Annotated in this window: 103 protein-coding genes and 2 tRNA genes (1 of these 105 only partly in view); 67 read left to right on the forward strand and 38 right to left on the reverse strand. The window is 53.3% G+C overall.

What is annotated here, in order from left to right; genetic code table 11:
• Together J4377_RS04755 and J4377_RS04760 are read left to right on the forward strand one after the other, a co-directional pair.
• On the forward strand, positions 1–332 hold the end of the coding sequence (locus J4377_RS04755) for an alkaline phosphatase (protein WP_253487146.1). Its footprint begins 1,282 nt before the window's first position; the window shows 332 of its 1,614 coding nt (coding positions 1,283–1,614); its start codon lies beyond the left edge, outside the window; it ends in the stop codon at positions 330–332.
• On the forward strand, positions 329–1,738 hold the full coding sequence (locus J4377_RS04760; protein ID WP_253487148.1) for a mannose-1-phosphate guanylyltransferase/mannose-6-phosphate isomerase: 1,410 nt from the start codon (positions 329–331) through the stop codon (positions 1,736–1,738). The genes J4377_RS04755 and J4377_RS04760 overlap by 4 nt, the downstream gene beginning before the upstream one ends.
• 13 nt (positions 1,739–1,751) lie before the next feature.
• On the opposite strand, the gene J4377_RS04765 is transcribed toward J4377_RS04760, so the two are convergent.
• The 4 genes from J4377_RS04765 to J4377_RS04780 form a co-directional block, all read right to left on the reverse strand.
• Positions 1,752–2,102 carry a DUF4870 domain-containing protein gene (locus J4377_RS04765; RefSeq protein ID WP_038482235.1) on the reverse strand — a complete coding sequence of 117 codons (351 nt, stop codon included), beginning with the start codon at positions 2,100–2,102 and terminating at the stop codon, positions 1,752–1,754.
• Positions 2,103–2,120: 18 nt separating this feature from the next.
• Positions 2,121–3,053 carry a lysophospholipid acyltransferase family protein gene (locus J4377_RS04770; protein WP_120385549.1) on the reverse strand — a complete coding sequence of 311 codons (933 nt, stop codon included), beginning with the start codon at positions 3,051–3,053 and terminating at the stop codon, positions 2,121–2,123.
• 3 nt (positions 3,054–3,056) lie between these two features.
• On the reverse strand, positions 3,057–3,449 hold the full coding sequence (locus tag J4377_RS04775; protein WP_038482241.1) for a DUF4870 domain-containing protein: 393 nt from the start codon (positions 3,447–3,449) through the stop codon (positions 3,057–3,059).
• Between the two features lie 87 nt (positions 3,450–3,536).
• Complete coding sequence (locus tag J4377_RS04780) at positions 3,537–3,920, reverse strand: VOC family protein (protein ID WP_038482244.1); 384 nt, start codon at positions 3,918–3,920, stop codon at positions 3,537–3,539.
• Positions 3,921–3,959: 39 nt separating this feature from the next.
• Here J4377_RS04780 and J4377_RS04785 point away from each other — a divergent pair, with 39 nt between their 5' ends.
• Positions 3,960–4,595: a class I SAM-dependent methyltransferase gene (locus J4377_RS04785; RefSeq protein WP_038482247.1), complete on the forward strand. Its 636-nt coding sequence runs from the start codon at positions 3,960–3,962 to the stop codon at positions 4,593–4,595.
• Positions 4,596–4,631: 36 nt separating this feature from the next.
• On the opposite strand, the gene J4377_RS04790 is transcribed toward J4377_RS04785, so the two are convergent.
• The 4 genes from J4377_RS04790 to J4377_RS04805 are packed head-to-tail and all read right to left on the reverse strand — an operon-like array spanning position 4,632 to position 11,104.
• Positions 4,632–5,756: an ABC transporter permease gene (locus J4377_RS04790; protein WP_253487157.1), complete on the reverse strand. Its 1,125-nt coding sequence runs from the start codon at positions 5,754–5,756 to the stop codon at positions 4,632–4,634.
• Between the two features lies 1 nt (position 5,757).
• Positions 5,758–8,517 (reverse strand): ribosome-associated ATPase/putative transporter RbbA, encoded by a 2,760-nt coding sequence (rbbA, locus tag J4377_RS04795; RefSeq protein WP_253487159.1) that lies wholly within the window; start codon positions 8,515–8,517, stop codon positions 5,758–5,760.
• Positions 8,514–9,584: an HlyD family secretion protein gene (locus J4377_RS04800; protein ID WP_253487167.1), complete on the reverse strand. Its 1,071-nt coding sequence runs from the start codon at positions 9,582–9,584 to the stop codon at positions 8,514–8,516. The genes rbbA and J4377_RS04800 overlap by 4 nt, the downstream gene beginning before the upstream one ends.
• Positions 9,585–9,601: 17 nt before the next feature.
• Positions 9,602–11,104 (reverse strand): efflux transporter outer membrane subunit, encoded by a 1,503-nt coding sequence (locus J4377_RS04805; protein ID WP_253487169.1) that lies wholly within the window; start codon positions 11,102–11,104, stop codon positions 9,602–9,604.
• Between the two features lie 348 nt (positions 11,105–11,452).
• Here J4377_RS04805 and J4377_RS04810 point away from each other — a divergent pair, with 348 nt between their 5' ends.
• The 10 genes from J4377_RS04810 (at position 11,453) to J4377_RS04855 (ending at position 21,697) form a co-directional block, all read left to right on the forward strand.
• Positions 11,453–12,823 carry an MFS transporter gene (locus tag J4377_RS04810; protein WP_038482256.1) on the forward strand — a complete coding sequence of 457 codons (1,371 nt, stop codon included), beginning with the start codon at positions 11,453–11,455 and terminating at the stop codon, positions 12,821–12,823.
• A 180-nt stretch (positions 12,824–13,003) separates the two neighbouring features.
• Positions 13,004–14,794, forward strand: a complete 1,791-nt coding sequence (locus tag J4377_RS04815) for an acyl-CoA dehydrogenase (protein WP_253487178.1) — start codon at positions 13,004–13,006, stop codon at positions 14,792–14,794.
• A 124-nt stretch (positions 14,795–14,918) separates the two neighbouring features.
• Positions 14,919–16,550: an acyl-CoA synthetase gene (locus J4377_RS04820; protein WP_038482262.1), complete on the forward strand. Its 1,632-nt coding sequence runs from the start codon at positions 14,919–14,921 to the stop codon at positions 16,548–16,550.
• An 18-nt stretch (positions 16,551–16,568) separates the two neighbouring features.
• The gene (locus J4377_RS04825) at positions 16,569–17,417 is read left to right on the forward strand and encodes a 3-hydroxybutyryl-CoA dehydrogenase (protein ID WP_253487180.1); all 849 of its coding nucleotides are present in this window, start codon (positions 16,569–16,571) and stop codon (positions 17,415–17,417) included.
• 121 nt (positions 17,418–17,538) lie between these two features.
• A complete protein-coding gene (locus tag J4377_RS04830) occupies positions 17,539–18,312 on the forward strand; it encodes an enoyl-CoA hydratase-related protein (RefSeq protein WP_038482272.1) in 774 nt (257 codons plus the stop codon).
• Positions 18,313–18,412: 100 nt separating this feature from the next.
• Positions 18,413–19,030, forward strand: a complete 618-nt coding sequence (locus tag J4377_RS04835) for a LysE family translocator (protein WP_253487181.1) — start codon at positions 18,413–18,415, stop codon at positions 19,028–19,030.
• Between the two features lie 124 nt (positions 19,031–19,154).
• Positions 19,155–19,694, forward strand: coding sequence for a YaeQ family protein (locus tag J4377_RS04840; RefSeq protein WP_231657407.1), 540 nt, complete (start codon positions 19,155–19,157; stop codon positions 19,692–19,694).
• Between the two features lie 196 nt (positions 19,695–19,890).
• On the forward strand, positions 19,891–20,880 hold the full coding sequence (locus J4377_RS04845) for a lipid A deacylase LpxR family protein (protein ID WP_253487183.1): 990 nt from the start codon (positions 19,891–19,893) through the stop codon (positions 20,878–20,880).
• A gap of 26 nt (positions 20,881–20,906) precedes the next feature.
• The gene (locus tag J4377_RS04850; RefSeq protein ID WP_253487185.1) at positions 20,907–21,227 is read left to right on the forward strand and encodes a hypothetical protein; all 321 of its coding nucleotides are present in this window, start codon (positions 20,907–20,909) and stop codon (positions 21,225–21,227) included.
• Positions 21,228–21,379: 152 nt separating this feature from the next.
• Positions 21,380–21,697: a DUF6693 family protein gene (locus J4377_RS04855; RefSeq protein WP_253487187.1), complete on the forward strand. Its 318-nt coding sequence runs from the start codon at positions 21,380–21,382 to the stop codon at positions 21,695–21,697.
• 247 nt (positions 21,698–21,944) lie between these two features.
• Here J4377_RS04855 and J4377_RS04860 read toward each other — a convergent pair whose 3' ends face one another.
• The 3 genes from J4377_RS04860 to yghU all read right to left on the reverse strand — a co-directional run bounded on the left by J4377_RS04860 (position 21,945) and on the right by yghU (position 24,432).
• Positions 21,945–23,009 carry a linear amide C-N hydrolase gene (locus J4377_RS04860; protein WP_120385540.1) on the reverse strand — a complete coding sequence of 355 codons (1,065 nt, stop codon included), beginning with the start codon at positions 23,007–23,009 and terminating at the stop codon, positions 21,945–21,947.
• Positions 23,010–23,176: 167 nt separating this feature from the next.
• A complete protein-coding gene (locus J4377_RS04865; protein ID WP_038482296.1) occupies positions 23,177–23,407 on the reverse strand; it encodes a DUF2798 domain-containing protein in 231 nt (76 codons plus the stop codon).
• A gap of 161 nt (positions 23,408–23,568) precedes the next feature.
• Positions 23,569–24,432: a glutathione-dependent disulfide-bond oxidoreductase gene (yghU, locus tag J4377_RS04870; RefSeq protein ID WP_038482299.1), complete on the reverse strand. Its 864-nt coding sequence runs from the start codon at positions 24,430–24,432 to the stop codon at positions 23,569–23,571.
• 154 nt (positions 24,433–24,586) lie between these two features.
• On the opposite strand from yghU, the gene J4377_RS04875 reads away from it, so the two are divergent.
• Positions 24,587–25,282: an aspartate/glutamate racemase family protein gene (locus J4377_RS04875; RefSeq protein WP_253487189.1), complete on the forward strand. Its 696-nt coding sequence runs from the start codon at positions 24,587–24,589 to the stop codon at positions 25,280–25,282.
• On the opposite strand, the gene J4377_RS04880 is transcribed toward J4377_RS04875, so the two are convergent.
• Positions 25,279–25,704, reverse strand: a complete 426-nt coding sequence (locus J4377_RS04880) for an organic hydroperoxide resistance protein (protein WP_231657411.1) — start codon at positions 25,702–25,704, stop codon at positions 25,279–25,281. The genes J4377_RS04875 and J4377_RS04880 overlap by 4 nt on opposite strands.
• 173 nt (positions 25,705–25,877) lie before the next feature.
• On the reverse strand, positions 25,878–26,327 hold the full coding sequence (locus J4377_RS04885) for a MarR family winged helix-turn-helix transcriptional regulator (protein WP_038482309.1): 450 nt from the start codon (positions 26,325–26,327) through the stop codon (positions 25,878–25,880).
• Between the two features lie 249 nt (positions 26,328–26,576).
• On the opposite strand from J4377_RS04885, the gene J4377_RS04890 reads away from it, so the two are divergent.
• The 6 genes from J4377_RS04890 (at position 26,577) to J4377_RS04915 (ending at position 32,249) form a co-directional block, all read left to right on the forward strand.
• On the forward strand, positions 26,577–27,650 hold the full coding sequence (locus J4377_RS04890; protein WP_038482312.1) for a TRAP transporter substrate-binding protein: 1,074 nt from the start codon (positions 26,577–26,579) through the stop codon (positions 27,648–27,650).
• A gap of 72 nt (positions 27,651–27,722) precedes the next feature.
• Entirely contained in the window at positions 27,723–28,349 is a 627-nt protein-coding gene (locus tag J4377_RS04895; protein WP_095602457.1) for a TRAP transporter small permease, read from the forward strand.
• 2 nt (positions 28,350–28,351) lie between these two features.
• Complete coding sequence (locus J4377_RS04900; RefSeq protein ID WP_009722466.1) at positions 28,352–29,632, forward strand: TRAP transporter large permease; 1,281 nt, start codon at positions 28,352–28,354, stop codon at positions 29,630–29,632.
• 12 nt (positions 29,633–29,644) lie between these two features.
• The gene (locus J4377_RS04905) at positions 29,645–30,169 is read left to right on the forward strand and encodes a gluconokinase (protein ID WP_084183663.1); all 525 of its coding nucleotides are present in this window, start codon (positions 29,645–29,647) and stop codon (positions 30,167–30,169) included.
• Positions 30,170–30,301: 132 nt separating this feature from the next.
• On the forward strand, positions 30,302–31,297 hold the full coding sequence (gntR, locus tag J4377_RS04910; protein WP_120387285.1) for a gluconate operon transcriptional repressor GntR: 996 nt from the start codon (positions 30,302–30,304) through the stop codon (positions 31,295–31,297).
• A gap of 106 nt (positions 31,298–31,403) precedes the next feature.
• On the forward strand, positions 31,404–32,249 hold the full coding sequence (locus J4377_RS04915) for an MOSC domain-containing protein (RefSeq protein WP_095602454.1): 846 nt from the start codon (positions 31,404–31,406) through the stop codon (positions 32,247–32,249).
• On the opposite strand, the gene J4377_RS04920 is transcribed toward J4377_RS04915, so the two are convergent.
• Positions 32,203–33,108, reverse strand: a complete 906-nt coding sequence (locus J4377_RS04920) for a DMT family transporter (protein ID WP_253487191.1) — start codon at positions 33,106–33,108, stop codon at positions 32,203–32,205. The two genes, J4377_RS04915 and J4377_RS04920, sit on opposite strands and share 47 nt — an antisense overlap.
• Before the next feature lie 247 nt (positions 33,109–33,355).
• Here J4377_RS04920 and J4377_RS04925 point away from each other — a divergent pair, with 247 nt between their 5' ends.
• The 3 genes from J4377_RS04925 (at position 33,356) to J4377_RS04935 (ending at position 35,563) form a co-directional block, all read left to right on the forward strand.
• Positions 33,356–34,144, forward strand: a complete 789-nt coding sequence (locus J4377_RS04925; RefSeq protein ID WP_009722471.1) for a MotA/TolQ/ExbB proton channel family protein — start codon at positions 33,356–33,358, stop codon at positions 34,142–34,144.
• A gap of 3 nt (positions 34,145–34,147) precedes the next feature.
• Positions 34,148–35,035, forward strand: a complete 888-nt coding sequence (locus J4377_RS04930; RefSeq protein WP_253487193.1) for a flagellar motor protein MotB — start codon at positions 34,148–34,150, stop codon at positions 35,033–35,035.
• A 105-nt stretch (positions 35,036–35,140) separates the two neighbouring features.
• Positions 35,141–35,563, forward strand: a complete 423-nt coding sequence (locus J4377_RS04935; protein ID WP_038482328.1) for an OsmC family protein — start codon at positions 35,141–35,143, stop codon at positions 35,561–35,563.
• Positions 35,564–35,789: 226 nt separating this feature from the next.
• Here J4377_RS04935 and J4377_RS04940 read toward each other — a convergent pair whose 3' ends face one another.
• Positions 35,790–36,260, reverse strand: a complete 471-nt coding sequence (locus tag J4377_RS04940) for a PRC-barrel domain-containing protein (protein WP_253487195.1) — start codon at positions 36,258–36,260, stop codon at positions 35,790–35,792.
• Between the two features lie 482 nt (positions 36,261–36,742).
• Here J4377_RS04940 and J4377_RS04945 point away from each other — a divergent pair, with 482 nt between their 5' ends.
• A complete protein-coding gene (locus J4377_RS04945; protein WP_038482333.1) occupies positions 36,743–37,708 on the forward strand; it encodes a L,D-transpeptidase family protein in 966 nt (321 codons plus the stop codon).
• Here J4377_RS04945 and J4377_RS04950 read toward each other — a convergent pair.
• From J4377_RS04950 to J4377_RS04965, 4 genes are read right to left on the reverse strand one after another with little or no spacing between them, the layout of a single operon-like run.
• Positions 37,701–38,369: a response regulator transcription factor gene (locus J4377_RS04950; protein WP_038482337.1), complete on the reverse strand. Its 669-nt coding sequence runs from the start codon at positions 38,367–38,369 to the stop codon at positions 37,701–37,703. The genes J4377_RS04945 and J4377_RS04950 overlap by 8 nt on opposite strands.
• A gap of 32 nt (positions 38,370–38,401) precedes the next feature.
• Positions 38,402–39,934 (reverse strand): ATP-binding protein, encoded by a 1,533-nt coding sequence (locus J4377_RS04955; RefSeq protein WP_120385535.1) that lies wholly within the window; start codon positions 39,932–39,934, stop codon positions 38,402–38,404.
• A gap of 6 nt (positions 39,935–39,940) precedes the next feature.
• On the reverse strand, positions 39,941–40,630 hold the full coding sequence (locus J4377_RS04960; protein ID WP_253487197.1) for a 2OG-Fe(II) oxygenase: 690 nt from the start codon (positions 40,628–40,630) through the stop codon (positions 39,941–39,943).
• Positions 40,627–41,286: a CoA pyrophosphatase gene (locus J4377_RS04965; protein ID WP_253487199.1), complete on the reverse strand. Its 660-nt coding sequence runs from the start codon at positions 41,284–41,286 to the stop codon at positions 40,627–40,629. Before J4377_RS04965 ends, J4377_RS04960 begins: the two co-directional genes overlap by 4 nt.
• 94 nt (positions 41,287–41,380) lie before the next feature.
• On the opposite strand from J4377_RS04965, the gene J4377_RS04970 reads away from it, so the two are divergent.
• A complete protein-coding gene (locus J4377_RS04970) occupies positions 41,381–41,938 on the forward strand; it encodes an NUDIX hydrolase (RefSeq protein WP_038482349.1) in 558 nt (185 codons plus the stop codon).
• Between the two features lie 60 nt (positions 41,939–41,998).
• Here the strand turns inward: J4377_RS04970 and J4377_RS04975 are convergent, their stop codons facing one another.
• The gene (locus tag J4377_RS04975; protein ID WP_038482352.1) at positions 41,999–42,310 is read right to left on the reverse strand and encodes an NGG1p interacting factor 3 protein, NIF3; all 312 of its coding nucleotides are present in this window, start codon (positions 42,308–42,310) and stop codon (positions 41,999–42,001) included.
• Between the two features lie 96 nt (positions 42,311–42,406).
• On the opposite strand from J4377_RS04975, the gene J4377_RS04980 reads away from it, so the two are divergent.
• The 7 genes from J4377_RS04980 (at position 42,407) to J4377_RS05010 (ending at position 52,971) form a co-directional block, all read left to right on the forward strand.
• Positions 42,407–42,559, forward strand: coding sequence for a hypothetical protein (locus J4377_RS04980; RefSeq protein WP_176472049.1), 153 nt, complete (start codon positions 42,407–42,409; stop codon positions 42,557–42,559).
• A 12-nt stretch (positions 42,560–42,571) separates the two neighbouring features.
• Positions 42,572–43,417: a fructosamine kinase family protein gene (locus tag J4377_RS04985; RefSeq protein WP_253487201.1), complete on the forward strand. Its 846-nt coding sequence runs from the start codon at positions 42,572–42,574 to the stop codon at positions 43,415–43,417.
• A gap of 381 nt (positions 43,418–43,798) precedes the next feature.
• Complete coding sequence (locus J4377_RS04990) at positions 43,799–45,274, forward strand: TolC family outer membrane protein (protein WP_253487203.1); 1,476 nt, start codon at positions 43,799–43,801, stop codon at positions 45,272–45,274.
• A gap of 92 nt (positions 45,275–45,366) precedes the next feature.
• Entirely contained in the window at positions 45,367–46,635 is a 1,269-nt protein-coding gene (locus J4377_RS04995; protein ID WP_038482361.1) for an efflux RND transporter periplasmic adaptor subunit, read from the forward strand.
• Complete coding sequence (locus J4377_RS05000; RefSeq protein ID WP_231657427.1) at positions 46,635–49,820, forward strand: efflux RND transporter permease subunit; 3,186 nt, start codon at positions 46,635–46,637, stop codon at positions 49,818–49,820. Before J4377_RS04995 ends, J4377_RS05000 begins: the two co-directional genes overlap by 1 nt.
• A 210-nt stretch (positions 49,821–50,030) precedes the next feature.
• Positions 50,031–52,049 (forward strand): oleate hydratase, encoded by a 2,019-nt coding sequence (locus J4377_RS05005; RefSeq protein ID WP_253487205.1) that lies wholly within the window; start codon positions 50,031–50,033, stop codon positions 52,047–52,049.
• 247 nt (positions 52,050–52,296) lie between these two features.
• On the forward strand, positions 52,297–52,971 hold the full coding sequence (locus J4377_RS05010) for a hypothetical protein (protein WP_253488111.1): 675 nt from the start codon (positions 52,297–52,299) through the stop codon (positions 52,969–52,971).
• A gap of 10 nt (positions 52,972–52,981) precedes the next feature.
• Here J4377_RS05010 and J4377_RS05015 read toward each other — a convergent pair whose 3' ends face one another.
• Both J4377_RS05015 and J4377_RS05020 read right to left on the reverse strand, forming a co-directional pair.
• On the reverse strand, positions 52,982–53,914 hold the full coding sequence (locus J4377_RS05015; RefSeq protein ID WP_253487207.1) for an alpha/beta fold hydrolase: 933 nt from the start codon (positions 53,912–53,914) through the stop codon (positions 52,982–52,984).
• A 62-nt stretch (positions 53,915–53,976) separates the two neighbouring features.
• Positions 53,977–54,588, reverse strand: a complete 612-nt coding sequence (locus J4377_RS05020) for a TetR family transcriptional regulator (protein ID WP_038482373.1) — start codon at positions 54,586–54,588, stop codon at positions 53,977–53,979.
• 209 nt (positions 54,589–54,797) lie between these two features.
• On the opposite strand from J4377_RS05020, the gene J4377_RS05025 reads away from it, so the two are divergent.
• Both J4377_RS05025 and J4377_RS05030 read left to right on the forward strand, forming a co-directional pair.
• Positions 54,798–55,829 (forward strand): succinylglutamate desuccinylase/aspartoacylase family protein, encoded by a 1,032-nt coding sequence (locus tag J4377_RS05025; protein WP_095602439.1) that lies wholly within the window; start codon positions 54,798–54,800, stop codon positions 55,827–55,829.
• Between the two features lie 307 nt (positions 55,830–56,136).
• A complete protein-coding gene (locus J4377_RS05030; protein WP_095602438.1) occupies positions 56,137–57,591 on the forward strand; it encodes a catalase in 1,455 nt (484 codons plus the stop codon).
• Between the two features lie 76 nt (positions 57,592–57,667).
• Here J4377_RS05030 and dusA read toward each other — a convergent pair whose 3' ends face one another.
• On the reverse strand, positions 57,668–58,696 hold the full coding sequence (dusA, locus tag J4377_RS05035) for a tRNA dihydrouridine(20/20a) synthase DusA (RefSeq protein WP_253487209.1): 1,029 nt from the start codon (positions 58,694–58,696) through the stop codon (positions 57,668–57,670).
• Positions 58,697–59,024: 328 nt separating this feature from the next.
• Between dusA and J4377_RS05040 the strand changes: the two genes are divergently transcribed.
• The gene (locus J4377_RS05040) at positions 59,025–59,606 is read left to right on the forward strand and encodes a hypothetical protein (protein ID WP_253487218.1); all 582 of its coding nucleotides are present in this window, start codon (positions 59,025–59,027) and stop codon (positions 59,604–59,606) included.
• A 23-nt stretch (positions 59,607–59,629) separates the two neighbouring features.
• On the opposite strand, the gene J4377_RS05045 is transcribed toward J4377_RS05040, so the two are convergent.
• Positions 59,630–60,154, reverse strand: a complete 525-nt coding sequence (locus J4377_RS05045; protein WP_038482396.1) for a helix-turn-helix domain-containing protein — start codon at positions 60,152–60,154, stop codon at positions 59,630–59,632.
• A 285-nt stretch (positions 60,155–60,439) separates the two neighbouring features.
• On the opposite strand from J4377_RS05045, the gene gltX reads away from it, so the two are divergent.
• From gltX to J4377_RS05060, 3 genes are all read left to right on the forward strand, one after another.
• Complete coding sequence (gene gltX, locus J4377_RS05050; RefSeq protein ID WP_253487219.1) at positions 60,440–61,918, forward strand: glutamate--tRNA ligase; 1,479 nt, start codon at positions 60,440–60,442, stop codon at positions 61,916–61,918.
• Between the two features lie 137 nt (positions 61,919–62,055).
• A tRNA-Ala gene (locus tag J4377_RS05055) sits at positions 62,056–62,131 on the forward strand.
• 83 nt (positions 62,132–62,214) lie between these two features.
• Positions 62,215–62,290 (forward strand) — tRNA-Glu (locus J4377_RS05060).
• A 420-nt stretch (positions 62,291–62,710) separates the two neighbouring features.
• Here J4377_RS05060 and J4377_RS05065 read toward each other — a convergent pair.
• On the reverse strand, positions 62,711–63,592 hold the full coding sequence (locus J4377_RS05065) for an NAD(P)-dependent oxidoreductase (protein WP_095602387.1): 882 nt from the start codon (positions 63,590–63,592) through the stop codon (positions 62,711–62,713).
• Positions 63,593–63,742: 150 nt separating this feature from the next.
• On the reverse strand, positions 63,743–65,029 hold the full coding sequence (gltA, locus tag J4377_RS05070; protein ID WP_253487221.1) for a citrate synthase: 1,287 nt from the start codon (positions 65,027–65,029) through the stop codon (positions 63,743–63,745).
• Positions 65,030–65,515: 486 nt separating this feature from the next.
• Here gltA and sdhC point away from each other — a divergent pair, with 486 nt between their 5' ends.
• From sdhC to sucD, 9 genes are all read left to right on the forward strand, one after another.
• The gene (gene sdhC / locus J4377_RS05075; protein ID WP_171880175.1) at positions 65,516–65,893 is read left to right on the forward strand and encodes a succinate dehydrogenase, cytochrome b556 subunit; all 378 of its coding nucleotides are present in this window, start codon (positions 65,516–65,518) and stop codon (positions 65,891–65,893) included.
• Complete coding sequence (gene sdhD, locus J4377_RS05080) at positions 65,887–66,234, forward strand: succinate dehydrogenase, hydrophobic membrane anchor protein (RefSeq protein ID WP_038482412.1); 348 nt, start codon at positions 65,887–65,889, stop codon at positions 66,232–66,234. Before sdhC ends, sdhD begins: the two co-directional genes overlap by 7 nt.
• 3 nt (positions 66,235–66,237) lie before the next feature.
• The gene (gene sdhA, locus J4377_RS05085) at positions 66,238–68,010 is read left to right on the forward strand and encodes a succinate dehydrogenase flavoprotein subunit (RefSeq protein WP_009722512.1); all 1,773 of its coding nucleotides are present in this window, start codon (positions 66,238–66,240) and stop codon (positions 68,008–68,010) included.
• A 27-nt stretch (positions 68,011–68,037) separates the two neighbouring features.
• Positions 68,038–68,748, forward strand: a complete 711-nt coding sequence (locus J4377_RS05090) for a succinate dehydrogenase iron-sulfur subunit (protein ID WP_009722513.1) — start codon at positions 68,038–68,040, stop codon at positions 68,746–68,748.
• A gap of 433 nt (positions 68,749–69,181) precedes the next feature.
• On the forward strand, positions 69,182–72,016 hold the full coding sequence (locus tag J4377_RS05095) for a 2-oxoglutarate dehydrogenase E1 component (protein WP_038486567.1): 2,835 nt from the start codon (positions 69,182–69,184) through the stop codon (positions 72,014–72,016).
• Positions 72,017–72,054: 38 nt separating this feature from the next.
• Positions 72,055–73,620 (forward strand): 2-oxoglutarate dehydrogenase complex dihydrolipoyllysine-residue succinyltransferase, encoded by a 1,566-nt coding sequence (gene odhB / locus J4377_RS05100; protein ID WP_038482415.1) that lies wholly within the window; start codon positions 72,055–72,057, stop codon positions 73,618–73,620.
• A gap of 114 nt (positions 73,621–73,734) precedes the next feature.
• The gene (lpdA, locus tag J4377_RS05105) at positions 73,735–75,174 is read left to right on the forward strand and encodes a dihydrolipoyl dehydrogenase (RefSeq protein ID WP_198348451.1); all 1,440 of its coding nucleotides are present in this window, start codon (positions 73,735–73,737) and stop codon (positions 75,172–75,174) included.
• Positions 75,175–75,323: 149 nt separating this feature from the next.
• A complete protein-coding gene (gene sucC, locus J4377_RS05110) occupies positions 75,324–76,490 on the forward strand; it encodes an ADP-forming succinate--CoA ligase subunit beta (RefSeq protein ID WP_095602385.1) in 1,167 nt (388 codons plus the stop codon).
• The gene (gene sucD / locus J4377_RS05115) at positions 76,490–77,362 is read left to right on the forward strand and encodes a succinate--CoA ligase subunit alpha (protein WP_009722518.1); all 873 of its coding nucleotides are present in this window, start codon (positions 76,490–76,492) and stop codon (positions 77,360–77,362) included. The genes sucC and sucD overlap by 1 nt, the downstream gene beginning before the upstream one ends.
• A gap of 66 nt (positions 77,363–77,428) precedes the next feature.
• On the opposite strand, the gene J4377_RS05120 is transcribed toward sucD, so the two are convergent.
• The 3 genes from J4377_RS05120 to J4377_RS05130 all read right to left on the reverse strand — a co-directional run bounded on the left by J4377_RS05120 (position 77,429) and on the right by J4377_RS05130 (position 81,638).
• Positions 77,429–78,469, reverse strand: coding sequence for a lysylphosphatidylglycerol synthase transmembrane domain-containing protein (locus J4377_RS05120; protein WP_198348450.1), 1,041 nt, complete (start codon positions 78,467–78,469; stop codon positions 77,429–77,431).
• Positions 78,447–79,565 (reverse strand): glycosyltransferase family 1 protein, encoded by a 1,119-nt coding sequence (locus J4377_RS05125; protein WP_198348449.1) that lies wholly within the window; start codon positions 79,563–79,565, stop codon positions 78,447–78,449. The genes J4377_RS05120 and J4377_RS05125 overlap by 23 nt, the downstream gene beginning before the upstream one ends.
• A 132-nt stretch (positions 79,566–79,697) precedes the next feature.
• Positions 79,698–81,638, reverse strand: coding sequence for an exoribonuclease II (locus J4377_RS05130; protein WP_253488113.1), 1,941 nt, complete (start codon positions 81,636–81,638; stop codon positions 79,698–79,700).
• Between the two features lie 254 nt (positions 81,639–81,892).
• Here J4377_RS05130 and J4377_RS05135 point away from each other — a divergent pair, with 254 nt between their 5' ends.
• The 15 genes from J4377_RS05135 to J4377_RS05205 all read left to right on the forward strand — a co-directional run bounded on the left by J4377_RS05135 (position 81,893) and on the right by J4377_RS05205 (position 101,308).
• The gene (locus J4377_RS05135; protein WP_038482427.1) at positions 81,893–82,627 is read left to right on the forward strand and encodes a GntR family transcriptional regulator; all 735 of its coding nucleotides are present in this window, start codon (positions 81,893–81,895) and stop codon (positions 82,625–82,627) included.
• Positions 82,628–82,635: 8 nt separating this feature from the next.
• Positions 82,636–83,751: an N-acetylglucosamine-6-phosphate deacetylase gene (nagA, locus tag J4377_RS05140; protein ID WP_253487222.1), complete on the forward strand. Its 1,116-nt coding sequence runs from the start codon at positions 82,636–82,638 to the stop codon at positions 83,749–83,751.
• Complete coding sequence (locus J4377_RS05145; protein WP_099049299.1) at positions 83,752–84,771, forward strand: SIS domain-containing protein; 1,020 nt, start codon at positions 83,752–83,754, stop codon at positions 84,769–84,771.
• Positions 84,772–84,800: 29 nt separating this feature from the next.
• Positions 84,801–87,380 carry a phosphoenolpyruvate--protein phosphotransferase gene (gene ptsP, locus J4377_RS05150; RefSeq protein ID WP_253487230.1) on the forward strand — a complete coding sequence of 860 codons (2,580 nt, stop codon included), beginning with the start codon at positions 84,801–84,803 and terminating at the stop codon, positions 87,378–87,380.
• Position 87,381: 1 nt separating this feature from the next.
• Complete coding sequence (nagE, locus tag J4377_RS05155; protein ID WP_253487232.1) at positions 87,382–89,136, forward strand: N-acetylglucosamine-specific PTS transporter subunit IIBC; 1,755 nt, start codon at positions 87,382–87,384, stop codon at positions 89,134–89,136.
• 192 nt (positions 89,137–89,328) lie between these two features.
• Entirely contained in the window at positions 89,329–90,351 is a 1,023-nt protein-coding gene (locus tag J4377_RS05160; protein ID WP_253487234.1) for an OprD family outer membrane porin, read from the forward strand.
• Between the two features lie 7 nt (positions 90,352–90,358).
• Positions 90,359–90,736 (forward strand): OprD family outer membrane porin, encoded by a 378-nt coding sequence (locus J4377_RS05165; RefSeq protein WP_253487235.1) that lies wholly within the window; start codon positions 90,359–90,361, stop codon positions 90,734–90,736.
• Positions 90,737–90,753: 17 nt separating this feature from the next.
• The gene (locus tag J4377_RS05170; RefSeq protein ID WP_253487237.1) at positions 90,754–93,447 is read left to right on the forward strand and encodes a beta-N-acetylhexosaminidase; all 2,694 of its coding nucleotides are present in this window, start codon (positions 90,754–90,756) and stop codon (positions 93,445–93,447) included.
• 129 nt (positions 93,448–93,576) lie between these two features.
• Complete coding sequence (locus tag J4377_RS05175; protein ID WP_253487239.1) at positions 93,577–94,374, forward strand: Cof-type HAD-IIB family hydrolase; 798 nt, start codon at positions 93,577–93,579, stop codon at positions 94,372–94,374.
• 100 nt (positions 94,375–94,474) lie between these two features.
• A complete protein-coding gene (locus J4377_RS05180; protein WP_253487241.1) occupies positions 94,475–95,200 on the forward strand; it encodes a response regulator in 726 nt (241 codons plus the stop codon).
• Complete coding sequence (locus J4377_RS05185) at positions 95,197–96,669, forward strand: ATP-binding protein (RefSeq protein WP_253487243.1); 1,473 nt, start codon at positions 95,197–95,199, stop codon at positions 96,667–96,669. Before J4377_RS05180 ends, J4377_RS05185 begins: the two co-directional genes overlap by 4 nt.
• Positions 96,670–96,837: 168 nt before the next feature.
• Positions 96,838–98,133: an ABC transporter substrate-binding protein gene (locus J4377_RS05190; RefSeq protein ID WP_253487251.1), complete on the forward strand. Its 1,296-nt coding sequence runs from the start codon at positions 96,838–96,840 to the stop codon at positions 98,131–98,133.
• Between the two features lie 82 nt (positions 98,134–98,215).
• Positions 98,216–99,130, forward strand: a complete 915-nt coding sequence (locus J4377_RS05195; RefSeq protein ID WP_089038750.1) for a carbohydrate ABC transporter permease — start codon at positions 98,216–98,218, stop codon at positions 99,128–99,130.
• Positions 99,123–100,001, forward strand: coding sequence for a carbohydrate ABC transporter permease (locus J4377_RS05200; RefSeq protein WP_038482458.1), 879 nt, complete (start codon positions 99,123–99,125; stop codon positions 99,999–100,001). Before J4377_RS05195 ends, J4377_RS05200 begins: the two co-directional genes overlap by 8 nt.
• 185 nt (positions 100,002–100,186) lie before the next feature.
• A complete protein-coding gene (locus tag J4377_RS05205; protein WP_253487260.1) occupies positions 100,187–101,308 on the forward strand; it encodes an ABC transporter ATP-binding protein in 1,122 nt (373 codons plus the stop codon).
• A gap of 69 nt (positions 101,309–101,377) precedes the next feature.
• On the opposite strand, the gene J4377_RS05210 is transcribed toward J4377_RS05205, so the two are convergent.
• From J4377_RS05210 to J4377_RS05225, 4 genes are read right to left on the reverse strand one after another with little or no spacing between them, the layout of a single operon-like run.
• Positions 101,378–102,415, reverse strand: a complete 1,038-nt coding sequence (locus J4377_RS05210; protein WP_253487262.1) for a YcjF family protein — start codon at positions 102,413–102,415, stop codon at positions 101,378–101,380.
• Positions 102,412–103,800, reverse strand: coding sequence for a YcjX family protein (locus J4377_RS05215; RefSeq protein ID WP_095602374.1), 1,389 nt, complete (start codon positions 103,798–103,800; stop codon positions 102,412–102,414). The genes J4377_RS05210 and J4377_RS05215 overlap by 4 nt, the downstream gene beginning before the upstream one ends.
• A 4-nt stretch (positions 103,801–103,804) precedes the next feature.
• Positions 103,805–103,993 (reverse strand): hypothetical protein, encoded by a 189-nt coding sequence (locus tag J4377_RS05220; protein WP_038482470.1) that lies wholly within the window; start codon positions 103,991–103,993, stop codon positions 103,805–103,807.
• A 60-nt stretch (positions 103,994–104,053) separates the two neighbouring features.
• Positions 104,054–104,923: a D-hexose-6-phosphate mutarotase gene (locus tag J4377_RS05225; protein ID WP_253487264.1), complete on the reverse strand. Its 870-nt coding sequence runs from the start codon at positions 104,921–104,923 to the stop codon at positions 104,054–104,056.
• 159 nt (positions 104,924–105,082) lie between these two features.
• On the opposite strand from J4377_RS05225, the gene J4377_RS05230 reads away from it, so the two are divergent.
• The 4 genes from J4377_RS05230 to J4377_RS05245 all read left to right on the forward strand — a co-directional run bounded on the left by J4377_RS05230 (position 105,083) and on the right by J4377_RS05245 (position 110,020).
• Complete coding sequence (locus tag J4377_RS05230) at positions 105,083–105,325, forward strand: GlsB/YeaQ/YmgE family stress response membrane protein (protein ID WP_009722543.1); 243 nt, start codon at positions 105,083–105,085, stop codon at positions 105,323–105,325.
• 259 nt (positions 105,326–105,584) lie between these two features.
• Positions 105,585–108,050, forward strand: a complete 2,466-nt coding sequence (locus J4377_RS05235) for a YbeU/YbeR family protein (RefSeq protein ID WP_253487265.1) — start codon at positions 105,585–105,587, stop codon at positions 108,048–108,050.
• A 107-nt stretch (positions 108,051–108,157) separates the two neighbouring features.
• Positions 108,158–108,796, forward strand: a complete 639-nt coding sequence (locus J4377_RS05240) for a C40 family peptidase (protein ID WP_038482480.1) — start codon at positions 108,158–108,160, stop codon at positions 108,794–108,796.
• 36 nt (positions 108,797–108,832) lie between these two features.
• Positions 108,833–110,020: an MFS transporter gene (locus J4377_RS05245; RefSeq protein ID WP_198348436.1), complete on the forward strand. Its 1,188-nt coding sequence runs from the start codon at positions 108,833–108,835 to the stop codon at positions 110,018–110,020.
• Here the strand turns inward: J4377_RS05245 and J4377_RS05250 are convergent.
• From J4377_RS05250 to J4377_RS05270, 5 genes are read right to left on the reverse strand one after another with little or no spacing between them, the layout of a single operon-like run.
• Positions 109,977–110,618 (reverse strand): ABC transporter ATP-binding protein, encoded by a 642-nt coding sequence (locus tag J4377_RS05250; protein ID WP_051626433.1) that lies wholly within the window; start codon positions 110,616–110,618, stop codon positions 109,977–109,979. The genes J4377_RS05245 and J4377_RS05250 overlap by 44 nt on opposite strands.
• A complete protein-coding gene (locus J4377_RS05255; protein ID WP_253487267.1) occupies positions 110,611–111,465 on the reverse strand; it encodes an ATP-binding cassette domain-containing protein in 855 nt (284 codons plus the stop codon). Before J4377_RS05255 ends, J4377_RS05250 begins: the two co-directional genes overlap by 8 nt.
• 15 nt (positions 111,466–111,480) lie before the next feature.
• Positions 111,481–112,281: an ABC transporter permease gene (locus tag J4377_RS05260; protein ID WP_120385508.1), complete on the reverse strand. Its 801-nt coding sequence runs from the start codon at positions 112,279–112,281 to the stop codon at positions 111,481–111,483.
• Positions 112,278–113,258 carry an ABC transporter permease gene (locus J4377_RS05265; protein ID WP_253487269.1) on the reverse strand — a complete coding sequence of 327 codons (981 nt, stop codon included), beginning with the start codon at positions 113,256–113,258 and terminating at the stop codon, positions 112,278–112,280. Before J4377_RS05265 ends, J4377_RS05260 begins: the two co-directional genes overlap by 4 nt.
• Positions 113,249–114,829, reverse strand: coding sequence for an ABC transporter substrate-binding protein (locus J4377_RS05270; protein ID WP_253487271.1), 1,581 nt, complete (start codon positions 114,827–114,829; stop codon positions 113,249–113,251). Before J4377_RS05270 ends, J4377_RS05265 begins: the two co-directional genes overlap by 10 nt.
• A gap of 105 nt (positions 114,830–114,934) precedes the next feature.
• On the opposite strand from J4377_RS05270, the gene nikR reads away from it, so the two are divergent.
• Positions 114,935–115,336 carry a nickel-responsive transcriptional regulator NikR gene (gene nikR, locus J4377_RS05275; RefSeq protein WP_038482498.1) on the forward strand — a complete coding sequence of 134 codons (402 nt, stop codon included), beginning with the start codon at positions 114,935–114,937 and terminating at the stop codon, positions 115,334–115,336.
• Positions 115,337–115,343: the final 7 nt, after the last annotated feature.

Raw genomic sequence — 115,343 nt, forward strand, 5'->3', positions numbered from 1 at the left:
CTTGGTCGATAGACTACGCTGTGAAGGTCACTGGGCGCTGGGCCGAGCGAGTGGTTGATGACAATACTCTATTGATTGTACTGGGAGATCATCAGGCGGCACCGCTGATTACCGGCGACAACGCCAGTGCAGCGGTGCCTGTCCATGTGATTAGCGGTGACCCCCAGCTCTTAGCACCTTTTAAGGCACGTGGTTTTATTGATGGCATGCTGCCGTCACTGGAAAGCCCTGAGGAAGCCGCGAAAATGAGCCAGCTGCGTCATTGGCTACAGCAAGACTTTGGCACGCCAGCATTAACCTCTTCTTGGTCAACGACAGGGGCGACACCATGATCCAGCCCGTCATCCTTAGCGGTGGTAGTGGTACGCGGCTTTGGCCACTTTCACGAGAGCAGATGCCAAAGCAGTTCTTGAAGTTAACGTCTTCCCAAAGCCTGCTGCAGCAAACGCTTGCGCGTTTGGCAGGGTTAGATGCTCAGCCGCCTATATTGATGGGGCACCATGCTCATCGGTTCTTAATGGCGGAGCAGTTACGGGAGAGCGGTCTACCGGGAACGTTGGTGTTAGAGCCAGAAGGGCGTAACACGGCACCGGCAATTGCCTGCGCTGCGCTACTAGCCCGCCAAGCGGGTGACGATCCACTGCTGCTGGTGCTTCCAGCAGATCACGTTATTGGCAATTTAGCAGCGTTTACTCACAGCGTCGCTTGCGCGGAACCGCTTGCTGCCCAAGGGTATCTCGTTACGTTTGGCGTAGTGCCTGCCTATCCAGAAACAGGCTATGGCTACATTGCTTGTGGCCGCCCTTTGGGCGATGGCCACCAGATCTCATCATTTATCGAGAAACCTAGCGCAGAGCGTGCCCAGCATCTGTTAGAGGCAGGCAATACCCTGTGGAATAGCGGTATGTTTTTACTGCAAGCCTCCACTTACCTGTCTCAACTTGAACGGCTGCAGCCAGCCATGCTGGCTGCCTGCCAACAAGCTGTTAACGACGCTCAGCGTGACTTGGATTTTTTACGCTTGGGTGAAAATGCATTTTGCTCATCTCCGGCGGAGTCGATCGACTACGCTGTCATGGAGCACTGCGACCGAGCGGCAGTCGTCCCGTTGGATGCCCAATGGAGCGATATTGGTAGCTTTGATGCATTATGGGCAGCGCAAACGCCCGACAAAGCAGGCAATGTGGTTAACGGTGACGGGATCCTGACCAATACACAACGCTCGCTTGTTATTGCTAAGCACCGCCTGGTGGCAACGCTCGGTGTTGAAGATCTGATCGTGGTGGAAACATCAGATAGCGTGCTGGTTGCCCACCGCGATCAGGCTCAGCAGGTTAAACAACTGGTGGCATCACTCACTCAAGCGGGGCGACGTGAACCCCACGCTGCGCCGTTAGTTCATCGCCCTTGGGGAAGCTTTCAGGCTATGGATAGTGGCGAGCGCTATCAAGTGAAGCACATCACGGTGAAACCTGGAGGGCGGCTTTCGCTGCAGCGTCATCACCACCGTGCTGAACACTGGGTCGTCGTGAGTGGCACCGCCCAAGTCACTGTCGACGAGCGGACCTATCTTGTCAGTGAGAACCAGTCCACCTATATCCCAATTGGCGCACTACACCGGCTGGAGAACCCTGGAAAAATCCCTTTGGAGTTGATCGAAGTCCAGTCGGGCAGCTATTTAGGAGAAGATGATATCGAGCGATTAGATGATGTATACGCTCGACACATTGATGAGTAGGGGAGCTTAGTTGTTACCAGAGCCAACTGCCAGGACGAGCCGGTGGCTCTCCCTTGCGCACTGCGATCCAGCCAATAATACAGCGGACACCAAGCCACACGGCTAATAGTGGCCATAGCAGCGTGCCTACTAACATTAAGCTAAGGGTAAAGGTGGCGATAAAGTAGAGGCAGCCTATCCAAAAAGTCCGGATCAAATAGCGGTAGTGCGCTTGCAACCACGGCGCTGCCTCTTTGCGATACACGTAAGCGACTATAACGCCAATCAACAGTGTAATATTGGCTGTTACTAGACCCGCTAAGTAGAGCGCGTAAATGATCTGGGGTGGGCGCGTTTCCTCAGTGGGACTATAACGCTGGGTCATAAATTACCTCGTTACCCGTTAGTAAATCCGAAATTCTTTGGCGTTTGCCAGTCCTTGCTGTTGCTCTATGACTTTGCGATAGCGCTTGTACTCCCACTGATACTGCGTTGGATCAAGCGCAATTGACGCTTCGACGCTGGCATTAACACCGGTGGCTGAAACCACATCATCGGCGCTGTAAACCTGCTCATCGGCGTCAAGGAAATGAATTTCAAATCCCTTTCCAGGCACTCGTAAGGCAACGCCAGTGACTACTCTTGCCTGAGTGCGGGCGACCAGTTTCGGTAGCAGCGTTGCCGTGTAGGCATCGCGCCCATAAAAAGGGGCAAATACACCGCTGCCCCAGTTCGGTTCTTGATCCGGTAAGATGCCAATAGCTTCGCTGCGCTTAAGTGCTTTGAGAAGGGCAGCGACGCCTCTGGCGTTGGTGGGTACCAAGCTGGCTCCCATGCGCTCGCGGCCATGGCGAATAATAGGCTCAAGGTCGGCAATTTTGGGTGGTTCGTACATGGCGGTAAAAGGGAAGTGGCTGGAGAGCCAAAAATTAAGCACCTCCCAGTTACCAAAGTGCGGAGCAAGCACAATGACGCCGCGGCCATCGGCGCGGGCGCTGTCTAGTTTATCTCGGCCATGAACCGATAAAATGCTGGCCTCTACTGTTTCGGGCGCAGCCATCCAGGCATGGCCAAGTTCCAGCATAGTCGCTGCCGAGTGGCGCAGGCTTTGTATGGCAAGGGCTTTGCGCTGACTGGCAGTGGCTTCTGGGTTGACCACTTCCAAATTGATTTCCGTCACCTGGCGCTCTCGTTTGCTAAAGCGATAGACCAGCGGACCCAACAGCACGGCGATACGCCAAAGCGCGCCAAGCGGCCAGCGCGCCAGTAGTTTCCAAATTGATGTGATGGCACGTGCTTGGAAACGTGATTTTTTAGAAGGTGACTGCTCTGTCATAAGTTACAGGAACCAGCTATCAACGTTGGTTGGCGCACGCTTCTCCTGCAGCCCCTTAAAGCCTTTCACACAGCGAACGATAAACCATACGGCCAACGCCAATAGCATGGGAATGCCAATCAGAATAAACGTTAGCAACGTGGCAATGCTGCCGTAGAGCAGCCCAATCCAAAACGTACGGATCTGGTAACGGTAGTGCTCATCTAGCCATTCAGGGCCTTTACCACGATAGACATAGGCGATAACGATGCCGACCAACGAGGTGAACCCTACCAAAAAGCTTGCCAAATAAAGCGCGTAAATCACCATCGCCATGGTGGTATCCGGCTGTTCTGAAGACGTACTTTCGTTAATTACTTCACCTTCTAAAGGTGCTTTGTTGGCATCGTCGTGCATAACCGATCCTTTTTGCTATTCGCTATGAGGCGTCCCCTAGGACGCCGTTAAAGCTCACTATGATAGCGCGGCTGGCGCGGCTTATCATTAGCGGGTAGCAGGTCGGCAGATTTCCAGCAAATTACCGTCTGGGTCGCGTAAGTAAATCGACTCAATTGGACCATTAGCGCCTTGGCGAGCAACCGGGCCAAGTTCTACGTCAATAGCAAGTGCATCCAAGTGCTGTTTGAACTCATCCAGTGGCAATTGGCAGCGCAGGCATAAATCCAGGCTGCCTGGGGTAGGGGTGGCAGAAACAGGCGCAATATCAGTGTCGGTTTGATGCAGGCGTAGTGCCGTGTCGCCTAGCATAAGATCCACCCGCTGCGCGTCTCGGTAGCGCACGTCTAACCCCAGCACACGGGAATAAAAATCCACGGCGCGACCCATATCAGTCACCGTAACAACAAGATGGTCAAAACCTGAGAGCATGCCACTTTCCTTAAAACAAACGTAAAACATGAGAATACGATGATGCGACGCTGTCCGCTATGCAATACGCCTAAACCGGCCCTTTATCACCAAGACCGTCGCCGCGATTACTACCAGTGTGCCACGTGCGCCTTGGTGTTTGTGCCTGCCGAACAGCACTTAGATGCACGTCAAGAAAAAGCAGAGTACGACCAGCACCAGAATTCGCCGCATGATACGGGATATCGGCGTTTTTTGGGGCGTTTATTTGCCCCGCTAGTGGCTAAGCTGCCACAAGATTCCCATGGGCTGGACTTTGGCTGCGGCCCAGGGCCTACGCTGTCGGTGATGTTTGAGGAGGCGGGGTTCGCGATGGCGGTTTACGATATTTTTTACGCCCCTGACGTTGAAGTACTCAACCGCCAGTATGACTTTATTACTGCCACCGAGGTGTTAGAGCATCTTGCAAGGCCTGGCGAAGAGCTTAGTCAATTGGTCGAGAAATTAGTCCCTGGGGGCTATCTTGGGGTAATGACAAAGCGTGTCAGTACTCCAGAGGCATTTGCCCGCTGGCACTATATAAACGACCCGACGCATGTGTGCTTTTTCAGCGAAGCGACGTTTTGTTGGATAGCCGAACGTTGGGATATGGCAGTGGAGTTTCCAGCGGCGGATGTGGTGTTGCTTCGCCGCTGACCATTATCTTGATGACCAGGTGCCATAACACATCACTTATGCCATCTGGCCGATGGCCTTGCGAAAACGAGACAAAGAAAAAGCGAATAGAGCGCTACCGATCAACAGTAGAAGCAGAAACTGCGGCCACACTACGTTTATTCCCGCACCGCGATAGAGGATTGCCTGACCCAGTTCGACAAAGTGAGTGGTTGGGGCGAGCAGCATGATGTGCTGGACAGTTTCCGGCATGCTTTCGCGTGGTGTCGTACCCCCGGATAGCAGCTGCAGCGGTAACAGTACCAGTACCATCAACATGCCAAACTGTGGCATGTTGCGTGCTAGGGTGGCGAGAAAGATACCCATAGACGTGGTAGCGAAGAGGTGAAGTGCTGCCCCCACGGTGAACAGTGCCACCGAGCCTGCTATCGGTACCTGTAAGGCCCAACTAACGACTAAATAGAGCGAAAGCAGCGCAGAGATTAGAACCACTAGACCCATTGACCAGACCTTGGCCAGCATAATTTCTGTCGGGGTGACTGGCATTGCCAATAGATGCTCAATGGTGCCGTGCTCGCGTTCGCGTATCAACGCTGCGCCCGTGAGAATGATAGAGAGCATGGTAATGTTATCAATGATTGACATCAGCGACCCGAACCAAGCTTTTTCGAGCCCTGGATTAAAGCGCGCTCGCAGTACTAGGTCGACGGGTGGGGCACTATGATTGCGGTAACGTTGAGTAAACTCGTTGATCTCGTCCATGACGATTTGCTGTATATAGCCATTGCCAGTAAAGGCTTGGCTCATGCGTGTGGCATCAATATTGAGTTGAATCTGAGGAGCGTGGCCAGCCAGCACGTTGCGCTGAAAATCGGGAGGTATATTGAGGACGAAAGTGTAGTGGCCTGCATCGAGTCCAGGGTCAACCTCATGAAGTGATATCTTGTCTGGGGTGGCGAATTGGGGGGGATAGAACGCCGTGACAATACGAGATGACAGCGGCGAGTTATCTTCATCGACGATAGCGATGGGAGCCATGTGCAGACTTTCGGGCAAGGCGGTCGCTTTGGTGTAGACCGAGATGCTGCACACGTAGGCGATCAGTATTAGCATAATCGGGTCGCGGATAAGGCTCCATAGTTCCTTGACGCCCAGCCGGTAGATAGTCAAGACACTATGCATCTCAGCGCTCCTGGTTTTTTAACAGGAAAATAGAAAGCCCCATGATTGTTGGAACTGCGATCAACAGTGGTACAAACAGGGTATAGAGGTCACTAAGCCCCAGCGCTTTGCTAAATACACCGCGAGTGATGGTTAACATGTAGGAGGTGGGGTAGATGGTGCCAATGAAACGCCCCACGCCTTCTAGTGAACTGACCGGGTCGATCATCCCTGAGAACTGCACGGCGGGAATCAACGTCCCGATGATGGCGAAGAACATCGCTGCGATCTGGCTGCGCGTTAAGGTCGAGGCGAGCAGCCCCATACCCGTAGCGATAATGCTGTAGATCACTACTGCTAGCAGCAGCGTCAGGAAGCTGCCTTTGATGGGCACACCAAATAGCGTGACCGCGAGTAATGCCATCAGTAGAAAATTGATGATAGCGAGAGCGATATAAGGCAACTGCTTGCCGACTAGAAATTCGCTACGGGTGACGGGTGTGACATAGAGGTTGATGATCGATCCCAGCTCTTTTTCCCGCACTACGGCCAGAGCGGTCAGCATCGCCGGTAGCATCATTAACAGTAGTGGGATGACTGCTGGCACCATGGCTGGCAGGCTTTGAACATCAGGGTTGTAGCGAAAACGGGTTTCGACATTAGCAGCGGGGGCACTGAAATTAGTCGCGGCTTGCCCTGCTTGCTCGAGTAGCCACTGTCGATGGATACCCTGCACGTAGCCGCGTGCGGTTTCAGCACGCTGGGGCATCGCACCGTCAATCCAGGCGCCGATTTCAACCTGGCTTCCTCGCTTCACATCACGGCCAAAGCCGGGAGGGATTTCAATGGCTAGGGTGAGTTTGCCACTGCGCATGCGCTTGTCCATATCTGCGTAATCAATCAATGGCGGCTGTTCGATAAAGTAGCGGGAGCCGGATAGATTCAGAGCATAGCTATTGCTCAAGGTCGTCTGGTCGCGGTCGAGGATGGCATAGCTGAGATCCTCCACGTCCAGGCTGATGCCATAGCCAATGACCAACATCAGAATTAGCGAGCCAAGCAGGGCGAGGGTGCCGCGGACCGGGTCGCGGCGAAGCTCCAACGATTCTCGCCAAGTGTAGCTAAGTAGACGCTGGAGACTAAAAGCGCTGTGTTTTACCGCGTTATGAGGCATGGAGGGCGGTAATGCGGCCTCTGGAGTGGACGTTGTCTCGGGTGCTTCTTGCTCCTGCTCGCCGGCGCCTGCTTCGGTCAAGTAGCCGATGAACGCTTCTTCCAGAGTCGCTGCCCCACGTTTTTCCACCAGTGCCGCTGGCGTGTCGCTATCGAGCACTTGACCGGCGTGCATCATCGACATGCGATCACAGCGCTCGGCTTCATTCATGAAGTGGGTAGAAATGAAAATGGTCACCCGGTCACGGCGAGCTAGCTCAATCATGAGTCGCCAGAAGTTGTCGCGGGCAATGGGATCAACCCCTGAGGTCGGTTCATCCAGGATGAGTAGCTCGGGCTTGTGGACCATTGCCACCGCCAGGGACAGACGCTGACGGATGCCTAGTGGCAAACTTTCCGGCAGGCTGCCGCGTACCTCTTGTAGGCCGAAGCGTTTCACCATCTCATCCACGCGGGTGGCTATCTCCGCTTCAGGGACCTGGAAAAGGCGGGCGTGCAAGATTAGGTTCTGCTCAACGGTTAGTTCGCCATACAGTGAGAACGCCTGGGACATGTAGCCCACGCGGCGGCGGGTGTCGATATCGCGGGTATCCACCTGTTTGCCGAACAGCCACGCCTGGCCTTCACTGGCCGGCAACAAACCAGTAAGCATCTTCATGGTGGTTGATTTGCCACAACCGTTGGAGCCAAGAAAGCCGAAAATCTCGCCACGCCGGATCCGAAAGCTGACGTGGTCGACGGCGACAAAATCGCCAAAGCGCATGGTGAGGTCTTTAGCCTCGATGGCGATTTCATCGTCATCTTGCGCCAACGGCGGAATATGCACTGGTGCATAGTCGCGTTTTTTCTCTTCCGGTAGCAAGGCGATAAAGGCAGCTTCCAGGGAACTGCTGTCAGTTCGCTCTAGCAACGCCGCCGGCGTTCCGGTAGCAAGAATTTTGCCGTCATCCATGGCCACTAGCCAGTCGAAGCGCTGGGCTTCATCCATGTAAGCGGTTGCTACCACTACACTCATCTGCGGTCGTTGGCGACGAATACGCGCGATCAATTCCCAAAACTGGGCGCGGGCCAGTGGATCGACGCCAGTAGTTGGTTCGTCGAGGATCAATAAGTCGGGGTCATGTATCAGCGCACAGCACAGCCCTAGCTTCTGTTTCATACCGCCGGAAAGTTTTCCTGCTGGACGGTTTAGGAATCTGTACAGCCCTGTACTACGGGTCAAATCGTCGATTCGGCGACGTCGTTCGATATTCCCATGGCCAAAAAGGCGAGCGAAGAACTGCAGGTTTTCTTCTACTGAAAGAGTTGGGTAGAGGTTCTTGCCCAATCCCTGGGGCATATAGGCAATGCGTGGGCAAATGCTATCGCGATGACGCTTACTGGACATATCGCCACCGAACACTTCAACTTGCCCTTCTTGGACAGCGCGCGCTCCAGCAGTAAGCGCTAACAGGCTAGATTTTCCAACGCCATCAGGCCCTATCAGCCCAATCATACTGCCCGCAGGAATTTTCAGGTCAATGCCCGCCAGGGCAACCTGCTTACCATAGCGCAGTTGAATGCCAGCTAGTGTTACTACCGCTGGCGATGAGGGCGGTGTCACTATCATTGCGGTACCCGAATAGCCAACTCAGCAGGCCACTCTGCGTCGGGGTCTAGTTTGACCCAGGTTTCTCCAGGGACACCGGTCTTAACTTGCTCAAGATGACGTTGTAGAAGGTCTCGATCAATCTGTGCTTTCACTCGGAACATCAATTTTTGTCGTTCCGAAGCTGTCTCTACCGTCTTAGGCGTAAATTGTGCAGTGCTGGCAACAAACGAGATACGTGCCGGTATGACTAGCTCAGGTGCCGCATCTAGAATAATACGTGCCTCGCTGCCCAGGGCCACACGACCTGCTTGCTCGGCAGGAAGGAAAAACGTCATGTGTACGTCGCTAAGATCGACTAGGTTCAGCACTCGCCCCCCGCTTGGAAGCACCTCGCCGGGTTGGGCAATGCGAAATTGCACACGCCCTGCACGAGGCGCAACCAATTGACTATCGGTGATGTCTGCGTCGATACGCGTGATAGTGGCTTCGGCGGCAGTGACTGCAGAGCGGGCTCCTGTCACCTGGGCGCGAGCCGCCGTGATGGCCGACTGTGCAGCATCTACCTGGGCGTTAGCGGCGGCAACAGCTGCTCGTGCACTATTGACCCGAGCGCGATCATCATCGAGTTCTTGTGCTGAAGCGGCTCCTTCCCGCGATAAGGTTTCTGAGCGAGCCAAGCGGCGCTGAGCCGCATCAAGTTCACTTTCACGCTGAGTCACTATGGCCTGGGCGGCGAGATGGTCGCTTTGGCGCAGAGCAACTTGCGCTTCTGCGCTGAGTACAGCATTGAGTGCCTGTTGATGCTGAGCTATTGCCTCGTCGCGCTGAGCTTCCAGTACCTGGATCTGCATGCGCGCCAGGGGTTGGCCAACGGTGACAAACTCGCCTTCATCGACCAGTACTGCGTCAACACGTCCAGGAAGCTTGGTGGCGATATCTATTTCAGTGGCCTCGATACGCCCATTGCCGCTAGCGAAGTCTTCCCCTAGGCCTTCGTCGCGTAACTCAGTCCAATAGTAGTAGCCTCCGGCAGCAATAAGGGCTACCCCAGCGGCAAGGATCAGTTTCTTAAGTGGAAAATGCATATTACGAGGCCCCAGTGTCATTCAGCATGAGGTGGAATAAGGGCAGAGTTGCTTACCACAGCAACTGATCCGCCGCCCAGGGCGGTATATAAAGCCACTCTGGCTGACAGCAGTTGGCGGCGAACCTCTACCCGCTGTTGTTCCGCCGATAGCAGGTCGCGCTGGGCATCCAAAACTTCTAGGTAGGGCACCGCACCGCTTTCATAGCGCAGCATGGCTAAGCGAGCGCGTTCACGCTGCACTGCTAACATGTCATTGGCAGTTTCCACTTGTTCAGCTAGCCAGCGGTTTGCGGCCAGCGCGTCAGCAACATCACGGAAAGCTTGCTGGATGGCTTGTTCGTATTCGACTACCGCTTGTTCTCGGCGCAACTCTGTCAGAGTCAGGTTGGCCCGTCGGCGACCGCTATCAAAAATGGGTAGTGACAGGGTGGGCGAGAAATTCCATGCTTGGCTATCGGCTCCTAGCAGGCCGTTCAAGTCGGCACTTGCCGTGCCCAAGCTCCCGGTCAGCGCGATACGCGGGAAGAAAGCTGCCCGCGCTGCGCCAATATTGGCGTTGGCAGAGCGCAGCAGGTGCTCGGCTGCGCGAATATCAGGTCGGCGGATCAGTAAATCTGATGGCAGCCCCGGCGCGAGAGGGGCTAGAGTATCCTCCGCTATTTTATGCTCATCACTTGTTACTGTTTCGATGGGTGAGCCAACCAGTAGTGCCAGGGCATTTGCCTGCTGAGCATGGGCTTGTTCCAGCTGAGCGCCTAGTGCCTTGGCCTGCTGCAGCAACATTTCAACCTGGGTGAGTTCCAGTGGTGAAGTGGCGCCCACTTCTACGCGCCGGGTAAATATCCGCAGTGATTCCTGCCGACTGTCGATGGTGCGGCGGGCTAGATCCAAGCGTTCATCTAGCTCCTGAAGGCGGAAATAGCTATCGGCAACCTGAGCGATTAGGCTGATTTCGGTGGCACGCCGCGCCTCGTCGGTGGCTAGATACTGCTCGAGGGCAGCCTCATTAAGGCTGCGTACTCTCCCCCAGAAATCTAGTTCCCAGGTGCTAAAACCAATACCCGCCTGGAACCGATTGCCAATCAGCGTATGGCCGCTAGGGCTCAGGTCAGAAGGGGTGCGTGAACGCTCACCGGCGGCTTCCACACCAAGGGTAGGTAGCAACTCAGCACGTTGAATGCCGTAGGCGGCACGTGCCTGCTCAACACGCAATAAAGCACCACGCAAGTCATAATTGGTGGCGAGTGCCTGTTCTATCAGCGCTTGTAGCTTGATGTCGGTAAAGTAGCTGCGCCAAGCAATATCAGCATCAGCAGCCGTTGTTGGCATGCCCTCATCTGGGTAAACATCGGGTAATGTTGCTTCTGGCACCGAGTGAGGTGGTGCCAGCGAGGTACAGCCAGATAGGCCCAGGACTAGCAGCATGATCGCTAAATATGCCACCTTGTCTTTTTTCTTAGGGGCGAGCCGATATTTCATGCGAATGACCGCAGGTAAGGGGGCGAACATATTGGGCATCTGATTGGCCATAGCAAATAGAAAGGAGACCTCTCCGTGTCAAGGGTGTCGATACAATGCGAGTGTCTCAGCCTGGGAAGCGTAAGTATGGCACTGTTTGTTCTAGCATTTGTTGATGTAGGGCAAGAGGGCTCATGACAGAGCCACCGCTTTCAATATCGGATGCTTTCTGGTGAGTTGCAAATGCGCTTCTCACTATTGCCGATTACACTGGCAATGGATAGCGAAAAAAACTGGTGAAACCCACGGAACGAGTGTAGATTCGCCGCCCGATTCTGCGGTTGGAGTTTTCTCCAGCCATGTGTTAGCCCTGTAGGGGGCTTTTATTCTGCGAGGCAAGATAGCGATATGTCGCGGCAACTGCTAGCCATGGCGTTAGCGCCCTTATTAGGGCTGTTTATTCTTGGGATTGGCAATGGCTTTCTCGCCACGCTGATCTCTGTGCGGCTAGACGCTGCGGGTGAGTCGGCAACGGTGATAGGTATTGTCTCCTCGGCTTACTTTATTGGCTTAGCACTTGGCGCGCTATTCAATGACCGCCTGCTGCTGCGCATAGGGCACATTCGTGCATACGGTAGCTTCGCCTCGTTGGTCGCTGTCACGGTGCTATTGCAAGGGCTGTTTTTCGATCCTTGGGCGTGGTTTGTGCTGCGTTTAATTGGCGGCTGGGCCACCGTGGGCGTTTATTTAGTGATTGAGAGTTGGTTGCTGACATCAGGCGAGCAGAAAGTACGTGGCCGATTGCTAGCGATGTATATGATCTCGCTATATGCCGCGGGCGTGATTGGGCAGTTGCTATTAGGCGTCACCAGTGCCATGGGGGTGACAGCGCCCTTTATGGTGATTGGCCTATTGGCATCGTTATCGGTGTTGCCCATGGCCATGATTCCGCGGGTGTCACCCATCATGGAACACGCTGAGCCGCTACCGCCGCACCGCTTGATTACAATGACGCCAACAGGGGTAATGGGGAGTTTAGGGTCTGGCATGGTGGTGGCTGCTGCCTACACCTTGCTGCCATTGTATTTGCAGCGCATTGGTATGAGCGTCAACCAGGTGGGGCAAATGATGGCCGTCGTGATTCTTGGCGCCATGCTGCTTCAGTATCCGATTGGACGCTGGTCTGACCGTCACGACCGCCAAATCGTATTGATCGCCATCAGCACTTTCTGTGTGGTGATTTCTGCAGCCATGATATGGCTTCCGATGTCGACCCCCTTACTGGCGGCGCTGCTGTTTTTACTCGGTGGCGGTGTCTTTGCGCTTTACCCGGTGGCGGTTAGCCATGCCGCCGACCGTGCTCCGGCGGGAGCGCTGGTACGTATGAGTCAGGGCCTACTATTGATCAACTCTATTGGGGCTACCATCAGCCCGCTAATGATTTCTCCAGTAATGACCGCGATGGGCGATGCTGGGTTGTTCTGGGCGTTTGGCTCGCTGAGCCTGTTTTTTGTTGTATTTTTCAGTTGGAGACGCAGTGTGCGGCCAGCGCCAGTTCCTGTGGCTCCCTTTACACCGACAACGCCGATGACCGCAGCAGGTGCCGAGCTAGTGGTTACTGAGGAACTGATGCAAGGCGCGCTCGAGCACGAGCACCTTGAAGACCTTTCTGATGTTGTACCTGACGTGGATGCTGTCGAACCCATCGTTGGCCCACCCTCAGAAGATCAAACCCATATTGTTTATTACGATGATGTGGAAACTGAGGCGCGTCGATAGCCAGTGCTGGGAGTGAGTGAAACGTAGCTAAAAACGTAGCCAAAAACGCAGCTAGCGGACTGACGTTAATTCAGCAGGTGAGACCTTGGGCTAATGGTGTGATGAAAGTAGTGAAACTACTATTCGTGATAGTGTTTTTACTAATTGCTATTTATCACCGATTTTCTCTGAGGTTTCGCCATGAATTATTATGCCGCGCCGGTACGCGATTTACGTTTTGTACTCGAAGAGCTACTCGCGCACCGCTCGCTTGCACTGCCTGGCTTCGAAGAAGCCACGCCCGACTTGGTCGAGGCGGTGCTGGAAGAGGCAGCAAAGCTTGCAGGCGATGTGTGGGGGCCGCTAAATAGTGTCGGTGATCGACAAGGTGCTAAGCGCCACACCGATGGCAGTGTCACCACCTCAGAGGGTTTCGCAGCGGCCTATCAGGCATATGTAGAAGGCGGCTGGAACGGCATTGGTGTTTCTGAAGCGTTAGGCGGACAAAACCTACCTGAGGTGGTCGCCAGCGCTGTTCAAGAAATGCTTCACGGTGCCAATATGGCCTTGGGTCTTTGCCCCATGTTGACGGCAGGTGCAATCGAAGCACTGGCGCATCATGGCAGTGAAACGCTAAAAACGACCTATCTCCCCAAGCTCGTTGAAGGCACCTGGACAGGTACCATGAACCTGACAGAGCCTCAGGCAGGCTCCGACCTTTCTAAAGTACGGACCAAAGCCATCCCTGAAGGCGACCATTACCGCATTAGCGGCCAAAAAATCTATATCACCTGGGGCGAACACGACGCCGCCGAAAATATCATTCACCTTGTGTTGGCGCGAAAACCCGATGCGCCCGAAGGCAACAAGGGCATTTCGCTGTTCCTAGTGCCGAAGTTCATGGTTAACGCAGACGGCTCGTTGGGCGAGCGCAACGACGTCACCTGTGCCTCTATCGAGCATAAACTGGGCATTCATGGTTCGCCTACCTGCACCTTAAGCTTTGGCGAAAACGACGGCGCTATTGGGTATCTGGTGGGTGAAGAGGGGCGTGGTCTTAACCACATGTTCACCATGATGAACGAAGCGCGTCACAAAGTGGGTATTCAAGGTATTGGGGTGGCTGAGCGAGCCTGCCAGCATGCGTTTGCTTACGCCTTGGATCGCACTCAGGGGCGAGCGCCTAAATCTCGTGGTGGTAACGAATGTACGATCAGCGACCACTTAGATGTGCGCCGGATGCTGCTCTCAATGCGCGCCCGCACCGATGCCCTTCGTGCTCTGGCGCTTTACTGCGCTGGCCAGCTTGACCTTGCCCGACACAGTGAAAGCGACAGCGAGCGCCAAACTGCTCAGGCATGCGCCGATGTACTGATTCCTATCGTCAAAAGCTTTTCGACCGACCAAGCCGTGGATATCGCTTCAATGGGGATTCAGGTACATGGCGGTATGGGCTATGTGGAAGAAACGGGTGCTGCCCAGCTACTTAGGGATGCACGTATCGCGCCTATTTATGAAGGCACGAATGGCATTCAGGCCCTCGATTTGGCGGGGCGTAAGTTACAGCGTGATGGTGGAGCCGCGTTATCTGCGTTAATTGATGAAGTGCAAAAAACCGCTGAGACAATGCGTTCAGAGCCTAGCCTTGCGGGTATGGGCAGTGCGCTAGCGGTCGGTGCCGATGATCTGCGTGCTGCCATGCAGCTTGTGCTTGAGCAAGGCAGTGACTCGGAAACTGGCCCAGATGCAGTGCAGGCCTATGCAACGCCGTTGCTCAATCTAGCTGGCCATGTGCTATGTGCCTGGCAAATGGGCAACGCCGCACTTCACGCGACCAGAGCGCTGCAAAAAGGCAGCGATGAGCCGTTTTATCGCGTCAAGTTGTCCAGCGCCAACTTTGTTATCACCCAGTGGCTGCCTGCTGGTCGCGCGCAACGCGCGGTTATCGAAGCGGGTATGCAGTGTTTGAGTGAATTTGAATTAACGCCATAAAACACTGTAATGCCAAGTGCTTTAACCACTCATTTCCGCCGGCCATTGGGTCGGCGGCTTACGTTAATACGCAGTAAAACGACCGTTTTAATGTGAGTGCTAACCAATAAAACAAAGGTGATTTATGAACGCATCCATTTTTGAGCAGGGCATGCCGCCCACCGTTGCTAATCATGTACCGCTCTCTCCGTTGACGTTTATTGAGCGTTCGGCGGCGGTGTATCCCGATTACCCGGCGGTTGTGCATGGCACAACACGCCGCACCTGGGCAGAAACCTGGACCCGCTGCCGGCAATTGGCGTCGGCGCTTGAAAAACGCGGCCTTCAGCCCGGCCAAACGGTAGCGGCGATGTTGCCTAACATTCCGGCAATGTTTGAAGCCCATTTTGGGGTGCCTCTGGCTGGCTGCGTGCTCAATACCTTGAATATTCGCCTGGATGCCGAAGCAATCAGCTACATGTTGGCCCATGGTGAAGCGAAAGCTGTTCTTGTTGACCCTGAATTTGCACAGGTCATCAACGAAGCCGTTGCCTTATTAGACGATAAGCCGCTGATTATTGACGTTTTCGATCTAGAGTTTTTAGGCGAAACTCAAGGCATCGGTGAGGTTGAGTACGAAGCATTGCTCGCTGAAGGTGATGCTGACTATGCCTACAAACTGCCTGAAAATGAGTGGCAAGCTATTTCACTGAACTACACCTCGGGCACCACGGGTAAGCCCAAAGGGGTGGTTTACCATCACCGTGGCGCCTACCTAAACGCGGTCAGCAATATCTTAGAGTGGGCCATGCCGCATCATCCGGTCTACCTCTGGACCTTACCGATGTTCCACTGCAACGGCTGGTGTTTCCCCTGGACAATTGCCGCCAACGCCGGTGTTAGCGTGTGCCTGCGCAAAGTTGATCCAAAGCGGATTAACGACCTGATTGTGGATGAGAAGGTCACGCACTTCAGTGGTGCGCCGATTATACTGAATGGCCTTGTCAACCTGCCTGCTGATCAGAAGCGTGAATTTGATCATCCCGTTAAAGTGACCACTGCCGGTGCCGCGCCGCCTGCATCAGTGATTGCTGGTGTAGAGAAACTTGGTATTGAAGTGACCCATGTGTACGGGTTAACCGAGGTTTATGGCCCAGTGACGGTTTGCGCTTGGCGTGAATCGTGGAATGAGTTGCCGCTGGAAGCCCGTGCCAAAATCAAGGCGCGCCAAGGGGTGCGTTACCACATGCTTGAAGCGCTTTGTGTCGCCGACCCGTTGACCCTTGAACCCGTCGCGAAAGATGGCGAGACCATTGGTGAAATTTTGATGCGCGGCAACAACGTAATGAAGGGCTATCTGAAGAATGCCGAAGCTACTGAGGAAGCCTTGGAAGGGGGGTGGTATCACACCGGCGATCTCGCAGTTTGGCACGCGGATGGCTACATCGAAATTAAAGACCGCTCTAAAGACATCATCATTTCTGGCGGTGAGAATATCTCCACTATTGAAGTAGAAGATGCCATTTATAGCCACCCAGCGGTAGAGGAAGCCGCCGTTGTGGCCAAGCCTGATGAAAAGTGGGGCGAGACTCCATGCGCGTTTGTTAAATTAAAAATCGGTTATGGTGAAATTACCGAAGCCGACATTATTGCTCATTGTCGAGAGCATTTAGCGAGCTTCAAAGTACCGAAGACAATCATTTTTAGCGAATTGCCAAAAACGTCAACGGGCAAAATTCAAAAATTTGTTTTGCGCGAAGAAGCGAAACAGCACTGATTCAGGGGATAAATAACGATGAGTGAACAACCAATCGGTGTAGTGGGAGCAGGCACCATGGGGCAGGGGATCGCTCAGGTCGTCGCTGCCAGTGGTTTTACGGTTCGTCTCTTTGATGTCGTCGATGAGCAGCTTACCCGCGCCCAAGCCAATATTGATAAAGGCCTTGGCAAGCTGGTCGCAAAACAAAAAATGAGTGAGCCAGCTAAGCAGGAAGCGCTGGCGCGGCTTTCCACGACCACTGATCTCGAAGCATTGAGTGACTGCGGTATTATTATTGAAGCTGCACCAGAACAACCCGCGCTGAAAGAAAAGCTGTTTCGTGATCTGAGTCATTTAAGCAGCGATGCTATTCTTGCCTCTAACACCTCGTCACTCTCGCTAACTCGGCTGGCTGCTGTGTGTGAGCGACCCGAGCGGGTAGTGGGTATGCACTTTTTCAACCCCGTGCCAGTGCTCAAGCTAGTGGAAGTGATTCGTGCCGAGCAGACCTCTGATACCACCGTTGAGCGCATAGAAGCGTTGGCAAAAGCGCTGGGTAAAACGGCAGTACCGATTGGTGATTCGCCAGGCTTTGCGGTTAATCGCTTGTTGGTACCGATGATTAACGAAGCCGCCTTTATTGTTCAAGAAGGAACCGCAACGCCAGAGGCCATTGATGAAGCGATGAAGCTTGGCGCTGCCCATCCAATGGGGCCGTTGGCGCTGGCGGATTTGATTGGTCTTGATGTTTGTCTGGCGATCATGAACGTGTTGCAGGAAGGCTTTGGCGATCCTAAATATCGCCCCTGCCCGCTGCTAAAGCGCATGGTGGATGCGGGGTATCTGGGACGTAAGAGCGGTCGCGGTTTCCATATATACGAGTGAGCACGCGTAAGCGTATCAGGTCAGTCAAGCGCGACAAAAGAAGTGATTGCCTACCAACCAAGCGTTCGCTAGGGTTGGTAGGTGTTCACTTTAAATGCGTAATAACAATTAAGGAGCCTGTATGAGCGATGCAGTGATTGAAAAAGTTGATAACGACGGTGTGGTACGCCTAACGATTAATCGCCCTAAGGCATTGAATGCACTGAACAGTGATGTGCTGAGTGCCTTAGAGGCTTATCTTGTGGAGCTTGAAACGCATCCACGTTTACGCGCTGTCATCATTACCGGTGCTGGTGAAAAGTCGTTTGTTGCGGGTGCTGATATCACCGAAATGCGCGATAAAACGCCAGAAGAGGCGCGTGCTTTTGCTACCCAGGCACTGCGTACTATTAAGCGCTTAGAAACGTTGCCCGTGCCGGTGGTCGCGCTAGTGAACGGGTTTTGCCTTGGCGGCGGCTGCGAATTGGCGTTGGCCTGCGACTGGGCGGTAGCTAGCGACAACGCTGTCTTCGGCCAGCCTGAAGTGTTGCTAGGTGTGATTCCCGGCTTTGGCGGCACTCAGCGGTTGCCGCGTCGTGTTGGCCCCGCCATGGCGATTGATTTAGTAACCACTGGCCGCAAAATCGATGCTCAGGAAGCGCTGCGCATTGGGCTAGTCAACCGTGTCATGCCCCAGGCTGAGCTTGAAAGCTATGTAGAAGAGCTCACCAAGCAACTTAAAGGCAACGGCCCGCTGTCAGTGCGCGGCGCGAAGCAAGCCGTTCACGATGGGTTAGATCAAGATCTTGATAGCGCCTTGGCGCTGGAAACCAGCCTGTTTGCGCTCTGTTTTGCTGGCGAAGAGCAGAAAGAGGGTATGGGCGCTTTCGTTGAGAAGCGTAAACCCAACTTCTAAGCGTTCACTCATTCAATTTTACTTCTTTAGGGGGTAGCGCTTGCGCTACCCCCGTTTTATTCTCAGGCTTACTACCTTAGCTCTCTTTGGAGTTGTCACGATGCAATGGGCCGCGTTTATCCTCGCCGCGCTTGGTTTTGCTTACCTACCCGGACCTGCGATGTTGTACACCGCAGCGCAAACGCTGGGGCGAGGCCGACGGGCAGGATGGTTAGCGGTTATCGGTGTGCATATCGGTTGTTATGTCCACGTTATTGCTGCCGCGCTAGGCTTGGCGCTACTGTTTGCAGCTATTCCGCCAGCTTACATTGCGATGAAGGTCATCGGTGGGCTTTACCTGCTCTGGATGGGGCTGCGCCTTTGGAAGCAGGGCATCCGCTCCCATGTCGATGAAGTTCCACTGGCAACCACTAAGCGCGTACTGCGTGACAGCTTTCTGGTGGAAGTGCTCAACCCTAAGACGGCGCTCTTCTTCGTAGCGTTTCTACCTCAATTTGTTCAGCCCGACAGCGCCATACCGGTGGCATGGCAACTGCTTTGGCTGGGTATCGCCACCAATGTGTTGTTCTCTTCTGCAGATGTCATGGTGGTGCTGCTGGCTAGCCCGCTGCGGGAGTGGCTACAAAAGTCCCATGGCTCCTCCAGATTGATTCAACGCATTGGCGGCGGCGTATTAATGGGATTAGGAGGCAATACCCTAGCTCAGGCGGCGCATTAAGGATGGCTTTATATCGACAGATTTAATTTCCCATCCTGTGCTTTACTTATTTGCAGCGCTTCGGATATGCCCTGTGTTTCGATAAATCCGCTACACTGGCGCAAATTTTAGATGGATATTTCCAATGGCGTTGAGTGCTACCCCTTACAAAGTTGATGTCAACCTGACCGACCTTGATCGCAATGTCTATGAGACGCTGCGTTTTACCGTGGCTCGGCACCCTTCTGAAACCGAAGAGCGGATGTGCGCACGTTTAATCGCCTACCTATTGTGGTACAACGAAGCGCTCGCTTTTGGTCGTGGCCTTTCCGATGTGGACGAACCCGCCTTGTGGGAAAAAAGCTTGGATGGCCGCGTGCTGCATTGGATAGAAGTAGGTTTGCCGGATGCCGAGCGTCTTACTTGGTGTTCACGCCGTGCGGAGCGGGTGTCACTATTAGCTTATGGGCGAGTAGATCTTTGGGAAAATAAAGTGTTACCGGCGGTGGCGTCGCTTAAGAATGTACATGTAGCGGGGCTACCGCAAGAGGCACTTGCTACTATCGCAGAGGGTCTGCCACGGTCCATTAACTGGGCAGTCATGATCAGCGACGGCTCGCTGTTCATTACCGATGAGAATGGCCAGCATGAAGTAACTCCTCAGTGGCTTCTCCGGGATCGTTAGAAAGTTCAAAGCTAGCGAGTGGCCATGCATGGTGTGGCGACGTTTTTTTCACGACAGGATGTCGTGATAGGCATTGAGTTAGCGATGTAGATAGCAAGAAAGTACGCTTGCTATCTATTCGTGCCATTACATACAATCATTCATGTTTGTTAATAATTGATCGCTCTTGCTTTCCCCAATACTCAAGGATTGAGCCATGAATAATACCTCTGCTCTAGGCAGAAAGGTGCTGCTGCTTATTTTACCGTTAAGCCTAATACCCACATTGACCGTGGCAAGCGACAGCTCTCTGTCGGTAAAGTTTGAAAATGATGGTTTTGCCAGTAGCGATGACGGCCACTTTACCAGTGGTTTCGAGCTTAACTGGACCTTTACGCCGCAAGAAACAAATTGGCTACAGCGCCTTGCGACAGCGCTGCCCGATAGCCTTATCGGCAGAGCGGATAGAGCGTCTTATCGTTTGATTCACCAGATTTATACGCCGAACAATATCGAGCGCCGCGCGTTGATCGAGGATGATCGCCCCTATGCAGGTCTTGTCTACGGCGGAGTGTCGCTCTATGAAGACGTGCCGATGGGGCAATGGACACAAGCTACTGATTTACATCTCGATATTGGGCTCGTGGGACCATCCTCCCTTGCTGACAGTATTCAGCGTGAAGTACACCGTGTCACCGATAGCGATCGTCCTCGAGGCTGGAAAAATCAGCTGGGCGATGAGGTGCTGGTGAATGTAACCGTTCGTCGCCAATGGTGGAATGACATACCGCTAGCCGGTAAACAGTTTTCCCACGGCCCCAGTGTGGGGGCAGCGTTAGGCAACTTGTATACCTATGCCAGTGCTGGCTATAGCGTACGTTGGGGGGCCGATGCCGAAGGTATTCCTTCGCTGACACCCAACCCAGGTAGTCGTCACCTAATGAGTGGCCATCGTGGGTGGCAGTGGTATCTGTTTGCAAATGTAGAAGGCTATTACATGGCGCAGAACCTAACACTGGATGGTAATACATTCAGAGATAGCCACTCCGTTGACCGTGAAGAATGGGTAGCAGAAGCCTCCGCAGGGCTTGCCATGGCCTGGGAGGACTGGCAAGTAACGTATGCTGCTGTTCAGCGTACTCGTGAATTTGACGGACAAGATGAGCAGGACAAATTCGGGGCGATTACGTTAACGAAACGCTTTTAAGAAAACTACAAGCGAAGGGGAGCGGTATGGCCAATAAGTATCCACATACGCCGGATGGCCGCTATTTTATAGCTAAAAACCAGCTATGGCGCTGTACCGACCCCCGATTGAGCGATGACGAGAAACGTACCCACATAAAGACACTGATGAAAGCCCGTCGAGCGGTGCGCAATGCTCAGCAACAAAACGATGAAATAGCGCTACGCCAAGCACGCGAGGCGGTGCAGTCTGCCAAGAAACTGCTGGGGGAGCGTGGTCCGGTATGGTGGCAAGACGGCGCCCCCGATGAAGGTGGTCTTGCCCCTCACAATAGTTCTTATGCAGAGTGGTGGGCGTCGCACTCCTAAAAGGCACGGGTTCAAGCTTGAACGGTGTTAGTGTCTCTTGCTAAATGATTAAAAATCATAAATTTATAGCCATAACGGAAGTTTTCCATTCACGCCTACACAAGTGGATGGTAATCTGCGCCACTTTATTTCTTAACACTTAAGGGCGCACCATGAATATTAAAGCGAATCTCTCTATTCTAGATATTATTGGCCACTTGTTGATTTGGGTGGTGCTAACGATTATTACCTTCGGGATTGCACTGTTTTTCTTCCCCTATTCGTTTTCACGCTTTGTGATTAACCGTACTTCAGTCGTGGATATTACAACAGACGCAGAGCGTAAGATGTTGTGTGATATCAATATTTTTGGCAATATTGGTCATATTATTTTGTGGATGATTATCTCAATTTTAACGTTTGGTCTTGGATATATTTTTTACTTCTATCGTGTTTGGAATTACGCACTGAATAACTCTCGTATTCAGTAAGTAGAAGGTGTTTTTAAGGAACCACTGATCAATTCGGTTCTGAGCGGCTGAGGGGCTCAGAGTGACTCAATCACCGTATCGGCGGTCATTTTCCGATCGCCTCATGTGGTCTGCCTTTCTTGGCAGCCGAGTTACTACGTCTTGGCTCACGTTTAGCCAAGTCAAGGAAGATATCTATTGTTGAGTTGTACAAATGGAAGAAATTGATCCGACTGCGCCACATGGTGATGCCGCAGTCGGAGAGAGATCAGTTGACTGGTTCGAACTGGAAGGGGGCGGCGGGGGTAAAACTTCCTGAAACTTCGCCCTCTTGCAGGGACGTCATGTCCACGCCGAGATCAAGCATCCGCACGCCGGCTTCGGGCGAGAAGTCCAGATTTTTCAGTTCCACCCAGAAAAGGTTCGGTGAAATCGCGGATTCGACGTAGAACACCTGATCTCTGTGATCGGCCACCACCCGCCACCGCGTCGTAGACAGGTTCGGAGCATCAGGAGTGCTGATTCCAAAGGGGACCGAGGCGTTGCGGATCACACTCATCGCGGCGGCTACGGCGATCCGTGGATCGGCCGATTGCTCTACCATGTTGATATATGTGTCGGCGCGCACAAAACGGTCGGGCGAACGTGTCGTGCCGGGCAGAACCTCGCGCGGGTTGACATCCTGCCAATAGCTGACAAGCGCCAGTTGTTGATCATAGGGCGGATCGTTGGTCATGGTGCGGTATTCGGGGCCGTGGTGGATGACCAGCTTGCCGTCCAGCCATTCCAGGATGGCGCTGTCGCCGGTGGCATCCGACAGAGACAGGTGCACCTTGGCCAGGCGGCCTGGCTGATCGGGCACATCCGCTGTCACCACGTTGAAGGGATTATTTTCCATATCGGCCACCGCCTCGGCGACGCTGCCGTAGCTGTCAAGAAAATACTGCGCCCAAATTGAAAGGGACATTTGCGGGGTGGTGCCGTCATCTTCGGGGTATTCTGATGCGACCAACCACAGCATGTTAGCGACCAGACCGGCTTCATTCATGCCATCCACGGTCGAGAAGTCATAGCCCGACACAATCATGCTGCCGTATTTTGATGTCCATTCTAAAGAACGCGGTCCCGCTTCGCCATTCCGAGCCATGCCTCGCGGGAACACCCACAGATTGGAGAGCATCGGCATGCTCCAATCCATCGAGCGTGCGGTCAGGATGCGCTCCTCTGGGCCGTGATAGACAACGCGTGTACAAGCTTCGGCGATTGAAGCGATTGCAACCGACAGCAACGCCGCATAGGCCAGACTGCGCCAAACTGAATTGTGTCTTTTCAAAACATTGATCTCCCATCAAATATGACGACCAGTCCACGCGACTGGTGGTGCGGCACCACTCGTAAAATTGTCGGCTCCACCAATGCTGTTGGTCAAGTCAAAAACAAGCAGGTGCTCAGCTTAGGTGTTTAGTATAGAAGATTAGTGTGAACGGTTAGTTTAGGCGGTCAGTGTGGGTGCTTAATAAGCACCTTAACCAATCGCCGTACAATAGGAGATACTAGGTTAATGACCGGTAGAGCAACCGCAAAAGCAAATAGCCATGCCTTCAACCAAACAAAGGCAATGCCCTCGATGAAGCCGACATTGTAGAGCGTAATCACCAGCGACATAATGCACGACATAAACAGTGCCATTAAGAAAGAAAATATCAGCTGGGCGTATTTTGGATCAAACATGGACTGCCTCTGTCAGACACACTATGAATAATGAAGTAAAAATTGCTAACTAAATCAGGATCGATAATGCAGTAAAGAGCGATAGTGGAACACGGTAAATCGCCATCCTTAGCGATTGCTAGCCAATGCGGCCGCCTTACCGGTTCACAGTTGTCTTGGGTTTAACGTTTATCTTCGGTCTTGTGATCAAAATCACTGGCATCGTGGCGCTCGTGGAGCTGTTCGCCAGGCTCTCCCCAGGTGCGGTTAACCATTCGGCCACGTTGAACGGCAGGGCGTGCGTCAATCTCATCGGTCCAGCGTAAGACGTTCTGATAGGTATGAGCTTCTAAAAACTCAGCGGCTTCATACACGCGGTTTTTTACCAGTGCGCCGTACCATGGGTGAATTGCCATATCCGCGATGGTGTACTCATCACCCGCCATAAAGCGGTTATCCGCTAAGTGGCGATCCAGTACATCCAACTGACGTTTCACTTCCATGGTATAGCGATCAATCGGGTACTGGTATTTTTCTGGTGCGTAAGCATAAAAGTGACCAAAGCCGCCACCAAGCATGGGCGCGCTGCCCATTTGCCAAAATAACCAGGATAGGCACTCGGTCCGCTTCGCCGGGTCATTGGGTAAGAACGCACCAAATTTCTCAGCCAAATAAAGCAGAATCGCACCTGACTCAAAGACCCGCTGGGGCGGGGTGGTGCTGTAATCCATTAGCGCTGGAATCTTAGAGTTGGGGTTTACCTCAACAAAGCCACTGCCAAACTGATCACCTTCGCCAATTTGTATCAGGTGAGCATCGTATTCCGCTTGTTTAATACCCTGTTCCAGCAGCTCTTCAAGCATTACGGTGACTTTTACGCCGTTTGGGGTTGCAAGAGAGTAAAGCTGCAGTGGATGCTTACCCACGGGTAATACTTTCTCGTGGGTCGCACCAGCAACGGGGCGATTGATGTTAGCGAATTTTCCACCGTTACCAGGTTCCCATTTCCAAACTCGCGGTGGCGTATAGGTCGTGTTGTCGCTCATGATGTCCTCGCTATTCCTACAATAAAAAAGGGCGGTGCAGCGACTCACCCGAAATGTTGCGGCTACTAAGGCGTTATGGGGCCTTAAAACGTGGGTACAAGGATAGTGTGTTGTTAGCCTGATAATAAATAGTTATTTACCATGGAGAAATGTTATGCGGACTATTGGCGTATTAGGCGGTATGAGCTGGGAGTCGACACAAAGCTATTATCAGGCGCTGAACCAAGGCGTTAATCAGGCACTCGGCGGTTTCCACTCGGCGCAGATTGTGATGGTAAGTGTCGATTTTGCTGAAATAGAAACTCTGCAAAAACAGGGCGATTGGCAGACTGCTGGCCAGTTACTCGCAAGCGCCTCCAAACGCATTGAAAAGGCTGGAGCAGAATGTTTGCTGTTGGCCACCAATACCATGCACAACGTCGCGCCTGCGATTGAGTCCGCTATTCAGATTCCCTTTTTGCACATCGCCGATGCTACCGGGGAAAAATGTCAGATTGATGGCGTGGCTCGGGTTGGATTGATAGGCACCCGTTTTACGATGGAGCAGGAGTTTTATAAGGCGCGCTTAAAAGAGCGCTTTGGGATTGATGTCGTCATTCCGAATGAACAAGAGCGTGCTGAGATTCATCAAGTCATTTTCGACGAGCTATGCCATGGTCATATCCGCGCTTCATCGCGTGAGCGTTATCTGGATATTATGACGTCGCTACACCAGCAAGGTGCTGAGGCGATCATTCTAGGTTGTACTGAGATAGCGCTATTGGTCGAGCAGAAACACACCCAGATACCGCTTTATGACACCACCGCTCTGCACGCAAGCAAAGCGGTGGAGTGGGCGCTAGGTAATTAAACCAGCGTCAGTGTGACATCGATATTTCCGCGGGTAGCGTTGGAGTAGGGGCAAACAATATGGGCTTTGTCGACCAGAGTTTGGGCAACGTCTTTTTCAAGACCAGGCAAGCTGATTTTTAGCTCAACTTCAATACCGAAGCCAGTGGGAATGGCGCCAATACCCACACTGCCATCGATCTGAGTATCGTCGGACAGTTTAACTTTTTCCTGGCTGGCGACGTGCTTAAGAGCACCTAAAAAGCAAGCAGAGTAGCCCGCAGCAAACAGCTGTTCGGGGTTGGTGCCTTCACCGCCGGCGCCACCTAGCTCTTTGGGTGTGCTGAGCTGAACATCCAGCGCGCCGTCAGAGGACTTAGCATGGCCCTCGCGGCCGCCAGTGGCGTGAGCATGTGCGCGGTAAGCAACAGTTTCAATAGACATAGATTATTTCCTAAACTTGGTTGTTATGGACGTGGTTGTTATGGACATGGTTGTTATGGACATAGTTATTATGAGCCATGGCGTGCGTTTGGGATTTTAATTTAGTGCAGCTTTATTTTGCGCGCAAGTAAATAGCTGAAGAAATTACCTACCCGGTCACAACGTTCAGCGGGTTACTTGACCTTAAGTAAGTTTTCGCGCAGTTGGACTAAATCCTCTTTCAGTTGGTTGAGTGCTTCAACCGACGTTTTGCTGGCGTTGACGACACAGCCAGGGATATGGCGCGCCTGTTCACGAAGCGAGCGGCCTTTATCGGTCAGGAATAACTCGACGACACGTTCATCTTGCAGGCTACGTTGCCGGATAAGTAGCTGGTCACTTTCAAGCCGTTTTAGTAGTGGCGTTAATGAGCCAGGATCTGTAAGTAAGCGTTTGCTTAGGGCACCTACTGTTAGGCCATCTTCTTGCCACAGTACCAGCATGGCGAGGTATTGCGGGTAAGTGAGCCCCAGCTCTTTGAGCAGAGGTTTATAAACTTTGGTCATCATCAGTGATGTTGAATACAGCGCAAAGCAGAGCTGGTGATCTAGCTCTAATTCGCTACAAGGGTCTAGCGCTGGCATCTCGACTCCAGGACAGGGTGCATAACGCGTAATGTAGCGCGCGGGGAAGTGAGTAGCTATCCCTAGACGTTGGTCGTAAGTTGGACGTTTTGTTTTGACACCGAGTGCTGCGATGGCTAGCCTTCACGTATCGAATGTTACCGGTAACAATTTGTTGGAACATAAACCGCAAACCTAATGGCCGATACGATTCGATAGCCTTTCGGTAAATAGCCAACCAACAACAACGACTATTCTGGAGATAACGTCATGACAACGATTTGGCGCAGCACGCTTACTCTGGTCGGCGCGACCACTCTGACTTTTGGCATGGCACATGCGCAAGGCCCTGAACTTTCTGATCCGCCCGCGATTGAAGGCGACGTAGTGGCTGACCACGGAAGCCACACTCTGCGTATGGGCATTGGCCTGTCCGAAACATCGCCGCAGTTTCTCTCTAGCCAGTACTTCGGTGAAATTCTTGAGCAGCGTACCGATGGTCGTATTACGGTCAATGTTTTTCCCAACAGCCAATTGGGCGACGATGTCCAAATGATGGAAATGCTGCAAACCGGCACGTTGGATATGACCTATCCTTCAAGCTCTGCAACGACTGGGTACGTGGAGGCACTGTCAGCATTTGATTTGCCGTTCCTACTACCGAGCCGAGAAGCCGCAGTGGCTGTTATGCAGAGTGACGTGGCTCAGGGAATGCTGGATGCGTTCGAGGGTACAGGCTTAAAAGCGCTGACGTTCTCTGAAAACGGCTATCGTCAGTTGTCTAACAGTGCACGCCCTGTCGAATCACCAGAAGATGTGGCGGGCCTGGACGTTCGCGGCCTCAGTGTTCGTACGATGCAAAACCCGGTTCACCTGGCAATTTGGGAAGCGTTAGGTGCCAACCCAACACCAATGGCCTTCGGCGAGCTATTTTCGGCGCTTGAGCAAGGCGTTGTAGACGGCCAGGAAAACCCGTGGAGCACCATCCTTACTTCTAACTTCAATGAAGTGCAGGATTACGGCACTGAAACGCGTCACGTTTATACGCCATTTATCATGATGCTTTCCGAGCGTACCTGGAACCGCATGGCGCCTGAGTATCAAGCGCTGGTGCAGGAAGCCGCCCGACAGTCGGCTGAGTACGAAATCCAACTTTCTGCCGAGTATGACGACTGGTCGCGTGATCAGTTAGAAGCACGCGGTATGCAAATTACCCGCTTAGATGATGAGCAGTTAGCCGCTTTCCAAGACGCCGTGCAGCCTGTTTATGAAGAGTGGGCGCCGCGTATCGGTGAAGATCTGATCGCTGAAATTCAACAAATCGTCGAAGACAGCAGCCACTAATCTGCTGCGTATAGCGCACCATCGGGCAGGCCCACACGCCTGCCCGACTTGTCAGTGCCCCTCGGAGTTCTTATGACTACCTCCTCTACTCCCCCAAACGTGGTGACCTCTACAGCACCAACGTTGGAAGATCCGTCGGTTTATTTGAACGACCCTAATCGCAAGCTGCTTGAAATTGATACTGAGACGCGTCAGGGTCCTGCGCTGTTCCGCTGGTTAACACTCGCTATGGAGTATTTGATTGGCGCTATTTTGGCGGCGCTGATTGTCGCGGTTTCCAGTAATGTCGTTGGCCGCTCTGTGTTCAATCATTCACTGCCTTGGGTCGATGAGCTAGCGCGCATGCTGTTTATTTGGCTGGTCTTTATCGGCGCAGCGGCGGCGTTTGCACGCTATGAGCATATTGCTGTCGATGCGCTGGTGAGACGTTTGCCATTGCGTGTTGCGCACATGCTCTATTTCTTACAACACCTGATTATTACTGGATTGATGCTAGTGATGATTTGGGGTGGTTATCAAGTGCTCACGCGCTCAAGCGGACGCTCCGCGATCATGGGCGTACCGCTAAGTTTGGTCAGCCTGTCGTTGGTGTTGTGCGTCATTTTTATCGCGGCGGTATCGCTCTGGCGTATGTGGATCAGCGTGGGAGTTATCCGTCAACCACATCGCCAATCGGCTGACTTGCCAGGGGAGCGTTAATCATGCTGTGGATTTTTCTAGCCATATTATTGGCGTCTATTGTGATTGGTTTGCCGATTGCGTTTGGCCTAGGGGTAGCAGCCTTAGTCATGGCGGTGCTGTCTGATATCCCGCTATCGATTATGATTGAGCAGTCAATTCGTGGCGTGAATAGCTTCCCGCTACTGGCGATTCCCTTCTTTATTCTCGTCGGCGAAGTGATGAGTAATGGTGGCATTGCACGACGCTTGATGGAGCTTGCTGGCGCGTTAGTTGGCTTTATGCGCGGCGGGCTTGGCCAGGTAGCCATTACCGGTTCGATGTTTTTTGGCGGGATCAGCGGTTCGGCGGTTGCGGATACCGCAGCGACCGGCGCGATGATGATCCCCTCAATGAAACAGCAAGGTTACACCGCCGCAAATGCCACGGCGATTAACACCGTATCGTCGGTGATCGGCATTATTATTCCACCGTCTATACCGCTTATTTTATATGGCATTGTTACCGAGACGTCGATCAGTCGTCTGTTTATCGCGGGGATTGTGCCTGGCCTGTTAATTGGCGCGGCGCTAATGGTGACCACCTTTATTCTAGCGAGCAAGCAGGGTGGCGGCGTTCGCCAATTCCGCTGGGATCGCTTGTGGAAAGCGTTTAAGGATGCCTGGCTAGCCCTGGTACTTCCTGTGATCGTTATTGGCGGCATTATTGGCGGCGTGTTTACCGCCACAGAAGCCGCCGTTGCTGCGCTGCTCTATTCGTTGGCGATTTCCCTGCTGGTATACCGTGAATTTAAGCTCAGCGAGTTGGGCGGTATGTTAATTCGCACCGCAAGGCTTACTGGCATGGTGATGATGTTGTTGGCTTTTGCCACCGTTATTGCCTGGTTTTTAACCATTAACATGGTTCCACAAACCTTAGTGCGCCAAGTACAGGCGATTACCCAGGAGCCGTTTTTGCTGCTGCTGATTGTGGCGGGGCTACTGCTGTTGGTGGGGTTTGTAATGGATCTAACGCCAGCCATGGTGATTATGGCGCCAATGCTTGCACCGATCGTGACATCGGTGGGTGTTGATGCCGCTTACTTTGGCGTTCTAATGGCCTTTATTTTAGGCATTGGGTTGTTAACCCCGCCAGTTGGTACCTGTCTGTACGTTGGGTGTGGTGTCGGCAAGGTGTCTATGGAGTCTCTGGTAAAAGCCATGCTGCCTTACTACGCCGCCTTGATCGTTGTTCTGGTGGTGCTGATTGCGTTCCCTGGCATCGTTACTTGGCTGCCTGACCTCACCGCCGTGCGCGGCAATTGATAGGAGCATCGAGTGAATAAGCCATCACATCGTATTCTTGTCATGGGCGTTTCTGGATCAGGGAAGTCGCATATCGGACAACAGTTAGCAGCAGAGCTGGGCGCAACGTTTATTGACGGTGACGACCATCATTCACCGGCTAATGTGGCGAAAATGGCCAGCGGCACGCCACTCAATGACAACGATCGTCGGGACTGGCTGGCAACGCTTGCTGACTTGTTCGCGGCTCATAAAGCGCGCAATGCGTCCGTGGTCATCGCCTGTTCCGGCCTTAAAAAACGCTATCGGGATCGCCTGCGCGAAGGTGACCCTGCGCTGCATGTTTTATATCTAGAAGGAAGCCATGCGCTTCTGCGTGAACGGTTAGCAACCAGGGCAGGGCACTTCTTTAAAGGTGATAATATGCTGGCAAGCCAGCTCGCCGATTTAGAGCCGCCAAGCAGTGATGAAGCGATGACGGTCTCCATTGCGCTATCGCCTAGCGAGATTGTCGAGCACTTTACGGCGGCGCTAGCGCCTACGCTACGCGTTCATTAGGCTAAAGGATGGGATAGGCGAGGGGCCGTACTATTCGCTATGGTATGGCCCCTGCGCCTTCAACAGTCCTGTATTTAGCAGGTTTACGTAGTTAACAGGCTTACGCACTTAACAGAACAGTCAGTGACGCCATTGAAGAAAAAACGCCCGACATTACAAGATATTGCTGATCGCGTTGACGCGACAAAAATGACCGTCAGTCGCTGCTTGCGGGACCCTGATACGGTATCAGAAGGACTTCGCGAACGTATTTTCAGCGTTGCTGAACAGATTGGCTATATTCCCAATCGGGCACCAGACCTGCTTTCTCGGGCTACCAGCCACTCTATCGGCGTGTTGGTACCATCGCTGACCAACCAGGTATTTGCTGATGTCATTGTCGGTATCGAAGCGTACACCGAGCCTGCCGGCTATCACTTGATGCTCTCTCACTACGGTTACAGCCCTGAGCTTGAAGAGCGCAGTTTGGCCTCGCTGCTCTCTTATAATGTGGATGGCGTCATCTTGTCTGACCGCGATCACACGCCGCGTAGCCTGCGGATGTTGGAGACAGCCGGTATTCCTATTGTGGAAATTATGGATACCCGTCGCCCGCCACTACAGCAGGCGGTGGGGTACGATAACGTGCAGGCCGCTTACGATATGGTCAGTGAGATGATTCGCCGTGGCAGGCGTCAGGTGATTTATCTGGCTGTGCGTCTGGATGAGCGGACACGCCAGCGTGAGCAAGGCTATCGCCAAGCTATGGAAGAGCAAGGGTTAACGCCGATAACGCTGCAGAGCAGTCAGCGCTCTTCCTATAGCGTCGGGGCGGCGCTCATGCAGGAAATTCAACGAGATCACCCTAGTGCCGATGGTGTTTTCTGTACCAATGACGATGTTGCGGTTGGGGCTTACTTTGAGTGTTTGCGCCATGGCATTAATGTCCCCGAACAGATGGCGATTGCTGGGTTTCATGGCCACGATGTCGGCCAGGCGATGAGCCCGCGCCTTGCCAGTGTCATTACACCTCGGCAAGCCATTGGGGAAGTCGCTGCGAAAGCGCTATTGTCGCGCATTCGTGGCGAAGCACCTGAACACCAAGTAATGGATTTGGGGTATCGAATTGAGACGGGTAAAACACTTTAGTTTCTAGATAGCTAGCGGCGAGCCAGTAAACTCGATAGGCTGTTAATTAAAGATTGGTCATTAAAAAAGCCATTAAAAAAATCGCTATAGAGAGCATGAGACCGCCGTGAATATTACCCAGCTCATTGTCTATCCGGTTAAATCCTTAAAGGGAATTAACGTTACCCAAAGTGAACTCCATGGCCATGGGTTGGCCTGGGATCGCCGGTGGATGTTAGTGGATGCTCAGCAGCGTTTTGTCACCCAGCGCCAGCTACCAGAGCTTGCGACCATCGCGGTTGAATTAACCGATCAAGCACTGGTGCTCTCTCACCCCAAGGTAGATCCGATCGCGATTCCCCTTGAAGACCCCCAAGGCAATTTGCGTCTTGTAAAAGTGTGGAACGACCACTGCAAAGCACTGCCAGAAAGCGAAGATGTATCGCACTGGCTGATGGCGGCGTTAGGTGAGCAAGCACAAGGCATCAGTTTGGTGCGCTTTGCTACAGAGTTTACGCGTTCTGTTGAAGAGGATTTTCTGGCGGGAGGCGAGGCTCATACCTACTTTTCTGATGGCTACCCTTTCCTGATAACCACCACCGGCTCTCTGGATGCTTTGAATCAAGCACTTGTTGCCAATGGACAATCCCCTGTACCGATGAACCGTTTTCGGCCGAATATTGTGGTCGACTGTGATGATGCCTGGGCGGAAGACCAGTGGGCAACACTCGCGGGTGAAGGCGGCTATGAGCTGACGCTTCGTAAGCCCTGTCAGCGCTGCAAAATCACCACGGTTGATCAGCATACTGGCACCATACCGGCGCAGGCAGAACCACTGAAAACACTGCTTTCTCTGAACACTCAGCCTCACCTGAAGGGTGCTCACTTTGGCCAAAATGCCACGCTGACCACAGGGCAAGGAGGCACTATTCGTGTGGGGGACGAGGTGGTGTCAACGCACCGCGAGACCTAAACTTTAATAGCCGGGTGGCAATGGCGGTGCCTGACAGGGTAATCACCATCCCAGTCACCACTTGAAGGCTAAGCGTTTCATCAAGCAGTAAATATCCCCACAGTAGCGCGCTGACAGGAATCAAAAAGGTAACGGTTGACGTGGCGGTAGCGCCTGCGCTGGCTAAAAGTCCGAAGTAAAGCAGGAAGGCTAGTGTGGTGCTTAGCATCGCTAGCGCCAGGGCGTTGCTCCAGGCGAGCATGCTGACAGGCTCGCTAGGCCAGAGCAGCAGACCAGGTACGAGTAATATCAATGCTGACATCGCGCTGCTACCGGCCGCCAGCACGCGGCTGGGTAGATGACTCAAGCGCGTTTTCGAGTAGTTACCGGCAAGCCCATAACAAAACGTCGCGCCGAGTACGGCAACAATAAACCAGCCGTCGCCGCCTAGGGCGAAGTCTAGCCGATCAGCAGAAAGCACATACACACCAAACAACGCCAACGCTAACCCTAGATATTGTTGGCGTTGTATGGGCGTGGCAAAAAAAGCAGCGCCCAATAACGCGGTAAAAATCGGTGTAGTGGCGTTAATAAGTGACGTAAAACCCGCCTCTAAACGAGTCGTTGCCAACGCCAGTAATGAAAAAGGTAGCACATGGTTAATGATACCCAGTATCAATAGCGAACCTTTATGCTGCCAAATTAGCGTTAGATAGCGCAGGCTCATTAGCAACGGTACTAAGAGCAATGCGCCGATGCCCATTCTTATTAGCACGAGCGGGACTGGGCCAAACTCCGGTACTGCGACGCGCATAAAAATAAACGACAGTCCCCATAGGGAGGAGAGCAAAACCAAACGCAGCGCATCAGCCGATGACATGATGTGTCCTTAGATTCATTGCGGCGACCATAGGTGTGGTGAGTGCCATAGTGCTGCTCAGCTTAACGATAAAGCGTTGGAAAGCGAATACCCAAGACTGCCCGTGCATCAGCATTTGCTAAAAAAGAGTTAGTGCGTTTGTCAATCTGTGTAACGTTATCGATTTGGCGTTGACGCTGTTGCAAGGAAACTCTACTGTCTCGGCAAATCGCTAGTTAGCATTTTTTTACATTCTTGAGGGAAGGCCGTGGATCTCGCAACGCTAATAGGTTTGGTAGGGGCTGCTGTGTTAGTGGGGGCCTCTGTAATCATGGGCACTTCGCCTGAGGTGTTTATGAACCCGACGGGGTTGCTGCTAGTGGTCGGGGGAAGCCTGTTTGTTGTGTTGGCGAAGTTTAGTATCACCCAATTTAAATTTGCCTTAAAAGCGGCGGCGCGGGCGTTTAAATTCCAGTTGCCTAGCGTTCAAGCAAGTATCGATGAATTAGTCGAGCTGGCGAAAGTTGCCCGCCGTGAGGGGATGATTGCGTTAGAAAGCCGAGAGGTGAATTCTCCGTTTCTTAAGAAAGGCCTACAAATGTTGGCCGACGGCTACAGCGCCGAAATGATTAAAGATATGATGGAAAAAGAGCGCCTGTTGACGCTGGAACGAAACGAAGCAGGCGGCCAAGTATTTTCGGCGTTAGGTGAAGTGTCTCCCGCGATGGGAATGATTGGCACCCTGGTAGGTTTGGTACAAATGCTTTCCAATATGGGCGACCCTTCTTTAATTGGGCCTGCTATGGCGGTTGCTCTGTTAACCACCTTATATGGTGCAATGATTGCAACGATGATCGCCAACCCGATCGCTCAAAAACTATGGGTGCGGATGAACCAGGAAGCCAAAATGCAGGAGCTGTGGATCGACGCGCTGATTGCCATTAAGAGCGATAAAAATCCACGAGTGCTTGAGCAAATGCTGACCATCTATTTGCCCCCTGAGCACCGTGGCTTGCCAGGTTCAGGTGAAACCGGCCCTGCTGGCGAGCGAACGTAATCCATGGCGCAAAAACAGACCAATATTCCTGCTTGGATGGTGACATACGCAGATTTAATGTCGCTATTGTTATGCTTTTTTGTGTTGCTATTGTCGTTTGCAGAAATTGATGCTGAAAAGTTTCGCCGTGTGGCGGAGGAGCTATCAAAAGCCTTCGGCGTGCAGCGCGATGTTGAGGCTACCCAAATCCCTATGGGGACCAGTGCGGTATTCCAGCAGTTTTCTCCAGCAGTACCTGACCGCACCTTGTTAGACGAAGTGCGACAACGAACTACCCAGCAGCAACCACAGTTGGAATCCATGCGTAGCATGCTGGATGTACAACGACAGCAGCGAACCCTTCAAGTGGCCGCTAGTCTCGAAGATTTGCTTAAAGCATCGTCGTTAGAAGGTGTTGCCGACATTGAGGTCGATCAGTTTCGAGTGGTCGTCAGGATTTCTGAGCAGGGCACATTTGGCTCTGGTAACGCCGATGTCATGCCCGCGTTTGCTGATCTGCTGGAAGAGCTGGCAACGGTATTAGCCGCTGTCACCGGAACGGTTTCAATTGAGGGGCATACGGACAACGTGCCTATCCGCACGTCCCGTTTTCGAAGTAACTGGGATTTGTCCGCGTTGCGTGCGTCTTCTGTTGCAAACGTGCTTGTTGCCACTGAAGAGCTAACGGCAGAGCGACTGATGATACAAGGCTTCGCTGATACTAGGCCGTTGGCTTCCAATGACACGCCTGAAGGGCGGGCGGACAATCGCCGCGTTGAGTTAAGGATCGATCTTAACGAATCTTTTGAAGAGCGTGGAGAGCGTTCCATTCGATCACTGCAGGGCATTACAGAGCAAAGCAGTACAGAACGTGATGTAGCTGCACAATTAGACAGTCTGTCTGCCGAGTAAATTCGGCAGCGGCGATAGAATCAGCTACGCTGATTGAGTTGGCGGACGTAGTGTTTGCGTCCTTAAAACGAGTTTACGCTAACTATCAAAGGAAAGGAGAACGGAATGGATAGTAAAGCAAGCGCACGTTGGGAAGGTGGACTCAAAGATGGTCAAGGCAATGTGGCGACGGAAAGTGGAGCATTGGATGCTGGCTATTCGTTCAAACAGCGCTTTGAAGGAGCACCCGGCACCACACCGGAAGAGTTAATTGGCGCTGCCCATGCAAGCTGTTTCTCAATGGCGCTTTCCATGATTCTTGGAGAGAAAGGCTTTACCGCTGATGCTATTGATACCAATGCGCGTGTAACGCTTTCACAAAGTGCAGATGGTTTCGATATTTCCAGTATTCATTTGGACGTTGTAGCCAGCGTAAGCGGTGCCGATGACGCAGCCTTTCAAGAAGCTGCTGAAACAGCTAAAGCGAACTGCCCTGTTTCCAAAGTATTAAATGCTGACATTACTATGGACGCAACCTTAAAGGGGTGATTCGAACGCCAGATAACGCCGAAAAGCGCTGCAGACATGCAGCGCTTTTTTATGATCTCTTTTTCGGGGAAGCACAATAGCCGCTTCAAGCACTTATGAAAAAGCACTTATGAAAAAGCGCTTATGAAAAGGCACTTGTGAAGAGGGCTTTGCATCTAAGCAAGGCCCTATAGCAGTCGAGTTTAACAGGATTTATGTTTGCGAAAGCCGCTTGTTAAAACACGCGTTACTCGTCGTCATTTTCGCTGTTATTCATCTCAGTATCGCGTTCTGTATGAAGGTCATTGCCACGCTCATACTCTTCGGCACTTTCCAACGCTTCTTGAGAGGCGTTTACCGATATAATGTAATCTTCGCCATCTTCATCCTTGGTAAGTTCAAGCGAATCCCATTCGATAGCGACATCTTTTTCGCCCATACCAAGGAAACCACCAACGCCGACAACAACAGCATTAATTTGCCCATCCTCATCAATGATTAAATCATTGATGGTGCCGATGTCTTCATCGTTTTCAACGCTGCTTTTTACTTGATTGCCCGTCAGAGAGTCTGAGTGGAAAGTTCCTTGCGGCGCTTGGGTCAAGTAAGAAGCTTCCATGGGGGGCTGGTTGTCATTACTCGCGTGGGCAACGCCAGCAACACCAGCGATGGTAATAAAGGTAGGAATAACCAGCGTGCTGAGAAAAGTCGTTTTCATCGTGTTGCTCCTTGCATTTTTATGAAGGGGTTAACAACTGTCTGTTAATCCCTAAGTAACGTAGTAGCGATAAACTGGTTGGCGTTTTTCGTGCTCCTTGCTAGCCAACGCTACCCAGTCGGTTCCTTTTGATGGGTGGCGCTACTGTTCCTGTTGGTGATGAGTGAAGCCCGACACGTTGCTGTGCACAGGCACTTCTAAAGGTAGGTGCTATGAGCTGTATTGCAACGCTAATGAAGAACTCTTAACTAAGATCAATTCAAATGCACATCAGCGTTAAACCAGGACGTGTTAGATTTATTAATAAACGTTAAAATCACTCTCAATGAGACGTCTCACCCACGTTGGCCGTTGAGATTGCTGCGACAGTCTATCGAATTGACCCATTCAGACCGCTTGTTCATATTCGTACGCAAATTGTCCCCACTGCAGCCTGCTCAACAGCAGGTAGCGCCTTGGGACCATATAATAAAGGAGACCCCATGACAGTTGCCGCGCGGTATCAAACGCTTCGACAGGTTAAAAAATTGTGGGCTAGCAGCGTAGCTCTGGGAGCTTGGTTGTTTGCATCCAGTGCCGTTGCTAGTGAAAGTGAATTACCCAAAGGCCACTTTTTGCTCCCTGATGAAGGGAATATGGTGGGCGAGGTGTATACCGTTACGGCGAAAAAAGAGGATACCCTGCTCGACATTGCCCGTGAGCATAATGTGGGTTACGAAGAGATTCGTATGGCCAATCCAGATACCAGTATTTGGATACCTGGCGAAGGTACTGAGGTGAAAATACCCGGCCAATATATTCTGCCAGATGAGCCGCGTACTGGCATTGTGATTAATGTTGCTGAGCTTAGACTCTATTATTATCCAGAGGTGGAAGAGGGCAAGGCGCCGCGAGTAGAGACGTATCCTATTGGCATTGGTCGCGATGCGTATAATACGCCGCTGGGCATTACTAAGACCACTATGCGTCTTGAGAACCCTGCATGGTATCCACCTGAGTCTATTCGCCAAGAAGCTGCTGAGCGCGGTGATCCTGCGCCCGCGGTTGTTCCACCAGGTGAAGATAATCCGTTAGGGCAATACGCTATTTTGCTGGATATCCCAGGCTACTTAATTCATGGCACTAATCAGCCAGACGGTATTGGCATGCGTGCTAGCCGGGGCTGTATTCGGATGCACCCAGAAGACATTGAGTCTGTATTCTGGCGTGTTCCAGTAGGTACGCAGGTAAACATTATCGACAGCCCCGTTAAGGTGGGCTGGGAAAGTAACGGAAATGCCTATGTTCAAGCTTTTACGCCCACGGATGAACAGAGTTTTGGTATGGAAACGCTGTTAGAAGTGGTTAGCCTAATTGAGGCTCATGAAGGTAATGAGCACGGCATTGATTACGAGCAGGTGCGTAATGTGCTGGAAAAAGCCAATGGCCAGGTTGTTCCACTTAGCTAGGCCGTTCGCTATGAACATGGGGGGCGCTGAGCGAGGAAACGAGCTCCAGCGCCACCGCTTGTCGCACCAGCTCTGCCAAATTTGCAGCGTGCATGGCCTTCATGGCTCTTAACCGATAGACCTCGACGGTTTTACCGCTAATCTCCATGTGCTCGGCAATTTCACGACTGGTCATTCCTTCTGCTACATGAATCACAATGCGCTGCTCTTTCGGGCGTAGCGATTGGTAACGTGTTCGCAGCATTGCCAACTGCTGCTTAGCGCGTTGCTGTTGATGAGCATCGCCCAACGCCTGTTGCACGCTGTCAATCAACTGCTGGTGATTAAACGGCTTTTCAATAAAATCAAATGCGCCGTTCTTTAGTGCAGCCACTGCCATGGGGACATCACCATGCCCTGTCATCATAATGACCGGCAGGGTATTGCCTTGATCAACCAACTGCTGCTGCACTTGCAGTCCACTCATTCCTGGCATGCGAACATCAAGCAGCAGGGCGCCCAACTTATCGTGCTGACTCGCTAAGAATTGCTCGCCGTCATGAAACGCTTGAGCGGTTAATCCGACGGATTCAAGCAGCCAAACCAGCGATTCACGCAATGCTTGATCATCATCAACAACCGCGATAGTGGCGGTAGACTGTCGTTCAACACTGCTGGTCATTACTGGCCCCTGTTAATGCACTGATTGCGCATTCATATTGTTTCTGTGCGAAGTGTGATGTCAAAGCAGGCGCCTTTCGCGCTTTGTTGGGGGCGCAGAGTAAGCGCCCCGCCCATGCTCTCAATTAGCGAACGGCTAATTGCCAAGCCCATTCCCAACCCTTCATCGCGGGTGGTGAAGAAGGCATCAAAAATGGTGTCTTGATGTGCTGGCGCTACACCTGGGCCCTGGTCTTCAACGCTAAGAGTCAGCTGTCGATTGCCGCTTTTTAGCGCTGAAACGATGACCTGATCGGCACCAGGGGTATCACGGCTCGCGGTTAGCGCGTTGAGCAATAGGTTAACGATTACTTGCTCAAGGGCAATAGGGTCCGCATAAATACGTGGCAACCCGTGGGGCAATTGTTGGGTAAGTTGAACTGAGGCCTGTTTATACTGCCAGTCGCACAGTTGAAAGGCGGCGGCAATGACCTGTTCAAGCACCAGGGGCCTGACACAGTGGCTGCGTTTACGCACAAAGCTGCGCATATGGCGGAGTCGTTCGGCAAGACGCTGTACTTGCTCATCAATGCGGGCCAGTGGCAGTCGTAGCTCACTGGCGGGTAAGTTGGGCGTGTGCGTTGTTTTCAAAAGGGCGCCACTGGTGTAGTTGGCGATTGCACCAAGGGGCTGATTGAGTTCATGAGCAATATTAGACGCAAGCTCTCCGGCGGCAGCTAACCGATTGGCATGGGCAATTTGTTCTTGGTGCCGACGTGCCTGGGCTTCGGCAGCTTTACGCACGCTAATATCGCGATTAATTAATGCAAAGTGCCCTGGTTCTGCCCCTCGGCTGCGGTGGGTAAGCACGACACTAAGCACGGGAACTAAGCCGTGCGTGCTGAGCATTTCCAGCTCGCCGCTCCAGGAGCCATAGCGTTCAACGGCGGGGAATACCACCTGCTCCAATAGTGCCAACGAGTCACTAGGGTAAAGCGCTGACAGGGCAACTTGCATGGCATCTCGTGGGAGTGAAAAACAGCGCCGTGCCGCTTCGTTGGCACTGAAAATATGCTGATTAGGCCCTAAAAAAAGTACGTAGTCGGTAGTGGATTCGACCACCTGTGCTAAACGCTCTCTTGTGGCTTCGGCATGAACTCGGCGGCTCACGTCCCGAGAGACGCATAAAATATCAATTAGCTCGCCTGTGGCATCATCTCGGCGGGTTCGGCTGGTGGTTTCAAACCAGATGTAGTGACCTGCTTTAGCCCGAAACCGATACGTTTGCTGATAAAAACCGTCGTGATAGTAGACCCGGGGTGATTTGTTCAGCAGATCACTTAGGTCGGCGGGATGAAACAGCTGATAGGCAGACACGCCAATCAGCTCTTCCGGTTCGTACCCTAATAAGTCTCTCGCCGCTTGAGAGGCATATAAAAAAGTACCGTCGCGGGCATGGCGAGATATCAAATCAGTGGTGCTTTCTGCCAGCCACTGATAATGACGTTTCTCTTCTTCTAGCACTGCATTTTGCGCTTCTAGGGCTTTGATTCTGGCGATTAATGTGGCTTCGTTACTGGTGTCCATAGTGTTTCAGCGCGCCGGGTCGAGCACGCCACCCAGCGAGGCGTTGCGCCTAAACCAGCCAGCGATGCTGGCACGCGGATGCTGGGTTGGCAGCACCTCGTGGGGAATGGTTTCGGATAAAAAGCAGGCGAACGTACCTGCTTCAGGCATTACGCGGGCGACTTCCAGAGAAGGGTTGTCGGGGTGATAAATGACCATTTCGCCACCGCCATCTAAGGGCCACTGAGGGTTTAAGTAACCGACGGTTGAAATAACCCGGTTAGCTCGCCCTCGAAAACTGTCTAAGTGGCGTTGATAAAACGCGCCGGGCGGGTAGTGGGCAAAGTGGGCCTCATACTCAAACAACCCCAGGAAAAGCGCTTGATTGAGGGATAGCTGGAGTTCTGCCATGGCGTCAAGGTAGCGGCGCTGGGCTGCGCTTTCTCTATCCAACCAGTGAATGGCATCGCCGCGAATATCTTTGCGAAGGTGATGTTCTTTACCGCGGCCAATGCCAGCCTCATCAAGCACATCGTGTTCGGCCATATGGTTCAGCTCTCGGTGCAGCGCTTGGCAAAGATCAAGGTCTATCACGTTGTTACCCACGTACCAGCCTTGCTCAACGAGCGCATCGACCAGTGCAATATGGGCGATAGGGTTGATCGCTGGGGGGCTATTGCCATTGGGTAAAGAGTTTGGCGCTGAAGAGGCAATCATTTCATGGTTCTCTTAGTCGGCATGCGAGCTGCTTTTGGTAGGCGACTGCTTCTCTCAGGGTAGTGATGTAACGCCCCTGGTGGGCGCTGGTAAAGGTCAATTGGCATGCCAAACCCTTCCGCCAGTAGTTCTACCAGCATCATGGCAGAAAGCCCCCAAATCACGTGGCCGTCGACATGGTAGCTAGGTACGTAGTGAGCAACGCCATCTACCGTTATTACATCGGTGTGGGTGCGCCTGTCGTCTAGAAAATGGCTGAGTGGCACTTCAAAAATGGTGTCTAGTTCTGAGGGATCTGCTACCAATGGTAAATCTGGCGGAATAATGCCGACCCAGGGCGTAACTCGGATGCCATGTAGTGAAATAACGTCTGATAACCTTCCCAAGGGTTGTACAAAGGAAGGCGCTAGCGCAATCTCTTCTTGTGCCTCGCGAAGAGCCGTCGCATAGAGGTCAGTATCGCAGGCCTCGCGTTTGCCGCCAGGAAATGCGACTTGACCACTGTGAGTGCTGAGATGGCTTGCTCGCCGTGTAAACAGCAGCGTGGGCGATGGACGCTCAACAATAGGCATGAGCACGGCAGCCTCAGGCATTACAACGTGGTCTAGCCGTTGGGGGGAGTGCTGTTGCAGTTGTTTGCGCAGTTTCTCTAACATAGGGCTTCCATTTACTTTGTTCTCTTTTACCCAGCAGCGGTTATTGACGTCAAGTACGTTAAAGCCTTGCCCCATCAGCCATAGAGAAAACGCGATGAATTTTTGTAGTCAGTGTGGTGAAAAAGTCCGTTTTGCTGTTCCTGAAGGCGATGACCGTTCGCGCTATTTATGCGATGCCTGTGGCACTATTCATTACCAGAACCCGCGTATTGTGGCGGGGACGCTGCCGGTGATTGACGATAAAATATTGCTGTGTAAACGGGCGATTTCTCCGCGCAAAGGGTATTGGACGCTACCCGCGGGCTATATGGAAAACGCCGAAACCACTCAGCAGGCCGCCGCACGCGAGACCTGGGAGGAGGCCGTTGCAGAGGTCAAACTGGAGGGGTTATACACGCTCATTGATCTGCCTCATATCAATCAAGTGTATATGATTTTTCGTGCAGAGCTTCTCGGTGGCTTTAGCGCAGGCCCTGAAAGCTTGGAAGTAGCGCTGTTCGAAGAGCATGAAATTCCTTGGGATGAGCTTGCTTTTCCAACGATTGAGCGCACGTTAAAGCACTTCTATGAAGACCGTAAAAATGCGCACTACCCGCTGCACATCAGCTCGATTACCCCTGAAGATAGGGAGCGATATTTTGGCAGTGCCTAAGCTTTATTGCTGTTTAGGCGTTGCTAGCAACATCATCTATTAAAGCCTTGTATTACTGAATTACAGCTCGGCCAATTGCCAAACATCATAGGCCACCTCTTCATAGGGGTGGGCTAACTTCAATGCCGCAATCGCTGCCCGTATATACTCATCGCGGCAAACAAGTTCAACCTTCACTTCTTCGACAGTTTCAAGTGACCCTACGTGTCCAATATGGGGGTGTGCGCCCTCTAGCGGGCGGAACTGGCCGGTACCGTGGGTTTGAAAACAGCAGGCCTCATAATCACCAAGTCGGCCAGCTCCTGTCTCAAAGACCGCTTCTTTAACACTCTCGGCATCTTCAACGGGAACAAAAAAAGCAAGCTTGTACATAGTCACCAGTATCCTAATTAATAAACGATTGCGTAAGAGCCCTAGTGGAGGCGTTGTAAGGCAATATTTCAAATTATAGGGCAAGTGAGTGTGTCGATGGATAAACTTGCGGTGATGCGAATGGTTGGGCCAGCATACCGCTGGGGACTTGCGACCATTAATCTAGCCTATTTGATCTATAACCAAGCGCTGCTAGATTTCGATGTGGACTTGGCCTCAATGAGAGGAGCAAGAGTACATGCACCTTGAGCGGAGAGAGTCATGGATGTCACTTTGCGCGATTTACTAGATACGCTGGGATTAATCCCCACTGATAAGCTTCAGCCACTCAGTGGTGGTGACATAGCCGCTGTTTACGCCTTAACTACCCGCCAAGGGCAAGTCGTTATCAAACACGACGATTCCGCGCGATTGCTTGGTGAAGCAGAAGGGCTCCGCGCGCTCAAGGGGGCGGGCACTTCATTAGTGATACCTGAGGTGCTGGGAGAGACGATGGGGTGGCTGGTGATAGAGTCACTCGATACCCAACCCGCAAATACCCAAAGTAGCGTCGCTTTAGGCGAAGGGCTGCGTGAGTTGCATGGTGTGATAGGTGATGCCCATGGCTGGCATCAGGACAATGCGTGTGGGCGTACGCCCCAACCCAACTCCCCACTGGCAGATGGTCGTGCGTTTCAGCGCGAACGGCGTCTACTGCCTCTTACTCAAGCTTGTTATCAGCAGGGCCTACTGAATGGCGCGTTGTGCCGCCGTGTTGAACACCAAGCAGAGCAACTAGAAACATGGCTGCCAGATTCGCCTGCCAGCCTTATTCACGGTGACCTATGGTCGGGTAATGTGCTGACGACCACTAGAGGGCCAGCACTGATTGATCCTGCTGTTTATCGCCATTATCCCGACGTTGATTTGGCCATGCTGACCCTGTTTGGGTCGCCTGGTGCACCTTTTTTTGATGCTTACTGGAACGGCGATAAGCCAACCGACTGGCCAAGACGCGAAGCGCTGTTTCAGCTTTATCCATTGCTTAACCATCTACTGTTATTTGGTTCAGAGTATCGCAGTGCCGTTGAACGCTGTGTAGCAGTGTTGGAAGCTGTTGAGAGTTAATGGGTCAGCGTTTGACGGAGCAATAGTGGTGATGGTGCTGTTTTTCTCGCTTTATTAGCTATCTGTTTGGATTGCCAATTACTCTCGCATGTTGTTGAGAGACTCAAACGCTCACTTGAGTTAGCGTGTTATTTACATTAGCTGTAACACAGTTCACTTAATATTCGAGTGAGCAAAAGGAGTGCTAAAAAGCTGCAAGCTTATGGGGCTTTGGACTAAGGTAATAAAGAGTCTTGTGTTGTGCGGTTATCTATACGTGACGCTGTTCATATATTTAGGCTAAGTTCAAGCCTAGCATACATACATGAATGTAACTATAATGCCACCTTTCAGAATGGCTATCATTATCGCCACCCTACGTTGACACCTAGAGGCAATCCCATGCGACTGGCACACTGGGCAGTCAATGCCCCTTTTCGTCCCCTGCTATTAGCAGTGCTGACATCTTCTTTCATCCTGCCTGCTCAAGCGGCAGATTTAGTCAATATCACCCGCGATGCGCTTAACAATAACGCTGCCTTGGCCTCAGCACGCGCTGAGTTTTCAAGTGTTGAAGCGGCAAGTGATGTGGCAAGTGGTGCCCTGTTGCCTCAGGTAAATGCCTCTGGCAATGTCGTCCATAACCAGCAGTATGAAAGCCAGTCCTCCTCAAGAGGGGGGCAGAGTGCTGGTGCTGCTTCTAATGCAGATGGTGGGGGTGTTGGCGATGATCGTTATAATACGGCGTCGTTAAAGCTTGAAGCGACCCAGGCACTATTTAATGTCGTCACGCGTGAGGAAGTGAATCAGGCTGAGCGTCAGATTGATCAACAAGTGTACCTATTGGCCGCTACTGAACAGCAATTGTTGATTGATGTTGCTACCGCTTATTTTGATATTTTACGTGCCCATGAAGTGCTCGAAGCGCGCTTAGCTCAAGAGCGTGCGATTGGCCGCCAGTTAGAACAGGCCCAGGAACAGTTTGAAGTTGGCCTCATTGCCATCACTGAAGTAGAGGAAGCGCGGGCGAGTTTTGATCAATCCCGCGCTGACCGCATTGCTGGAGAAAGCAATCTTCAGGTGGCATTTGAGGTACTTGAACAACTAACTGGGCAACGTTATGCCAATATCGATGCACTTGGCGACAGCATGCCTATCGCCCTGCCGAGCCCCACGGATCGTAACTATTGGGTAGAGCAAGCAATAGAGCGTAATCCGCAGGTATTAGCGCAGCAGGCGGGTATTGAGCTTTCTCGCGTGGGCGTCGAGCTAGCGCGTGCCGGACGTATGCCGACGGTTCAAGCATTTGCTAACTACCAGTACTCGGACAGCGATAGTGATTTGGTGAGTGGCTACAACACATCAAGCCAAGTGGGTGTCTCAGCGAACTTGCCTATTTATACCGGTGGCAGCACCAGCGCTCGTATCCGCCAAGGTACCTTCCAGTTAGAAAGTAGCCAATACGATTTCGAGTCTCAACGCCGTACGACTATCCAGCAAGTGCGTTCACTCTATACCCAGGTCAGCAACAACGTCGATACCGTTGAGGCTCGTCAGCAGGCAATCGTCTCTAACCGCAGTGCTTTAGAAGCTACCCGTGCCGGTTATGAAGTAGGCACACGTAATATCGTGGACGTGTTGAACGCTGAACAAAACCTCTATAACGCTATCGCCAACTATGCTGAAGCGCGTTATGACTATGTGGTGAACTTGCTCTCTCTGCGTCAGCAGGCGGGCCTGTTAGACGTTGAGGCGATTGAAGAAGTCAATGCGTGGCTAACGGGGGATGAGGTGAACTTCACGCTGCCCGAAAGCGGCGACCCCGACGCCTACCAGCGGGCTATGGATATTGGCGCTCCACCCACGCCGGGCGCATAAGCTAGCGAGTTGTTAGTTTTCTAACATATTAAACAAAACACGCGCTGTGCTGCTATCCGTCAATGTTGAAAAGATTAATGGGAAACAAACGTATGAAGAAAATGATTCACTCAGGTCGAGCGAGTCTAGTGACGCTGATAGCTGCATTGGCGCTAGCCGCATGTGGCCAGGAGCAGCCTCAGCAACAGCAGGCTGGGCAGCAGGAAGCTCCGCCCCATGCGGTAGAAGTAGCTGAAATAGCCCGCCAGGATATTCCTCTGGATAAATCCTACCCATCACTGCTGCGCAGCGACAGCGAAGTTACGCTTGTGGCAAGGGTAAACGGGTTTCTTGAAGAGCGCCATTTTGAGCCAGGTCAACTGGTAGAGCAGGGCGATCGCCTCTACACCATCGAGCCAGATCTCTACCAAGCAACGGTCAATCAGCGTGAGGCTGACTTGCAAAGTGCGCGCGCTGAACTGTCCCGAGCCCAGCGCGATGCGCAGCGTTTTGAGCAGTTGTTAAGCCAAAACTCGGTGAGTCGTCAGCAGTATGACCAAGCACTGGCTGACCAGCGGGTTGCCCAAGCCAGTGTAGCCCAAGCAGAAGCGGCCTTAACTAGCGCTAACCTGGATTTAGGCTACTCAAACGTTACCGCCCCCGTGTCTGGCATGATCAGCTTAAGCCAGATAAACGTTGGTAATTTGGTAACGCCAGGAACTGAGTTAGCCACTATTACGCCGCTTGATCCTCTTGAAGTTCGTTTTCAACTACCTCAACGTGATGCCTTTGAGTTGCGTCGACAACTGGGTGAGAGCGGTAATGCATCAGACATTACCGCGCGCTTGAGCGTGCCAGGACAACATGGCGGCGACAGCACTGAGCTTGAAGGTCGTTTGGACTTCTTGGGTTCTCGTGTTGATACCGGCACTAGCACGGTTCAAGCGTCAGCAACGTTTGTGAATCCTGAGGGTGCTGTGCTGCCTGGTCAGTTTGTAAGGGTTCGTATTGAAGGCTTGAAGCGTTTTGATGTACTGGCCGTACCAGAAATTGCCGTTACTCAGGGGCTGATGGGGCCGCGGGTCTTTATTGTCGATGATGAAAATAAAGCGCGTGAGCGCACGGTTCAGCTCGGTGAAGTGGCTGGTCCATGGCAAATCATTCATGATGGCCTTACTGCTGGCGAGCGTGTCATCGTAGGCGACCCCGCTGGTCTGGAGCCGGGAATGCTAATTGACCCCCTGCCATTTGAAGGTAACGCTGCCGACATCGTCGCTGAAGCTGAGCAGGAAGACGCCCAGCAAGAAACCGGGCAGGCAGAGGCAATGCAGGATGAGGCGGCTGACGCACAGCCCGCTGAAGGGGAAGAGGGCGCGCAATAATGAACTTTTCCAACTTCTTTATCAGCCGACCGATTTTCGCCACCGTTTTGGCGATTATCTTGACGCTGGTAGGTACGATGGCGATGCGAATACTGCCGATAGAGCAGTATCCCAGCGTTGTACCTCCCACTGTGTCAGTTCAGGCTCAGTTCCCCGGGGCAGATGCTGAGACGGTTGCGCAAACCGTCGCGGCACCGCTTGCTGAGGCCATCAATGGTGTTGAGGACATGCTATATATGACCTCAAACAGCGCTGATAACGGTCTTATGAGCCTGAGTGTTGCGTTTAACATTGGCACTGATGGAGATATCAACACCATCAATGTCAATAACCGAGTGCAGGGCGCGCTTTCGCAGTTACCTGAGGCGGTTCAGTCTCAAGGGGTGACGGTTGAGTTACGCTCTGACTCTATTCTGATGCTTGTTGCCTTGACGTCTCCTAGCGGTGACTACAACAAAATCTACATGCAAAACTACGCCACGCTTAATATCTTGGATGAGCTACGCCAAGTGCCCGGTGTAGGTAATGCCGAAGTGTTAGGCGGCGGTGAGTTTGCGATGCGGGTGTGGATGAACCCTGACAAGCTGGCTCAGTATGACCTCACGCCCAGTGAAGTGGCCAGTGCGATTCGCGCGCAGAATACCGAAATTCCCGCAGGTAACTTAGCGGCAACACCGCAAAGTGAACCGCGTGCTTATACCTATACGATTACTGCCGGTGGGCGTTTATCGGGAACCGATGATTTTCGCAATATCTTTCTGCGCACCAATCCGGACGGTTCCTCGCTTCGTTTAGAGGATGTGGCGCGTATTGAGCTGGGTGCTTCGTTTTATGGCGTGGATGCTCGTTTAAACGGCGCCACCATGACGCCCATTATTATTAACCAGCAGCCGGGTGCCAACGCACTGGAAACCGCTGAAGCAGTGCGTGCCACGATGGAAGAACTATCGGGACGTTTTCCGCCAGGGCTTGAGTATGTAACGCCTTACGACACCACGCTGTTTATTGATGCCTCGGTAGAAACCGTATTAAAAACCTTCGTCGAAGCGTTTCTGATCGTTATCGTGATTCTGTTCATCTTCTTGCAGAACTGGCGCTTCACGGTCATTGCCATGTCGGTCGTGCCGGTCTCGGTTATCGGCACTTTTGCTGGTTTTTACTTGTTTGGTTTCTCTATTAACCTGTTAACGCTGTTTGCCTTGGTGCTTTCGATAGGCATCGTGGTGGATGATGCGATTCTAGTGGTGGAGAACGTTGAGCGGGTATTGAGCGAAGAGGATGATATTACGGTTCGTGATGCCACTATCCGCGCGATGAAAGAGGTGGGTGGCCCGGTTATTGCCACATCGCTGATTATGGCTGCGGTGTTTGTACCCGTGGCGTTCCTGGGTGGCTTTACCGGCCAGATTTATCAGCAGTTTGCGATTACCGTGGCGATATCGGTGGCGCTATCGGCGCTGATGGCACTGACGTTCACCCCTGCGCTGTCGGCCATCTTCATTAAGCATAACCTGCACATAAGCAAACAGTCCGCGTTTAAGCGTGCAATTACCACACCGCTGCGTCTGTTTGACCGCCTCTTCGCTGGCTTTACCGCCGCTTATATGTGGTTTGTGAAAAAGCTGGTGCGTTTCTGGGTGTTAGCGCTTGCGCTGACTGTGGCGGTGGGGGCCGGTTCTTACTGGCTCTATGTAAATACGCCTTCCACTCTTGTGCCGGAAACTGACCAAGGTATCGTGCTGGTTAGCGTTTCATTGCCTGATGCTGCATCGCTTAGCCGAACTCAAGCCTATATGAATGAGCTTAGCTCACAGATAGAAGCCATTCCGGGCGTTGAGTACTCCTCTGCTGTCGCTGGATACGACATTCTGTCGAGTGCGGTCAATACCGCACGGGGCATTATGTTTATCAACATGAAAACCTGGGCAGAACGCGATTTAACGGCTAATGAATTGGTTGGCCGTATTATGCAGTTGGGGGCGAGCATTGATGGTGGTTCGGCGATGGCATTTAACGTACCGCCGATCATGGGGCTTTCAACAACGGGTGGTTTCACTGGTTATTTGCAATCTTTTGAAGGCGCATCACCTCGCGAGCTGTATCAAGCGTCATTGCAAATTATGCAGGCGGCTAACCAGCATCCTGCATTAAGCCGCGTTTTCACAACGTTTAACGTCAATGTGCCTTCTTACCGTGCGGAAATAGATCAGCAAAAAGCGCTGAGCTATGGTGTCGCCCTTGAGAATATCAACTCGGCGCTAGCTAACACCTTCGGTAATGGTTTTGTGAACTTCTTTAGCTACCAAAACCGTAACTTCCAGGTCTATTTACAGAATGAAGATAAATTCCGTAAAACGCCCGATGATGTGAGTAGCGTTTATGTACGTGGTGGCAATGGTGAGCGCATTCCTCTTTCTGAGTTTGTAACGCTCGAACGCCAAACGGGTCCATCTGTTGTTTCTCGCTTCGGTGTTTATGCGGGGGCTCAGTTCCAGGGTAATCCAGCGCCAGGCTATAGCTCTACACAGGCTATCGAGGCGATGGAGGAAGTGGTTCAGGAAACATTGGGCCAAAACTGGGGAATGGGCTGGACGGGGACTGCCTACCAAGAGTCTAACCTTGGTAATACCGCTTTGCTCGCCATTGTGTTTGGTATTTTGATGGTGTTCTTGATACTGGCGGCACAGTATGAGAGTTGGTCGTTACCACTAGCGGTACTTACTGCCACGCCGTTTGCTTTCTTGGGCGGCGTGGGTGGTATTGCGTTGCGAGGCCTGGATACCAGTGTCTATGTCCAAATTGGGATGCTGGTGGTCGTTGGCTTGGCCGCTAAGAACGCGATCCTTATCGTTGAGTTTGCAGAGTTGCAGCGCAAAGAGCATGGTAAATCGATTCGTGAAGCAGCGATTACTGCCGCGGAGCTTCGTTTCCGTCCTATCGTTATGACCTCACTGGCCTTTATCTTCGGTACCTTGCCATTGGCACTGGCTTCTGGCGCGAGCGATGTGAGCAGCCACCACATAGGTACCACCGTTGCGGTCGGTATGGCGTCTGTTGCCGTGCTGGGAAGCCTGTTTATTCCAAGCTTCTACGCAATGATTGCCACGGTGTCTGATTGGCTCTATCGGAAACGCCACCCCGACCGGGATGGTAACAACGAGCAGGCAGCGCTAGGCCATGACTAAGCGTAACGCTGTTTAGCGACTTGCTAGCGGGCACCCTGTTTTCATGGTGCCCGTTTTTTTGAATGCGTTATCTCTGTTATTGCCGATGCTTGTAATAAATACTGCTGCTTAAGCGGCTTTCTGTGTTAATTATTTATGGTTTTAGGCGTTTAGTGAGTTTTTTAAACTACACTTAATTGATAGTGGCTACCCAGAAAAGGATATCTATCAATGAGTAAATCTAACGCCTCAACAACATCTGGTTCAACGCTGAAAACCCATATTGAAGCACTCGAGAGACAGCCTCTCGATATTGCGCCAGATGCTTCATCAAGACACTTACACAACGGTATCGATACGTCATTCCCACCTGCCGATCTGCATGGAAGCTACACCAATCACCGTCCGCTTCCGACCGAGGGGATTGAGGGGCGCCGTGCCTGGATCGTTGGCGGCGGCATTGCAGGATTGTCTGCTGCCTTCTTTCTGATGCGTGATGGCCACATGCCGGCTGGCAATATCACCTTCCTAGAGGAACAGGGCATAGAAGGTGGCTCGCTGGATGGTGCTGGCAACGCGGAAGAAGGCTATATCGTGCGTGGAGGTCGTGAAATGGAGATGACCTACCAGAATTTCTGGGACGTCTTCTCGGAAATACCGGCTCTGGAGTTACCGCCACCATTTACGGTGCTGGATGAGTACCGCATCGTGAATGACGCCGACAAAAACTGGTCAAAAGCGCGCCTGTTGGAAAAGCAGGGCCAGATCAAAGACTTTTCCACCATGAATCTCACCAAACGCCAGCAGTTAGAGGTTGTTAAGCTACTGCTAGCACGCAAAGAGGATCTGGATGATGTCACAGTAGAGCAGTGGTTCAGTGAAGGATTTCTGGAAACCAATTTCTATACCTTCTGGCGCACTATGTTTGCCTTCCAGAACTGGCATTCAGCACTTGAAATGAAGCTGTACATGCATCGCTTTCTGCACTTGATGGATGGGCTTAACGACATGACGTCACTGGTGTTTCCAAAGTACAACCAGTACGACAGTTTTGTTCGACCGCTGATGAACTGGCTGCAAGATCAGGGCGTGAATATCCAGTACGACACGGTTGTCGAGAACCTGGACATGGATACCCAGGACGGCTGCAGAACCGTCACCGCTCTTCAGTGCCGAGGCAGTGATGGCGATAAGTCTATCCCTATCGGCACTCGCGATCTGGTGTTTGTCACCACTGGTTCTATGACCGAAGATACGGCTTATGGCGATGATGACACCGTTCCACAGTTGAAAGACAACGTGCAGGCTGGCGAGGGATCAGGCTGGCAACTGTGGAAGAATCTCGCAGAAAAATCAGATATCTTCGGGAAGCCAGAAAAGTTCTGCGGGGACGTTCCACGCTCTACCTGGGAGTCAGTAACGCTTACCTGTAAACCTTCGCCTCTGATGGATAAACTTAAAGAACTGTCGGTTAATGATCCCTATTCAGGATTCACGGCTACAGGTGGGATTATCACCTTTACCGACTCCTCCTGGTTAATGAGCTTTACCTGTAATCGCCAACCGCATTTTCCCGACCAGCCCGATGATGTGATTGTGCTATGGACATACGCATTGTTGATGGACAAGCCCGGCGATTATGTCAAAAAGCCAATGCCTGAGTGTACTGGGAAAGAAGTGCTGACTGAGATGTGTTATCACCTTGGCCTGATTGATCAGCTCGACGCCATACTGGCTGCCACCAAAACACGTATCGCGCTAATGCCTTATATCACCGCTCAATTCATGCCAAGAGCCAAGGGAGATCGCCCCAGCGTGGTTCCTGAAGGCTGTACCAACCTAGCCTGCATGGGGCAGTTTGTAGAAACCCATAACGATGTCGTGTTCACACTGGAAAGCTCGGTAAGAACTGCCCGTATTGGTGTTTATAGCTTACTTGGGCTCAAGAAGCAGGTGCCGGACATCTATCCTGGTCAATACGATGTGCGTCGCTTGCTGCGGGCAACTCGCACTCTGAACAGTGATGAAGCATTTCTGGGAGAGGGCGTTTTACGGCGTATTCTGGGGGGAACCTACTTCGAAAATATCCTGCCGCTTGGTCGGGAAGAAACCCCTGAGGATCTTCACCATCATGGGCTGTTTGAACATCAGCTTCAGGCTATTCGTGGTTTGATGGGCGAAAGCCATACCCTAGATGAAGTTAAAAGCCGGTTGCAAACGTTAAGGGATAAGCTGCGGGGGCGTCGCTGATTTAAGGTAATTTATCTTAGTTGATTAGTTGTCTCAGCTCGCCGCCTTTGTGCGGTGAGTTGAAGCAGTTTTTATACAAAACGCAGGGCTTAGTTTTTGGTCGATAAGAGATGGCAGTCAAGGTAGCTAAACACATAAACGCGTAAGGTGGTCTACGCTAAAAGAGACCCTGTTTTTAGCTTGTGCTAATAAATATAACGTCAAGCGAAAACATCACCAGGCTTTGTCTGGAGGAGAACACGCCATGATGCAATCACTTGTTTCCGCCGTACTGCAATTTCCAACAGTTGTTTTTACCTTCTTGTTGGCTTTGATAGCGCTCTACTGGCTACTGGTGCTGGTCAGGCTTGCGCCGTTGGAGCTATTTGAGCGCGATAGTCTACGCGACGATCATATGGCCAGCACGCTGGTATCACTGGGCTTTGCAGGTGTGCCTGCTACGCTTGCATTAAGCCTCTTAGTACTTTTTGCGGGTGCTATTTCGCTGGCTATTGAGCTACTAGCCCTCCGCTGGTTATCGCTGGGTATGTTGAGGGTGCCTGTTGGCGTGCTTGTGCTGTGGGTCTCATTTGCAGTTGCGTCGCCAGTTGCGGCAGCGGTGTGCCATTCATTACAGCGTGCGCTTCATCGCTATCAGCCATTCAATCGCCGCTGTTTATTGGGCGCTACGGTCGTTGTCTCAGAACGTCAAAATGATGAATACGCATCTGCTCAGCTGGAAAACGAACCCAGCAGCGCCGTTAAATTGCATTGCAAAGCGGGAGACTGCCCGCAAGCTGGCGAGCGCCGGGTGCTTGTGAAATATCTTGCCAACGAAGGCGCGTACCGCAGTGTGCTTGAGCAACAATATCTCGATACGCGCGTTCGCGTGAATAAGCTGCGCTTGCACCGCAAGCACCATTCAAACGGCTATTTTACCTAGCGAGTGTTGTCTAGCCAAATAGGCGCCGCCATTGCTTAACGAGCCACTGGCCAATAGGGTTCAATGTAGCGGTGGCGCTTGTTGGTTTACTGCGGGGGAAGGCGCTTAGTGGCGTGTCGAGAAATTGACGGAGTGGTGTTACTTGCTCGGGTTGATTCAGCATAGGAGCATGGCCACACCCTGAGGCGGTGAAAGTAACTAAACCGGGTTGCATCTCTTTCATACGTGGCAGCGTTTCGGCATCCAGTAACGTTGATTCGGCACCCCGAATCACCATCACAGGGCAGTGAACGTTCGCCCAATCTGCCCATGTGTCTCGCGGTGTGTCATGGATGAATTGCTCGCCAATACGGGGGTCGAAGTGATAGGTCCAGCTACCATCAGGTAGTCGCCGAGCGCTTCCCAATGCCAGCGCTCGCCATTCATCATCAGTGGTAATTCCAAAGCTTGCATAGTGCTGTGTCAGCTCTTTTTGTAGGTCTACAAAGCTCGTAAAGCGGTGGGTTAGGCTGAAATAACTGGAGAGCGCGATTAGGCCGTCTTTATTCAACTCAGGCCCAACATCGTTCAGGATAAGCCTAGAAATCCGATGTTGATGTGTTTTGTCAGCAGCCAGCAGCATGCCCAATAGCCCGCCCATGGAAGTGCCCAGCCAGTCGACCTGCTTTAATTGAAAATGATCTAGCACGCCTATCGCCACGGTCATGTAGTGGCTGTAGAGATAATCGTGGGCAGGGAACAGTGACCAGCTGGAAAGGCCGCGACCAGGCGTGTCTGGTGCAAGAATACGCCATTCGCTGCCCAGCTGATGGGCTAGGGCTTCGAAATCACCGCCGTGGCGCGCAAGGCCATGCCATGCTATCAGCGTGCGGGGTGCGTCGGGATTCCAAATGCGCACAGCGATATCAAGTTCGCGGATATGAACAAATTCCAATGCATCCATAAAATTATCCTATGCTGACAATCCGCTCAGTATAGGTGTATTGCTGCATCGCAGCGAGATGGTTAGCGCTTCATCATGGTGATCAATGTATCGATGATCTCACCGCCGCGTTCGCGCAATGAAAACGATTCTGGGTTTCGTAACCAATCATGAAACAAGCCACCCAGTGCCGCCTGCATAAGCCGCGTTGCCACCTCGGGGGTTAAATCATCGCGTAGCAACTGCTGCTGTTGGGCCAGTTGAAATACCGACAGCATTTCATCAAAACACTCGTCTGCGATCTCGTCCTGCATCTGAATCGGGTTGATATCGCTAAAGAATTCACAGCGATGCAGCAGAATCGATAAAATGCGTTGGTGGGACGGCTGCTCCATGCGGTTTAAGCCGGCATGGCAGGCAAGTTGTATGGCAGTTAGTGGTGAGATAGTCGGGTCGGCGTTGTTTACCTCTTCCATTAGCGACTGGAAGGGCATACGCACACGCTCCACTAGCGCCATAAAAAGGTCGCCTTTATTTTTAAAATGCCAATAAACAGCACCGCGCGTCAGGTTGGCGTGACGAGCAATTTGCTCCAGCGATGTGCGAGCTACGCCTTTTGCGAAAAACACCTCTTCAGCCGCATCCAACAGCGCTTCGCGAGTTGCAGCAGCCTCCGCTTTGGTTTTTCTTGCCATATAAAAACGTAACCTCAGTAATTGACACGTGATAAGCCCATTTTATCTTATGTGCACCACTTTTTACATTCAAAACTGTATGGTTAATTACTTTAGCTCATAACGTGGATTAACAAATTCGTCATTTGTCAGTAAAAAGCGTATAAGATTTATTTGGAAACGCCGTTTCGAAACGAAACCGTTATTAGGCACGCTATAGGATTTTCAGCATGGCGCGAGCACCTTTTACCCTGGCTGGGCGCACTGTAATGCCTGGCCAACGCTTACAAATTGATGTGCCTGTGGCACGCCTATATACCCACACGCAGCTGCATATTCCGGTTGAAGTCGTGCATGGGCGTAAAGATGGTCCGGTCATGCTGGTGTGCGGTGGGATTCATGGCGATGAAATTAATGGGGTCGAGATTGTTCGTCGCTTGCTGCGTTCCAAGGCAATCAATAGCTTGCGTGGCACGTTAATTGCTGTGCCCGTCGTCAATGTCTTCGGTTTTTTACAGCAAACGCGCTATTTGCCAGATCGACGCGATTTGAATCGCTGTTTTCCGGGCAGTGAAAAGGGCTCGCTAGGTGGGCGCATTGCGGCGCTATTTCGCGATGAAATTGTCGATCACGCCACGCATATTATCGACTTGCATACCGGTGCTATTCATCGCACCAATCTTCCGCAAATTCGTGCTCAGTTGCAGCCTGGCAGTGAAACTGAGCGCATGGCCGATGCGTTTGGTGCCCCCGTGGTACTCAATGCAGAGCTTCGCGAAGGTAGCTTGCGCCACTATGCTCAAAATCGTGGCATTCCGGTGCTTACTTATGAAGCCGGTGAGGCACTACGTTTTGATGAGTGGGCAATTGCCCCCGGCGTACGTGGCGTTTTACGCGTGATGCGCCGTTTAGGTATGCTGACCGGCGAGCAGCGTCGCCGCTCACCGATGCCTGCTGAACTTGCCAATGGCTCCAGCTGGGCGAGGGCGCCTATCGACGGCATTTTGCGCCCCAAGGTGCGCCTGGGCGCTCGGGTAGCAAAAGGCGAGGTGCTCGGTAAAGTGGCAGATCCCTTCGGCAATGATGAAGGTGAGGTGCTTTCTATGGCCGACGGCATTGTTATTGGTATGAGCCGTCTGCCACTAGCGAACGAAGGTGAAGCGCTTTATCACATTGCCCGCTTTGATGAGATTGAAGAAGCTGAGACGGCGATTGAAAATTTTCAATCAAGCCTGACGCCTCAGCCTGATGCGATGTATTGATACTGGGCTTTGGTATTTGGTAGTCGGTACTAATGATGTGCACTGTTATTAAGTAACGGTGCTCTACAAAGAGACTGCTCACAAGCCGTTGTTGAAAATTATTGTTAAAGGCTTTTCATTAAAAAATTATAGCTAAAAACTATTGGCCTAATAGCAAAAGAGACCGAGTCACAGATGGCGTGATGCACGTGAGTTGGCTATACCTGTGGGGTGGCCGCTTTAGCTTAGATTAATATAGCCTGTTAAAGGCGGCCTTTTTCCAGTGGTACGGATCGTGCCATGTCGAATGTGACAAGGAGGAAGTGTTATGAGCAGTGATAGCCAGCATCCCACTACGAATGAGTCAGGTATTCCGGTTTCAAGCGACGAGCATGCGCTGTCAGTAGGGCCTGATGGCCCCATTGTTATGCACGATCACTATTTGATGGAACAAATGGCGGCGTTTAACCGTGAGATGATTCCTGACCGCCAACCTCATGCAAAGGGGAGTGGTGCCTTTGGGCATTTTGAAGTAACCCACGATGTTAGCCACTATACCAAAGCCAAGTTTCTACAACCGGGCACTAAGACTGACGTGCTGATTCGCTTTTCGACCGTCGCCGGCGAGAGCGGCAGCCCTGACACATGGCGCGACCCCCGCGGTTTCTCGATTAAGTTTTATACCGAAGAAGGCAACTTCGACATGGTGGGTAACAATACCCCCGTGTTTTTTGTTCGCGACCCGATGAAATTCCAACACTTTATTCACTCGCAAAAACGCCGAGCGGATAATGGCCTGCGTGACCACGATATGCAGTGGGATTTTTGGACACTGGCACCTGAGTCAGCTCACCAAGTGGCATGGTTGATGGGCGATCGAGGCGTGCCAGCCACGTGGCGGCACATGAACGGTTACTCCAGTCACACCTATATGTGGGTAAATGCTGAAGGAGAACGGTTTTGGGTGAAGTATCACTTCAAAACTGATCAAGGGATTAAATGCATGACCCAAGAGCAGGCAGATCAGATGGCCGGCAGTGATGCTGATTATCATCGTCGTGACCTGTTCGAGGCGATTAAGCGGGGCGACTATCCTACGTGGACGCTCAACATGCAGATTATGCCGTTTGATGATGCCAAGACCTACCGAGTGAATCCTTTTGACTTGACCAAAGTGTGGTCTCATAAAGACTACCCGTTAATCGAAGTTGGTAAGCTGACGCTCGACCGTAACCCCACGGATTTTCATAGCGAAATTGAGCAAGCAGCGTTTGAACCTAATAACATGGTGCCGGGGACCGGATTATCTCCGGACAAAATGCTATTGGCACGCTCTATCTCGTATGCTGACGCTCACCGTGCCCGCTTGGGTGTGAACTACAAGCATATCCCAGTGAATACCCCAAAATGCCCCGTGCACAGCTATAGCCAAGGTGGCGCGATGCGTATTCGGCACGCCACCGATCCTGTGTATACGCCCAATAGCAAAGGCGGGCCGAAAGCCGATGCTCAGCGTTACCCAGAAGATGCGGTTTGGTCGACAGACGGAAAGTTTGTACGCGCGGCCTATACGCTCAGAAAAGACGATGACGACTGGAGCCAAGCCCATGCGTTAGTGCGTGAAGTAATGGATGATGCCCAGCGTGATCGCTTAGTGTCGAATGTGGTAGGACACTTATCCGGTGGCGTTACCGAGCCTGTATTAGCACGTGCTTTTGAGTACTGGCGCAATATTGATCAAGAGGTCGGCGAGCGGATTGAGCAGGGCGTTCGCAATCTATAGCGGTGCGTTTTTGCGCTTAACGCACTCAAACCGCTAGGCAAGTTTCGACTGTAGCTAACGGCAGCCCGCAGTCCAACTAGGATGCGGGCTGTAGTGCTTCCTGAGTCTCTGTTTCGGGTTCGCGAACTAAGCTAAGCGCTTCATCGAAAAGCCGCAGGCCCGCGTCCTCTTTGTGCGCGTGCTCAGACAGATGGCGACGGAAACGCCTGCCACCGGGACAGCCCTGAAATAACCCCAGCAAATGGCGGGTAATGTGATTCAGCTTGGCCCCTTCATCCAGCCGCTGCTGAATATAGGGGCGAAACGCGTTAGCCGCTTCCAGGCGCGTGCGTGCAGGCCCTGCTTCACCAAACAGCTGCTCATCCACCCCAGCGAGTAGCCACGGGTTCTGATACGCCTCGCGGCCCACCATCACACTGTCTACGTGCTCAAGCTGGGCTTTGCACTCGGCAAGGGTTTTGATCCCCCCATTAATGCCAATATGCAGCTCAGGATGGCTTTGCTTCAAACGATGCACGCGGGGGTAGTTAAGGGGGGGGACATCCCGGTTCTGCTTAGGTGACAAACCCTGCAGCCATGCCTTGCGCGCGTGAACGGTAAAGACGTTGCAACCTGCCGCCGCCACAATCTCAATAAACCGCGCCAAGTCAGCATCTTCATCTTGATCGTCAATCCCAATACGGCACTTAACCGTGACCGGAATCGACACTGCCGCCTGCATAGCTTGCACCGCCGCTGCCACTTTTTCAGGGTAGCCCATCAAGCAAGCGCCAATCATATTGTTCTGCACTCGGTCGCTGGGGCAGCCGACATTCAGATTGACCTCGTCGTAACCCCACGCCTCGGCAATGGCTGCACACTCGGCCAGCTCTCCCGCATCGCTGCCACCCAGCTGCAACGCTATCGGATGCTCTACATCGCTATAGCCTAAAAAGCGCTCACGGGGCGTTCCATGCAAAATGGCACCAGTGGTCACCATCTCGGTATACAGCAATGTCCGCTTGGTTAACGTGCGTGCAAACGCGCGGTAATCGCGGGTTGTCCAGTCCATCATGGGGGCCACAGAAAACAGACGAGCAGCGTCTGCTGGGCTTGCTTTAGTCATATCAATCACTTGCATCATCCGATGCGGTATAAGCCAGTCGTGGTTGCTTAACAGCGGGGGAGTCATTGGCGAGCGATTGTACGCAAAAAGCGGGTTTGAGTACAAAGCAGGCGCTGCTCAATTGTGAAGGTAGAGGCCGGCAAAGGTGGAAGATGTCGCTTGTTCAAAGTCCGGCGCGTAGGTATTGAATCTACAAAACGAAATTAGTTTCGTTTGTCAATGAAATAACCCCTGTGAGCCCTGCAGCACTTTGCTTCTTTTGCGGTCTAATTCAATGTGATGAGGGCTAGGCAGTGGTAAGCTGATATTTCGTTGTTGAGGAGTCTCTATGCATAAGACACTAGGTGGTATCAGTTTAGTGTTGGTGAGCGTGCTGCTGCTGGCTAGCTGTGGCGGTCAGGAGGAGGAGTCACACTCAGAGCCGCCTGAGCCGGTCGTTGAAGTGCCTAGCCCACAGCAAAGCGCCGGACCACAAAAGGTGGTCGATCCTCTCGTTGTAGCCATTTCGGCTAGGGCCTCTCTGCGCTCTGATCGTCGTTTAATGGTAGAAGGCGAAACCAACCTGCCGGACGGCGCTCTTATTCAGGTAACCATTGAGCGTGAGATAAGCCGCGTGCGCTGGCAGGAGCGTACCAGTGTTTCGCAAGAGAAGTTTAATGCTGGCCCCTTTGGTTCTGGCAGTGGCTTACCGGATGGACGATATATTGTGCAGGTCCAGCTTTCAGTAGCATCTGTGCAGCCAGAAGTGGTTCAGGCGCGCATTGGCAGTGAAGGGGAGCACTTGGCTGGCGAGCTGGTTAGTCAAACTCGCCATGGATTAGGCCAGGTTGCCACCTACTCGCGCAGTTTCTTAGTGGGCAGTGAACCAAGACGTACGCGCGACCAGGTGGACGTAGTTGAAGAAATGTAGGACGTGGGGGAGATAAAGATGCTTTAGGCAGGAGACCAGTGTGCTAGCAGTACCGCATGTATGGTGGTGTCACTGGGCGCTTTAGCAAAATGCTCAATAACATAACCTTGTTCTTGCTGGATCAGATAATGACCAGCTTTGTGAAACACATGGGTAGGGCCTAATAGCACTAAGTCGCCTGCTGACACCGGTGAGAAATCCGTTTCTTGGCCGGGAGTTGCCATTATGCAGGGAGCTTTCCAGTCAATCTTTAACGGCAGATGATGCGGCACCGTCATCATAGTTGCCTGAACCTGTTCCCAGGGGAGGGGACCAGTATGTGTCAGGGTCAACAGAGGGGCGGCGCTGTCACCTTCTAGCAGGGTTGCCAAAGAGCAATCAAGGGCATCAGCGAGCGCAACAAGGCGTTCGTGGCCGATTTGTTTGATCGCACCGGATTCCCAGTAAGAAATGGTGACATCTGATACGCCTACTTTACGTGCGAGGGCAGCTTTGTTGAGCTTGGCCCGAAGCCGCAGTTGCTTTATACGTGAGCCTAGCGATTCCATTTCATTTTCCTATCGATGAGCTAAACAAGCTCGTTGAGTGTACTTCCACCCTATTCGGCGGCGCTCTGTGCATACTAAAAATCGCGAGGCGCTCTCAAGTATGGACACGAATCATAGGGGCTGCGCCATACTAAGCGATTGTGCTTTAACGCGCATCTTCCTATCAGTGAGCTTCCAACTTTTGATCAGACGCTTTTAAGTCAAACTCGTTCCCTGCAAGGTACTGCTGGTTGCCGTAAGGGTGCGTATAATGGCGAGACGCTTTATTGCCAAAAGGACATTTTGATGACCGTTCGTACTCGTATCGCGCCTTCTCCAACGGGTGATCCGCATGTAGGTACTGCCTATATCGCGCTGTTTAATCTCTGTTTTGCGCGCCAGCACGGTGGCCAGTTCATTCTGCGCATTGAAGACACCGATCGGGTTCGGTCTACCGCTGAATCAGAACAGATGATTTTAGATTCGTTACGTTGGCTGGGGCTGGAGTGGGATGAGGGCCCTGATGTGGGCGGCCCTCACGGCCCGTATCGGCAAAGCGAGCGTGGTGATATCTACGCTCAGTACGCCCAGCAACTTATGGATGCGGGGCATGCCTTTAAGTGTTACCGCACCAGTGAAGAGTTGGATGAACTGCGGGAAGCTCGCAAAGCGGCTGGTATGCACTTGGCTTTGAAGCCCGTTGATTTAGCGTTGGCTGCGGATGAGCGGGCTCGTCGTGAACAGGAAGGTTGGCCTTATGTCGTTCGTATGAAGGTGCCGAGTACCGGCGTTTGTGTGGTGAACGATATGTTGCGCGGCACAATCGAAGTTGAATGGGCGCAAGTTGATGCGCAAATTCTGCTGAAGTCAGATGGCATGCCTACCTATCATCTGGCAAACGTGGTTGATGATCACCTAATGAACATTACCCATGTACTGCGCGGTGAAGAGTGGATTAATTCAGCGCCTAAGCATCAGTTACTTTATGAATACTTCGGCTGGGAAATGCCGCAGCTGTGCCATATGCCGCTGCTGCGCAATCCCGATAAGTCCAAGCTATCCAAGCGCAAAAATCCGACGTCGATTAACTATTATCGTCGTATGGGATTCTTGCCTCAGGCCGTCACTAATTACTTAGGCCGTATGGGTTGGTCGATGCCTGACGAACGCGAGAAGTTTAGCCTGTCAGATATGATGGCTGAGTTTGATATTCAGCGAGTATCGTTAGGTGGGCCAGTGTTTGATTTGGAAAAACTGACCTGGTTGAACGGCGTTTATATTCGTGAAGACTTAGATGACGACGCGCTACTTCAGGCGCTTCGGGAATGGGCATTCAATGAAGAGTACGTGAAGCAAATACTTCCTCAGGTGCGTCCTCGTGTGGAAACCCTTTCCCAAGTAATCCCGCTGGCGGGGCATTTCTTCTCAGGGTTGCCTGCGCTAACGGAAAACGACTTTGCTAGCGTGAAGCTTGAGAAAGAAGAGCTGGTTAAGCTGCTGCAGTTCTTGGTGTGGCGTTTTGAAGCCGTGCCTGCATGGTCGAAAGAGGTGCTCTTAGCTGAGGTTAAAGTGCTTGTTGAGCATTTCGATATTAAGATGAAGGCTTTCCTAGCCCCTGTCTTTATTGCCATTACTGGCAGTACGTCGAGTACCTCTGTAATGGATGCCATGGCGATCTTAGGTTCTGACGTGACGCGAGCACGGCTACGTAATGCCATTGAAGTACTAGGCGGTGTTTCTAAGAAGCAAGCCAAACGCTTTGAAAAAGAGTTTCGTGATCTCTAATGCCTAGTTGATGTTTAGGGCTTGGCACTAGCGGGCTTTCCAGAGGTGCCTGTGATACGGGTGCTTGAAAAGGGTGCTTGAAAGGCTTGACGAAGGCGGGCGTAATCAGTAACATACGCTCCGTCTTCGAGACATGTGGGGCCTTAGCTCAGCTGGGAGAGCGCAACACTGGCAGTGTTGAGGTCAGCGGTTCGATCCCGCTAGGCTCCACCAATATCGAAAACTCTGGTTGTTAATTTTCAATTCAAAGTTTTCAATATGGCGTCTCAAGGCCGTTATTTATTTAGGTTAATAACGTCCCATTCGTCTAGTGGTCTAGGACACCGCCCTTTCACGGCGGTAACAGGGGTTCGAACCCCCTATGGGACGCCACCTCCTACTTCCCCGAAATTTATTTGCAGATTTATTGTCGGCAAACATTTCTCAAAATACGCATTTTAATTAAAGGCAATGAGGCAACTCATCTGTCGGTTTTTGCGTTCCCGTTATTATGGCTGTTGGCTGAAATCATTCTCATTTCAAGCGTTTTTGGACGATTTTGTGCTTGACTTGTCCACTTTTGCAAGTTTGCGGAAGGGGTTGTGCACAACCTCGGGCTGTTGTCTCAAAAAATCAGTGATTTAGAATTATTCCTTTTAAATCAATAAGTTATATTAGGTTAAAAAATGATCAATTTAAGGCTGGGTCACTGTTCATGGCGATTGTGGGACGTTTTGTAGTGGTTGTGAACAGGGTTATCCACAGATAGTGTGGAAAACCCTTTTCAAGATCGAGACGCTTAAAAGTCAAGCATTATTCTGGCTTTTGGAGGCGTTTCAAAAGCGACGAAGTGTCCCAGCGTCCTCCATCCATGCGTTGCACATCAGCATAAAATTGGTCAACAAGGGCGGTGACGGGTAGCGTGGCGCTCAGTCGACGAGCTTGCTCTAAACAAATCCCTAAATCTTTGCGCATCCAGTCCACTGCAAAGCCATGATTGTACTCATTGGCAATCATCGTTTTGTGGCGGTTTTCCATCTGCCATGAGCCAGCAGCACCCTTGGATACCACATCAATTACTTGTTGTTGATCCAGTCCTGCTTGTTCAGCAAAGTGAAGACCTTCGGCAAGACCTTGCACTAAGCCAGCAATACATATCTGGTTAACCATTTTAGTAAGTTGGCCACTGCTAGCGCTGCCCATCAGTGTGACGGCACGGGCGTAGTGATTAAGGATGTGGTGGACAGCGTCAAAGTGTGTCTGTTCACCACCACACATAATCGTCAGCGCGCCATTTTCAGCCCCTTGCTGCCCGCCGGAGACGGGGGCGTCTAAAAAGGCTACACCTTGCTCGCGGCAGGTGGTGTCTAATTCCAGAGCAAGGTCTGCAGAGGCAGTCGTGTGGTCGATGAGATAGGTGCCGGCTGTCATGCTGCTCAGCACGCCATCGGTGCCGATAGTTACTTGCCTGACGTCGTCGTCATTGCCTACGCATATCAAAACAAGGTCAGCGCCGTCAGCGGCTTCTTTGGGGGTGGCATGTGCGGTGCCGCCATACTCGTTTGCCCAGGTATCTGCTTTACTGCTTGTGCGGTTGTAAACACGCGTTGTAAGGCCTTGTTTGGCAAGATGGCCTGCCATGGGGTAGCCCATAACGCCCAGGCCAATAAAAGCAACAGTAGTGATGGTTCGCATAGAGCACCTTGTGGGTGTGTGATGAGTATTAGGGGGGGGGGCTGGAATGTTATGTGTAAAGTAATAAAGAAAAGAGAATTTACGACAAGCAAAAGGCCACCCGTGGGTGGCCTTTTATTATCCTAGTCACGCTACGTTGTTACCGTGGCGTTATTTTTTAGGATAGTCGCGCATATCGTGGCCGATATACAGCTGACGTGGGCGGCCAATTTTGTAGCTTTCGCTGAGCATTTCATGCCAGTGAGAGATCCAGCCAATGGTGCGAGATACCGCGAAAATAACGGTAAACATATTGGTCGGTATGCCCATGGCTTTGAGAATGATGCCAGAGTAGAAGTCGACGTTTGGATACAGCTTACGCTCAATGAAGTACTCATCTTCAAGGGCGATTTGCTCTAGGCGCTTGGCGATTTTGAGCTGCGGGTCGTCAGCTAAGCCAAGCTCGGCAAGGACTTCATCACAGGTCTCTTTCATTACTTTGGCGCGCGGGTCAAAGTTGCGATATACGCGGTGACCAAAGCCCATCAGCTTGAAGGGGTCGTCTTTATCTTTTGCTTTGTCGACAAACCTCTGAATGTTTTCTTCAGAGTCGTCGCCAATTTCATCAAGCATATTCAGTACGGCTTCGTTGGCACCGCCGTGTGCTGGGCCCCAAAGTGCCGCAATACCGGCGCTGATACAGGCAAAGGGATTGGCGCCGGTTGAGCCTGCTAAGCGTACTGTAGAGGTCGAGGCGTTTTGCTCATGATCCGCGTGTAACATAAAGATGCGGTCCATGGCTTTCGCGTACACTGGGTTGATTTTGTACTCTTCGCACGGATTGCTGAACATCATGTAGAGGAAGTTTTCTGCATAGCTCAGGTCGTTGCGGGGGTAGTTGAACGGCTGGCCAACATTATATTTGTGCGACATTGCGGCCAGGGTCGGCATTTTTGCAATGAGGCGAATAGCGCTGATCACGCGATCTTCTTCTTGGGTAATGTCCATGTGGTCATGGTAGAAGGCAGCTAGGCCGCCAACGACGCCACAAAGAATAGACATTGGGTGCGCATCGCGGCGAAACCCTTTGAAGAAATTGTTGATTTGGTCGTGCACCATGGTGTGGTTACGAATGCGCGACTCGAAATCTGCATACTGTTCATCGTTAGGCAGTTCACCGAATAGTAGGGTGTAGCATACCTCGACAAAATTAGACTCTTTGGCCAGTTGGTCGATAGGGTAGCCGCGGTGAAGCAGCACGCCCTTGCCGCCATCAATATAAGTGATAGCGGACTGGCAGGAAGAGGTGGCCATGAAGCCGGGATCGTAGGTAAACAGGCCTTCAGCACCTAAGCCGCGTACGTCGATGACGTCGGGGCCAAGTGTGCCGGAATACATGGGTAGTTCGATCGATTGTTCTAGACCGTCTACCGTCAATGTCGCTTTCCTGTCAGCCATGCTGGCCTCCTTTCGAATTCGGTTTGGGACGTAATGTCGTTGTTTCGCATACCGCGCCGGCGAAAAGGCTCGCCTACTATAGAAGTGTGCGACATTTTGTCAATTAGCCTAAGCGCTAGGTATCCTTGTACAGCTGTTGTTGTGTTGGATAATCTTTGTATATGATAAGCGTGGAGTTCGTGGTAGAGGCGTCAGGGGGTTGACGACACGTTAACGGACTTATCAAACCATCAATCTCCTGTCACTATAACCATGCTGCAACGCAAAATCGACTCAGGTTGACCTCATTTTTCTTGCACCATAGTCGAGTTAAGCTTGAGTTCGGTTTGTCAGCAGGGGCGAAGGTTCTTATAATCCACGGCGCGCGACCGGCAGGTAGGAGGTCGTGCTCGACTTGGCAACGGCCGAGCCCCTTCCAGCAACCACTGCCCGCTCGGGCCATGCCCGACCTGTCGCAGAGCGGGCCAAGAGAGTGTGTATAACGCCGTGAATAGCAAACGACCCGTAAACTTAGACCTTACTACGATACATTTCCCACTACCGGCGCTAACGTCGATTACACACCGTATTACGGGTGTCATCCTCTTCGTTGGCCTGATTTTCGCTTTTTGGGCGCTGGGTAAATCACTATCGTCTCCGGCTGGCTTTGATGCCGTCAGCAACGCATTGGCCAATAACTTTTTCGCCAAGTTCATTGCCTGGGGATTGTTATCCGCATTGGCATTCCATTTTGTAGCAGGTATCAAACACCTGTTGATGGATGCGGATATCGGCGTGACCCTAGAAGGTGGCGTGAAAAAAGCACAAATCACTGTTGTCGTCAGTGTCGTTCTGATCATCCTGGCAGGAGTTTGGGTATGGTAACCAACATCACAAGTTTTGGCCGTAGCGGGTTATCCGATTGGCTAATGCAGCGCGTTTCAGCGGTAATCTTGGCTGTATATACCGTCTTTATCGTCGCCTACCTGCTGCTCAATCCTAATCTGGATTACTACGCTTGGAGTGGACTGTTCGATCAAACTTGGATGCGTATTTTCTCGCTGCTCGCATTTGTCTCCATTGCAGCGCACGCCTGGATCGGTTTGTGGACGGTCACCACCGATTATCTCAAGTCCACTCGCCTGCGCGTGGGTGCCCAGACTCTGATTATTCTGGCCATCTTCGTATATCTGGTGTGGGGCATTCAAATTCTGTGGGGAGCTTGATACATGTCTAACCTTCGTAGCCTGACATTTGACGCCATTATCATCGGTGGCGGTGGCTCTGGCTTGCGTGCTGCTTTAGAACTTGCCAAATCTGGCAAAAAGACAGCCGTACTGTCCAAAGTGTTCCCGACACGCTCTCACACGGTTTCTGCCCAGGGTGGTATTACTTGCGCCATCGCATCGTCAGATCCGAACGATGACTGGCGCTGGCACATGTACGACACTGTTAAAGGCGGCGACTACATTGCCGACCAAGACGCAGCTGAGTACATGTGTTCAGAAGGCCCGAAAGCGGTGTTTGAACTTGAGCACATGGGGCTGCCGTTCTCGCGCTTTGATAATGGCCGTATTTATCAGCGTCCGTTTGGTGGCCAGTCGAAAAACTTCGGCGAAGGCGGTCAGGCGGCACGTACCTGCGCAGCCGCTGACCGTACTGGCCACGCACTGCTTCACACGCTCTACCAAAACAACCTCAAGAACAACACCACGTTCTTGAATGAGTGGTACGCGGTAGATCTGGTGAAAAACAGCAACGGTGATGTGGTTGGTTGTATCGCCATGTGCATCGAAACTGGCGAAGTTGTCCACGTTAAATCGAAAGCCACTGTTCTGGCCACGGGTGGTGCAGGTCGTATCTACGCCTCTACTACTAATGCCTTGATCAATACTGGCGATGGTATCGGCATGGCGTTACGTGCTGGCTTCCCGATGCAGGACATGGAAATGTGGCAGTTCCACCCGACCGGTATTTATGGTGCGGGTACGCTGGTCACTGAAGGTTGCCGTGGTGAGGGTGGTTACCTGATCAATAAAGATGGCGAACGCTTCATGGAACGTTATGCGCCGAACGCCAAAGACTTGGCAGGCCGTGACGTTGTTGCACGCTCAATGGTCATGGAAATTCTGGAAGGTCGTGGTTGTGGCGAGAAGGGCGATCACGTCTTCTTGAAGCTTGATCACCTGGGTGAAGAAGTTCTTGGTAAGCGCCTGCCGGGTATCGTTGAGCTGTCGAAAACGTTTGCTCACGTTGACCCTGCTAAAGATCCGATTCCTGTCGTGCCTACTTGCCACTACATGATGGGCGGTATTCCGACCAATATTCATGGTCAGGCAATTACCCAGGACGAAAGCGGCAACGATCATATCGTTAACGGTTTGTTTGCTTGTGGTGAAGCGGCGTGTGTATCGGTTCACGGCGCTAACCGCTTGGGCGGTAATTCGTTGCTGGATCTGGTGGTCTTCGGTCGTGCGGCGGGGATGTTTATTGAAGGCGCGCTGAACGAAGGTATTGATTACCTGGATGCTTCTGAATCTGATATCGAATCAGCGATGAAACGTATTACGCGCTGGAATGAATCGGAAGGTGGCGAGAGCATTCCTGAGCTTAAAGCAGAGCTCCAAGACATCATGCAGACCTCTTTCGGTGTATTCCGTGAAGAGAAGAATATGCAGGAAGGTGTCAAGAAACTGGCGGATCTGCGCAGCCGAATTGCCAATGCGCACCTGCCTGACAAGTCCAATGCGTTCAACACGGCGCGTGTTGAAGCTTTAGAACTTGATAACCTAATGGAAGTGGCAGAAGCAACGGCGATTGCTGCCCTTGAGCGTAATGAGAGCCGTGGTGCGCACTCGCGCTACGACTATCCTGACCGTGATGATGTCAACTGGCTGAAGCACTCGCTTTACTTCCCGGCCACGAAAGAGCTGAAGAAGCGCGACGTTAACTTCAAGCCGAAAACTGTTGATACATTCGAGCCTAAGGTTCGCACCTACTAATCTCTGCACTGACGAGAGGGAGTCACCATGTCTAACCTTCAGGTATCCGTATACCGCTACAATCCGGAAACCGACTCCGCGCCCTATATGCAGGAGTTCCAGGTCGATACTAAAGGCCGCGATCTGATGGTGCTGGATGTTCTGCATCTGATGAAAGAGCAGGATAGCGGACTTGCGTTCCGTCGCAGCTGCCGTGAGGGCGTATGCGGTTCCGATGGCATGAACATGAACGGTAAAAACGGCTTGGCATGTATTACGCCGCTGTCAGATGTTGTGAAAGGCAATAAGCTGACCTTGCGCCCGTTGCCGGGTCTGCCGGTTATCCGCGATATGGTTGTGGATATGGGGCTGTTCTATAAGCAGTACGAGCGCATTCAGCCATACTTGCAGAACGATGAGCCTGCACCAGCGATTGAGCGTCTGCAATCACCAGAAGAGCGCGACAAGCTCGATGGCCTGTATGAGTGTATTCTGTGTGCCTGCTGTTCCACGTCCTGCCCGTCTTTCTGGTGGAATCCAGACAAGTTTGTCGGTCCGGCTGGTTTGCTACAGTCTTATCGCTTTCTTGCGGATACACGTGACACGGCTACCCGCGAACGTCTTACCAGCCTGGAAGATCCGTTCTCCGTGTTTCGTTGCCGCGGCATCATGAATTGCGTTGCGGTTTGTCCAAAAGGGCTAAATCCGACCCGTGCAATTGGTAAAATTCGTGAAATGTTGTTGGCTGATGCGACGTAAACGCCTAATCCTATGAAAAAAATGCGATCGCTACGTAAGTTGCTGCACAAAGCCACTTAAATCGTGGCGCTTCGCTTGTTATCATAGGGGCGTTAGGTGGTGCGGCGACACGTCGCACTACCTAGCCAGTCAAGTTTAAAAGCCGGTGCCGCAAGTACCGGCTTTTGAGCATGAACTGATTGAGCACGACTAGATAAAAGAAGCCTTCGTATTAACGTAGTAAGTAGACGAAGGTATAATAGTACGTATGAAATAGAGCGTACTGAAGTGGTACGTAGTGAAAATGTAGTACTTACAGCTAGTATGAATAGGGCTTCCGGCCTTCGGTCGGCGCCGCCGGCATATGTCCCGCCCCGCCGGCAGGGCAATAGCGATGTCGTTGCGCGATTGCAGCGATACCGATACCACCCCATCAGTGCAGGGTGACCGAGAGATGCAACAAGGCATAATGGAGTTGATGTGGCGTTCCTCTCACGTTAGTGGTGGCAATGTCCACTACGTGGAAGCGCTTTATGAGCAGTACCTCGCCGATCCTGATTCTGTCTCAGATGAATGGCGCAGCTATTTTGATCAGTTGCCTCGTTCTGAGGGCAGTGCCTCCCACGATGTTCCACTAAGCCCCACTCGTGATCAGTTCTACCAACTGGGTCGTGAAAGTCGCCCAGGCCGGGTAGCCGCCGCCTCCGATAGCGGTGAGAATAAAAAGCAGGTGAAGGTCCTGCAGCTGATTAACGCATACCGCTTTCGTGGTCATCAGAAGGCCAATATCGACCCGCTAGGACTGCGTAATCCCACCCCCGTCCCAGACCTCGATCTGTCATTTCATCAGCTTTCTAAAGCTGATCTTGACACCGAGTTCCAGACCGGTTCGTTTTTTTTAGGTATTGATAAAGCACCGCTGCGTGAGATTGTTGATGCGCTGGAGCAGACCTATTGTCGCTCTATCGGTTGCGAGATCATGCACATTGTCGATACCGAAGAGAAACGTTGGTTGCAACGGCGTTTTGAATCGGTGCGCAGTGCGCCGAAATTCAGCGACGATGTGCGTAAGCATGTGCTTGAGCGCCTTACCGCTGCCGAAGGTTTGGAAAATTACCTAGCGTCTAAATATCCAGGTACCAAACGCTTCGGTCTTGAAGGTGGTGAATCATTTGTTCCGATGATGGACGAGTTGATTCAGCGCTCCGGCGGCTATGGCACTAAAGAAGTTGTTATTGGCATGGCTCACCGTGGCCGTTTGAACCTGTTGGTTAATATTCTGGGGAAAAATCCCGCTGAATTGATCGACGAGTTCGACGGTAAAAAGGTGATTGAGCGTGGTTCTGGTGATGTGAAATATCACCAAGGCTTCAGCTCTAACGTCATGTCGCCTGGTGGCGAAGTTCACTTGGCAATGTCGTTTAACCCGTCGCATTTGGAAATTGTTGCGCCGGTAGTAGAAGGCTCGGTACGCGCACGTCAAGATCGCCGTAATGATGAAGAGGGCAGCAAAGTACTGCCAATCAACGTTCATGGCGATGCAGCGTTTGCTGGTCAGGGCGTGGTCATGGAGACATTCCAGATGTCTCAAACCCGTGCCTACAAAACCGGTGGCACAGTACACATCGTGATTAACAACCAAGTGGGCTTTACGACGTCGAACCCCTTGGATGCGCGCTCCACCGAATACTGTACTGATATTGCTAAGATGGTTCAGGCGCCGATTTTCCATGTTAACGGCGATGATCCAGATGCGGTTATCCATGCGACCCAAGTGGCGTTGGATTACCGTCAACAGTTTAAGAAAGACGTTGTTATTGATCTGGTGTGCTACCGCCGCCGTGGCCACAACGAGGCCGACGAGCCATCGGGCACCCAACCGATGATGTACGCCAAGATTAAAGATCACCCTTCTTCGCGTTCACTCTATGCAAAACGTCTGGTCGAGCAGGGCGTATTGTCAGAAGAAGACGCTAAGGCAATGGTTGAAACCTACCGCGATGATCTTGTGGCGGGCAATCACGTAGCCAATGCCTTGGTGCAAGAGCCTAATACATCACTCTTTGTGGATTGGGCTCCCTACCTAGGGCATGAGTGGACCGGTGATGCAGACACTACCTTCGATATGAAGCGTCTGCAGCAGTTGGCCGCGAGAATGTGCGAGATTCCTGATGGCGTCGAAGTTCAGCGTCAAGTCGCTAAAATCTATGAAGACCGTCGCAAAATGCAGGCGGGCGGCATGGGGCTTAACTGGGGCTTCGCTGAAACGCTAGCGTATGCCACGCTGCTTGATCAGGGGCATCCGATTCGTATTACCGGTCAGGATGTTGGTCGTGGGACGTTCTCTCACCGGCATGCGGTTATCCATAACCAGAAAGATGGTTCTACGTACGTACCGCTGCAGAATATGTCAGACGGTCAACCGCGCTTTACCATTCACGACTCTTTCCTATCGGAAGAGGCTGTGCTGGCGTTTGAGTACGGCTACTCCACGACAGCGCCGGGTGACTTAGTCATTTGGGAAGCCCAGTTTGGTGACTTCTTCAACGGTGCCCAAGTAGTGGTTGACCAGTTTATCTCTTCTGGTGAGACCAAATGGGGACGACTGTGTGGACTGACCATGCTGTTGCCACATGGCTATGAAGGTCAGGGGCCAGAGCACTCCTCCGCGCGGTTAGAGCGCTTCTTGCAGCTGTGCGCTGAGCACAACATGCAGGTGTGTGTGCCGACGACTCCCGCACAGATTTACCATCTGATGCGACGTCAAGTCATTCGTCCGTTGCGTAAGCCGTTGGTGATCATGTCGCCGAAGTCGCTACTGCGCCACAAAGAAGCGGTATCTAGCCTAGAGGATCTTGCTCACGGCAAGTTCTACATGGTGCTACCGGATCAGGCGAATCTTGAAGCAGAAAAGGTGACTCGCGTTATCATGTGTGCCGGTAAGGTGTACTACGACCTAGCCAACTGGCGTGCAGAAAACGAGCGTGATGACACGGCGATTATTCGTCTTGAGCAACTCTACCCCTTCCCGAAAGAAGAACTTTTGGAAGTGCTCCAGGCGTATGCCAATGTGGAAGACATCGTGTGGTGCCAGGAAGAGCCGCTAAACCAGGGCGCTTGGTACTCAAGTCAGCACCACATGCGCGCCGTCGCCGATATGCTGAAAGATGGCCTCGGACGTGATTTGAAATTTGCAGGACGTCCTGCCTCTGCCGCACCGGCAGCGGGCTATATGTCCGTCCACACTGAACAGCAGCGCCAGCTGGTGGAAGACGCTTTTAACCTATAAGCGCCCACCGGGTTTAGAGAACATATAAGGGAAACGACATGGCTACTGATATCAAAGCGCCAACCTTTCCGGAATCCGTTGCCGAAGGCACTGTGGCTGCGTGGCATAAAAAGCCGGGTGACAGCGTCGAACGTGACGAGCTGATTGTTGAAATCGAAACCGACAAAGTGGTGCTAGAAGTCGTCGCACCGGAAGCGGGTACCCTGACTGACGTGATGGCCGAAGAGGGCGAGACCGTCGAGTCAGAGCAAGTGTTAGGCAAAATCGGTGAAGGCAGCGCGTCTAGCAGTAAAGAAGAAAAATCTTCTGACGATGCTAGTGCTAAAAAGTCTGTTGAGAAAAGCGAAGAGAAAAAAGCCAGCGGCGGTAACGGCGGTGGTAAGCAACATGACGTAAAAGCCCCAAGCTTCCCTGAGTCTATCCAGGAAGGCACCGTGGCAACATGGCACAAGAAGGTAGGTGAAGCGGTTAAGCGCGATGAAGTGTTAGCCGACATCGAAACCGACAAGGTGGTGCTAGAAGTTGTCGCACCTGCCGACGGCGCACTGGCAGAAATTAAAGCCGAAGAAGGCAGCCAGGTTGAATCCGAAGCGGTTCTGGCCATCTTTACCGAAGGTGCTGGTGGCGCTGGTGAAGAGAGCAGCAGTGCCTCTTCTTCAAGCGCTGCGGGTAGCGATGATGAAGGTTCTGATGAGAAAATCGGCGATAAGATCCTAGCGCCGGCGGCACGTAAGATGGTTGCTGAGCATGATCTGGATGTTGCCAAGATTGAGGGCACCGGCAAAGGTGGCCGCATCTTGAAAGAAGACGTGCAAAAAGCCGTGAAAGATGGTTCTGCCAAAAAAGCAGCGAAATCTTCAGCGCCGGCGAAAGCAGCCGCCGCCGCACCGGCAGTGGAAGGTGATCGCGTCGAGAAGCGCGTTCCGATGACGCGTCTGCGTCAAACTATTGCTAAGCGTCTGGTTCAGGCACAGCAAACAGCTGCCATGCTGACCACTTATAACGAAGTGGACATGACTGAAATCATGGCGCTTCGTGCGCAGTACAAAGATACGTTCCAGAAAACCCACGATATTAAGCTGGGCTTTATGGGCTTCTTTGTGAAAGCGGCTTCTGAAGCACTCAAGCGCTTCCCGGATGTTAACGCCTCTATTGATGGTACCGATATCGTTTATCACGGTTATCAAGATATCGGCGTTGCGGTATCAACGGATCGTGGCTTGGTTGTACCGGTGCTGCGTGATACCGATAGCATGAAAATTGCCGACGTTGAGCGCACCATTGTTGATTTCGGTAAGCGTGGTCGTGACGGTAAGCTGGGCATGGATGACATGATCGGCGGCACCTTCACTATCACTAACGGCGGTACATTTGGTTCTTTGATGTCGACCCCGATTATCAATCCACCTCAAACCGCTATCCTGGGTATGCATAAAATCCAGGATCGTCCAATGGCTGTGAATGGTAAGGTCGAGATTCGCCCGATGATGTATCTGGCGCTGTCCTACGACCACCGCATGATTGATGGTAAAGATGCGGTACGATTCTTGGTTACTATTAAAGAGCTGCTGGAAGACCCGGCTCGCTTGCTGCTGGACGTATAACGGAGCGCGCTGATCCGCCTCCTCTGCTGTATTAGCGTTCTAATGCAATCGCACCTTGCCTCCTGCCCGTTTTAGGTTCAAATGGGGGGAGGCAACCAAGCTAAAGGAGCCAACATGGCTGACAAGTTTGATGTGATCGTTATCGGTGCAGGTCCCGGTGGCTACGTAGCGGCTATCCGCGCTGCGCAGCTGGGCCTGAAAGCCGCCTGTGTTGAAAAATGGATTGGTAAAGAAGGCAATGTCGTTCACGGCGGTACGTGTTTGAACGTCGGCTGTATCCCGTCTAAAGCGTTGCTTGAAGCCTCGCATAAGTTCGTCGAAGCCAAGCACGATTTCGACGACATGGGTATTAATGCCGGTGACGTCACGATGGACGTCAAAAAAATGATGGCTCGCAAGGACAAGATCGTTAAGAACTTGACCGGCGGCATCTCTGGCTTATTTAAAGCCAATGGCGTTACGGCTATTGAAGGTACCGGTAAAGTGATTTCCGGTAAGCAAGTTGAAGTTACCGATCTGGACGGCAATACCACCACTTACGACGCTGATAACATCGTAGTTGCTGCAGGTTCCGTGCCGGTTGAAATTCCGCCGACGCCGCTAACCGAAGGCTTGATTGTTGACTCTACTGGCGCGCTGGAATTCCAGGAAGCGCCGAAGCGTTTAGGCGTTATTGGTGCTGGCGTTATCGGCCTAGAACTGGGTAGTGTTTGGAACCGCTTAGGTTCTGAAGTTACTGTTCTGGAAGCGATGGATAGCTTCTTGCCGATGGTCGATACGGCGATCGCGAAAGAAACGCAGAAACTGCTCAAAAAGCAGGGGCTGGATATTAAACTGGGCGCCCGTGTGACTGGTTCGGAAACCAACGGCGACGAAGTCATCGTTAAGTACACCGATGCCAATGGCGAACAGGAAATGATCTTCGACAAGCTGATTGTTTGCGTTGGTCGCCGTCCGTACACCAAGGGTGTGATTGCTGATGGTGTGAGCGTTGAGCTGGACGAACGCGGTTTTATCTTTGTTGATGACCAGTGCCGCACTAACGTACCCGGTGTTTATGCCATTGGTGACTGTGTGCGTGGCCCCATGCTGGCGCACAAGGCATCTGAAGAAGGTATCATGGTCGCTGATATCATCGCTGGTCACAAAGCCGAGATGAACTACGACACGATTCCGAACGTGATTTACACGTTCCCGGAAGTAGCTTGGGTCGGTATGACTGAGCAAGATGCCAAAGCGAAAGGCATTGAAGTTAAGACCGGTAGCTTCCCGTTCGCGGCAAGTGGTCGTGCGATGGCGAACAACGCCACCGAAGGTAGCGCCAAGATTATCGCCGATGCGGAAACCGACCGTATTCTCGGCATGCATATCGTTGGTCAGCACGCGGGTGAGATGATTGCCCAGGGCGTGATTGCAATGGAATTCGGCTCCAGCGCCGAAGACCTGGCTCTGACCTGCTATGCACACCCGACTATGTCGGAAGCTGTGCACGAAGCAGCTCTTGCGGTAGATGGCCATGCCATTCATATGGCTAACCGTAAGAAGCGCAAGTAATTCGCTAAGCAACAACCAAGCGCCACCGTCAGGTGGCGCAACACTTTCGGCTCTGTGAGAAATCAGCGGGGACGAAGGTACGGGGATGCCCCGCTCTTTTAAAGCAGCGGGTCATCGTTCGAGTCACATGCAACCAATGGCATGAATCGATGAACCTTCACGAGTATCAAGGCAAACAGCTGTTTGCTGATTATGGTCTACCAGTGTCTAAAGGCTTTGCCGTGGACACTCCCGAAGAAGCTGAAGAAGCGTGTAAAAAGATCGGCGGTGACATGTGGGTGGTTAAAGCCCAGGTTCACGCTGGCGGCCGCGGTAAAGCGGGCGGCGTTAAGCTGATTAAAGATCCGGCTGAAGCAAAAGCTTTCGCCGAGCAGTGGTTAGGCAAGAACCTGGTAACCTTCCAGACTGACGAAAAAGGTCAGCCGGTTGCTAAAATTTTGGTTGAGACTTGCACCGATATCGCTGACGAGCTGTATCTCGGCGCCGTCGTTGATCGCACCACTCGTCGCGTGGTCTTCATGGCCTCTACTGAAGGCGGTGTTGAAATCGAGACCGTTGCAGAAGAAACGCCAGAAAAAATTCTGAAAGCCGAAATCGATCCGTTGGTTGGTGCACAGCCCTACCAAGCGCGTGAGCTGGCATTTGCTCTGGGCCTTAAAGGCGACCAGGTCAAGCAGTTCACCAAGATCTTCCTGGGCCTTTCTAAGCTGTTCCATGACAAAGATCTGGCACTGTTAGAAATTAACCCGCTGGTTATTACCGACGAAGGCAATCTGCACTGCCTCGACGCGAAACTGGGACTCGACAGCAACGCGCTGTACCGTCATCCGGACCTTCAAGCGATGCGCGATCCTTCCCAGGAAGATCAGCGTGAAGCTGATGCAGCGAAGTGGGAACTGAACTACGTAGCGCTTGATGGCAACATCGGCTGCATGGTTAACGGTGCTGGCCTGGCCATGGGCACCATGGACATCGTCAACCTGAGTGGCGGCAAGCCTGCTAACTTCCTGGACGTTGGCGGCGGTGCGACCAAAGAGCGCGTTGCAGAAGCGTTCAAGATCATTCTGTCTGATGACAACGTCAAAGCGGTTCTGGTGAACATCTTCGGCGGTATCGTTCGTTGCGACATGATTGCTGAAGGCATCATCGGTGCTGTTGAACAAGTTGGTGTTAACGTTCCAGTGGTTGTGCGTCTGGAAGGTAACAACGCTGAATTGGGCGCTGAAAAACTGGCGTCTAGCGGTCTGAACATCATCGCTGCTACCAGTCTGACCGACGCGGCTCAGCAGGTTGTAAAAGCAGCGGAGGGCAAGTAATGAGCATCCTGATCGATAAGAACACCAAGGTCATCTGCCAAGGTTTCACGGGTGGCCAGGGCACGTTCCACTCCGAACAGGCGATTGCCTATGGCACGCAAATGGTCGGTGGTGTTACGCCGGGCAAAGGCGGCCAGACGCACCTGGGCCTGCCCGTTTTCAACACCGTGAAAGAAGCGGTCGAGAAAACCGGCGCGGAAGCCAGCGTGATCTACGTTCCGGCACCGTTCTGCAAAGACTCGATTCTTGAAGCTGCTAACGCTGGCATCAAGCTGATCGTGTGCATCACCGAAGGTATCGCGACGCTAGACATGCTCGAAGCAAAAGTAAAATGTGACGAGCTGGGCGTACGTCTGATCGGCCCGAACTGCCCAGGTGTTATCACGCCTGGCGAATGTAAAATTGGCATCATGCCGGGCCACATTCACCAGCCGGGTAAAGTCGGTATCGTGTCGCGTTCAGGCACCCTGACTTACGAAGCCGTTAAGCAGACAACTGACCATGGTTTCGGTCAGTCTACCTGTGTAGGCATCGGTGGTGACCCGATTCCAGGTTCTAACTTTATTGACATTCTTGAAATGTTCGAGAAAGACCCGAAAACCGAAGCGATCGTGATGATCGGTGAAATCGGTGGTACGGCTGAAGAAGAAGCAGCGGCTTACATCAAAGCCAACGTTTCTAAGCCTGTGGTTTCCTACATTGCCGGTGTCACTGCACCTCCTGGCAAGCGTATGGGCCATGCGGGCGCAATCATCTCTGGCGGTAAAGGTACTGCGGATGAGAAGTTTGCTGCCCTGGAAGATGCTGGTGTTAAAACCGTGCGTTCTCTGGCTGAAATCGGCGATGCACTGAAAGAAGTCACTGGCTGGTAAGCCATCGACCTCTAGTCGCACGCGATAAGGGCGCCCCTCGGGGCGCCCTTATTCGTTGGTGCATGGTTATCCTTCCGGCGTTTTATGGTCGGGTTTTCTGCGTAGCATTCGGTAGCTGTACAGAATAAATAGTGGCGCCCCCACCGCTAAATAGAGGTGGTAGCTCACCAGTCGCCACACTAAGACGGCTGCTGCGGCCTGCTCGCGTTCCATCAAGGGCAGCAACAAACTGCCAACGCCCACTTCGGCGGCACCTGCGCCGCCAGGAAGAAAGCTCAGCTGGCTGGCCGCCATGGCCAGCATTTGGGTTAAAAACGTCCACATCCAATCGGCATGGCCGCCCACGCCCAGCACCGCGACATAGAGTAAGCTATAGCGCATTAGCCAATGCGCTGCGGTAAGCATCATCATCGCGAGCAGCGTCGTAAAAGGAAGCGCGAGTGTGACCTTGAGCGCATATCGGCATCGTAATAAGCGCCTTACTAACCAGCGCCGTCGGTAACGGCTTGGCCATGTCGTTATAACGCCACCTGCACGCAGCAGGCTGGGTAAATAACACATCACACCACTGACCAGCGTCGCCATAAATGCTAAACCGACCAGTGACCACTGTACTAGTGACTGATGCGGCCACTGGGTATCGCTGGCCAGCGAAAAGAGCACCAAACCGCTCAGCATGGTAAGGAAGAACAGCAAATCACAGCCTTGGTCAATCAAAAACACCGCTGCCCCTTTGGCGGGAGGAAAGCCTCGTCGTGCAAGCAGGATAAGTAGAGTGGCTGGTCCTCCACTCCCTCCAGGCGTAGCGCACAACGCAAACTTTGATGCCAGTTCGATGCCCAGTGCACCACGTTGACCAAGTTGCCCTGCACGGCCACCTAACATTAGCCGCAGCCTTGTTGCATTCAGGTTCCAACACAGAAACGCTAATACCAGCATCAACAGCAATAACGCGAATGGAAAATGTTTAATACGCTGCAGCGCCTCAGCACCGCCCAGCCAAGTGGTAAGCACTAGCGGAGCCAAGAGCGCCCCCGCCAGTAGCAAACCATGCAGCGGGCGAAAACGCAGTAGTCGTTGGGGCTTAGTGGTGGTGGACGAGGGCATTGGGCCGTTCAATTTTGCAAAGGTCGATGTAGTGCTCGAGAAGAGACTGGATAACGCTATCCCAACTGAACTGTCGTTCGACAAAATGACGGGCATAACGCCCGCTGGCAGCGATGTCATTACTGAACAAGGCTGTGCATGCCTCGGCCATGGCATCCGGGTTGAGTGGCTCACACAGAATGCCAGCGCCTAACGGCACATTTTCGGCCAGTGCGCCGGCCCTGGCACCCACGACAGGGATACCGCAGGCCATCGCTTCTTGAGCGATCAAGCCAAAGGTTTCCCGAGTGCCCGCATGCAAAAGGGCATCGCTACTGGCAAGTGCTTTGGCCACTTCATGTGCGCCGCAGCAGCGATCCACGACAGTGACATTGTTGGGTACCTGATGGGGCATGCCGGGACCCATCAGCAATAAATGGTAATCACTGCCGAGCTGGCGCATCGTCGCCAGCAGCACATCAATATTTTTCTCGCGGGAATTGCGACCGACAAAGATCAGCAGCTTTTTATCGCTGGGAATACCCATGCCTTGGCGGAAGGCGGGATCTCGCTGCTGGGGGTGAAAATGGTTTAAATCGACCCCTAATGGCTGTACGCGAACGTTATCGACTCCCCACTCCCTTAATCGATTAGCCATAGCGTTACAGGGTGCCAGCACGCTATCAAATTGGCAGTAGAGGTCTTTGACATAGCGCGTTAAGCGTTTCTCAACGTAGCGGCCAAAGCGATCCCCCATTAAGCGCGGAAGGTCTGAGTGATAAAAGCCTACCACCGGTACCCCAAGCTTTTGGCCTGCGGCGAGGGCTGCCCACGCCGTTACATAAGGGTCGCCAGCCTCGATAAGATCAGGTTTAAGATCAATCAGCGCATCGCGCCAGCGTGACCCCCTCAGCGGAAAGCGGTAGCCCTGGCCCAAGGGGAGGTGTAGCGCTGGCAAGGTGTGGTGGTCACCCAGGCTATCGCGCTCAGCTCCCGGCACTAACAGGCTAGTGCGTAGGTTTGCCGTGTGCGCTAGCACCCGGTGTTTAGCTTGCAGATAAGTACGAACGCCGCCGCTTGCTGGGGCGTGAAACATGGTCACATCAGCGATGTGCAAGGTAACCTCCGAACTACAAGGGTGTCATCGGATTACCATAAGGAAGAAATAAGTCAGTTCTGCGACAGTTAATGGGCGGCGGGAAAATAAAACGCCACGGCAATGCCGTGGCGTGGGCGGGGCAAGGTAACGTTATTCTGTGGGTTTGGCGACCAGCGAGCGGGTTTCCTCACGGGCTTCTGTTAGCGCAATGCGCAGGCTGTCGCCCAGCTTGTAGCGCTCTTCGCCTTCAATCTGAATGCGACCCTCTTTATCATCAATGACCACTTTATCGCGATCGCTGTGCATTAGCGGGGCGGGTACGAAGGCGGTAGCACCATTTTCCAACAGGCGTACTCGCATACCACCGCGGTTGATCGCCATGATCTCTGCGTCGAAGGCGTCTTGGTTTTGAGCCGCTGGCGTTAAGTAGCGAACGTAGAGCCAATCTTTTACGTCGCGTTCTGCCATACGGTTCAGGCGGCGCCGCTCGGTGAGTTGCTCGGTGAGCTGCTGGCTGGCTTCTGCCGGAGCCTGTTCACCTTTAAGCACACGCTTGATCAAACGATGGTTGACCATATCGCCGTACTTACGAATTGGCGACGTCCAAGTGGCATAAGCCGGTAGTCCAAGACCAAAGTGCGGGCCAGGTTGAGCTGACATGCTGGTGAAGCCTTGGAAGCGGCGCAGGCGCGCGTCCAGCCAGGCATCATCACGGCTTTCGAGGGCGCGCTTTAGCTCTTTGTAGTGAGCTAGCTCAGTCAGCGCTTCCTGGGCAACTTCAATCTCCTGAGTTGCTAAGAACTCTTGAGCAGATTCGGCTTTTTCAGGCTCAAAAGCGCGGTGCACATTAAAGATACCGTGACCGATATGTTTGGCGAGGAAGTCCGCGCAGCAAGCGTTAGCGGCAATCATCGACTCTTCAATCATACGGTTGGCAATGCGGCGATCTTCGGTGCGAATGCCTAAGACGTTGCCCGCGTCGTCCAGGTCGAAAACGTAATCAGGACGATCTTTAAACACCAGCGCATGTTCGTTGCGCCAAGCGGTGCGCGCTTCGGTCAAATCGCGTAGTGCTTTCAGCTGTTCAGCGATATTGTCAGCGGGAGCCCACTCGCCTTGACCGTCAAGCCAGTCGGAAACGCGGTCATAGACTAGTTTGGCGTGGGATTTTACGTTAGCCGCAAAAAAGCGGTAATCACCTAGGCTGCCGTCGGCATTAATGTCCAGCGAGCAGGCAAGGGCAGGGCGATCCTGGCCTTCCCACAACGAACAGAGGTCATCCGCCAGCTGTTCAGGCAGCATGGTCACGTTCTGGCCGGGTAAGTAGACCGTAAAAGCACGGGTGCGCGCTTCAAGGTCGGCCGCGTGGCCTTCTTCAACGTAGGCTGTTGGGTCAGCGATCGCAACGCTTAGTCGCCAGCCGCCGCTTTCCAGCGCTTCCACGTGAAGCGCGTCGTCCATATCGCGGGTTTTTTCGCCATCGATAGTAAAGAAGGGCTGTGCCGTGAGGTCTTCACGGGTTAACCCTTCATCATGCAGTGGCCACTCGGTACCTGCGTCCGGGCATTCCTGTTCCAGCGCATGGCGGGCAAGGGTGACACGCCACGGAACGGCGGGATCGTCGGCCTTAGCCACTAGCTCATCAATTTGCGTAAAGAAGCCGCGATCGTTCTCTTTCAGCGGGTGGCGTACCAGCCGCGCGACAACCCAGTCGCCATCAGCAATGGTGGCTTCATCCAGGCTGTTCTTTATGCGCGCCTTCAGCACATTGCGAATCGACGGATGGTCGGGCACAACGGCTAAACGGTCTTCGCGCTTCTGAACACGGGCAACAAAGCGGTCAAGCCCAGCTTCGATCAGCTTTTCAGGCTCTACGGACTTTTTGTCGCCGTTTTCATGGATCACCGCCTCGACGCGATCGCCATGGAGTACTTGCTTCATAGCGGGGGGCGGCACGAAATAAGATTCACCGCTGTCGGTTTCAAGGAAACCGAAGCCTTTTTCGGTGGCTTTGATCACCCCTTCAGCGCGTGGGGTGGTATCACGGATCTGTTGCTTGAGCTGGGCAAGCAATGAGTTGTTTTGCAGCATGTGTTCAATCAGTTGGCGAGAGTAGCCTGCCACTATACGGATTCCCAAAGGCCGCGCCAATCGTGGTTACCCTGAAGTTCGCTTTGGCCCCAAACTATCAACGATCTGCGTTCAATCTTGTGCGTGCTTTATTGCCTTATTGGCCAGCTCGAACGTCACTATTCAACCATAGTTGTAGCTAATTGGTATTTGATTGGTATCTCATTGGGTCTATAGTGGTATCTAATTGGTATGGCCGCTACTGGGAGACACTCATGGACCCACGCTTTACTCAGCTACATCTTGATCCTCAGGGCGCAACACCGCTTTATCAGCAGTTAGCGCGTCAGCTAGAACAAGCAATTGATACGGGCGCCTGGCAAGCCGGCGAGGCGTTGCCTTCTGAGCGCAACTTGGCCGAAAGCTTAGCGGTTTCGCGCATTACTGCGCGGAAGGCGTTAGATCGCCTAGCAGAACTTGGGCTGATTCGCCGAAGCCGTGGCTCGGGCACGTTTATTACCCCTCGCCTCAATCAATCCTTGTCACGGCTCGCCAGTTTTACCGAGCTGCTGACCCAGCGTGGGTTTACGCCGAGTTCTCTTTGGTTGGAACGCAAGCTGGCCAACCCCAGTGCAGAAGAGAGCATGCGCCTTGGCCTGGGGGCTGATGCCCAAGTCGCGCGTCTCAAGCGTTTGCGTTTAGCCGATGGGGTGGTAATGGCGGTCGAAGAGAGTTGCCTCCCCATCTCGGTGCTGCCCGATCCTCTCCGGGTCGATACATCCCTTTATGCGGTGCTGGAAGCCAGCGGCAAAGGCATAGCACGTGCTTTGCAGCATGTGACGGCTATCAATGCCAGCGAGGAGTTGGCGGCGCTTGCTGAGGTGCCTGAGGGCCAGGCACTGCTCAAAGTGACGCGTCTAGGCTATCTCTCAGATGGCTCTCCGGCGGAGCTTACCGTTACCTACTGCCGCACTGATTATTACGACTTTATGGTCGAGATGACCCGCTAGGAGGTTTTATGCAGTTTGGCAATATTCTCACCTCTGAGGGCTGGCGCCTGGGAGAGATCCACTGGGAAGACGGGCGTATTAGGCGCATTGACGGCGATCCGGTAGATCCTGATACCAATGACCATCCACGCATTATTCCCGGCTTTATAGATTTGCATGTGCATGGTGGTGGTGGTGCCGACACCATGGAGGGCGGCACAGCTCTTGCCACCCTAGCGCGCACACACGTGCGTTTTGGCACCACCCGTTTGCTTGCTACCACCATGACGGCGCCAGATGAGCGGATCCGTCAGGTGTTAGGCGATATCGCCCGCTATATGGAAGCGCAGGAGCCGGACGCCGCTAAGGTATTGGGCGTTCATTTGGAAGGTCCCTATATCAATCCCGGCAAGCTGGGTGCTCAACCTGCCCATGCGCGTAATGGCGTGATTGAGGAGGTGGATGAGCTGTGTGCTTTGGCCCCCATCCGCTTACTGACACTTGCCCCTGAGTTAGCTGGCCACTATGCATTAATTCGCCATCTCAGCGAACGCGGCGTGCGGGTTCAGATAGGGCATACGCTTGGCAGCTATGAAGAGGGCGTTGAGGCATTGGCTCATGGTGCCTGCGGGTTTACTCATCTGTTCAATGCCATGACCGGACTGCAACACCGCAAGCCGGGAATGGTCGGCGCAGCGCTCGCCCATGCGCAGTACGCCGAAGTGATTCCTGATCTGCTGCATGTACACCCTGGTGCCATCCGTGCCGCCTTACGTTGCATCCCTAATCTCTATGCGGTTACCGACTCCACGGCAGCGGCAGGCATGCCAGACGGTGATTACCGTCTAGGTGAGCAGACCGTCACCAAATGTCTGGGAGGTGTGCGTTTGGCTGACGGCACCTTGGCAGGCAGTACGCTGACCATGGATCAGGCGTTACGTAACTTCGTTAGTCTCGGTCTTACCCTGGCGGACGCCTCGGATCGCCTGTCACGTTTCCCTGCCGACTTCCTGGGGATCGACGACATTGGCCGCCTGCAAGAGGGCGCATTGGCGGACCTGGTCATCCTTGACCCCCAACTTCAACTCCAAGCGGTCTATGTCGAAGGCCGTCATATCTGTGGAAACGCCCAAGGAGCCTCTTAAATGTCTTTGATGCTTGAAGAAACCCGCAACGCCCCTGAACGTGTTCGCGGTCAACTGCAGCGTAATCACGCGTTGCTTGCTGCACTAGGTGAACGCTTGCGCCTTGCCGAGCCGACTGCCGCAGTCACCGTGGCGCGGGGCAGTTCCGATCATGCCGCCAGCTACTTCGCCTACCAATGCATGCAGCGTAAAGGCATTCCTGTGGCCTCGCTGCCTCCCTCGCTGACCACCCTGGCGAAGGCACCTTGGCGACTAACAGGGCAATTGTCCTTGGCGGTTTCCCAATCTGGACAAAGCCCTGACCTAGTGGCGATGCAGCAGTCCCTCGCTGCCGCTGGGGCTCGAACGGTAGCGTTAGTCAATACGCCGCAGTCGCCTCTGGGCGCGGCCAGCGATAGTGAAATTCCGCTCTACGCGGGAGAAGAAAAAAGTGTCGCTGCCACCAAAAGCTACTTGGCCACGCTTTCTGCCATGGCGCAGCTCATCGGCCACTGGCAGGAAGACCGCCTGCTACTCACTGCTTTGGAACAACTTCCAGAACGACTGACCCAGGCCCTGGCGATGGATTGGTCCCCGGCCATCGAGGCATTACTAAATGCTGACAAGATGATGGTGATTGGTCGTGGAGCAGGTCTTGCAGTCGCTCAGGAAGCGGCGCTCAAGTTTAAAGAAACCTGTGCGATTCAAGCGGAATCCTTTAGCGGTGCCGAAGTTCGCCATGGTCCGATGGCGCTAATTGGCCCTGATTATCCGGTGCTGGTATTCGCACCACCAGGGCCCGAACAGGCTGGCTTGCTGGAGTTAACCGAGTGGCTCAAGAGTGTTGGTGCCCGGGTAGTCCTTGCTGCCGACAAGAGCGTGGTACAGCGCAATTTGACCTTGGTAGATGCTGGTCATGAGGCTCTGCAGCCACTGTCGGTGATTCAGAGCTTTTATCAAATGGTGGCTGGCCTTGCAGAGGCTCGGGGAAGCGATCCAGATCGCCCTCGGCACCTCAATAAAGTTACCTGCACCCTGTAACGTATAACAACAATCTTGGGAGTCCTCCCATGTCAGATTCAAGTCAATCATTAACGCTGCAGGCCCCCGTAACGGGGGTTGTGGTACCCCTAGCAGCAGTGCCCGATCCGGTTTTCGCCAGCCTAACCCTGGGAGAGGGCATTGCTCTCGATCCACTGGGCGAATGCCTGCATGCTCCCTGTGATGGTGAAGTGGTGCAGTGCGCGCGTACCCATCATGCGTTCACCTTGAGAACCGAGGCGGGTGTTGAATTACTGCTTCACCTTGGCCTGGATACGGTTGAGTTAAACGGAAAAGGTATTGAGCCTTTGGTCGCCGTAGGTGATCAAGTGCGCGCTGGTGACCCGCTGTGCCGCTTCGATGCCGATGCGTTAGCGCTGGGCGCAAGTGCGCTGATTACCCCACTGGTGATCACCGAAGCGGCTGGTTGGCAATTACTGCCGTCGAAGCACCGCGAGGGTGAGCGGGTTTCCCTTGGTGAGCCTTTGCTGGTGCTAACCCGCACGGCTATTGAGCAATCCGATACACGTGCTGACGGGCCGTTAGCTGAGCGCCGCGTGACCCTAGCCTTGGCATCGGGGCTGCATGCGCAACCGGCTGCCCGACTTCGTGCTATTGCTCGTGAGCATAACGTTAATCTGACGGTGCAACATGAGGGTTCAAGCGACAACGCTGCCAGTGCTAGTGCCGCTAGTCTTAGCGCATTAATGAACTTGGGCCTGACCGAAGGCGCAACGTTAAAACTGACTGCCCAGGGGGAGGCTGCTGAGGCTGCGCTGGATGCCGCCGAGCGTCTGTTGACCACGCCTGAAGCCGAAGAACATAGCGCACCTGCGTCGTCTATATTAACCGCAGTGGCACTTAAAGAGGGCGAACTGGCTGGCTTGGTGGCTAGCCCTGGTTTAGCCATCGGTCCGCTTGTCTCTTATCAATTGCCGCTACCCGCCGTGCCCTTGATGGGCGAGGGCGAAGCCGTTGAGACAGCTTGCTTGAAAAAGGCTCTGCTAAGCGTTGGCGAAGCGCTAGCTAAAGCTGAAGCGCAAGCGACGCGCCAGGGGCAGAGCGCCGAGGCGGAAATCTTTGCTGCCCATGGCGCCTGGCTCGAAGATCCCGATTTGGCGGCAGCTGCAGGTAAGCACATTAGTGAAGGTCGCAGCGCTGGCCAAGCTTGGCGTGAGGCGCTTGATGGCGAGGCCGCAAGGCTTGCGGCGAGCGGAAATGCGCTGCTTGCCGCCAGGGTTGCAGATCTGCGCGACTTGCAGCGCCGTGTGATGGTGGAACTAAGCGACGACCAGCAAGCGGCACTTCCTGAGCTGCCTAAAGGGGCCGTCGTCGTTGCTGATGAGCTGACACCCTCAGAGCTGGTGGCCGTTGCCGCCCAGCACCCTGCTGGGCTATGTCTCGCGGGCGGCGGCACCACTTCCCATGTGGCCATTTTGGCACGCGCCCGAGGTATTCCCTGCCTCGTGGCCATGGGGGCAAGCCTAATCGACGCTGCTAATAGCGCCACAAGCGAGAGCGTCATTCTAGATGCGGAAAATGGACGCTTGGCGCTGAGCCCCAGCGCTACTCAACGGGCGGAAGTGGCAGAGCGCATTGATGCTCGCCGTTATGAAGCTGAGCAAGCGCAAGCGTTAGCGCATGAGCCAGCGATGACTCTGGACGGGCGAGAAATTGAGGTATGCGCCAATATCGGTGGCGCCGAAGAGGCGCGTTTGGCGGCAGATTCGGGTGCTGATGGTGTAGGCCTACTGCGCAGTGAGTTTCTTTTTCTTGAGCGAGATAGTGCCCCCAGTGAAGCGACTCAGCGTGATGAATATCAGGCTGCGGTGAAGGCCTTAGATGGCAAGCCTGTGATTATTCGCACCCTGGATATTGGTGCAGACAAGCAGCTTCCTTATCTGCGATTGCCGTCAGTACCTAACCCAGCGCTGGGCGTGAGGGGCGCTCGTTTGTGGGCCAGCCAGCCTGAACTGTTGGAGACTCAGCTTCGAGCGTTACTCGGCGTTACGCCGTTGGAAACGTTGCATATCATGCTGCCGATGGTGACGGAGGTTGGCGAGCTGCGCGAAGTGCGCAAGCGCTTAGAGACGTTGGCCAGCGAAATGGGGCTCGATGCGCGGCCGCGCCTTGGTGCCATGATCGAGGTGCCTAGTGCTGCTCTGTGCGCCAGAAGCCTCGCTGTTGAAGCCGACTTTCTGTCAATCGGCACCAACGATCTAACCCAGTACACCCTGGCGATGGACCGTGAGGACCCGGCGCTCACCGCACGAGCGGATGTATTGCATCCCGCGGTGCTGCGGCTGATTCAAGCGACGGTAGACGGCGCGAAAGGGCACTGCCCCGTGGGAGTCTGCGGTGCCGCCGCGGGTGATGAGCGGGTCGCGCTTCTGCTCGTCGCGCTGGGTGTCGATGAACTCTCTGTAGAACCTGCGCGTGTGCCTGCAGTGAAAGCTGCCCTGCGTTGCCTGAATGCTGCCGCACTGGCAGATGAACTTCCCGCACTACTGGCCTTGGACGATGCGACCGCTGTACGCCAGCACTTAAGCGCGTGGCTTGCTCAGGCCAACCAAACCGACATAACAACAACGACCCTTGAGAGGTGCTGAAATGTCTTCTACGACCTTCGGTTCCCGCCTGATGGGCGGGCTACAGCGGCTTGGCCGCTCTCTGATGCTACCCATCGCGGTATTGCCCATTGCAGGTCTATTGCTGCGACTTGGGCAGCCTGATCTGCTGGATATTGCCTTTATTGCTGGCGCTGGCGAGGCCATTTTCGCCAACCTGGCGCTGATTTTTGCCATCGGCCTAGCCGTAGGTTTCGCGGATGATAATAACGGCGCTGCTGGCCTGGCCGGGGTGATTGGCTACCTGGTACTAGATGCGGTGCTGACCGCGCTTAACCCTGAGATCGATATGGGGGTGCTGGCAGGGATTATTGCCGGCAGCGTGGCAGGCCTGCTTTATAATCGCTATAAGTCGATTCAGCTCCCTGATTATCTGGCCTTTTTTGGTGGGCGACGCTTTGTGCCTATTGCCACTGGCCTAGCTGCAGTAGCAATGGGGGTTGTTTTTGGGGTGATTTGGCCGCCCATCCAACATGGCATTGATGCACTTGGTCACTGGCTGATTGGCGCTGGTGAGCTGGGACTTTTCGTGTACGGAACGATTAATCGTTTGTTGATTGTGACGGGGCTGCACCACGTGCTGAATAGCCTGGTGTGGTTCGTCTTCGGTAATTTCGAGACAGCCTCTGGAGTAGTGGCCAATGGCGACCTGAATCGTTTCTTTGCCGGTGACCCTGAAGCAGGGCGCTTTATGGCGGGCTTTTTCCCGGTGATGATGTTCGGCCTGCCAGCCGCGGCGTTGGCCATGTACCATGCCGCACCAAAAGGACGCCGTGCCCAGGTGGGTGGTTTGTTACTTTCGCTGGCATTGACGGCTTTCCTGACCGGTGTCACCGAACCCATCGAATTCACCTTTATGTTCCTGGCACCGCTGCTTTATGGCATGCACGCAGTGTTAACGGGCATTTCCATGGCGCTGCTGCACTGGCTGGACGTGAAGCTTGGCTTCACCTTCTCCGCTGGAGCCTTTGACTTTGCACTCTCTTACGGGCTTTCCACCAATGGTTGGCTGATGCTGCCTGTCGGCCTCGTCTATTTTGTTCTGTACTACACGTTATTTCGCTGGGCCATCGTCCGCTTTAATCTACCTACCCCAGGGCGCGAGCCGGAAAGCACTTCCTCCGCAGCAGCCCCAACACCACTCGGTGAACGTGGCCCAGCGTTTGTCACGGCGTTAGGTGGCGCGAGCAACCTGCAAAGCGTAGGTGCCTGTACGACTCGGTTACGCTTGGTGCTGGAGAATCCTGAGGCAATTGATGAGTCGGCTCTGAAATCGTTGGGCTCTCGGGGGATCATGCGTCTCCAGGGCGGTGGTCTCCAGGTAGTGATGGGCCCCATTGCGGATGGTATCGCAGATGAGATTCGACAAGCGCTCAAGCAGAGTGGAGCGGCGATGGATGCCAATACCTCTTCTCATAGCCCTTCTGCACATAGTCCTTCTGAACACAGTCCTTCTGAACAGAGCCCTGGCACCCCCGCAAACCCTTCTCAACCAACGGTATTGCCCGCCGAGGTGGCCCAACGCTGGATGGCTGCCTTAGGGGGTAATGCCAACGTGCAACGGCTGGACGTCCAAGCCCAGACACGCCTGCGCGTGGAGCTAGTCGATGGCGCTGGTCTAGACAGCGCAGCGCTTGACCAACTGGGATGTAGAGGCATCCAAGCGTTGAACGGCAATACATGGCATCTGATCGTGGGTGATCAAGCCGCTGCTATCGCGCATTCACTAAGAGCCTAACGCTCGTAATCGGCACCCGTTACTTGGCAACGACTGAGTAACGGGGAGCCGTGGCGATTTAGCCAAGACTTCTACGTCATAGACCCATGTTTATGGGGCAGCGTTGCGCTGCCCTACAGACCCCGCGCGTCTTTAAAACGTGCACATCACTGCAACGCTAATACAAAATCAACAACAATCGGATACGACGCCATGCTGATATCAAGCATACCTACGCCCCAAAAAGGGCAGCCGTTAGGTCGCTTTGGTCAACTAGCCCTGATCGGTACTTTATCGTTGGTTCCTTTGACGTCTTCTGCCGACGAGCCTCAGGGCTTTATGGAAGAGGCCAGCCTTGAGACCACCCTGTTTTATATCTATCGCGACCGTGATCGTCGCTCGGGAGGTATGGGGCCGGATGGCGAGGGCACTCCAGGGGCTTACGCTTCCAATCTGCAGCACTCCACCGCCAATCTGGCTGTCGACTTCTCGAGTGGTCACGCGGGGGGCGTTGTGGGGCTGGATCTAGCCGCCTTTGCTGCCTACGACTTTCAGAACCGTCACCAGGGCACGGAATTCAATTTTCGTCCAGCAAGCACTCTGTGGGAAGAGCGCTGGGACGGTAAGGAAACGAATGGTGCAAGCCTCTACCGGGCCGCACTCAAGTTCAAGTTTGGCGATATGTGGGGGCGGTTAGGGTATCTGCAGCCCCAAGGCACCAGTGTCATCGCCCCTAACTGGTCCTTCCTACCAGGCACTTATCGCGGTGGAGAACTCGGCGCCAGGATAGGTGACCTATCGCTGAGCTATTTTCATGCTGATCGTTACAAGGCCCCTTGGTATCAGAGCTTCTACGAGTTCCGCCAAGCTGATGGAGAGACGATCGACTATCTGCACTCGCTGGGAGCACGCTACGAAATCACCGAAGACCTGGTGCTCGAGGCGGCTTTTGGGCAAGCCCAGGGCTATATGGATCAAGGGTTCGGTAAGGTTTCTTATGCCACCCAGCTGAACGATTCCCCGCTGCGTTTGAGTTACCAGGCCTACGCCGCCAGTGACCGTCATGACGATGGTTCGGCCAACGACGTCTATGACGGCACTGCCTGGCAACAGGTGCTTACCGCTCACTATGATCAAGGTGCCTTCGATTGGCGGCTTGAGTTTAGCTGGGTGCATGCCCCCTGGGTCTCAGGGCTACTTCCTGCCGCGAATGACCACCCCTTATGCATCGTCTAACGGCCGCATGGACGTCTGGTGGGATGCCCGGTCCGATTGGAATCACGATGGCGAGAAGTCCCTCTACGCCGGTGTCACCTATGACCTGGAAGGCTGGAGTTTGCCTGGTTGGTCGCTGGGCGTGGCTCATGCTTATGGCTGGGATGCTCGTCCCTACTCAGGTTTTGAGGACCCCGGGCGCCGCTTTAGTGAGTCCGCCTGGAACTTTGACGTGCATTACAAGGTTCAGAATGGCTGGGCCGAGGGCACGCGTTTTCAACTGCATTATACCCGCTACGACAACCGCACCGACTACGTCTCCTGGGGAGATGGCGGCTTTAAAAACGCCTTTCAGGATGAGCACGACATCAAGTTCACGGTCGTGGCTCCTTTCTCGATTCTGTAATGCTTGAGGTGAAAACAATGACAACATTGACGAAGGCCCTAACGACACTGGCTATCGGGATTGCAATCAACTCGGCGGCAACCCAGGCCAGCGAAACCACTCAGCTTGACGCGTCGTCTGCCCGTGACTTGGCGCAGCGGCTAGACGTGCAGTACAAGGTAACCGCCAATCAGCCACAGGCGCATGATATCGACTGCCAGAGATTGGGGGCGGATTACGCCGCCTGTTTCACTGCGACGATCCTTTTGACCAATACCTCCGATAAGGCCATTGAGGCGAGCGACTGGGGGCTGTATTTCTCGAGTATTCGTCGTCTGCTGCAGATGGATCACCCTGAACTGTCGCTGACTCGTATCACAGGGGATCTCCATCGCCTTGAACCCAATGACACCTTTACTGGACTGGACGCCGGAGAGAGCCTGGAAATTCCCATCGTGGGTGAGTACTGGCAGCTATTCATGACCGATGTGATGCCCAACTGGTACCTGGCAGTGGGCGATGAAACAGCGGTGATCGATAATACCCGTGACGAAGTGCTGACCGATTTTGTCCGTGCTCCTTTCGGTGAGCAGCTTATGCGTACACCGGACGATAACAACGTGGTGATGACGGCCGAGACACGCTTCGAGCGCAACGCTGCGGCCACTGCAATGCCCGCCGACGCATTGCGGGGAGCTATTTTGCCGACACCGCGCTCATCTCGCCTGGGAGAGGCTACTCTCGATTTGTCTGAAGGGGTCAGCCTCGAGATGCCAATGCTGAGCGAGGCCAGCCTAGCGGTACTGGGAGAGCGCTTCGAACGGCTCGATATTCCCGTTAACGAAGGTGGCGAAGGCTTGGTGATTCGTGCCCGCTTGGCCTCTGAGTCAGACGTTCTCGATGAAGCATTGGCACGGGAGGGGGGCTATCGCCTGCAGCTCAATGAGTCCGGTGCCGATATTCTGGCCTTTGACGCCACTGGGGCTTTCTACGCTGTCCAGTCGCTAATAGCGGCCATGGATGAGGAAGGGCTGGTGCCAGCGATGGACATTGATGATGCTCCACGTTACGACTATCGCGGCGTCATGCTGGATGTTGCACGGAATTTCAAAGATAAGGCCTCAGTGTTGCGCTTGCTGGATCAGATGGCTGCGTACAAGCTCAACCGTTTCCATTTCCATCTCACCGATGATGAGGGCTGGCGGCTGGAAATTCCGGGGCTGGCGGAATTAACCGAAGTAGGCAGCAAGCGCTGTCATGATCTGGAAGAAACGCACTGTCTTTTACCTCAGTTGGGCTCTGGGCCAGAGGACGATACTGCCGGTAGCGGTTTCTACACCCGTGAGGATTATATCGATATCGTTCGCTATGCCGAGGCTCGCCATATTCAGGTGGTGCCTGAAATTGATATGCCGGCTCATGCTCGTGCCGCTGTGGTGGCTATGGAAGCGCGACATCGTCGGCTGATGGAGGAGGGCGATAGTGCGGCAGCCAATGAGTATCGATTAATCGACCCCGAAGATACGTCTAATACGCTGTCGGTTCAGCTCTATGATCGTCGCAGCTACCTCAACCCCTGTCTTGAGTCGACGAACCGCTTTGTCGATAAGGTGATGGGGGAAGTGGTATTGATGCACCAAGAGGCGGGCCAGGCGCTGGACAACTGGCACTTTGGTGGTGATGAAGCCAAGAATATCCTGCTGGGTCATGGTTTTCAGGATATCGATGCCGAAGAACCGGTCGACTGGCGAGGAACCATTGACCAGAGTGATCAGCACCATCCCTGGGAGGCGTCGCCAATTTGCCAACAGAGCGTTGCCGATGGAGAGGTCGCTTCTGTAGAGGAACTGCCGAGCCGTTTTGCCCTACAGGTTAACCAACTCGCTGACAGCTACGGAATAGCGCGGATGTCAGCCTGGCAAGACGGCCTTAAGCATGTTGAGTCCGCCGCCGAGTTTGCTACGCCACAGGTCGCGGTTAACTTCTGGGATCCGCTGTTTTGGGGCGGTAGTCAGTCGGTGGCCGAGTGGCAGTCGCGGGGTTATGAGGTGATTCTTTCTAGCCCAGATTATCTCTACTTTGACATGCCCTACGAGGTCAATCCACACGAACGAGGCTACTACTGGGCGACACGTTTCACCGATACGCGCAAAGTGTTCTCCTTTGCCCCCGATAATCTGGCGCAAAATGCGGAAACTTCAGTTGATCGAGACGGCAATACCTTTCGTTCCGAGAGCGCCGAGGGGTGGCAAGGTGCTCGGGGGATTTCCGCGCAAGCCTGGGGGGAAACGGTACGTAGCGAGACGCAGATGGAGTACATGATCTTCCCGCGTCTGCTAGCGTTGGCTGAGCGAGCCTGGCACCAAGCCGAGTGGGAACTCGATTATCAACCTGGTCAGGTGTTCATCGGTGGCGAGACGTCCTTTGTCGACGATGAGTCGTTGATCGAGGACTGGCAGCGTTTTGCCAACCTGCTTGGCCAGCGTGTCCTACCACGGCTGGAGCGTGATGGAATCGCTTATCGTCTGCCATTGCCAGGAGCACGGGTTGAAGCGGGTAGGCTAGTAGCCAATGTCGCGCTACCAGGAGTAAGTATTGAGTACTCTTTGGACGACGGGGCGAGCTGGCAGGTCTATCAGGACAGCGCGCGCCCCGAGGTGGAAAACACGGTGCTATTACGCAGCGCCAGTGCCAATGGTCAGCGGCATAGCCGTGTCGTGACGCTCAATTAACCAGCGTTAAGATAGTGAAGAGCCCTCTTCAGGCGGCGTTGCCTTAGAGGGCTCTGAGTCTCTTTAGTCCGGCTGGGAGCGGCGAGCGTAATCGGATAAGCTGAGAAGTTCTATTATCAGGAGTGCACCATGACATCACGCCTTATCGTTTCCGACCTTGACGGTACGCTGTTAGGCAGCGACCACCGACTGCACGACAACACTATTGAGGTGCTAAGAGCGCTTGTAGCGCAAGGCCATCATGTCGCGCTGGCTTCTGGTCGCCACTATAACGATATGCGCGTGTTTCGCGATCAGTTGGATATCCCTGCCTATTTAATCAGTACCAACGGGGCCTATATCCATGCTCCAGACGGCACACTTTTGAGCGCGACCCATCTTGAACCAGCCTACGTCGAAACGCTTATTCAGTTGCCGCGCCCGCCTCAGGTAAGGCTCAACCTTTATCGTGAAAGCGGCTGGTATATCGATGCCGACGCACCGCATCTGTTGTCATTGCATGCCTCGACGGGCTTTCGTTACGAGGTTGTGCCGCAGAAAGCGATGGATGCTGATGGGGTTGGTAAAGTGCTCTACATAGGCGATCCGGCTGCGTTAGCGCAACTGGAATGTCAGGCCCAGGAGGCGCATGGTCACAGCCTACATATCACATACTCAACGATCGACTCTTTAGAAATTATGGCGGGTGGCGTTAATAAAGGCGTGGCCTTAACGGCACTGCTGGAAAAGCTAAAGCTAACGCCGGCAGAGTGCTTAGCATTTGGCGATAACCTAAACGATACTGAAATGCTTAATCTGGCAGGGGAAGCCCAGGTAATGAACAACGCCCACCCTGCGCTTTTCGATCGTGTTTCCAGCGCTGAGCGTATCGGCCATCATGGCGAAGCGGCTGTGGCTCAGTGGCTAGCAAAACGCTTCGCGCTGTAACCTTGGTCGATGGCCGCTTGCGATAGGGTGGCCACTCCACCATCATCTAGCCCCTAAAATGATAATAACGAGTAATAATAACCCAGGGCATATTGCTACCATGACAACCACGCCCGCTACCTTGATGGTCGTTGATGACGACTCGGAAATTCGCGAACTGTTGGCAGACTATTTAGGGCGTCACGGCTATCACGTGTTGACCGCCGACGGCGCAGATTCGCTGTATCAGCAACTGGTTGATCAAGCGCCAGACTTGTTGGTCGTTGACATCATGATGCCGGGGGATGACGGTTTTACCATCTGCCGGGAACTGCGCAAAACCAGCGATACGCCGATTATTATGCTCACCGCCAGTGCCGATGATACCGACCGCATTTTGGGGCTTGAGTTAGGCGCTGATGACTATATCGCTAAGCCCTTCAACCCTCGTGAGTTGCTGGCGCGGATTAAAGCGGTGTTACGCCGAGCCCGCCCGGCAGCAGCTGGCGCACCAACCCAAGAGGCTCGCTGGGTACGTTTTGGCGACTGGCAACTGGATCGTATGACCCGCGAGCTGATCGACCAGGAAGGTATTCGCACCGCACTTTCCGGCGCAGACTTTCAATTACTGCAGGTGTTTCTGGAACGGCCTGCCACCGTCATTACTCGCGATGATCTCTACACATTGACCCGCGGCCGTGAAGCACCACCGCTAGATCGCTCGATTGACGTACATGTGTGCCGCTTGCGCCAGCGGCTGGGGGAAGATGCACAGCACTCTCAACTGATTCGAACCGTGCGTGGGGCTGGCTATGTGTTGACCGCCAGGGTTGAAGCTGCTTCGTGAAAGGCATTAAGCGCAACCTCGCGGGCTGGTTGCCGAGCAGTCTACGTGGGCGTTTTGTGGTCATTATGATTGCGGGCGTGCTGGCTGCTCAAGCGGCTAGCTATGCGCTATGGACTTCCCAGGTGCGGGCCAGCCAGCTTGAACAGTTAGATGAGCTTTCCAGCAACATGGCCTTCAGTATTGCCTCGACCATGCGGTTTTTCCGTTCGTTGCCGGTAGATTATCGGCACATTGTGTTGGATCAGCTGCGTAGCATGGGCGGCACGCGTTTTTTTGTCAGCGTGAATGAGCGACGTATTCCTGTCGAAGATATTGGCAGCGGCCCGGAAAAAGAGGTCGTGGTAGACAACGTGCGCTCTATTTTGACCCAGCAGCTCTCCATTGACGATGTGGTGGTGGAATTTTCCCGCCCGGAAAGATTGCGTGTCTTCAATAACGAAGTGTTGCTTTACGATTTACCACCCCGTTGGGGGCAGCACAGTCTGTTAATGGAGCCGCTTTCGCCCCCTATCTTAGTGGTGCAGTTGGAGCTGGCTCCGGATACCTGGCTTTACGTGGCCACACTGCTGGGCGTGCCGGATATTTTTAGCGGCTACCGTTGGCTGTCTGAAGAGCGTTTATTAGTCGGCGTGTTGGTGCTGTTAAGCGTGCTGGCGCTTTCGTTACTTGGTATTACCAGTGTGACTCGGCCGTTGGCGCGGCTTTCCCGAGCAGCACGCCAGTTGGGTGATGACTTGGATAGCCCGCCACTTAAAGAGAGCGGCCCTAAAGAAGTGGCCGCCACCGCAGCGGCCTTTAATCGTATGCAGCGGCGTATTCAAGAACAGATTGATGAGCGCGAGCGGTTGTTTTCGGCGATTTCTCATGATCTTAAAACGCCCATTACACGCATGCGGCTGCGTGCCGAAATGCTCGATGATACTGCTCAGCGTGAACGTTTTTGCGCCTCACTTGACGAGTTGAGTGAGCTGGTTAAAGGCGCACTGGCCTCGGTCAAAGGGTTGGATCTGCATGAAGAACCCCAGCCCACTGATCTTAACGCGCTGCTGTTGGAGATTGCCGAAGGGTTACGTTTGTACGGCGGTGAGGTGTCACTCCATGGCGCTGTGTTACCACTAACCGTTAAGCCTCTGGCGCTAAAACGCTGCTTGGCAAACCTGCTTGAAAACGCGGTGTGTTACGGCCAGAAAGCAACCGTAACGCTGGAAGAGCAGGCGGGCATCGTAACGTTGCGCATTCATGATAATGGGCCAGGTATTCCTGATGCGCAGCTTTCCCGAGTATTTTCACCTTTTGTGCGCCTGGAAGCCTCTCGAAGCCGTTACACCGGTGGAAGTGGCCTGGGACTTGGTATTGCCAGACATATTGCCCGTGCCCATGGAGGCAATATCGTCTTATCGAATCACTCGGCAGGTGGGCTAGTGGCCATGTTAACGCTACCGCGCCAAACGAGTGTTACTGACTTGTAATAAAACCCTAACACTATTAATAAATTGCCAAGACTATGCAGGACTCGGTAACTCCCGTTGTGTGCCAGGGTGGCGTACTCTGCTGTGAGTCGTTCAGTCGAGCATCATCAGCAACGACATCTCATAAGCACAAAAACAACAGCACAATAACAGCAGTAGGAGCTATTCATGCCGAGTATCAATATGCCCGTATTTAACGTGCCTACGTTTAAAAAGTCCGTATTCGCATTAGCCGTGGCGGCTGGCACCAGCATGGCGGCCAGCACCACCCAAGCCAACGAAGTGGAAGTGCTGCACTGGTGGACATCCGGCGGTGAAGCCCGCGCAGCAAACGTCCTCAAAGAGTTAATGGAAGCCGAAGGCTATGGCTGGCAGGATTTTGCTGTGGCCGGGGGTGGTGGTGAAACCGCCATGACGGTACTTAAGTCTCGTGCAATGTCTGGTAACCCACCTTCCGCTGCGCTAATTAATGGCCCTGAAATTCAAGAGTGGGGCAAGCTCGGCCTCCTGGGTAATTTAGACGAGGTCGCTGCCGCTGAAGGCTGGAATGACCTACTGCCCGAGATAGTTGCCGACATTATGCGCTACGACGGCCACTATGTTTCCGTCCCCGCGAACGTTCACCGAGTTAATTGGCTATGGGCGAACCCTGACGTTCTAGAAGCGGCAGGCGTTGAAATGCCTACCACGCTGGATGAGCTTTTTACCGCAGGTGAAGCCATTCGTGAGGCGGGTTTTGTACCGCTAGCCCATGGTGGTCAAGCGTGGCAAGACGCGACGGTGTTTGAAAGTGTCGTGCTGGGTAGCCAGGGAGCCGAGTTTTATCAGCAAGCGCTGGTGGAGCTAGACCCAGAGGCGCTTGGTGGGGAACAGATGATCGCTGCGCTGGAAGACTTTAAGCGTCTACGTGAGCTGATGGATGAGGGCATGTCTGGCCGCGATTGGAACATTGCCACCGCCATGGTAATTGAGGGCGCTGCAGGCTTCCAGATAATGGGTGACTGGGCCAAAGGGGAGTTCACCGCCGCTGGCCTTACTGCCGGTGAAGACTATCTGTGCGCGGCTGCGCCCGGCACTGAAGACGCCTTTACGTTGAATATCGATAGCCTAACGATGTTTCGTATGACCGACGACGCTGGGCGTGATGCTCAGCAGACCCTGGCACGCTTAGTCTTAGAGCCGACTTTCCAGGAAGCTTTTAACCTTGCCAAAGGCTCTATTCCTGCGCGATCCGACCTAGATATAAGTGAGTTTGATAGCTGTGCTCAGCAGACGCTTGCTGATTTCCAACGCACCGCTGATGAAGGCGGTTTAGTCCCCAGCTTGGCTCACGGGATGGCGGTGCGCGCGGATGTCCAGGGGGCGATCTTTGATGTTGTGACCAACTACTTCAATGATACCAATATGCCCGCCGAAGAAGCTGCTGAACGGTTGGTAAGTGCGGCTGAAACCGCCTCTTTCTAAGCCACTGCGTACTTTTAATAAGTGACGTAACTAGCGCCGCCGCAACGGCGGTGCTAGCGGCTGACTGGCGAGGGATATTCTCATGAGTGAACCCACGACGCGCACTGCAGTGCGGCCGACGGCGTCTGGCTGGCTTCAAGCCTGGCTACCCCGTTTGGTACTTGCCCCTTCTGTTGCGGTGTCTCTGTTTTTTGTTTACGGCTTTATGTTGTGGACTTTTGTGTTGTCGCTAACCAGCTCGCGCATGTTGCCTAGCTACGATTTTGTTGGTTTTGGCCAATATACGCGGCTAATGGCCAACGAGCGTTGGTGGATAGCCTCTACCAACCTGATGCTGTTTGGCGTGCTGTTTATTGTAATTTGTTTGGTGATTGGCGCGCTGTTGGCAATTCTACTGGATCAGAAAATTCGCCAAGAGGGCGCGCTGCGCACGATTTATCTCTACCCCATGGCACTGTCGTTTATTGTGACAGGCGTGGTATGGAAGTGGCTGCTGAATCCCCAGCTGGGCATTCAGGCGATGGTGCAAAGCTGGGGGTTTGAGTCGTTTCGCTTCGACTGGATCGTTGATCCTGATATGGCGATTTATACCCTGGTGATTGCAGCGGTTTGGCAGGCATCCGGATTTGTGATGGCGCTCTTTTTGGCAGGGCTGCGGGGCATTGATGACAGCATCGTCAAAGCTGCTCAGTTAGACGGTGCTAGCCTGCCGCGCATTTACTGGCGGGTGGTGATGCCGTGCCTGCGCCCGGTGGTGTTCAGCGCGGTGATGATTCTGGCCCATATTGCGATTAAGAGCTTTGATTTAGTGGTAGCACTCACCGGCGGCGGACCTGGTTATGCCACCGATCTGCCGGCCACCTTTATGTACACCCACGCCTTTAATCGTGCTCAGATCGGGCTCGGCTCTGCTAGCGCTATGTTAATGCTCGGTGGTGTTCTGGCGATTTTGATTCCTTACCTCTATTCCGAACTAAGGAGCCGTAAACATGGCTAACGTGATTCGTCGGCAAACGCCTGCCGCACGGCTGTTGCGTGCTGTGCTTTATGGCGTACTGATTGTGGCGGGGCTGTTTTATATCCTGCCGATGGTGGTCATGCTGATGACCTCTATCAAACCGTTGAGCGAAATAAGTGCGGGAACGCTGCTATCGCTGCCGCAAAACCCAACCCTTGAGCCCTGGACGAAAGCCTGGGGAGAAGCGTGTACCGGTATGCGCTGTGAAGGTGTCGGCGGTTATTTTTGGAACTCCTTTGCGATGGTGATTCCTGCCGTGCTGATCTCCACCACGGTTGGGGCGCTAAACGGCTATGCGCTGACCAAATGGCGCTTTAAAGGCTCTGAATTGGTCTTTGCATTGATGCTATTTGGCTGCTTTATCCCGTTTCAGGTGGTGCTGTTACCAATGGCACAAACCTTGGGCTGGTTAGGACTTTCCAGTTCACGTGCGGGGCTGATTCTGGTGCATGTGGTTTTTGGCATTGCCTTCACCACGCTGTTTTTCCGAAACTTTTATGTCGGAATTCCTAACGAGCTGGTCTCTGCGGCGAAGCTGGATGGCGCGGGATTCTTCCGTATTTTCTGGCGCATTTTATTACCGGTTTCCGCGCCGATTATTGTGGTGTCAGTCATCTGGCAATTCACCCAGATATGGAATGACTTTCTGTTTGGCGTAGCGTTTTCGGCTCATAACACCCAACCGGTGACGGTGGCGCTCAACAATTTGGTCAATACGTCCACCGGTGTGCGTGAGTACAACGTCGATATGGCTGCCGCGATGATTGCAGCATTGCCAACGCTGGTGGTGTATGTGCTGGCCGGAAAGTATTTCGTGCGCGGGCTGACGGCAGGCTCCGTGAAAGGCTAATAACAATCAGATTGGTGACAACTTTCTAAAGGTTTCTTTAGCAAGGTCAGAATCAACCCGTAGCGGGGGTCTTTCGCCATGGATGGCGAAAGTAGCGTCCAGGGAAGGATTTACAGCGCCCCCGCCAAGGGTTGTTCAGACCGGAATAACAACTTTGTCAGCAGTCTTACAATGGGATTTTCATTATGGCAGCGTTAGAAATTCACAACGTGCGCAAAGAGTTCGGCAGCGAGCGGGTGCTGAAAGATGTCAGTATTTCGATTGACTCCGGTGAGTTCCTGATTTTGGTGGGGCCATCTGGCTGCGGTAAATCCACGCTGATGAACGCCATCGCCGGGCTGGAGCCGGTGACTAGCGGCAATATCTATATCGACGGCGAAGACGTCACTTGGCGCACCCCCGCTGAACGGGATATTGCCATGGTGTTTCAGTCCTACGCGCTCTATCCCAGCATGACCGTACGGCAAAACATCAGCTTTGGGCTGGAAATGCGCAAGGTGCCCAAAGCCGAGCGGGTCGGTGCCGTAGAGCGCGTGGCCGACCTGTTGCAAATCTCCCACCTGCTTGAACGTAAGCCTGCCCAGCTTTCGGGTGGCCAGCGTCAACGGGTGGCCATGGGGCGGGCGCTGGCACGTGAGCCCAAGGTGTATCTATTTGACGAGCCGCTATCAAATCTGGACGCAAAGCTGCGGGTGGATATGCGTACCGAGATTAAAAAGCTCCACCAGCGCTTAGGCACCACAATTGTTTACGTCACCCATGACCAAGTCGAAGCAATGACCCTGGCCGACTGCATTGCGGTGATGCGTGATGGCAATATCCTGCAGCTTGGTAGCCCCGATGAGGTGTATAACAACCCGGTCGATATGTTCGTCGCAGGCTTTATGGGGTCACCATCAATGAACTTTATTCGCGCGACGCTAGAGGCGGTGGGCGATGGCTATGCACTACGTATTGCCACCCCTGATGAAGACGATCTCTTGCTGCCATGGCCCTCTGAACGCAACGCAGCGGGGCTTGTGGAACAGCTGAATAAGCCAATTATTCTTGGGCTGCGACCAGAACACTTCAGCGAGGAAGATGTTCGGCTGAGCGAGCAGGCGGAAGGGACATTAATGGAGGCCAAGGTAAGCGTCGTTGAGCCGACCGGCGCTGATATTCTGCTACGCCTGCCGCTGGGAGAGCAGGAAATCACCGCTAGGGTAGGTCCCAAGTGCGCAATTGCCCCCGGCGAACGCTTGTCGCTACGCGTCGATATGGCCCGCGCCGTGCTGTTTGATGCCGAGACTGAACAGCGCTTGGCGTAAATAGATCGGCCTCCCACAAAGGCATTCAGCGCTACTTTGTGGGAGGGAGCGCTAGCTTACAAAATGCGCTTACTTTTGATGACGCGTGGCGGGGGTAGGCTCTTTATCGAGCCGTTTGATTTGCCTCCATAGGTCTTGGCGTAGATCGGCCAACTTGGGTTGCTCTTCATCCGTAAAGGCCACAGGGCGGCATAGACGCTGGGCGCGTAGCCCTAAACGGGCGCTCAGTAGGCCTGTGGCCAAACCTTGGCCCGCACGGGCGGAAAGCCTGCCTGCCAAATCAAGCGAAAGCATATCCATGCTGGCGTCAGTGGCCAGTTCACTGGCCCCAGCAAAGGCCATGTTATGCAGCACATTACGGAAAAGCCGCAAGCGACTGGCATAGCCTAGTTCCAATCCATAAAGTCGGCAGAGTCTGTCGACCATGGCAAGGCTGCGCCAGGCAACCAGTGCCATATCCACCAATGTAAGCGGGCTGATAGCCACCATAATGGCCGTTTCGCCAGACATGCGGGTAATCAGGCGTTGGGCTTCGCGGTCGCGGGGTGCCAGTAGGTGGTAGCGCAGCAGTGTTTGTATCTCTTCACCGCTATGGTGGGGCTGGCAGGCGCGTTGAAACGCCTGCCAATGAGGATCATCGTCGCTCAGTTTTAGCTGGCGCTTGAGCTGCTCTGCCATGGATTGGGCTTGCTTGCTAGAGCGCTGTGGCAGCTCGGCCAGGTCATGGCGTAATCGGTCATGGCGCTTTAAGCGGCGCAGACGGCCAAGCTCTTTCAACAACGACAAGCCGCCTAAACCAATCAAGCTAATGCCAAACAGCTGCCAGGCCATAGTCATCCACTGTGACTGGGAAAAGGCGTCTGGAATGCCGGTGGCCAGCTCTACGCTGCCCAAGGTGGCACCGCCGACCAGGGCAAACATCAACCCCCAACGGCGCTTTCGGGGTGTGCTCAGGCTCGCTTCCGGAAGTGCTTTGATGTCTGCCTGGGGAGTCAGCGGCTGATGCGATTCAGTCGCGGCAAAACTTTCACGCTGCCGCAACTGTTCGGGGCTGGGGGCGGGTGCTTCTTCTGTCTGGAAATCCCGGCGCGGCTGAGGATTACTCATATCAATTTATCTCCAATCAGCCAGTCGATAGCGGCGTCCATGCGGATGTGTGAAAGCGCTTCGCTGTCAACAGACATTGGGCGAAAGCTGGGAAAGTCGAAGCCCTGCTGCAGCCAAAAATCGGGTTTCGGAAGACGGTTTGGCACGTCACCTGGGTAGACCAGTACATCTTCGCCTTCAAGGGTAGTGCCTTTTAGCGCGGGGGTGCGCTTGCCTTCGTGGAGCACTTCACGGGCTTCAGTGGCGCGTATGGCAGCCAGTGACAATGCCTTCACCGGAATGTCGGCAAAACGCAGGTCTTTAAGTGGCTCAGCAAGTAACGCCTCCAGCAGTTGCACAACATTGCCGTGTTGGTCGGGCGTCACGTGGTCAGCTTTAGTTGCAGCAATGGCCAGACGGTCTATTTTCGGCGCAAATAGACGCGTCAACAGGCTGCGCTTGCCGTAATCGAAGCTTTGCATCAGCTGGCGCAGCGCATGGGAGAGGTCTTCAAAGCGTTCCGGCCCGGCATTAAGCGCACCAAGCACATCGACCAGCACAATCTGACGGTCGAAACGACGGAAATGGTCACGATAAAAGGGCCGTACCACTTGCTGCTGATAGTAGCGAAAGCGCGCGGCCAAGGTGGCGTAAATACTAGTATCAGGTAGTGCTTCCAGGGTTTCTTTTGGTGCATTTAATTCAGGTAGCGGAAAAAATTGCAGTACTGGCGCGCCATCTAGCTCGCCAGGGAGCAAAAAACGTCCTGGCTGAAGATCGGAAAAGCCTGCCTGTTTAGCCCGGCGAAGACCTTGGGCATAGGCATCTGCGAGGGCTGCCAGTTTAGCTTCATCAGCCTCGGCGGCAGGGTCTAGTTGTTCAGCCTCCACTAGCCATTCGCTGAATAACACCTTCCGGTGTGGCCCTTCATGCAGTGACTGCGCCTGGCACCAGCTGTAAAAATCGTGCTGTAGCAGGGGTAAATCCAGCAGCCACTCGCCTGGGTAGTCGAACAAGTCGAGGGTTAAGTGGGCAATGTCTGGGGTAAACCAGCCTTGTTGGGCAGGGCGGTAGCGTAGCTGTAAGCGCAATTCACTGATGCCACGGGTGGGTTCGGGCCAGCGCGGCGGCGTCGCACGTAGCGCCGCCATGCCAGGATCATAGGGGAAACGCGGCACGCCAAGGTCAGGCTGGTTCAACCGCTGCGCACCCAGCAAACGCCCTTCACGGGCGGCGGGTAACAAGTCTAGTTGAGCCTCTACCCCGGCGTGGCGCAGTTGGTTAACCAGTGACGTTAGAAACGCGGTTTTCCCTGCCTGAGACAGCCCCGTTACCGCCAGCCTTAATTGCCGGTCACGGCCTCGCTCTAATAAATTGCTCAGTTCGCGACTTAACGGCTGGCGCATCCTATCAATTCCTTATTAGTACAACCTGGGAAAGCATGGGTAGGGTGGCGATGATAAACCCAACCACAGCGACGCTATACCCTGGCCAGCGGCGCTGCATTTTTTGCGCAAGTGTTAAGCCAACTAAGCATACCACCATGCCGATCAGGTTAAAGGCAAAGGTGGCAGCCTCCAGCCATTGCTGTGGATCCATTATGTCTCCCTTAAAAACATTAATTGCCTTGATGATAACAAAGCCTTGATGAACCGAGGATTAACCGCGGCTTAATGTCGTACCTAATAGGTGTTGTGCGCCGGGGACTAGCCATACTGGATCTAGGCGGGTGTTAGCAGCTTCAACGCAAAAAAAGTGACGTGCCGCGTCGGCTGGCGTATCGCTGGGCAAATCGCTGTCTGGGTGCCACACCACGGTGGAATCGCTGGATTGTTTGGCAATACGAAGCGTACGCTGCCCATCGTTCAACAGTACGGCTTCATTGGTGTGATAAATACGGTCGACGGCTCCGCGAATGGCCAGCGTACCCTGTTGTTGGTCTTCGCCAAAACCGCGCAGTTTGTCTAAATAACGTGCGCCGGCCAACCCTTCCAGGCGGCACTGGTGCACATCACTAACAGCCAAATAGGTATGTAGCGCACCGCTGATTTTGACCGGTACTTCGCCAATATTTTCGCTAATTAATTCGACGTTCAAGCGTTGGGCATTCGCTTGAATGACGACGCGAGCGGTTAGCTGGCTATGTAGGCGCTCGATAGGAGAGAGATGCACTTCAATACCTTCAGCGTGATCATCAATCGCGTCTAAACGCCACTGAGCATGACGGGCAAGCCCGTGAAAAGGGCCGTTACGGTCAGGGCTTTCATCGGCATAGCGTTCGTCGCCAAACCAGGGCCAGCATAGGGGGATGCCACCACGGACTGCACCAGGAAGCGCCTGCGGTGTGGGGGTAACCCAAAGCCAGCCAGTGTCGTCAGCGGGTGCAAAATGCAGCACTTGTGCACCCTGTAGGCTAATTGCCATTTCTCCCCAAGCCATCTTGAACAGCGCTATGTCGCGCCCTTGCCAGGTTACCTGCTGGTGGCCGTCTACATCGAACAGTAATTGCTTGAGAGAATCGGGAATCATAGGGTTTCCTTGTAAGGAAGGGTATCAAATGGGCAGGACCGTAGGGCCGTATGCTATGGTAGGACAAGCAACAGTTATACGTAAAACACTGCGGATAAAACGTTGCAGTTAAGATGTTATAGGTAAACCCCTGACGAAAGTGAACATCAAGGAGGCGCTATGGGCTTTATTGCGTGGTTGATTATTGGTGGTTTGGCTGGCTGGATCGCTGGCAACATCATGCGTGGCGGTGGTTTTGGTATTTTGGGTAATATTGGTGTCGGTGTTGTTGGCGCAGTGCTTGGCGGGTTTTTATTTAGCCTGTTAGGTCTGCAAGCGGGCGGTTTTATCGGTTCGTTGGTGACCGCAACTGTCGGTGCAGTAGTGTTGCTATGGATAATCAGTAAAGTTAAAAGCGCTTAGCATAGCCAACCTAGTGCATTATTTACTGCCCGGCCCTGCGCCGGGCAGTGCTGTTTTAGGCGCTCGTTTTTTGCCTCGTTTTAACGTTTCATCGCTATCGGCCTTCGCGCCACTTTCCGTTACACTATGCCCTCTTAGCAATGCCATTTTGACGATGTCGTTATAATGACGTCTCTTTTTATTTTAAGCGGCCTTATTGTGTAGGCTGCTCACTCTTTTTTATTTTCATTAATAGCTTCCTGTTTCTTAGAGGTGTCTTTTGGCCGATGCACTGAATGCCTGGTGGGCTCAACAGCTTGTGCTGTGTGATTGGGCCTTTACGCCGCATCCGCTGACGGTGGATGCGGGAGCGGCCGAACAACGTCTGCTACAGCTGGGTATTGCACACCGTGGCGAGTTGGCTGATCAGCTCTTTTTTGCGCTGGATGCCCCAGCCGGTGAAGCTGATCGACTATTGGGGGCGCTAGAGTGGGCAGCGCTAGCAGGCGCGGCAGGCTGGCTGACACAATCTCAGGCGCAAACGTGGGCGCATCATATTACCCTTCGTATTACGTCTGATTACAGCGATCTGCGCGCTTGGCTTTCCGACCTGCGCCGAGCGCTTGGCGTGAAAGGGTGGGAAACCGGCGCGGATGATCGCTTTATTGACGCTTGTCAGGCGCTAGCGGATTTAGAAAGTGAAGGCGAAGGCATCACTTGGCAAGTTCTTGACGCCGCACTGGCACGATTGCCTGAACCCCAGGCGCTATGGCCAGAGAGCCAATCAGCACAGCCGTGGCGTCTATGTGCGCTTTTTCGCTCTGTGCTCAGTTACCCGGCAAGTGCTGCTGACTGGCCAGACGCCCCCGAATGGCTAGTACGTATCTGGCAGGTTCATGATCGTGATCAGTTGCTTGAAGTGATGCTGTGGTTAAGCGCCCAGGGGGAGCGGCAGAGCTGGGATATCGAAGCCCGTGAACTGCTCACTATGGACCATGCTCAGCGGCAAGAGTGGCAGCGGGGTGCTGTTGCAGATGCCCCTTACGCACCGGTGTTGACTACATTCGTCAGCCAAGGTGAGCCACTGGAGTGGGCCGCTTGGGATTGGCTACGACTGGTTGAATTGGCGTGGGCGGGCGCTTGTTGCGGCTGGTTAAGCCAAGCGGAGGCTGATGATCTCGCAGCGCATGCGGCTGACTTAATAAGCCGTCGTTACCATGATTGGTACGCGGTGCTGAAAGCCTATATGCGAGGCCAAAGCTTGTTTGAAGGGGTCGATCGGCGTGGTATGACGCCGAGTACACGCCATAAGCTACTGACGCAGGCGCCTCATAGTCCATGGAAATGTCCACTAAGCTCGCTGCTGGATGAGCTAACGCTGAGTGCGTCTCGTGAACGCATTAAACAGTGGAGAAATACTTCCCATCATTGGTTACTGGCCCTGGCCAGCGTGCGAGAACCTGATGTAATGCTGCGTCAGTTGAATCCATCAGCGCCTATTTCAGAGCAGCGCCGTGCCGAGGCGGCGGTCTATCTTCAGGATTCTTTAGATCTGCATGCTGATGAGGGACACCAAGCGTTAGTGCGCTATTGGCTACCGGCCCAGGCGCACCATCTTAATCAGCTTGCCGCAGACGCCGTTCATGGCGTTATGCCGCCATCGCAGACGCCGTTTGGTCAGCCTACGCCTGATGAGCTAAAGCAACGTCATGCAGTAAAAGGGGTTAGCCGTCATGCTGCCACTATTCATATGGCAGAGAAGTTCGCGTTCTACTTACATATGGCGCTGGATAGCAGCCTATTTGAGCGTGAACCACTGATGACGCATGCCAACGCTTTGCGTAGTTGCCTGTGTCGCTTTTATGCCACACCTAAGCGTTTGCTTGAAGCATGGTTTGCTTGGGAAAGCTGCTTACCAGAGCCGGAACACGACTCACTGATTAATGAAATTGCCTGGCACTTAGAGGATCCCGGCAGTCTTTTCCATTGGTTAAATTGGCGTCCTGATGCGTGGTGTGAACCTGGCGAGCGGCCAACGCTAAGTCATTTTACGGCCATGTCGCTGGTTGGGCCGCTTAATAGCGCTGTGTGGAGTGAGCCTCAAGTGGAAAGCCCTAGAGAGTGCGCTGATATCCGCGAATGGGTGGAAAGCCATTATCATCTGACCAGTGCTGATGACATGCAGGAATTTTTGACCTTCATGCTCGAGTCTGGGGATCGCCAGGAGTACCAGATTAACTATGCGCCCTACACACTTAATCCTGATCGCTTAGATGCCGAAATCGCTATTTTAGAGTCGGGTGATTGTGCCGAGGAGGAGCGCCATCATCTGCTTCGCTTGCGTCGGGTGCAAAGTAATGAAGATGGTTGTAACGATGTAGATATGGCTGCCTGGGACATTGCTCAATTAGTCGACCTCGCCATTGCGGCGCGCCAGCTTGGCTGGTTAGACCGGCAAGCGTTTGCCGACGTGTTGGATCGTGCTTATAAGCTGGCAGCTAATCACTATTCTGGCTGGCAAGAGTACTCCGCGGGAATGTACGCCGGTTTTTCGTTTTTTATGGGCGAAACACCTGAGCGAGAAAGCTTTCTGGCTGGGTTTCGGCAGGCGCTAGTCGCATGGTTGTGTGGTGCCCCTATACTGGCTGGCCCTTGGGCGAGCCTTGATTTTCCTGGTAATAAACCACGCCACTTTGCGCCGCTACATATCGATACGTTACCGGGCGATCAGCGAATATTACATTGAAGCTCGCCAAGCACAGGGTAATTAGCTTATAGTCCAGGGTTTGAAAAAAATGAGTTTTTTCATACCTCATTCCCATTAAATATTTTTATTGTTACGAGGTTAAGCGCATGGTTGCGTCGCCACACCCCGCTGTGACCGCTGTCCGTGTTGTAAGTGTTTGTGCTGTTGTTGCTGTTTTAACTGGTTGTGCGGGCTCTGCCTCACGCCAGGGCATGGAGCCACCCGAGAATTATTTCTCAATGGCGCTGCCGGGATTGGCAGAAGGTGAAAACCTTGCAATGTCCCCGGTCAGTAACGCCACTGGCCAACTGCGTAGCCTTCAGACGCCGCCACCTACAATCATTCGTCAGGCACTACTAGAACAGCATCAGCGATGGGCTGGGACGCCGTACCGCATCGGTGGTAGCTCAGACAGTGGAATCGACTGTTCGGCACTGGTACAAAATGTATTTCTGGATACGTTTAATTTAGAGCTTCCACGCACGACGGGTGATCAAGTGCATGAGGGACGCCCGATCGACCGCCAAGAGCTGCAGGCGGGCGATCTGGTCTTCTTCCGCCCTCCAGGTCAATATAACCATGTAGGCATTTATGTAGGGGATGGCCGTTTTTTACACGCGTCCTCTTCCAAAGGAGTCATGATCTCTCGTTTGGATAACAGCTATTGGCAGCGCTACTATTGGCAGGCTCGGCGCGCGCTAGAGCCGACCAACTTAGCCCAGCTTAGTAACCGCTATATGCCGTAAATGTCTGCTATCAGCTTTGTATAGTGTGGACATCACATGATTGAGGCTAGAACGCGCGCCTGGTGGCGCGCGACTGCGGCTCTTTGTCTGGGGTCGTTCCTTGTTTTTATCAACTTATATGTCCCGCAACCGCTGCTACCCGGGCTGAAGGACACCTATGGGGTATCTACCTTAGGTGTTAGTTTTTTAATGTCCGCCTCCACGCTTTCCCTTGCTTTCGCGCTACTCGTATTTGGCCCGCTGTCTGATGCGATTGGTCGTGAGGCTATTATGCGCATCACGTTGCTATTAGCAGGCGGTCTCTCCCTCGCATTGGCTTTTGCACCTACGTTCGAAAGCTTATTATTGCTGCGTTTACTGCAGGGTTTTGTGCTGGGCGGGTTGCCAGCCGTTGCGATTGCATGGATGGGGGATGAGTTTGAAAAGCCCGCTTTGCTCAGTGCGGTTGGTCTGTATATTGGTGCCAATTCGCTGGGCGGTATTAGCGGCCGAATTGTAGGCGGTGGAGCGGCGACCTTAGGTGGCCCCTCGGCGGCATTTTTAGCGGTAGGAATCATGACGGTAGCCGGGTGCGCGGTTTTTTGGCGACTGCTACCCAATAGTCGGGCTTTTACACCCAAGCGTTTTAAATTTCGCCAAGCGGCCGATGATCTGCTCGGGCATCTGCGCACGCCGGTGCTGTTGGCGGCTTATTGCCTGGGCGGAATTAACTTTCTTATTTTTATCAATCAGTACAGCTATATTACGTTCCGTTTGGCTGAGGAGCCTTATCAATTGGCGGCTAGCAGCTTGGGGCTGATTTTCCTGACGTATCTGGGAGGGACGCTTGGCTCTACGGTATCAGGCCGATTAGCCGGACGTTTTTTACCCGCGAGCTGCATGAGCGTGGGCATCTTAATTTTGATGCTAGGTACGGCGGTAACGCTGGCCAATGCTCTGCCGCTGATTATTGTTGGCCTCACTATTAACGCGTTTGGGTTTTTCTTAGCACACTCTCTGGCCTCTAGTTGGGTAGGGCGCTATGCACAAGGTGCTAGGGGCAGTGCCTCAGCGCTTTACTTGGTGTTTTACTACCTCGGGGCAAGTATTGGTGGATTCTGGCTAGAGCCATTTTGGCGCTGGGCGCAGTGGCAGGGCGTAGCGGTGGGGTCTTGGCTACTGCTTTGCGTCACGCTAATCATTAGCATTGGTTTATGGCGCTTCGAGCGTCGTGAACTGCATTAAGCGTGCCTTGTAAATGGAGGCGTCGAGTACACAATCGCGCTAGCAGTGCCGCGTCATGGCTGATCACTAGCACGCCAAGCTGGTGGCGGTCGGCAACCTTTTTTATTGCCTGCCATAGCTCCACTTGGGTGATGGGATCGAGCATAGTCGATATTTCATCAGCGATCAGATAGCGCACACCTGGGGCTAACGCCCGCAATACGCATACCCGCTGTAATTCTCCACCAGATAAGGTACTTGGAAAACGCGATAGCCAATCAGGTTGGATGCCAAAGTCCTGCATTAATGATTCGGAAGGGCACCATGCTTCGCAGAGTACTTTCTTTACTCGCCAGCGTGGGTTGATGGCAAGCTCCGGTGATTGCGGCAGCCACTGTACCGGCCGCAGTCCACGAGAGGGGAATGGCTTATCGTCGGCATAAATCTCACCCTGTTGTGGCCGCAGTAAGCCAGCCAAGAGTTTTCCCAGCGTAGATTTGCCTGCCCCTGAGTCACCGCTTAGCCCCAGCCATTCACCCCGTTCCAGTGATAGCGAAAGTTGCGTTAATAGAGGTGCTTGAGAACGGAAGCCAAAGGTTATTTTTTGCGCATCAAGCAATGGTTGGCTCCTTAGGCGGGTCGATGGCATCAGCATGGGTGGCGCTTTCGTTAGCACGCACCTGAGTACTAAAGGTGTTGTCGGGTAGCGCATTCCATAGCGCGCAGGCATAGGTGCTTTTAAGTTGTTCCCCATTGCCTTGAAAGGCAATGGCAGGGGTGGCTTCAATGCACTTTCCCTGGCGCAGTATCGTTACATGGTCGGCTATGGGTAATGCATGGCGCAAATCGTGGGTAATTAGCATGATGGCCTTCCCCTCAAGCGCGAGTGCCTTTAGAGAGGCCAATACACGATCGCGCTGTTGAGGATCCAGACCTACGCTTGGTTCGTCGGCAATAATCAGGCTAGCGTTACCTATTTGGGCCATGGCGGCTAAAACACGTCGCGCCATGCCGCCTGAAAGCTGGTGGGGGTATGCCTGTTGGGCGTGATGATTGAGCTGATAATGATTTAGTGCGCGCTGTGCGCTGCGCCAAGCGACGGTTTTGCTTTGCCCTGCCCGGCGAGCCGCCCAACTGACTTGGCGTTGGCTACTCGCGAGAGGGTCTAGGGCATTGAGCGATTGCGGAATGAGGGCCAACTGGCGGCCTCTTAGCTGGCGCTGGCGCTCAGTGGTCAATGGCGCATCTTCAAAAAATAGCTGACCACTGGTTTTTGCCGCTTCCGGCAGTAATCCCATAATCGTGTAGGCTAGCAGGCTTTTTCCGGCGCCAGATGCACCAATTACGGCATGTACTTCACCAGGTTGTATGCTTAACGACAGGTTATCAACGCAGGTGGTCCACTCTCGCTGCCACCAGTGCTTGTAGTAGGGCAATTGCAGCGTCAGGTTCTCTATATTCAGCATGCTAGCTTCCTCCCGTTATAGAGCGCGACGCAATTGCACCGCTAAACGATCAATCGATAGCACCATCAGCAGTAGCCCTAGGCCTGGGAATACCCCTAACCACCAAAATCCCCCAGTTAAGTAGCGCATGGCATCGGCGAGTAATACCCCGATAGCGGGTTGGGTTGGGTCTAAACCTACGCCCAGAAAAGTCAGTGCGGCTTCATGCAGAATGGCGTGAGGAAACAACAACAGTGCGCCAACAATGCACTGGGGAATTAAATGGGGGAGTAAGTGGTGTACTAAAATAAAACGGCGGCTTTTTCCTAGTGCCTGGGAAATAGCGACATAGGGAGCATGGCGTAATGAAAAGAGTTCCGCCCGCAGTATCCTAGCTAAACTTGGCCAATGGGTAAGCGCCACGGCAATAATCACTGCCTGTGTACCACCACCTAAAGCAAAGGCTAACAGTAGTAGCAATATCAGATGCGGTACGCTTAGCAGTGTGTCAATCAGCAGGCTAACGAGCGCATCTAACGTGGTTGAAAGTGTGGCTAGCGTCGCTAGTGTCAACGCAATGAGTGTGCCGAGTAGCGCAGCGCTTAGCCCTACCCAAAAGCTGAGCCTTAACCCAGCCAGTGTTCGCGACCATAGCTCGCGTCCCAAAGCGTCGGTGCCCAGCCAATGGCTGGTGCTCGGTGGCATAAGGCGCGCATCAAACTGCATTTGTGCCGCGCTATGACCTGCCCACCATGGGCTACTTATCAGCAAAACCAACACTATGAGTAGAAGACCAATATAGCCAGCTGCGGCTAAGCGTGGTTGGATCATGCTCATGGCTGTTCCTGTGCCATGCGTGGGTCGATAAGTGGATACAGGCTATCTGCGATCAGATTGCCGACACTGACAAACAGCGCGGTAAATAGCGCTATCCCAAGCAGTAGGGGGACGTCACTACGTAGTCCTGCTTCAACAGTGGCTTGTCCAAGGCCGGGGTAGGCAAATACCTGCTCGATTAATATTGAGCCGCCAAACAACTCTCCCAGCGAAGCAAAAGCGAGCGTTAGTGCCGGGAGGCTGGCATGACGTAGGCCATGACGCCAGGCGATATCTGATCGGCTGGCTCCTTGGGCAAAAGCGTGAAGGGCGATGTCGGAGTTCATCAGCGCTATCATGCGTGCGCGGGTGTGAAGGGTGATTGTGGCGATGCCTAGCAGGGCCAGTGTCGTCATTGGTAGTACTAAGTGGTGCAATCGAGTCAGCATGCTAACGTCTTGGTTGAGTACGCCCACCGGCCCGGCGCAGCAGGTCGGGGTCCAGCCGAGATAAACGGAGAACAGCAGCACTGCCAGCATGCCAAGCCAAAAAGCAGGCGTTGAGGCGGTGACATAGGCGTAGCCACTAATTATCCGGTCGAGTGGTGAGCCTTCTTTCGCACCGGCGATGACGCCCAGCGCAAAGCCAACAAGCAGCGACATTAGCCAAGCGCTACCCAGCAAGATAAAAGAGCGTTGGAAACGTTGATTGATAACTTCGCTAACCGATTGATTGTAGATATGGCTCCAACCTAACTCGCCACTTAGCAATTGGCTCAGCCAATGACCAAATTGAACGGCAGGCGAGGCATCAAAGCCCCACCTTTCAGCGATCAGGGCGCGCTGTTCGGGGCTTACCTGTGCCATTTGGGGGCCAAGATAGGCGTCTACAGGGTCAATAGGCGACAGCATGACTAACCCAAACGTCACCATCGCGACGCACAGCAATACCAATGCTAGCCGTACTAAGCGGCTTGCCAGGATCTTAATCAATCGCACGTCCAGCGCCATTCAAGCAGGTTGGCGGTAATTGGCCAGCCGTGGCCGTGAGGCGCAATGCCTAATTCCCCAAGGTCCAGGCAGGTATTGGCTGCATATACATGGGCTAGGTTAACCATCCATGCCCAGCTAGTATCTCCCCTAAAGCCATAGCCCGTATTGCCATCCCACTGGGCGGCTTGCCAGTGGCGGTTCGCTTCTTCTGCCCCTGCGGCCGCTTGAGCGGCTTCTAGGTGGTTATCCACTGTCGCGTTTGAGTAGTAGCCACTGTTATAGAAGCCAAACCCCGCGTGCTGGCTATGAAACAGGTAGTACACCTCTTGTGGGCTGTGACTGCCAAAGCCGAAGACGATGGCGTCTTGGTGCAGTGCTTCACGCTGTATTTCGTCCCAGTGACGGCCTGTCGGCTGCATCTCAATGCCCAGCGGGCGTACCATCTCGGCGCTTACCTGAGCGAGCAGTTGGCGAGTGGTGTCGCTGGCAGGGTAGGTCAAGCGAAAACGGGCGGGCTGGCCGTTTTTATAGCGTAGCCCGTTGGCATGGCGCTCCCAGCCTGCTGCATCGAGTAGCGCATTGGCACGGTCACTGTCGGGCGCTGTAAAGGCTTCGTCATCCAGGCTCCAGGGTAACCCATCGGCAGGACCAAATGCGGGCCGTCCAAAACCATTAAGGGCGACGTCAACGAGGGTGTTTCGATCAAGGGCAAGATTAACCGCCCGGCGTATCGCACTATCGGCAGTAACATCGTTACCGATAGGCGCACCAGACGCGGCCTGCTCGCCTGCAGCAGGCTGCATAGGAAACAAAATACCTCGATTATCGACGCTTTCCATTACGATGCGCTGCATATCGCTTGGCAGATTGGTGGCGAGTGCTGGTGGCACAGCGGCAAGGTCGAGCTGCCCAGCATGGGCCGCGCTTAACGTGGACTCTTCGCCAGTAAATACAAACACCAGTCGTTCAAAGGCCGGTATGGTGCCATGGAAATAGGGATTCCGCTCAACAATTAGTTGCTCGCCCTCTTGCCATTCGACTAGCCGATAAGGGCCTGAGCCTAGTGGTTGTCTACCGTACCCTTCGCGATAACCGTTTTCTCTGTTAGCGTCAGGGACGATGCCAAGCGTCATTAACTGATCGATGAAGGTAATACGCGGCGCGTTTAAAGAGAGCTCCACGGTTGTATTATCGATGGCGCTGGCGTTGTTCAGTGCGCTTAAATCGGCCCGGCCACCGGCTTGCTTTGCGGCATTAAAGGTGTAGGCAACATCCTTGGCAGTCAACGGTGTGCCGTCACTAAAGCGAGCGTCATCGCGCAGAGTGAGTATCCAGGTGAGTCGATCTTCTGACAGTGTCCACGCGGTAGCCAAACCGGCTTCTGGTGTAAGGTCATGTCCGCGGGTTAGCAACGTCGATTGAAAAAGCGGACTACCGTACTGGCCCCAGCCAAGCAGTGGGTCGAATCCCTGCTCGGGCTCTCCGCCGATTGCCAGAACCAATTGCTCTTTGCTGAAGGCAGGGGAACTAAACGCGACGCACGTAGCCGCCAGACCCAGTAAGATAGTACGACGCATGAGGCATCCCAGAAACCAACGTATGATGTTTTTACAATAACATCATACTCTAAGGGCTGGAAGTCACGGCAGCACCGCGCTTGCGGCGTTAGTTTAGGAGAGAATATGCAACGGGTAACGGTAACGCTGGATGAGGAACTACTGAGCGAGGTCGATGCATTGATGCATGCGCGCGGCTACCAAAACCGCTCAGAAGCGATACGCGATTTAACACGCAGTGGGTTAAAGCAGGCCAAAGAGGAGGTTGCGCCCGAAGCGCCGTGTATGGGCGCGCTCGTCTATGTGTACGATCATGCGGCGCGAGATTTATCGAAACGCTTAACCCGACACTCTCATGATCATCATGATCTAACGCTATCGACGCTTCATGTGCATATTAATCATGACAGCTGTCTGGAAGTGGCGTTATTAAAGGGGCAGGGCAGCGCGTTGAAGCAGTTTTCTGATGAAGTGACATCGTCACGTAGCGTGCGCTATGGACAATTGGTGATTATCCCTGAGGAGTAAAGCGGGG

It is taken from the genome of Halomonas sp. XH26 (assembly GCF_024138895.1).
GTDB lineage: Bacteria > Pseudomonadota > Gammaproteobacteria > Pseudomonadales > Halomonadaceae > Vreelandella > Vreelandella alkaliphila.

Excerpts from the sequence above, each read along its gene's own strand:
- J4377_RS04975 (WP_038482352.1), bottom strand. The coding sequence starts at position 42,310 with ATGTACAAGCTTGCTTTTTTTGTTCCCGTTGAAGATGCCGAGAGTGTT.
- J4377_RS05145 (WP_099049299.1), top strand. The coding sequence starts at position 83,752 with ATGTCTTTGATGCTTGAAGAAACCCGCAACGCCCCTGAACGTGTTCGC.
- J4377_RS05210 (WP_253487262.1), bottom strand. The coding sequence starts at position 102,415 with ATGAGTAATCCTCAGCCGCGCCGGGATTTCCAGACAGAAGAAGCACCC.
- J4377_RS05030 (WP_095602438.1), top strand. The coding sequence starts at position 56,137 with ATGAGCAGTGATAGCCAGCATCCCACTACGAATGAGTCAGGTATTCCG.
- J4377_RS04825 (WP_253487180.1), top strand. The coding sequence starts at position 16,569 with ATGAGTGAACAACCAATCGGTGTAGTGGGAGCAGGCACCATGGGGCAG.
- J4377_RS05170 (WP_253487237.1), top strand. The coding sequence starts at position 90,754 with ATGACAACATTGACGAAGGCCCTAACGACACTGGCTATCGGGATTGCA.
- nikR (WP_038482498.1), top strand. The coding sequence starts at position 114,935 with ATGCAACGGGTAACGGTAACGCTGGATGAGGAACTACTGAGCGAGGTC.
- J4377_RS05190 (WP_253487251.1), top strand. The coding sequence starts at position 96,838 with ATGCCGAGTATCAATATGCCCGTATTTAACGTGCCTACGTTTAAAAAG.
- J4377_RS04985 (WP_253487201.1), top strand. The coding sequence starts at position 42,572 with ATGGATGTCACTTTGCGCGATTTACTAGATACGCTGGGATTAATCCCC.
- J4377_RS05135 (WP_038482427.1), top strand. The coding sequence starts at position 81,893 with ATGGACCCACGCTTTACTCAGCTACATCTTGATCCTCAGGGCGCAACA.
- J4377_RS05175 (WP_253487239.1), top strand. The coding sequence starts at position 93,577 with ATGACATCACGCCTTATCGTTTCCGACCTTGACGGTACGCTGTTAGGC.
- J4377_RS04850 (WP_253487185.1), top strand. The coding sequence starts at position 20,907 with ATGGCCAATAAGTATCCACATACGCCGGATGGCCGCTATTTTATAGCT.
- sucC (WP_095602385.1), top strand. The coding sequence starts at position 75,324 with ATGAACCTTCACGAGTATCAAGGCAAACAGCTGTTTGCTGATTATGGT.
- dusA (WP_253487209.1), bottom strand. The coding sequence starts at position 58,696 with ATGACTAAAGCAAGCCCAGCAGACGCTGCTCGTCTGTTTTCTGTGGCC.
- yghU (WP_038482299.1), bottom strand. The coding sequence starts at position 24,432 with ATGAGCGACAACACGACCTATACGCCACCGCGAGTTTGGAAATGGGAA.
- J4377_RS04835 (WP_253487181.1), top strand. The coding sequence starts at position 18,413 with ATGCAATGGGCCGCGTTTATCCTCGCCGCGCTTGGTTTTGCTTACCTA.
- J4377_RS04805 (WP_253487169.1), bottom strand. The coding sequence starts at position 11,104 with ATGCCCAATATGTTCGCCCCCTTACCTGCGGTCATTCGCATGAAATAT.
- gltX (WP_253487219.1), top strand. The coding sequence starts at position 60,440 with ATGACCGTTCGTACTCGTATCGCGCCTTCTCCAACGGGTGATCCGCAT.
- J4377_RS05090 (WP_009722513.1), top strand. The coding sequence starts at position 68,038 with ATGTCTAACCTTCAGGTATCCGTATACCGCTACAATCCGGAAACCGAC.
- J4377_RS04940 (WP_253487195.1), bottom strand. The coding sequence starts at position 36,260 with ATGAAAACGACTTTTCTCAGCACGCTGGTTATTCCTACCTTTATTACC.
- J4377_RS05270 (WP_253487271.1), bottom strand. The coding sequence starts at position 114,829 with ATGCGTCGTACTATCTTACTGGGTCTGGCGGCTACGTGCGTCGCGTTT.
- J4377_RS04960 (WP_253487197.1), bottom strand. The coding sequence starts at position 40,630 with ATGATTGCCTCTTCAGCGCCAAACTCTTTACCCAATGGCAATAGCCCC.
- J4377_RS04945 (WP_038482333.1), top strand. The coding sequence starts at position 36,743 with ATGACAGTTGCCGCGCGGTATCAAACGCTTCGACAGGTTAAAAAATTG.
- J4377_RS04830 (WP_038482272.1), top strand. The coding sequence starts at position 17,539 with ATGAGCGATGCAGTGATTGAAAAAGTTGATAACGACGGTGTGGTACGC.
- J4377_RS05205 (WP_253487260.1), top strand. The coding sequence starts at position 100,187 with ATGGCAGCGTTAGAAATTCACAACGTGCGCAAAGAGTTCGGCAGCGAG.
- J4377_RS05020 (WP_038482373.1), bottom strand. The coding sequence starts at position 54,588 with ATGGCAAGAAAAACCAAAGCGGAGGCTGCTGCAACTCGCGAAGCGCTG.
- odhB (WP_038482415.1), top strand. The coding sequence starts at position 72,055 with ATGGCTACTGATATCAAAGCGCCAACCTTTCCGGAATCCGTTGCCGAA.
- J4377_RS05255 (WP_253487267.1), bottom strand. The coding sequence starts at position 111,465 with ATGCTGAATATAGAGAACCTGACGCTGCAATTGCCCTACTACAAGCAC.
- J4377_RS04800 (WP_253487167.1), bottom strand. The coding sequence starts at position 9,584 with ATGCATTTTCCACTTAAGAAACTGATCCTTGCCGCTGGGGTAGCCCTT.
- J4377_RS05215 (WP_095602374.1), bottom strand. The coding sequence starts at position 103,800 with ATGCGCCAGCCGTTAAGTCGCGAACTGAGCAATTTATTAGAGCGAGGC.
- J4377_RS05015 (WP_253487207.1), bottom strand. The coding sequence starts at position 53,914 with ATGGATGCATTGGAATTTGTTCATATCCGCGAACTTGATATCGCTGTG.
- J4377_RS05000 (WP_231657427.1), top strand. The coding sequence starts at position 46,635 with ATGAACTTTTCCAACTTCTTTATCAGCCGACCGATTTTCGCCACCGTT.
- J4377_RS05195 (WP_089038750.1), top strand. The coding sequence starts at position 98,216 with ATGAGTGAACCCACGACGCGCACTGCAGTGCGGCCGACGGCGTCTGGC.
- J4377_RS04785 (WP_038482247.1), top strand. The coding sequence starts at position 3,960 with ATGATGCGACGCTGTCCGCTATGCAATACGCCTAAACCGGCCCTTTAT.
- nagE (WP_253487232.1), top strand. The coding sequence starts at position 87,382 with ATGTCTTCTACGACCTTCGGTTCCCGCCTGATGGGCGGGCTACAGCGG.
- J4377_RS04955 (WP_120385535.1), bottom strand. The coding sequence starts at position 39,934 with ATGGACACCAGTAACGAAGCCACATTAATCGCCAGAATCAAAGCCCTA.
- J4377_RS04995 (WP_038482361.1), top strand. The coding sequence starts at position 45,367 with ATGAAGAAAATGATTCACTCAGGTCGAGCGAGTCTAGTGACGCTGATA.
- J4377_RS04970 (WP_038482349.1), top strand. The coding sequence starts at position 41,381 with ATGAATTTTTGTAGTCAGTGTGGTGAAAAAGTCCGTTTTGCTGTTCCT.
- J4377_RS04840 (WP_231657407.1), top strand. The coding sequence starts at position 19,155 with ATGGCGTTGAGTGCTACCCCTTACAAAGTTGATGTCAACCTGACCGAC.
- J4377_RS05045 (WP_038482396.1), bottom strand. The coding sequence starts at position 60,154 with ATGGAATCGCTAGGCTCACGTATAAAGCAACTGCGGCTTCGGGCCAAG.
- rbbA (WP_253487159.1), bottom strand. The coding sequence starts at position 8,517 with ATGATAGTGACACCGCCCTCATCGCCAGCGGTAGTAACACTAGCTGGC.
- J4377_RS05165 (WP_253487235.1), top strand. The coding sequence starts at position 90,359 with ATGGACGTCTGGTGGGATGCCCGGTCCGATTGGAATCACGATGGCGAG.
- nagA (WP_253487222.1), top strand. The coding sequence starts at position 82,636 with ATGCAGTTTGGCAATATTCTCACCTCTGAGGGCTGGCGCCTGGGAGAG.
- J4377_RS05230 (WP_009722543.1), top strand. The coding sequence starts at position 105,083 with ATGGGCTTTATTGCGTGGTTGATTATTGGTGGTTTGGCTGGCTGGATC.
- J4377_RS05025 (WP_095602439.1), top strand. The coding sequence starts at position 54,798 with ATGGCGCGAGCACCTTTTACCCTGGCTGGGCGCACTGTAATGCCTGGC.
- J4377_RS05225 (WP_253487264.1), bottom strand. The coding sequence starts at position 104,923 with ATGATTCCCGATTCTCTCAAGCAATTACTGTTCGATGTAGACGGCCAC.
- J4377_RS05065 (WP_095602387.1), bottom strand. The coding sequence starts at position 63,592 with ATGCGAACCATCACTACTGTTGCTTTTATTGGCCTGGGCGTTATGGGC.
- J4377_RS04880 (WP_231657411.1), bottom strand. The coding sequence starts at position 25,704 with ATGTCTATTGAAACTGTTGCTTACCGCGCACATGCTCACGCCACTGGC.
- J4377_RS04990 (WP_253487203.1), top strand. The coding sequence starts at position 43,799 with ATGCGACTGGCACACTGGGCAGTCAATGCCCCTTTTCGTCCCCTGCTA.
- J4377_RS05245 (WP_198348436.1), top strand. The coding sequence starts at position 108,833 with ATGATTGAGGCTAGAACGCGCGCCTGGTGGCGCGCGACTGCGGCTCTT.
- J4377_RS04790 (WP_253487157.1), bottom strand. The coding sequence starts at position 5,756 with ATGCATAGTGTCTTGACTATCTACCGGCTGGGCGTCAAGGAACTATGG.
- J4377_RS05095 (WP_038486567.1), top strand. The coding sequence starts at position 69,182 with ATGCAACAAGGCATAATGGAGTTGATGTGGCGTTCCTCTCACGTTAGT.
- sucD (WP_009722518.1), top strand. The coding sequence starts at position 76,490 with ATGAGCATCCTGATCGATAAGAACACCAAGGTCATCTGCCAAGGTTTC.
- J4377_RS04765 (WP_038482235.1), bottom strand. The coding sequence starts at position 2,102 with ATGACCCAGCGTTATAGTCCCACTGAGGAAACGCGCCCACCCCAGATC.
- J4377_RS05005 (WP_253487205.1), top strand. The coding sequence starts at position 50,031 with ATGAGTAAATCTAACGCCTCAACAACATCTGGTTCAACGCTGAAAACC.
- J4377_RS04775 (WP_038482241.1), bottom strand. The coding sequence starts at position 3,449 with ATGCACGACGATGCCAACAAAGCACCTTTAGAAGGTGAAGTAATTAAC.
- J4377_RS04950 (WP_038482337.1), bottom strand. The coding sequence starts at position 38,369 with ATGACCAGCAGTGTTGAACGACAGTCTACCGCCACTATCGCGGTTGTT.
- J4377_RS05240 (WP_038482480.1), top strand. The coding sequence starts at position 108,158 with ATGGTTGCGTCGCCACACCCCGCTGTGACCGCTGTCCGTGTTGTAAGT.
- J4377_RS04930 (WP_253487193.1), top strand. The coding sequence starts at position 34,148 with ATGGCGCAAAAACAGACCAATATTCCTGCTTGGATGGTGACATACGCA.
- J4377_RS04920 (WP_253487191.1), bottom strand. The coding sequence starts at position 33,108 with ATGTCATCGGCTGATGCGCTGCGTTTGGTTTTGCTCTCCTCCCTATGG.
- J4377_RS05130 (WP_253488113.1), bottom strand. The coding sequence starts at position 81,638 with ATGCTGCAAAACAACTCATTGCTTGCCCAGCTCAAGCAACAGATCCGT.
- J4377_RS05160 (WP_253487234.1), top strand. The coding sequence starts at position 89,329 with ATGCTGATATCAAGCATACCTACGCCCCAAAAAGGGCAGCCGTTAGGT.
- J4377_RS04815 (WP_253487178.1), top strand. The coding sequence starts at position 13,004 with ATGAATTATTATGCCGCGCCGGTACGCGATTTACGTTTTGTACTCGAA.
- J4377_RS05260 (WP_120385508.1), bottom strand. The coding sequence starts at position 112,281 with ATGAGCATGATCCAACCACGCTTAGCCGCAGCTGGCTATATTGGTCTT.
- J4377_RS04845 (WP_253487183.1), top strand. The coding sequence starts at position 19,891 with ATGAATAATACCTCTGCTCTAGGCAGAAAGGTGCTGCTGCTTATTTTA.
- J4377_RS04760 (WP_253487148.1), top strand. The coding sequence starts at position 329 with ATGATCCAGCCCGTCATCCTTAGCGGTGGTAGTGGTACGCGGCTTTGG.
- sdhA (WP_009722512.1), top strand. The coding sequence starts at position 66,238 with ATGTCTAACCTTCGTAGCCTGACATTTGACGCCATTATCATCGGTGGC.
- J4377_RS05040 (WP_253487218.1), top strand. The coding sequence starts at position 59,025 with ATGCATAAGACACTAGGTGGTATCAGTTTAGTGTTGGTGAGCGTGCTG.
- J4377_RS04965 (WP_253487199.1), bottom strand. The coding sequence starts at position 41,286 with ATGTTAGAGAAACTGCGCAAACAACTGCAACAGCACTCCCCCCAACGG.
- J4377_RS04810 (WP_038482256.1), top strand. The coding sequence starts at position 11,453 with ATGTCGCGGCAACTGCTAGCCATGGCGTTAGCGCCCTTATTAGGGCTG.
- J4377_RS04885 (WP_038482309.1), bottom strand. The coding sequence starts at position 26,327 with ATGCCAGCGCTAGACCCTTGTAGCGAATTAGAGCTAGATCACCAGCTC.
- ptsP (WP_253487230.1), top strand. The coding sequence starts at position 84,801 with ATGTCAGATTCAAGTCAATCATTAACGCTGCAGGCCCCCGTAACGGGG.
- sdhD (WP_038482412.1), top strand. The coding sequence starts at position 65,887 with ATGGTAACCAACATCACAAGTTTTGGCCGTAGCGGGTTATCCGATTGG.
- J4377_RS04875 (WP_253487189.1), top strand. The coding sequence starts at position 24,587 with ATGCGGACTATTGGCGTATTAGGCGGTATGAGCTGGGAGTCGACACAA.
- gltA (WP_253487221.1), bottom strand. The coding sequence starts at position 65,029 with ATGGCTGACAGGAAAGCGACATTGACGGTAGACGGTCTAGAACAATCG.
- J4377_RS05180 (WP_253487241.1), top strand. The coding sequence starts at position 94,475 with ATGACAACCACGCCCGCTACCTTGATGGTCGTTGATGACGACTCGGAA.
- J4377_RS04895 (WP_095602457.1), top strand. The coding sequence starts at position 27,723 with ATGACTACCTCCTCTACTCCCCCAAACGTGGTGACCTCTACAGCACCA.
- J4377_RS05120 (WP_198348450.1), bottom strand. The coding sequence starts at position 78,469 with ATGCCCTCGTCCACCACCACTAAGCCCCAACGACTACTGCGTTTTCGC.
- J4377_RS04780 (WP_038482244.1), bottom strand. The coding sequence starts at position 3,920 with ATGCTCTCAGGTTTTGACCATCTTGTTGTTACGGTGACTGATATGGGT.
- J4377_RS04770 (WP_120385549.1), bottom strand. The coding sequence starts at position 3,053 with ATGACAGAGCAGTCACCTTCTAAAAAATCACGTTTCCAAGCACGTGCC.
- J4377_RS05200 (WP_038482458.1), top strand. The coding sequence starts at position 99,123 with ATGGCTAACGTGATTCGTCGGCAAACGCCTGCCGCACGGCTGTTGCGT.
- J4377_RS04865 (WP_038482296.1), bottom strand. The coding sequence starts at position 23,407 with ATGTTTGATCCAAAATACGCCCAGCTGATATTTTCTTTCTTAATGGCA.
- J4377_RS05010 (WP_253488111.1), top strand. The coding sequence starts at position 52,297 with ATGCAATCACTTGTTTCCGCCGTACTGCAATTTCCAACAGTTGTTTTT.
- J4377_RS04980 (WP_176472049.1), top strand. The coding sequence starts at position 42,407 with ATGGATAAACTTGCGGTGATGCGAATGGTTGGGCCAGCATACCGCTGG.
- J4377_RS04890 (WP_038482312.1), top strand. The coding sequence starts at position 26,577 with ATGACAACGATTTGGCGCAGCACGCTTACTCTGGTCGGCGCGACCACT.
- J4377_RS04855 (WP_253487187.1), top strand. The coding sequence starts at position 21,380 with ATGAATATTAAAGCGAATCTCTCTATTCTAGATATTATTGGCCACTTG.
- J4377_RS04820 (WP_038482262.1), top strand. The coding sequence starts at position 14,919 with ATGAACGCATCCATTTTTGAGCAGGGCATGCCGCCCACCGTTGCTAAT.
- J4377_RS05220 (WP_038482470.1), bottom strand. The coding sequence starts at position 103,993 with ATGGATCCACAGCAATGGCTGGAGGCTGCCACCTTTGCCTTTAACCTG.
- J4377_RS04900 (WP_009722466.1), top strand. The coding sequence starts at position 28,352 with ATGCTGTGGATTTTTCTAGCCATATTATTGGCGTCTATTGTGATTGGT.
- J4377_RS04935 (WP_038482328.1), top strand. The coding sequence starts at position 35,141 with ATGGATAGTAAAGCAAGCGCACGTTGGGAAGGTGGACTCAAAGATGGT.
- lpdA (WP_198348451.1), top strand. The coding sequence starts at position 73,735 with ATGGCTGACAAGTTTGATGTGATCGTTATCGGTGCAGGTCCCGGTGGC.